Source organism: Flexivirga sp. YIM B11880, from assembly GCF_058148645.1.
Window position 1 is genome coordinate 227982 of record NZ_JBMAMH010000003.1, and the last position, 93861, is coordinate 321842.

Genomic DNA, 93861 nt, shown 5'->3' on the forward strand with positions numbered 1-93861 from the left:
ACGAGCAAGCGTGGCTATCGGCTGACCACCACCTACCTGACCGACCCCTCCAGGGATTCGGTGGTCATGCACACGCGGCTCTCGGCCACTCCCGGCTCGACGCTGGACATCGGCAAGCTGTCCGTCTACGCCCGGCTCGACGCGCACGTGAACGGCAACGGCGGTGGCGGCACCGACAACGGCGGCGCCGACGACGGGGTGCTGTCGGGCACAGTGCCGGTCGTCTACGACCCCGGCACCGTCAGCCAGGCGACCAACCGGACGTATGCCGTGCCGACCTACCTCGCGCTGACGACGGCGCACCCCGGGACCGCGACCGTCGGGTATGCCGGCACCGGGTCCGACGGCCTGGCCCAGCTGGACGCCGGGCACCGGCTGAACACCACCTACACCAGCGCGCCGAACGGTCACATCGTGGCGACCGAGGACGTCACCCCGCACCGCGGACAGGACATCACGCTCGCGCTCGGCTTCGGCCGGTCCGAGCAGGACGCGGTGGACACGGCGCAGCGGTCGGTGTCCCGCGCGTTCCCGAGTGTCGCCGCGGCATACACCGACACCTGGCGGTCGTATGACGCCCGCCTCAAGCAGCCACCGCGATCCGCGACTGCCGAGCAGCAGGCGGCCTACTGGCTGAGCGCCAACGTGCTCAAGGCGAGCGAGGACAAGACGTTCCCCGGTGCGACCGTCGCCTCGCTGGCCAGTCCCTGGGGGCAGGCGGTCAGCGCCGGCGCTCTGGTCGGTGGCAAGCCGGTCTACTTCGGCTCCTACCGGGAGGTGTTCGCGCGGGACCTCTACGAGACGGCCACCGGATTCCTGGCCGACGGCGACATCGCCTCGGCACGAGCGGCGACCCGGTTCCTCTTCGAGAAGCAGCAGCTGGCCGCCGGCAACATGCCGCGCAACTCGCTGCTCAACGGCCGGCCCGCGCCGGACACCGGCGGCGACCAGCTCGACGAGACGGCCTACCCGATCCTGATGGCGTACCTGTCCGGGCTCGGACCGGACACGGCGCTCTTCACCCACCACATCAAGCCGGCCGCCGACTACCTGGTGGCGCACGGGCCGTGGACCTCCGGCGAGCGCTGGGAGGAGCAGTCGGGCTATTCGCCGTCGACCATCGCCGCCGAGATCGCCGGCCTCACCGCGGCGGCCACGATCGCCACGACCCAGGGCGACACCGCCGACGCGAAGCTCTGGCAGGCGACGGCGGACCACTTCCAGCGCACGGTGAAAGACCTCACCGTCACGTCGGACGGGCCCTACAGCAGCAAGCCCTACTTCATCCGGTTGTCGAAGAACGGCAACCCCGACTCGGCATACACCTACAACCTGGGCAACGGCGGGCCTAGCCTGGACCAGCGGGCGGTGGTCGACGGCGGGTTCCAGGACCTCGTGCGGCTCGGGGAGCTGAGCCCGACCGACGCCGACGTGCAGAACTCGCTGCAGGTGCTCGACCGGCAGATCGCGCAGTCCACGGCGACCGGCACCGGCTACTACCGCTACGGCAACGACGCGTCGCTCGGCACCGCGGACGGGTACGGCGACTGCGCCAAGCCGTCGCAGACCTCATGCACCACACCGGGTGAGCCGTGGCCGACCACGGACACCGGCAGCGGTGGTGTGTGGCCCGTGCTGTCCGGGGAACGCGCCGAGACCGCGCTGGCGACCGGCGACCGCTCGCTGGCTGCGTCCCAGCTCGACTTCATGCTGGATTCGGCCAGTGGTGTCCGGCTGGTGCCGGAGCAGGTGTGGGCCGCGGCGAACCTGCCCGCGGCGCCATACGGCTCGGACCCCGCGACCGCGTCGACCGGCTTCCGCAACGGCCACCCGAACGGCTCCGCCGCGCCACTCACCTGGGCCCAGGCGCAACTGGTGCGGCTGCTGACCGACACCTGGAGCGGCTCGATCGGAGACCGCCCGTCGATCACCACCGATCGGTATGTCGCGCACGGTGCCCCCGGCACGGTGCCGGTGACGATCAGCTCCCCGACGGCCGGCGCGACCGTGAGCGGCACGGTGACCGTCACGGGCACGACCACCCCGGGCGCGGCGGTGGTGGCGAACGCCGCCGGCACCGACACCGGCAGCTATTCGTCGCCGGTGTCCACGACGGCAGCGGGCGACGGCCGCTACAGCCTGTCGGTGCCCGTCGGCTTCGGAACCGACGTCATCACCGTCACGTCGACGACGTCGACCGGTACCGGCTACGCGCAGGTCACGGTGACCGGCGACCTGGTCGGCGGCACCTCGGTGCTCGACGTCACGGACCCGGCCGGCGACGACAACGGGCCGGGCACCTATCAGTACCCGACCGCATCCGACTTCGTCGCCGGCTCGTATGACGTCACCCGGTTCCAGGTGCTCACGCAGGGCGACACGGTCTATCTGCGCACGACGCTGCGCGACCTGGTGCCCACGTTCGGGAACCTGATGGGCGCGCAGCTGCTGGACGTCTACGTGAACCGTCCCGGCACCACGCCGACCTCGACAGCAGCGGCCTACCCCAGCCGCAACTACTCGGTCGCACCCTGGAACGAGCGGCTGGAGGTGCAGGGCTTCGCGTCACCGGTGTGGGACGACGCGAACGGCGCGCCGGTGGAGAACGTGTCGGCGGTCGTGGCGTCCCAGGCGAACCGCACGATCACCATTGCGGTTCCGGCAGCGCAGTTCGGCACGCCCACTTCGGGCTGGACCTTCTCGGTCGTGCTGGCCGGTCAGGACGGCTACAGCTCGGACCAGGCGCGGGCGTTCACCTCCACACCCGGCGGCTACACCTTCGGGGTGTGTGCGGCCGGCGACACCGCTCCGATCTGCGCGGTCGACCCGGCTACCGTCCCGAAGGCGATGGACGTCATCACCCCGGCGGGCGTCGACCAGGCCACCGAGCTGAACCCGCTCGACGGTCCGGTGTCGGTCGCGGCGGTCACCGTGCCGTGAGGTTGTGCGGTCCGGGCGCTTCGGGCGCTTCGGGGTGCGCGTAACTCGCGACCGTCGCGACTTGTGCACGCTCCCGGGGCGGTCCGGCATACCTAACTCGCGAACGTCGCGACTTGTGCACGTCCCGGGCCGGTCCGGCATACCTAACTCGCGACCGTCGCGACTTGTGTACGCTCCCGGGGCGGTCCGGCGTACCTAACTCGCGACCGTCACGACTTGTGCACGCTCCCGGGGCGGTCCGGTTTACCTAACTCGCGACCGTCGCGACTTCCCGCCCGTTGACGCTCGAAACGGTCGGTGACGTCCCAGCCGCGCCGTCACCGACCGCTTCAGCCGTCAATCGCGAGGCGGGCATTCACAAGCAACAGCCCACGACAACGCAAGCGCCCGACAAGCCGACGGCCGCGGAGGCGACGACCAAAACGGCGGCCGAGCTCACCGAACTTGTTCGGGTGAGCTCGGCCGCCGTTTTGCGAGGAGCCGGAGCAGAAAACTCAGCTGAAGCTGTCGCCGCAGGCGCAGGAGCTGCCGGCGTTGGGGTTGTCGATGGTGAAGCCCTGCTTCTCGATGGTGTCGGCGAAGTCGATGGTGGCGCCGTCCAGGTAGGGGGCGCTCATCCGGTCGACGACGACCTCGACGCCACCGAAGTCGCGCACCAGGTCACCGTCGAGCGAGCGCTCGTCGAAGTAGAGCTGGTAGATGAGGCCGGAGCATCCGCCGGGCTGCACGCCCACACGCAGCCGCAGGTCGTCGCGGCCCTCCTGCTCCAGCAAGCTCTTGACCTTCGACGCGGCGACGTCGGTCAGGGTGACGCCGTGGGTGTCGGTGGTCGAAGCAGCATTGGTGTCGACGCTCATTGCATCAAGTCCTTCTCGTGGCGGTCGAACGGGAGGCGGTCAGCAGCTGCAACACGATGCTGCCCGTTCTTGTTCCCCGTGGTGTGCATTTCCAGAGTACGTCCTTCTCGTCACGCTGCCGACCAGGTCCCGGCCACCCGGCGCGCCAGTGCGAACAGCGCGGCCAGCGTGTCCTGCTGTTCTCGGGGACGCAGGCTGCGCGGGTCGACGATGCTGTATGCCGCGGACGCGCCGAGCGACATCGTCTCGCGGCGGCCGACCTCGGCCTCCTCGGCCAGCACGATCGACGGTCGCGCCGCGTCGGCGGCCGCGTGGATGACGGTTGCCACGGTGTCGGCCGCCAGACTGCGCCAGCCGAAGACCCGGGTTCCGACGACGACCAGGTCCGACTGGGCGACCTGTGCCGGCAGGCCGACGGCGTCGGCGAACACATCGGCCCCGGGGACCAGCCGGGCGCCCAGGGTGGCCAGCGCGAAGCCGGCTCCTCCCCCGGCGCCGCTGCCTTCGGCACGGTCGACGCGGCGCACCTGACCGGACAACAGATCGCGTGGGGGCGGCAGCACTCGCCGTACCGATTCCGCGAAGTCGCCGACACGTCGCTCGTTGTCCTGTGCCGCTTGGCGCGACCAGCCGAGGTGCTCGACGGCTGACGCGGAGGCGCCTTTCAGCCCGAGCAGCGGGATGTCTTCCCGGTATGCCGCAACCAGTTCGACACTTCGGGTCCGCTCCACCGCCTGCGGCAGCGCTGTCCCGAGGTCGTCGCTCTCGCCGAGCGCGTGGATCAGGCCCGCTCCCCCGTCGACACCCGCAGCGTCCCCGACTCCGGTCACGATGCGTCGTGCACCGTCGGCGATCGAGCCCGCGAGCGCCGTGCCCAGTTCCGCGGAGTCGCCGTTCGCAGTGAGCAGCGCACCGTCGAGGTAGTCCGTCGTCCCGTCGCGCAGCCGCCATACCTCGTCCGTCGCGCCCGGGACCGACGCAGCCAGCGCGCGGACGAAACCGCGGCCTCCCGACGAGAAGGGCAACCCGACGACGTCAGCCGTCGGCTGTCGGGCGTGCCAGCTGTCGGTGATGGTGGCGGTCACCTCGGTCGCGGTCAGGTCGTTCCACCGGTCACTGCAGATCAGCACGCGCATCCGCCCATTCTCGGGTCAGCGCAGCAGCAGCCGCGCGCCGGCCACCAGGCCGGCCAGCGAGAGCACGAGCAGCAGCGCCCACCACAACGTGCCGGGCAGCCGGGTGAGCCGCCCGATCTGGTCGGGGTCGGAGCGCCGGGCCATGCCGGCCCGCCGGCTGCGTTGCAGGTCGAGCAGCGACCACGGGCCGGCGAGCAGCAGGAAGCTGCAAATCGTTTGGGCCACGGCGGTCTGCGCAGTCGGGTCGAGCCACCGGGTCGCCGCGAAGAGGACGACGCCACTCGCGATGACCACCCACAGGCCGTACAGATTGCGAATCTGCAGCAGCAACAACCCGAGCGCGATCACGAGGAACCAAAGCGTCGCGATCGCGTGACCGCTCTGTATGCCGACCGCCACGAGAACCCCGAGCGCGGACGGGCCGAGGTAGCCGGCCAGCAGGGTCAGCACCATGCCGGGGCCACTGGGACGGCCGCGCGAGACGGTGAGGCCGGAGCTGTCCGTGTGCAGTCGTATGCCGGACAGCTGTCGCCCGACGAGCAGCGCGACCACGCCGTGCGCGCCCTCGTGCACCACTGTGACGAGGTGTCGCGTGACACGCCATACCGGAGTCCAGGCGATGCAGACGAGCGGCCACCAACCCCAGCAGAAGCGTCACCCGCAGGTCGGGCGCGGGCGTCGTCGCGGTCGCGCGCTCCCACCAGTGGCTCACAGCGTGTGACGACTGACCGTCTCCAGCCACAGCTGCGCGTAGCGGGGCCCGTCGACCTCCAGCGCGACGTCGACGACGGCATCGGCGCGCCCGTGCGGGTCGTGCTCGTGGTCCCCCGTCCAGTCCCGGGCATCGACGATCGTCCGGCCGCGCGACCAACTCCCGGCGAGCTCGACACGCACCGGCAGCGCAGCGGTGGAGATTCCCTCCGGGTCGATGACTGCGCAGACGGCGCCCGCATCGCCGATGGTCGCCTGGTCCGATCGGAAGCGCTGGCACTGGAATTCGATCAGTTCGCCGGCCAGCCGCTCGGGATTCCGGCCACCCCGTGCGGTCAGGCTGCGCGCGGCAGCGCGGGTCACCACCGGCTCGTAGAAGACGTCGAGCCCGTACATCGTGACCGGTACGTCGTGCTCGGTCGCGGCGTCCAGCACGATGGCGGTCGCCTCGGGGTCGTGGAAGACGTTGAACTCCGCCGAGGCCGTCGCGTTGCCCTGCCGCGCGGCACCGCCCATGAACACGATCCGGCCGATCCGCGCGAACGCCGCGGGCCAGGTCCGGGCGAGCAAAGCGATGTTGGTCATCGGCGCGGTCGGCACCAGGGTGATCGGCTCCGACGCAGCGGCGAACACATCGCGCAGCAGCTCGACCGCGTGCCGCGGATCCGGCTCGCGCGCCGAACGCGCCCAGCCGAGGTCACCCATGCCGTCGTCCCCGTGTACGTGCCGCGCGTGCACCGCGCGTTCGATGAGCGGGCGCTCGGCGCCACGTGCGACCGGCACGTCCTCGCGACCGGCGATCTCCAGCACTGCGAGCGTGTTTCGGGTGACCTGATCGACGTCGGTGTTGCCGCCGACGCAGCTCACGGCGCGCAGGTCGACGCGCGGGTGCAGCGCCGCGAGCAGCAACGCACACGCGTCGTCAACACCGGTGTCGACGTCCATGACCACCGGGATGTTCGGCATGGAGTTCCTCGTGCTCTGTCAGCGGCGCAGCTGACCGTCCGGTCCGACGGCCGGGTTGCTCGACTCCGGCACCCGCTCGGCGGGCGCGATCTCGCCCGGTGCGGTGCCCGCACCGAACGGTGAGCCACCGAGCTCCGCCCGGTCGTGCGGGTGCAGCCAATTGGTCAGGTCGGGACCGAGCGGGACGATGCCGGTCGGGTTCACGTCGTGGTGGACCCGGTAGTAGTGCTGCTTGATTTGCACGAAGTCGACGGTGTCGCCGAAACCGGGCGTCTGGAACAGATCTCGCGCATAGGCCCAGAGCACGGGGAACTCGTCCAGCTTCTGCCGGTTGCACTTGAAGTGCCCGTGGTAGACGGGGTCGAAGCGCACCAGCGTGGTGAAGAGCCGGATGTCGGCGACGGTGAGGTGCTCGCCCATCAGGTAGCGCTGTCTGGTGAGCCGCTCCTCCAGCCAGTCGAGTGCGGTGAAGAGCCGCTCATAGGCCGCGTCGTACGCCTCCTGACTACCGGCGAAACCGCACCGGTAGACGCCGTTGTTGACCTCGGTGTAGATGCGTTGCATCACCGGCGCCATTTCCTCGCGCAGCGCCTCCGGCCACAGGTCGGGGGCACCGTCCCTGTGGTACGCCGTCCACTGCGTGATGAAGTCCTGCGTCATCGGGACGAAGTCGTTGGTCACCACTTCCCCGCTGGGGACGTCGACCATCGCGGGCACCGTGATGCCTCGCGGATATCCCGGGAATCGCTTTTCGTAGGCGTCCTTCAGCCGCGGGATGTGCAGCACCGGGTCGAGCCCGCCGGGGTCGAGGTCGAACGTCCAGCTGTCGGCGTCGTGCGTCGGCGCGCACAGGCCGAGCGAAATGACGTCCTCCAACCCGAGCAGCCGGCGGACCGTGATCGCCCGGCTGGCCCACGGGCAGGCCCGCGCCGCCACGAGCCGGTAACGCCCGGGCTCGACCGGCCAGCCGTCCTCACCGTCCCGGGTGATGCGGTCGCTGATGTACCGCGTGTCGCGTTCGAAGCTCGGTTCCACATAGCTGCCCTGTGCCATCCTCCGACGCTACAGCCCGCGTGCGGACCAGCGGGCCAGTCCTGCGTCGACCGCGTCCTGCGGCCACACCCCACCGGCGCCTTCGACCAGCGCCCGGCCCTCGGTGCGCAGCACCTCTTCGACCAACCGCATCGCGTCGATCACCGAGTCGTCGTCGGCTGCTGGAGTGGGCAGCTCGGACAGCCGATTCCGTTGCGCGGGAGTCAGCTTCGCGGACCACTGCTTGACACCCATCGGGGGCAGCGGCTGGTTGGACTCGACATACAGCTGGTAGAGGAACGTGCGGTAGTTGTGCACCGCTTCCTGCCCGAGCAGCCAGTCCCGGCGCCCGACGACCGCATCCGGGAAGATCGCCAGCTGCCGGGCGAACTCGGCGGCCACCGCCTCCATGCGCGCGACGTCCGGGCCGCGCGGCTCCTCGTCCGCAGCGGGAACCGGCACCACCGTCGCCCGCCGGTCGAACACCGGCACCCGATGCCGGTATGGCGTCACCGCGACCGCCGACTCGCGCTCGAGCACGGTGTCCACCCGCAGCCCGTCGGGAGTCGTCAGCGCGAAACACCCTGCCATGCCAGGGATCTCGAGGCTGATGACCGGCTCGAGGAATGCCCACGCCGACCCGCCGTCAGACACGAAGCCGGCCGAAGCGTCGTCCGTGACGGTCACGATCAGATCCAGGTCGCTGCCGGCGTCGGCCACCCCACGCCCCAGTGAGCCGCCGAGCCACAGCGCCACGACCCGCGGATCGGCCTCGAGCGCGCGCACCACCCGCTCGAGGACATCGGCATACCCGGCCGGCAGCGGTGCGACGGCGCGGACCACCTCCACGGGAAGGCTCATCTCGCCTCGGGCAGTCGCGCGAGCAGCAGCGCCTCGGCCAGACATACCCGCTCGAACTCGCCGAGGTGCAGGCTCTCGTTGGCGCCGTGCGCGCGGGTGTCCGGGTCCTCGACACCGGTCACCAGGATCGCGGCGTCGGGGAACTTCTCGGCGAACGCCGCGACGAACGGGATCGAGCCGCCGACGCCCATGTCGACCGGCTCGGTGCCGTCCCACGCATCCGCGAACGAGGTCCGCGCAGCGCTGTAGATCGGGCCGTCGGCGTCGGCGTCGAAACCGGCGCCCTCGTCGTCCAGCGTCACCTCGACCTGCGCGCCCCAGGGAGCGTGGTCGAGCAGGTGCTGGCGCAGGAGGTCGTATGCCGCGCGCGGGTCCTCGGACGGAGCGAGCCGCATCGACACCTTCGCCCGAGCGCTCGGCACCAGAGTGTTGGACGCGACGTCCACGGCCGGGGCGTCGATGCCGATCGTGGTGATCGCCGGCCGGGTCCACAGTTGTGAGAGGAACGGACCGGTGCCGATGACCTGCACACCATCGAGCAGACCGCTCTCCTCGCGCAGCCGCGCCTCGTCGAAGTCGAGGTCCGCGGCGTCCCCGGCGGCCAAGCCGGCGACCGCGACATCACCCTTGTCGTCGTGCAGGGAGGCGAGCAGGCGCACCAGCGCGGTCAGTGCGTCGGGCACCGGCCCGCCATACATGCCGGAGTGGACGCTGTGATCCAGCGTGCGCACCGACACCACGACCCGGATCATGCCGCGCAGGGACGTGGTGAGGGCGGGCACTCCGATCTTCCAGTTGGACGAGTCGGCCAGCACGATCGCGTCGGCGGCCAGCTTGTCGCCGTGTCGCTCGAGAATCGTTGCCAGTGAGTCGGATCCGACTTCCTCCTCGCCTTCGACGAAGACGTTGACACCGACCGGCGGCCGACCGCCGTGTGCCCGCAGCGCGGCAATGTGCGCCATCACACCGGCCTTGTCGTCGGCGGCACCACGTCCGTAGAGCCGACCGTCCCGCTCGGTCGGCTCGAACGGCGGGGTGTCCCAGTCCTTGTCCTCACCCGGGGGCTGCACGTCGTGGTGCGCGTAGAGCGTGATGGTGGGGGCACCTTCGGGTGGCGCCAGCCGGCCGATCACGGCGGGGCGGCCGCCCTCGCGCACGATCTCGACCTCGAGTCCCTCGGCGCGCAGCAGGCCGGCGACCGCTTCCGCGCTCTCGTCGACGTGCGACTGGTCGAAGGAGTCCAGCGAGACGCTCGGGATCCGGGTCAACGCTTCCAGGTCGGCCCGGATCGCGGGCATCAACTGGTGCACGGTGGCGGCGAGATCGGACAGGTTCGGTGCAACGGTGTTGTCGGTCACGTCGCCACGCTAGCGGGTCGGCGAATGGCGAACAGCGGTCGTGAGCAGCGGCGCGATCACACGTACACTGTCCGTCGTGTTCGGCCGCCACAAGACCCCCGCTGATTCCGAAGCCACTCCCGACGCTGCAGCGCAGCCCGCGGAGGAGGTCGTGTCGGCCTCCTCCGGGCAGACCGCCAAGAAGGGCCGGCCGACTCCGACCCGCAAGGAGCGGGAGGCAGCCCGCCGCAAGCCGCTGGTGCCCACCGACCGGAAGGCGGCCAAGCGCCAGTCCCGCGACGACGTCCGCCGGCAGCGAATCGAGCAGCGGGAGGCGTTCGCCCGAGGCGACGAGAAGGCCCTGCCGCCGCGTGACAAGGGACCGGTCAAGGGTTTCATCCGCGACTACATCGACTCCCGCCGCAACTTCGGCGAGATCCTGTTGCCGCTGATGCTGATCGTGCTGGTGCTCACCGTGCTGCCCAACCGGACGCTGCAGATGTCGGCGTTCTTCCTGGTCTGGCTGGTGGTCGTGCTGGGCGTGATCGACGCGTTCCTGATGGTGCGCCGCATCAAGGCCCAGATCCGCGAGCGCTTCCACACCGAGCCGCCGCGCGGCACCGCTTCGTATGCCGTCATGCGCGCCTTCCAGCTGCGCGCCGGCCGCCGGCCGATGCCGCGTGTCAAGCGCGGCGACAAGATCTGAGCTATCCCCCGCTGGTCAACAGCATCGGCCCGTAGACCGTCCGGTCTCCATGGTGCAGCGTCACGGCGGCGACGCCACCGGCGAACAACGACCGCCAGTGCTCGCCGAGCCAGCTCTCGGCGTCGCCCTGCGTCGGAAACCCGGTCGTCACCATCTGCGCCGAGGTGACGGGTGCGCCCTCGGCGTCTTCGTAGCTCCAGCTCCAGCCTTCGGTCATGGCCATGACGATAGGCGCCCGGACTGACAGACTTGGTCACCGACGGGAGATCCTCGGCTGCTGCTCCGGGACTCAGTCGACCTCGGTGTGCACGAACGGCGGCTTGACCACGACCGCCGGCAGCTCTCGCCCCCGCACGTCGATGACGAGTTCGTCGCCTTCCTGCACACCGCGGTCGAGCAACGCGATCGCGATGCCGACCTTCAGCGTCGGTGACATGGTGCCCGACGTGACCGTGCCGATCACGGCACCGTCTGCGTTCTTCACGTCGCAGCCCGGCCGGGGAATGCCCCGACCGGTCGCCTTCAGCCCCCAGGTGAGCCGGTAGCCACCGGCCTCCTTCTGCGCGGCGAGCGCCTCCTTGCCCCAGAAGGTCTCCTTGTTCCGACCGACGGCCCAGCCGGCGCGCGCCATGTTCGGGGTGATGTCCATCGAGAGTTCGTGGCCGTGCAGCGGGTAGCCCATCTCGGTGCGCAGGGTGTCGCGGGCGCCCAGGCCGCACGGCAGGCCGTCATACGGCGTCATCGCCTCGACGAGCGCGTCCCACAGGGCCGGGGTGTCCTCCCACCTCGGCACCAGCTCGAAACCCTTCTCGCCGGTGTAACCGGACCGCAGCACGATCACCTCGCGGCCCTCCCACTGGGCGACGCCGAACGACATGTAGTCCAGGTCGGTCGGCAGGCCGAGCGCTGCGACCACCTCCGGGGCCTTCGGCCCCTGCACGGCGATAATGCCGAATTCGGCGTGCTGGTCGGTGATTTCGATGCCGTCCGGCGCCTTCTCCTGCATCCGCCGGACCACCTCGGCGGTGTTCGCGGCGTTCGGGACGAGGAACACCTCGTCCTCGGAGCGGAAGTACTGGATCAGGTCGTCGACGACGCCGGCCGTCGCGTCGTCGAGGCACATGGTGTACTGCGCCTTCGGCGGCGCCACCTTGCGCAGGTCGTTGGTGAAGCAACTGTTGACGAAGTCGGCTGCTCCGGCGCCCTGCACCAGAGCCTTGCCGAGGTGCGACACGTCGAAGATGCCGACGCGCTCGCGCACGGCGGTGTGCTCGCGCAGCACGCCGACGCCGGGGTATTCGATCGGCATCTCCCACCCGCCGAAATCGGCGAGCTTTGCGCCGAGTGCGACATGACGATCGTGCAGGGGGGACGTCTTCAGCTGCTCGCTCATGGCTGGCACCGTAGCGTCCCCGGGACGGCGTATCGTCGCCAGGAGTCCTGTCCCCCGAGTGAAGGAGAACCATGTCCGTGCCGAGGCTGACCGCCGCCGACCAACCGGCCGACAAGATCAAGGGCGACGCGCTGGTGGTGCTGGCCGTCCAGGACGGTGACGCCGCGCAGGTCGCCGAGACTCCCGCGCTGGCGGCGGAGACCCGGGAACACCTCGACGCGGGCCTGCTCGCACTCACCGCAACCGGTGCCGCGGACGAGATCGTCCGGCTCGCTGGGGTGCCCGGCGTCGACGGCACCGTCGTGGTCGCCGGTTCCGGCATCAGCGGTATGCCGTCCGCCGACGACGACGAGGCGCTGCGCCGTGCCGCGGGTGCCGCCGTCCGGGCGCTGCGCGGCAAGGCCGACAGCATCACCATCGCGTTCCCGTCCACCGATCCGTCCGGCGTGGTCGCGGCGTGCGAGGGTGCACTGTTCGGCGCCTACGCGTTCTCGTCATACAAGTCGGACCGCCGGGACCGGAAGCCGATCGCGAAGCTCACCGTGCTCACACCGCTGGCCAAGGACAAGACGGTCAAGGCCGGCGTCAAGCAGGCGCAGGTGGTCGCGGCGCAGCGGGCCTGGGCCCAGGACCTGGTCAACACTCCTCCGCTCGACCTCTACCCGGAGTCGTTCGCGGCGGCGGTGAAGGAGCACTTCGGCGGCGGCAAGGTGAAGGTCAAGGTGCTCGACGAGAAGGCCCTGGCCAAGGAGTCGTGCGGCGGCCTCATCGGGGTCGGTCGCGGGTCGGCGCGGCCACCCCGCCTGGTCGTGCTGACCTATCGCCCGGCGCGTGCCAAGACGCACATCGCGCTCGTCGGCAAGGGCATCACGTTCGACTCGGGCGGCCTGTGCATCAAGCCCGCGGAGGGCATGGTCACCATGAAGTGCGACATGGCCGGCGCTGCCGCGGTGGCCGCCGCCACGGCGGCGATCGCCGAGCTCGGCCTGCCGGTCGCGGTCACGACCTACCTGTGCCTCGCCGAGAACCTCACCGGCGCCGACGCGCAGCGTCCCGGCGACGTGGTCACCATGCCCAACGGGCGCACCGTCGAGATCATCAACACCGACGCCGAGGGCCGCCTGGTCATGGCGGACGGTCTCGCGCTGGCGTCCCGGGAGGGCCCGGACCTGGTCGTCGACGTCGCGACGCTGACCGGTGCCGCCGTGCTGTCGCTCGGCACCCGGACCGCCGCCGTGCTCGGCAACGACGACACCGCCCGGGAGGAGGTGCTGACCGCAGCACGTGACGCGGGTGAGGACGTGTGGCCGATCCCGCTGCTGCAGCACCTGCGGTCGGGGATGAAGTCGCTGGTGGCCGACACGAAGCACACCGGTGCCCGGCAGGGCGGCATGATCGTCGCCGCGCTCTTCCTGCAGGACTTCGTCGGCGACCACGCGGACGGCACGCAGCTGCCGTGGGTGCACCTGGACATCGCCGGGCCGGCATACTCCTCCGACGACAGCTACGGGTATGTCGACAAGGGCGCCTCGGGCTTCGGCGTGCGCACGCTCGTCCAGCTGGCGAGGTCTCGAAGCTGAGACGCCGCCGGACGAACGGAAACCCCGTGCCGTCGGCACGGGGTTTCCTTTGTTCTCAAGGACTTTCGGTCAACCGGACTTGCGGCGGAACATCTGCTGAGCGCCGCTGGTCTCGGCGTCATGTGCGCCGGAGACCTTGCTGTGCGGCGACTTGTCCGACACGTCAGTGCCGCCGTGTGCGTGCTTCTTGTCGAGCGCCTCACGGAACTTGCGCTTGACCTCGTCACTGGGTCCGTGCTTGTCGGTCATGGAATGGGCCTCCTTGCACTCGGGCTGATCCGATCACTCTCGCACGGAGCCGCTCGGCGTGCCACCGCATATTCGGACCGGCGCCGATCTGTCGTCATACCGCTCGCACCCGGCCGGGCGGCTAGTGCCAAGATTGGCCCCGGACAGCAGTCGAGACGCAAGGGAGCGTTCCGGGCATGACGGCAACCGCCGACGAATTCGACCTGGTGATCCTCGGTGGCGGCAGTGGGGGTTACGCCTGCGCCTTCCGCGCCGCGGAGCTGGGCATGCGGGTCGCACTGGTGGAGAAGGACAAGGTCGGGGGTACCTGCCTGCACCGTGGCTGTATCCCGACGAAGGCGCTGCTGCACGCGGCGGAGATCGCCGACAGCGCGCGCGAGGGTGCGAAGTTCGGCGTGAAGACGACCTTCGAGTCGGTCGACATGACCGGCGTGCACGCCTACAAGGACGGCGTCATCGGTCGTCTCTACAAGGGGCTGCAGGGCCTGGTGAAGTCGCACGACATCACCTTCGTGGAGGGCGCCGGCCGGCTCACCTCACCGACGTCCGTGACGGTCGGTGATCGGGTGCTGACCGGCAAGAACATCGTGCTCGCAACTGGCTCCTACGCCAAGACGCTGCCCGGCGTCGAGGTCGGCGGCCGCATCGTCACCAGCGACCAGGCGCTCACGCTCGACGAGGTCCCGTCGCGAGTCATCGTGCTGGGCGGCGGAGTCATCGGTGTCGAGTTCGCTTCTGTCTTCGCGTCTTTCGGCTCCGACGTGACGATCGTCGAAGCCCTCCCCCGGCTGGTGGCCGCCGAGGACGAGGTCATCTCCAAGCAGCTCGAGCGGGCGTTCAAGAAGCGCAAGATCAAGGCCCTCACCGGTGCGAAGCTGGCCTCGGCGACGCAGAACGGCGACGAGGTGGTCGTCACGCTCGAGTCGGGTGACTCGCTCACCGCGGACCTGCTGCTCGTCGCGGTCGGCCGCGGGCCCGTCACCGACGATCTGGGGTATGCCGAGGCCGGCATCGACCTCGACCGAGGGTATGTCGTCACCGACGAGCGGTGCCGCACGAACATCCCGGGCGTCTATGCCGTCGGCGACATCGTGCCGGGTCTGCAGCTCGCCCACCGCGGCTTCGCGCAGGGCATCTTCGTCGCCGAGGAGATCGCAGGAAAGGAGCCGACGCCGATCGAGGAGTCCGGCATCCCCCGGGTCACCTACTGCGACCCGGAGATCGCCTCCGTCGGTCTCACCGAGGCCGCAGCCCGCGAGAAGCACGGTGACGGCGTGACGTCATACGAATACAACCTCGGCGGCAACGGCAAGAGCCAGATTCTGCAGACGCAGGGTTTCGTCAAGGTGGTGCGTGCGGGTGACACGGGCACGGTCGTCGGCGTGCACATGATCGGTGCCCGCATGGGCGAGCAGGTCGGCGAGGCGCAACTCATCGTCGGCTGGGAGGCCGTGCCCGACGACGTGGCCACGATGATCCACGCGCACCCCACCCAGAACGAAGCGCTGGGCGAGGCGCATCTCGCGCTGGCCGGGAAGCCGCTGCACGCCCATGGCTGAGACACACAGACTTGTCCGTGAGACAAAACCGCACACCCGCCACACAATCTAGGAGACTTGAGCCCATGTCTGAACGCGTGACAATGCCCGCACTCGGCGAGTCGGTGACAGAGGGCACCGTGACTCGATGGCTCAAGCAGGTCGGCGAGGAGGTCGCGGTCGACGAACCGCTGCTCGAGGTCTCCACCGACAAGGTCGACACCGAGATCCCCTCCCCGGTCGCCGGCACCCTGCAGGAGGTGCTGGTCGAGGAGGACGAAACCGTGCCGGTGGGCGCCGACCTGGCGGTCATCGGTGACGGCGCGGCCGCCCCGGCGAGCGACTCCGGATCGGGTGGCCAGGAGGCCGCGAAGTCCGGGGACTCCCAGGGCGATGCCGGCCAGTCGGAGGCTGCCCAGGCCGACGCACCCGCTGCTGCAGCGGAGCCAGCTGCAGCACCGGCCGAGTCGACGGCCCCCGCCTCCTCCGGTGGTGGCGAGGTCACCGGTGGCGAGACGATCACGATGCCGGCGCTCGGCGAGTCGGTCACCGAGGGCACCATCACCCGCTGGCTGAAGGCCGAGGGTGAGGACGTCGAGGTCGACGAGCCGCTGCTCGAGGTGTCCACCGACAAGGTCGACACCGAGGTGCCGTCACCTGTTGCCGGCAAGCTCACCAAGATCCTGGTGCAGGAGGACGAGACGGTGCCGGTCGGCGCCGAGCTCGCGATCGTGGGTGGCGAGGCGTCCGGCGGCTCCGCACCGGCGAAGCAGGAAGCACCGAAGCAGGAAGCGCCGAAGCAGGAAGCGCCCAAGCAGGAAGCACCGAAGCAGGAAGCGCCCAAGCAGGAGGCGCCGGCCGCCGTCCAGCAGCCGGCTGCTCAAGAGCAGGAGACGGCCCGGCAGGAGCCGCCCGCACAGACGTCTGCTCCGGCCGCGGCCTCGGGAGACCGCGAGCCGGCGTCATACGTGACTCCGCTGGTGCGCAAGCTCGCGGCCGAGCACGGCGTCGACCTCTCGACGGTCCAGGGCACCGGTGTCGGTGGCCGGATCCGCAAGCAGGACGTGCTCGAGGCCGCCAAGCCGGCCGAGCCGGAGCCTGCAGCAGCACCGGCCCCCGCGGCGGCTGCTCCGGCGGTGCGTCCGACCACGGCGAGCGCGGTGCCCGAGGTCTCGGCGAAGCGTGGCACCACCGAGAAGATGACCCGCATGCGCAAGCTGATCGCCACGCGCATGGTCGAGTCGCTGCAGATCTCGGCGCAGTTGACGACGGTCGTCGAGGTGGACGTCACCAAGATCGCGCGGCTGCGCGCCCGCTCGAAGGCCGGATTCGAGCAGCGGGAGGGCGTGAAGCTGAGCTTCATGCCGTTCTTCGCGCTGGCGGCGGTGGAGGCCCTCAAGGCCTACCCGCAGCTCAATGCCAGTGTCGAGGACGACTCGATCGTCTACCACCCGCAGGAGAACCTCGGCATCGCCGTCGACACCGACCGGGGCCTGATGGTGCCGGTGATCCGCGACGCGGGCGACCTCAACATTGCCGGTCTGTCGCGCAAGATCGCCGACCTCGCCGAGCGCACCCGGTTGGGCAAGGTGACGCCGGACGAGCTGGGCGGCGGCACGTTCACGCTGACCAACACCGGCAGCCGTGGAGCGCTCTTCGACACGCCGATCATCAACCAGCCGCAGGTCGGCATCCTCGGCACCGGCGCGGTCGTGAAGCGCCCGGTCGTCGTCACCGACGCGGACGGCGGCGAGACCATCGCCATCCGGTCGATGGTCTACCTGGCCCTCTCCTACGATCACCGGATCGTCGACGGTGCCGACGCCGCGCGGTTCCTGGTGGCGATGAAGAAGAGGCTCGAAGAGGGTGCCTTCGAGGTTTAGTGGGTTCGGCTATGCCAAACGGGCGGTATAGCGCACGCTTGGCATAGCCGAAAAACCACGTCCTGGAGGCAACCATGCGCATCGCGATCACCGGTTCGTCCGGTCTCATCGGCACGGCGTTGTCGGCCGCGCTGACCGCGCGCGGCGACGAGGTGGTCCGCCTGGTACGCCGTCGGCCGACCGGGCCGGGCGAGGTGCGGTGGGACCCGTCCGTACGAGAGCTGGATCCCGCGCAACTGCATGGAGTTTCGGCGATCGTGAACCTCGCGGGAGCCGGCATCGGCGACAAGCGGTGGACCGCGGCATACAAGCGGCAGTTGCTCGACTCGCGTCTGGACAGCACCACCACGGTGGTGCACGCGATGGAGCGGCTCGACGAGCCGGTCCGGCTGGTCAACGCCTCGGCCATGGGCTATTACGGCGATCGTGGCGAGGAGGTCGTCGACGAGGACTCGGTGCCCGGTCGTGGTTTCCTGGTCGATCTGGTGATCGCGTGGGAGTCGGCGACATCGCCGGCCGCGGCAGCCGGCGCGCCGGTTGCCCTGGCCCGCACCGGACTGGTGGTCTCACCCCGGGGCGGTCTGATGGCCCGGGTGCTGCCGCTCGCCCGGCTCGGTCTCGCCGGGCCGCTCGGCAGCGGTCGCCAGTGGTGGTCCTGGATCTCGCTCGTCGACGAGGTCCGCGCGCTGGTGCATCTGCTCGACCACCCGGAGATCACCGGCCCGGTGAACCTGTCGGTGCCTGAGGAGTCGGCGGTCCGGCAACGCGACGCGATGCGCGCCCTCGGCCGAGAGTTGCACCGACCGGCGTTCCTGCCCGCTCCTGCTCCTGCGCTCCGGATCGTGCTCGGTGAGTTGGCCGGCGATGTTCTCGCCGGCACTCGTATGGCGCCGAACGTCCTGCGGGACAGCGGTTTCAGCTGGACGCACACCGACATCGACGACGTCATGCGGTGTGCCGCACGCGGCGCCTGACACCGGCGGCAGCGGTCAGCCGTGTGCCGCGGCGGCGAGCGCCCGCAGCCGGGCGTGCACGCCGTCATACGCGGTGAACCCGGGCAGGTGCGATTTCTCGATCTTGCCGACGACCGTGTAGTTCTCGTCGCACACGTTGGCGACCGGGGTGAGCGCGGTCTGCGAGACGAGTTGGTAGGCGTCCATCGGCGAGAGCCCGAGGCCACCGGAGACCCAGTGGACCAGGTCGGCATGGCTGATCCGGAAGGCGTCCTCCAAGGGACGGGTGGATCCGGTCGACATGATGTGCGTGTCGTTCTCCAGCCGGGGCCAGGGAGTGGCGACGCCCTTGATCAGTTCGACCGCGAAGACCGTGTCCATGGCGGTCTCGACGGCGACCCCACACGTCTCGCCCTCGCCCTGCCGGGCGTGCCCGTCGCCCAGGCTGAGCAGCGCGCCCGGCACATTGACCCCGAGGTAACACGTTGTGCCGGCGCGCATTTCGGGTGTGTCCATGTTGCCGCCCCAGGAGCCCGGGGTGAGCGACGACCGCACCTCGCCCAGTGGCGGCGCGACGCCCACCGTGCCGTGCATCGGCTCCATCGGCAGGTCGATCGTGAGGTCCGAGTCGAGCGCCCGGTAGCGGACGATCCGGCTCGGCACGTCCAGGTCGTAGATCCAGGTCCGCTCGGGCAACGGGCCGTGCAGCATCGCGGTGTAGGGCGTCGCGGTCAGCGCGCCGAACAGCGGGATCGTGGTCGACACGCCCCAGTCCACGCTCGGGGTGATCGAGCAGAAGTGCACCGCGATCGTGTCCCCCGGCTCGGCGCCGTCGATGTGGAACGGCCCGGTCTGCGGATTGATGAACCGCGTGTCCGTCACCTCGGTGGCCAGGTCGCCCGGGCTGCGCACTCGGCCGCCATAGCAATCGGCCGTCCAGGTGGACACCACCGTGCCGGGCCGGATCGACGCGACAGCCTCCGCACCGCCGAAGGTGTAGACGAAGGTGGCGGGGTCCGCGTCCTGGTCGACGTCGTGACGGACGATCTGCATCAAGTGCCTCCCAGCGAGCCGACGGATCGTCTCCGAGTATGCCGGACGCATCGCCGCTCATTGAGGAGCGGCCCAGTCCACTACTCGCCAGCCGTGATTCGTCCATCGGACCGACAGGTCGGTGTGCTGGCCGAAGCGTGCCGGCGTCGTGTGTGTCGTGCCCTCGGCGATGACCTGGTATGCCGAGCTGTCGATCACCGCGGACACGTGCACCACGTCCCCGGTGCTCTGCTCGACCGCCGCCGACCGGACGGTGAACCGCAGGCCGCGATAGCGGACGTTCTTGCGGGCCGCCGTGCGCAGGTCAGCGACATCTCGCTGGTATGCCGGGGAATCCTTCACCTCCGCCGCATCGAGCCGATCGACGTCGCCGCTGGTCCAGGCGTCGGCACGGGCGGCGACGAGACGCCGCACGACGGGTAGCGGTGGCGCGGTGGGGGTGGACGCGGTGGCGGTGGACGACGTGGTCGATGGCGTCGACGCGCTCGGTGGGGTCACCCGTTCTGAAACGGTCGGTGCCGAGGGTGCCGCGCGTGCCTCGTCCGAGGAAGCACCGGAGCCGAGTCCGGTGGCCGCCAGGGCGATCACTCCCCCGGTGACGACCGCGGCCCCGAGCACCCACCGGACCCGCGGCGGCACTCTCCGCCGCCGTCGTGCCTGGTCCGGCACCGCCGCCAGGCCCGTGGCACCCGCGTCTGCAGCTGCCTGCTCCCGGATCCGCCGGGTCAGCGCGTCCGACTCCGCGCCGGGCGGGCTGGCAACGGCTGTGCGGCGTGCCGGCGAACCCTGCACGGGCGCCGGCTCGGGCCGTGCGCACTGCCACAGCGCGATCGCGAACTCCCCCGGCAGCGGCCGGGCTGAATCGGTATGGGCCAATGCGGCATTGACCAGGTCCCGCAGGCCGGCCGAAAGGTGCGGCGCCAGGTCGGCGAGTTCGGGTCGCAACGCCGCAGGCTCCGGCGGCGCACCGGTGAGGGCACGCCAGGCGATGGCACCGAGCGAGTAGACGTCCGATGCCGGGACCGGCCTGCCGCCGGCCAGCACCTCCGGCGCCGCCCACGCCTCGGTCGCCCACACCTCGTCCCCGGCGTGGCCGGCCAGGCGGGACATCCCCAGGTCGGCGATCAGCGGCTTGCCCTCGCCCGTCAGCAGGATGTTGCCCGGGCTCAGGTCGCCGTGCACGAGTCCGAGCCCGTGCAGGTCGTGCAGCGCCCGCGCCACCGGACAGAGGACGGTGACCAGCTCGCCCGGCGTCAGCACCTCGCGTCGCGCCAGGGTGTCCGCGACCGATCCGCCCTCCGCCAGCTCCATGACGATGGCGGTGCCCGGCGGCTCAGAAGTCTCGACGACATCGTGCAACCGCACCACATGCTCGTGCCGCAGCGACTCCAGGACGCTCAGCTCGTAGTCGAGCTGGTCCGCGTCGGCCGCGAGAACCTTTGCCGCACGCCGGATCTCGTCCGGACCGCGCACCGCCCACACGGAGCCGGTCGCCCCGCAGCCGAGGAAACCGAGGACGTCATAGCCCGGCAGCACGGGTGGCTGCGGCGAATCGTCTCCAGAACTGCGCACACCGGCACGGTGGCACGCCCACGGTGTCCGCCGCAGAACTTGTCCACAGGCTCGGTCAGCGCACGTCCTCCACGTTCAGCGTGATCGACTGACCCTGGTACGCCTTGCGGTGATGCAACGCCGCCACCTTCGCGAAGATCCGGTGCTTCGGGTTGCGCTCCCCGGCATACCGCAGCGGGTCGACGACCCGGCCGGCGTCGGCGAGCCGCCGCACCCGATCAGCCGATGCTCCGCTCAGGGACTGCTCGACGAACTTCGCCGGCAGCGTCGTGTAGAGCAGTTCCTCGTCGAGATCCGGTGCAGTGACTGGGTTTTCGTCGATGAGGTCGGCGACCAGTTGCTCCGCGATGTTGGCACCCGACGCGGTCGCGTAGTAGCAGTTGCGGCCGTAGCGCGGGTTGATCTCGAAGAAGACGACGCGACCGTCGCGAGGGTCGCGGATCGCGTCGAGGTTGGCGAAGCCGTGGTAGTCGGCCTCGGTCAGGATCTTGGAGCCGAGCGTGATCGCGTCCTCGAGTTCGGTGACGATCTGCACATCCGGAATCCCGAGGTATGCCGGGCGCGGATCCTGCATCAGGACCTCCGAGGCGCGCGCCAGGGTGATGCGCCCGTCGCGGGCGCGGTAGAGCGTCACCGAGAGCAGGTCGGTGCCGGGGATGAACTCCTGGGCGAGCAGCTGCCCGTCATACCCGGCGGCCTGGAACCGGTCGAGCAACTCGTCCAGCTGACCCTGGTCACCGACCTGATAGAGCTTCTTCTTGCCCGCCATCCGCAAGGATCCGTAACGCCCGGAATCGGCCGGCTTGACGATGAGCGGCCACGGCAGGTCCAGGCCGGCCGCGCTCGGCCGGCCGTCGGCGAAGTCGAGCACGACGGTGCGGGGGGTGGGCACGCCGGCGGCCGCGCACAGCTGGTTGAAGACGTTCTTGTCGGACACCCGGTGCAGCATCTCCGGCGACTCGTGCGGGACGAGGACGTTCTTGCCGAGGGTGGCCCGCTTGGCCGAGAGCGCCTGGACCAGACCGTCGTGGTTGGTCAGCGGAATGACTGTCAGCTCAGGGTTTTCGGCTGCCAGCCGACGAATCTCACGGAGCACGAGATCGAGGTCGGTCACGCCCTCCGGGCCCACTTCGTGCACCTCGCGGATGATCGACGAGTCCGCGATGGCGCCGGTGGCGAACGGCACGACCGCGATGCTGCTCAGCCCGTAACGCTCGTGGAACGCGCGTGCCAGCGCATAGCCGGACAGGGTGAAGTCCAGGATCACCGGCAGCACTTTCGGGGCGTCGGCCGGTGCCTGCGGCTGACGGGTCACGGCACCCGCGAGCTTCCCGGCCAGGCCGTCGGCGAGCTCGACCGCGTCGGACTTCGACCGGGGCAGGCCGGCGACGAACGCGCGCGCCGCCTGTTTCGCCCGGCCGACGCCGGCGAGCGCCGCACGCTGCGCGTGGTAGGCGCGCAGCACGTTGGGGCGGAGCACGACGTCCCACGGGCCGGGCGCGTCGATCATGCCCTTCTTGGCGAACGCGAGCTTGAACTCGTTGAGCGTGTCGAGGTAGGGCGAACGATCCGAGCCGCAGCCGAGGAAGTCGAAGAAGGTCGCCCCCTCGGCCTTCGTCGTGCGCATCGTCTCCCACGCCATGAGGTATGCCGCGAGCAGCTTGCGCGCCTCTCCCGAGGAGGCGGCGAAGTAGTAGTCGACCTCGCCGTCATACACGGTCACGAGCGCCCAGGACACGACGGTGCCCCGGTGCCGCACCGTGTAGAGCCGGCAGATCTCCGGGCCGAGCCGGCGCAGCATCTCGTAGTAGAACGCCGGCGGCCGGAGCACGAAATCGCCACGGCGGCCGGTCTCTTCGAAGATCGGGTAGATGACGTCGGTGAACTCCTGCTCGCTGATCGCCGTGTCGTCTGTAAAGACCAGGTCCGGGTTCTTCATCGCCTTGCGGATGTTGCGGCGGCCGCTCTGCGACATCTCGGACAGCAACTGCTCCTCGGACTTGGTGAGGTCGAGCACGATGGTGCGGTCGTAGAAGATCGCGATCAGCGGGTCGACCAGGTCGTCACCCGGGTGCACTGTGTGCAGCCGCAGCACGGCGGCGGACGGCCGTTCACTGCGGATGTATGACGACAGGGCGTCGCGCAGGGCACGCTCCCGCGCGGCGCTGCGGTCGTCGTCCAGCCAGACCGGCCCGTGCTTGGCCCACAGCTGCTCCAGGAACCGCCCCGCGAACGAGGTCAGGCTGATCGCGGCCATCGGGGTGTCGCCGTCGTCCACGAGCAGGTACCGCCAGTGCTCCCGCCCGGGAAGGACATCGTCATACCGCGCCCACTCCGGCGACTGCTCGACGGGCACGGTCCGGCCGGCCCGGTGGACGGTGTCGAGGAACTCGGATGCGGTGCAGGCGCGCACGGACAGCGTCACAGATCTGGCTTTCGTGGGGTACTTTCGGGCGATCCACAGCATACGTGGCGGGGGCGGCGCGGACGGTGCGCGCCACAGTCGAACGGAGCATCCTCATGTCAGTGGTTGTCATCGGCGGCGGCGTCGTCGGGGCCGCTGCGACCTATCACCTCGCGCGCCACGGTGTCGACGTCACGCTGGTCGACGCCGAGTACGACGGACGGGCCACCTCAGCCGGCGCCGGCATCATCTCCCCCTGGTCCTCGAGCGAGGAGGACCCGGACTGGTGCCGGATCGCCGCTGCCGGCGCGGAGTACTACACCGGGCTGCGTGATCGGCTGACCGAGGACGGGGAGCCGGAGTTCGGCTACCGGCAGGTCGGTTCGCTCCGGCTGACCACCGAAGCGGAGGTCGACCGGATGCTCGCGTCGACCCGCGAGCGCGCGGCGGGCTCGGCGCTGGCCGGACCGATCGAGGTGATCGACGGAACCGCCGCTCAGGAGCTCTTTCCGCCGCTGCGTCACGACGGGCCGGTGATCCGGGTTCCCGGCGCTGCCCGGCTCGACGGACGACAGCTGCGGACGGCATTGTGGTCCGCGGCCCGGAAGCGGGGCGCGAAGATCGTCGTCGGCCGAGCGCGGCTGGTCGCGGGGACCAGCGTCCAGGGCGTCGAGGTCGACGGCGAGAGGATCGGCGCTGACGTCGTCGTCGACGCGTCGGGGGTCTGGGCGCCGCAACTGCTGGCTCCGCTCGGGCTGCATTCACCCGTGACAGCGCTGCGCGGGCAGATCGTGCATCTCGCCCTCCCGGGTGCCGACACCGGCAACTGGCCGATGGTGCTGCCGCTGTCCAGCCACTACCTGCTCGGCTTCGACGACCGCGTCGTCGTCGGCGCGACGCGCGAGCCGGTCACCGACTTCGACCACCGCCTCACCGCCGGGGGCCTGCACGAAGTCCTCGCCGAGGCGCTGACGGTCGCGCCCGGGCTGGCCGGCGCCGGGTTCCTCGAGGCCCGGGTCGGATTCCGCCCGGTGGGACCGGATGCCAAACCGCTGCTCGGGACGACACCGGACCTGCCCGGGCTGGTCATCGCGAACGGACTGGGGGCACACGGCCTCACCATGGGGCCGTATGTCGGCTCCGTCGCGGCGACTCTCGCGGAAGGCGGCGATCCGGGGTTCGACCTGTCGCCATACGACCTCCGTCGTTAGCTCTCGACCACCGCCGGGAGGCGCTTCTCGATGTAGGGCAGCACCTCCGCGACGGTCACGTCGCGACCGAGCTCCTCGGACAACGACGTGACTCCCGCGTCCGAAATGCCGCACGGCACAATGACGTTGGCCCAGGACAGGTCGCAATCGCAGTTGAGCGCGAAGCCGTGCATCGTCACGTCGCGGCTGACGCGGACGCCGATGGCGCCGATCTTGCGTTCGGGTCTGCCGTCCGCCGCCGGCAGCCAGACACCGCTGCGGCCCTCCACCCGGACGGTCTGCACGCCGAGGTCGGCGCAGACGTCGATCATCAGCTGCTCCAGCCGCCGCACATGTCCGACGACATCCAGGGGAACGGGCAGTCGGACGATCGGATAGCCGGTCAGCTGACCCGGTCCGTGCCAGGTGATCCGGCCACCGCGATCGACGTCGACCACGGGTGAGCCGTCCGTCGGGCGGTCGTACCAGGCGGTGCGCTTGCCGGCGGTGTAGACCCGCTGATGCTCCAGCAGCAGCGTGGTGTCCTCCTGCTCGCCGGCCACGACGCGCGCGTGCACCGCGCGCTGCAGGTCCCACGCAGCCTCGTAGTCGACGAAGTCCGGGTCGAACCCGACGTGTTCGATGCGCATGGCTGCAACGCTACGCCGGTCGTGGACGACAGGCCCGGCCGGACCGATACCGCGGCGTAGGGCGGCCGTCCCTTATGGTGGGTCCGGGCGATGGATCCCGCCCGGGTCGTCATACCGGACCCGAACCGCACCAGTGCTGATGGTTCCTACCACGCCGATGCCGGCGGGTAGGTCGTGCTGCCCGCCGGTCGACCCGGAGAGACAGACGTATGCCGCCGCAGCCTCCCCAACCCAGTCCGGACCGAATGGTGGACTTCCACGCCCACCCGATCGTCGTCGGCGTCATGCCGCATCAGCCGCCCCTGGTCGCGCTCACTGCGGCCACCCTGGCCCGAGCAGTCGGTGCACCGTCCGTCCACTTCGGGTTCGCCGACCAGTCCCGCTACGTCGTCGAGGAACTGCCCGACGGCAATGTCCGGCACGCGCCGATCGATCCGGACGACGCGGACGAGCAATGGCGGGTGACCGCCGAGAAGCTCGCCGAACAGATCGAGGATGTGCTCGGTGCGGACTCCGTGCCGTGGCACTTCCACTACCTCGCCGGCCGGCCGGACCGGGCGCTGACTCATCTGGCGCGTGCGGTCGATGCTGCGTGCTTCGTCGTCGGCACGCGCCTCGGCAGGCACCCGATGCGCGAATTCCTCAGCGGCTCGGTGTCCGTCCGGCTCTCGCACCACCAACACCGCCCGGTGATCGTGGTGCCGCTCCAGGTCGTCGACTGGTCGGACGGGCTGCCGTGGCAGTGACGTCGACCCGCCGTCGCACCGCCACCGTTCATGCACATCGCGATCCGCTGTTGTTGGGCGCTGTCTTCGTGGGCGGCGCGTCTGGCACCGCCATCCGTGCCCTGCTCGGTGACGCCTTTCCGCACGCCGACGGTTCGTGGCCCTGGACGACCTTCTGTATCAACATGATCGGCGCATTGCTGCTCGGTTTCCTGCTGGAAGCGCTCGTGCGATCCGGGGAGGACCACGGTGGCCGCCGGCTCGCCAGACTCGGGCTGGGCACGGGCGTGCTGGGCGGGTTCACGACCTACAGCACCTTCATGGTGGAGACGACCGGCCTGCCGTGGCTGCTGGCCGGCGGCTATGTGGTGGCGACGGTCGTCCTGGGTGCACTCGCCGCGTGGGCCGGCATCCGGCTGGCGAAGGCGTTGGTTCGAATGGGTGAGACCGCTTGACCACGCTGCTGATTGCGCTGTGCGGCGGCGTCGGGGCCGTGAGCCGGTTCGTCGTCGATGCGGAGGTGCGGCGGCGGGTCCGCGGCCCGTTCCCGATCGCCACGTTCCTGATCAACGTGGTGGGCTCGTTCCTGCTCGGCGTCCTCACCGGGGCGCTCACGCATCACGCCGGCTGGCTCTCCCCCACCGCGAAGGCCGCACTCGGCACCGGATTCTGCGGCGGCTTCACGACGTTCAGCACGGCATCGGTAGAGACCGTCCGGTTGTGGCTGACGACGGGCCGGACCGAGGGCAGCCGGTATGCCGTCGCCACTGCGCTCGTCGCGCTGCTTGCCGCCTTCGCCGGCCTGGCGCTAGGCACCGCCCTCGCCTGACCACCCCTGACCCCACCGCCGCCACCTCGTTGCCGACAGGCTCACAAAACGCCGAAAGGCTCAGTAAAACGGGCGGTTTGGCGCCCGATTTACTGAGCCTGTCGGTCGTTGCTGAGCCTCTCGGGGAAGGGGTCAGCTGTCAGCTCTCAATATTGGCCATCACGTGCTTCACCCGCGTGTAGTCCTCGAAGCCGTAGAGCGACAGGTCCTTGCCGTAGCCGCTGTGCTTGAAACCGCCGTGCGGCATCTCGGCGACCAGCGGGATGTGCGTGTTGATCCAGACGCAGCCGAAGTTGAGCGCCTTCGACACCCGCATCGCGCGGCCGAAGTCCTTGGTCCAGACCGACGACGCCAAGCCGTACTGCACGTCGTTGGCCCAGTTGATCGCCTCGGTCTCGTCGGTGAACCGCTGCACGGTGATCACCGGGCCGAAGATCTCGTTCTGCACCGCCTCGTCGGTCTGCAGCAGCCCCGACACGACCGTCGGCTCGATGAAGAAGCCGTCGCCGAGGGATGTCGCGCGATGGCCACCGGCCGCGACGTTGGCATTGTCCGGGAGCCGGTCGAGGAAACCGGTCACGTGCGACAACTGGTTGGCGTTGTTGACCGGGCCGAGCAACGCGTCGTCGCTGTCCGGCATACCGACCTTGGCGTTGCTCGTGGCGAATTCCGCCAAGGCAGAGACGAAGTCGTCGTGTATGCCGGGCGACGCCAGCACACGCGTGGCAGCCGTGCAGTCCTGACCGGCGTTGAAGTAGCCGGCCGTCGCGATGCCCTCGACCGCGGCCTCGATGTCCGCGTCGTCGAAGACGATCACGGGGGCCTTGCCACCCAGCTCGAGGTGCACCCGCTTGACGTCCTTGGCAGCCGACTCGGCGACCTGGATGCCGGCACGCACCGACCCGGTGATCGCCACCATCTGCGGAGTCGGGTGCTCGACCAGCGCCCGGCCCGTCTCGCGGTCGCCGGTGATCACGTTGAACGCGCCCGCCGGCAGGAACTCAGCGGCGACCTCGGCGAGCAGCAGAGTGGTCTCCGGCGTGGTGTCGCTCGGCTTCAGGACCACCGTGTTGCCCGCGGCCAGCGCCGGCGCGATCTTCCACATCGCCATCATCATCGGGTAGTTCCAGGGCGTCACCTGACCGATGACGCCGATCGGCTCGCGCCGGATGAACGACGTGTGACCGGGCAGGTATTCGGCGGCTGCCTTGCCCTCCAGCATGCGCGCGGCGCCGGCGAAGAAGCGCAGCTGGTCGACCATCACCGGCACCTCCTCGCTCGCGGTCAGCGCGAACGGCTTGCCGGTGTTCTGCGCCTCCAGCTTCACGAAGTCGTCGGCCCGCTTGTCGATCGCGTCGGCGAACTTCAGCAGCGCGTGCTGGCGTTCGCCCGGGGTCGTCTGACCCCACTCCTCGAACGCCTTCGACGCAGCACGGTATGCCGCGTCCACGTCTGCTTCGGTCGAAACAGGAGCGTTGGCAACGACTTTCGCGGTCGAGGGATCGATCACGTCCGTCGTCCGGTCGGTTTCGGCAGCGACATACTCGCCACCGACGAAGTTGCGCAGCTCGCGTGGGCTGTCAGTCATCCAAAACACTCCTTTGTGTTGTCGTTCGTCAGCACTCAGCACTCAGCACTCAGCACTCAGCACTCAGCACTCAGCACTCGATCACGTTGACGGCGAGGCCACCCCGCGCCGTCTCCTTGTATTTGACGGACATGTCCCGACCGGTGTCGCGCATCGTCTTGATGGCCTTGTCCAGGCTGACGGTGTGCACCCCGCTGCCGTTGACGGCGAGCCGGGCCGCGTTGATCGCCTTCACGCTGGCGATCGCGTTGCGCTCGATGCAGGGGATCTGCACGAGTCCGCCGACCGGGTCGCACGTCAGGCCCAGATTGTGCTCGATGCCGATCTCCGCGGCGTTTTCCACCTGCTTGGGGGTGCCGCCCATGACTTCCGCGAGGCCGCCGGCGGCCATCGCACACGCCGAGCCCACCTCTCCCTGGCAGCCGACCTCGGCGCCCGAGATCGAGGCGTTCTCCTTGAACAGGATGCCGATCGCGGCCGCTGTCAGCAGGAATCGCACCACCCCGTCGTCGTCGGCGCCGGGCACGAAGTTGACGTAGTAGTGCAGCACGGCGGGGATGATGCCCGCTGCGCCGTTGGTCGGCGCGGTGACGATGCGGCCGCCGGAGGCGTTCTCCTCGTTGACGGCGAGCGCGTAGAGGTTGACCCAGTCCATGACGCGCAGCGGATCGTCGCGCAGCGCGCCCTTGGTCAGCTCGCGGTGCAGCTGCGGAGCGCGGCGTGGCACCCGCAGCCCGCCCGGGAGCGTGCCTTCGTGCGCGATGCCGGCCTGCACACAGTCGCGCATCACCGACCAGAGATGCAGCATCCCGTCCCGGACCTGGTCCTCGGACCGCCAGGACACCTCGTTGCGCATCATCAGCTCGGACACCGAGCACTGCTCGCGCTCGCAGATCTCCAACATCTCCGCGCCGGTGGAGAACGGCAACTCGACCCGCGTGTCGTCGAGCACGACCCGGTCGGCACCGGTTGCCGCCTCGTCCACGACGAACCCGCCGCCCACCGAGTAGTAGACGTGCGACGCGATGACGGCTCCGTGCGCGTCGTAGGCATCGAACTGCATGCCGTTGGGATGCGCCGGCAGCGATTTGCGGCGGTGCATGACCAGGTCCTCGTCGGGATCCCAGTCGATCGGGTGGGTTCCGGCCAGGGACAAGGTATGCCGGGCGCGGGCGTCCTCGACGCGCGCCTGCGTGGTGCCGGTGTCGACGGTCTCGGGCGCCTCACCTTGCAGACCGAGGACGACCGCCTTGTCGGAGCCGTGTCCATGGCCGGTCGCACCGAGTGAGCCGAACAGCTGCGCCCGCACCCGGCATACGGTGTCCAGCTTCCCGGAGGTCATCAGCCCCTCGACGAACGTCTTCGCCGCGCGCATCGGACCGACCGTGTGCGACGAGGACGGACCGATGCCGACGGAATACAGGTCGAACGCGCTCAACGCCATGGCCAAATCATACCCATATGGCGCAAGCTACGACGGAATTCGAAGGAAAGAGGTTGATTCACTTCGAATAACGTGCCAGAATTGCGCCATGGTCGAGACGAACCGCAGTGTGACGAGGACCACGCTCGACGACGTCTCCAAGGCAATCATCGCGCGCCTGCAGACCGACGGCCGCGCCGCCTACTCGGCGATCGCGCGGGACATCGGCCTGTCGGAGGCGGCCGTCCGGCAGCGGGTCCAGCGGCTGCTGGACTCCGACGTGCTGCAGATCGTCGCGGTCACCGATCCGGCCCAGGTCGGATTCGACCGCCAGGCGATGATCGGTGTGCGGGTCAAGGGCGACCTGACCCCCGTGCAGGAGGCGCTCAGCACGCTGCCCGAAGTCGCTTACGTCGTCCTGACCGCCGGCCGGTTCGACGTGCTGGTCGAGGTGGTCTGCGTCGACGACGACCACCTGCTCGACCTGCTGACGGCTCGGATCCGCACCATCGACGGCGTGATCGAGACCGAGACCTTCGTATACCTGAAACTCGCCAAACAACGCTACGACTGGGGAACGAGATGACAACAACTCCAACGCCAACGCCGACCACGCAATCCGACGCCGACGTCACACCCGCCGGCACGCCGCGCGCCGAGGCCGCGCGCGACCACCTGTGGGGTCACTTCACCCGGCAGTCGGTCTACGAGCCGGTCGATCAGGGTGGGCTCGGAGCCGCCATACCGACCATCGTGAAGGGTGAAGGCGCCTACATCTGGGACGACCACGGCCGCAAATACCTGGACGGGCTGTCCGGGCTGTTCACCGTGCAGGTCGGCCACGGCCGCACGGAGCTGGCCGAGGCGGCTGCCGCCCAGGCCAAGGAGCTGGCGTTCTTCCCGATCTGGTCCTACGCGCACAAGCCCGCGATCGACCTGGCCGAGCGGCTGGCGTCATACGCACCCGGCAACCTCAACCGCGTCTTCTTCACCACCGGTGGTGGCGAGGCCGTCGAGTCGGCCTGGAAGCTGGCCAAGCACTACTTCAAGCTGACCGGCAAGCCCGGCAAGCACAAGGTGATCAGCCGCGCGGTGGCCTACCACGGCACCCCGCAGGGTGCTCTGTCGATCACCGGTCTGCCGCCGCTCAAGGAGATGTTCGAACCGCTGGTCCCGGGCGCGTTCAAGGTGCCCAACACCAACATCTACCGCGCCCAGCCCGAGTTGCGTGACGACCCGAAGGCTTTTGGCCGCTGGGCGGCGGACCGCATCGCCGAGGCGATCGAGTTCGAGGGCCCGGACACCGTCGCCGCCGTCTTCCTCGAGCCGGTGCAGAACGCCGGCGGGTGCTTCCCGCCGCCGCCCGGGTACTTCGAGCGGGTGCGCGAGATCTGCGACGAGTACGACGTGCTGCTCGTCTCCGACGAGACGATCTGTGCGTTCGGCCGGATCGGCGAGATCTTCGCGTGCAAGGACTACGGCTACGAGCCGGACATCATCACCTGCGCGAAGGGTATGACGTCGGGCTACTCCCCGATCGGCGCGATGATCGCCAGCGACCGGCTGTTCGAGCCGTTCAAGCACGGCACGACGATGTTCCCGCACGGTTACACCTTCGGCGGTCACCCGGTGTCGGCGGCGGTGGCGCTCGCCAACCTCGACATCTTCGAGAAGGAGGGCCTCGTGCAGCACGTGCACGAGAACGCCCCGGCCTTCCGCGCCACGCTGGAGAAGCTGCACGACCTGCCGATCGTCGGAGATGTCCGCGGTGACGGCTACTTCTACGGCATCGAACTGGTCAAGGACAAGGAGACCCGGGAGACGTTCAACGACGACGAGGCCGAGCGGATGCTGCGCGGTTTCCTGTCCAAGGCGCTCTACGACTCGGGTCTCTACTGCCGCGCCGACGACCGTGGTGACCCCGTCGTCCAGCTCGCACCGCCGGTGATCATCGGTCAGCCGGAGTTCGACGAGATCGAGCAGAAGCTGCGCCGTGTGCTCACCGAGGCGTGGTCGATGCTCTGACCCGGCACGCACCATTGAGTGGCTCCATGGCGGTTAAGCTGCACCGCCATGGAGCCACTGCCGCAGTTCTGGCGCGCTGCACGTGCCGGCATGGTCACCGCCTGGGGTTGGTCGACACGGTCGGCCGACGAGGCGCTGGCCGTGGCCAACGAACGACTTGCCAACAGTCTCAAGGCGATTCAGGCCGGACTCCCCCGCGACAAGCGCGGGTCCTACGGTTGGGCACCGCCGCGGGAGGAGACGCTGCACGAGGTGCGGGACAGCGACGGAGAGCTGACCGCTGTCGTGTCCCGCAACCGCTATGGCGCGGACGTGCTCGGCACGGACCGGCTGCTCATCGCGGACGTCGACGTGCCGCGACCCCGTCCGGTCGCCCGATCGCTGCGGCGACTCTTCGGCGGCAAGAAGGCCGGCGACGACGACAACCCCACGGCCCGCGCCCGGGCGATCATCCAGGACTTCGCGGCCGGTCACCCGCAGCTCGGCGTCCGTGCCTACGAGACGTACGGCGGATTCCGTGTCATCGTCACCGGCTCCGGCCTGGCGCCGAACTCACCGGACGCGGCCGCGCTCTTCGGTCAACTCGTCACCGATCAGATTTACGTCCACCTGTGCCGCAAGTACAACACCTGCCGCGCCCGGCTGACGCCCAAGCCGTGGCGCTGCGGGATGCGTGCACCGACCGTCGTCTGGCCGCCGTCATCGGACGACGAGCGTCGTCGGATGAGCGACTGGCTCTCCGAATACCAGGCCAGGACAACCGGTTACGCGACCTGCCGACTCGACGGCACGTTCGGTCCACCTCCCCGCTCGGACGAAGCGCAGATCATCCAGCTGCACGACCTGGCAACCCGGGTCACGGATTCGCAGCTCCCGCTGGCCTAGCCGGGCCCCGGAAAGCGGTCACTCCGCGGGTCGTCCCCACCAGGACCAGGCCGGCTCCGGTGCTCGGCGAGGCGAACACCGGAACGTCAGCCCCGACCGGCACGCTCTGCACCTGCTTCAGGCTCTTGACATCGTAGGTCGTGAGCCGGCCGGGCCCGCTGTCCAGCGCCCACACCTGCGAACCGATCACGACCGGCGAGCTGTCGGCACCCGTCAGGCGCGGTCCGAGCCGATGCGCGACGGCGTCGATGACCTGGAGGCCGCCACCGCGACACGGGACGAAAAGTCGCCCGGTCGCGGCGTCATACGCGGGGCCACCGTCGGGATCGCTCCCGCAGATTCCGGGAACTGCGGCCACCAGGCGCAGATCGCGCTGCCGCAGGAAGAACCCGGCGTCGGTCTTGCCGACGGCAAAGACCTCCTCGTCCGGCAACAGGACCGGATTGCCCGTCGCGAGGTCGCCGTCCGCGCTGGCTTTCCGGTCCTTGAAGTCCGCCTGCAGCCGCAAGGAGGGGCTGAGCTTGAGCACGCTCTCGGCATACCGCGCCGGATCGGGAGAGACCGACGGGAAGGGGTTGGCATTGCCGGTCGTGACGAACACGTTGCCGCCCCGGTCGATCGCCGGTGCGCCACCGGACGACCAGATGGCGCCGCCTTCGCTGCCCGGTGCCACCTCGAATGCCGAATTCGCCTTCTTTCGAGTCGTGTCCACACCGACCAGCCAGCCTTGGTAGGTGCCGCAGTCGCCCGCGTTGCCGCCATAGGCCACGTAGACGATGCCGCTCCGCATCGCCAGACCAGCACGCTGCAGCAGGTGCACAGCCCGTTCAGCGGCGGGCAGCGGCGGGTCCGCGGACACGCTGAGCCTGGTGCGGCCCGTCGCCAGGTCGAGCCCGACCAGTTGATGGTGGACGCTGCCGTTGCCGTCGTCGATCTCGCCGACGACATAGACGGTGCCGGTCGCCGCGTCGGCAACCGGCGTGCTCGTGATACCCAGCGGATCGATGTTGCCGCACCCGGCGACACTCGCGACGTTGCGCAACGGCTTGCCGATCGTGTGCGACCACAAGACTTTTCCGCTTTGCGGGTCCAGCGCGACGACCCGGTTGGTCTCGGTTGCGGCAATGACCCGGCTGCCCACCACCAACGGCTGACCGCGGACGGCCCCACCCAGATCCACCGACCAGGCGCGCCGACTCGGCGTAAGCGCGGCTGAGCCCGCTGCCACGGCGCCGGTCCGAGCGTCGTCCGCGTGGTATGACGTCCAAGACGTCCGCGTGTCCGGTGCGCGCCACGGCGACCTCGCTGCCGAGGTGGTGCCCGGAGAGGTCGGACCGGGACCGTTCCTCGCGGCTTGGGAGCACGCCGCGAACAGGCCGACGCCGGCCGCGAGCGTGACCGCGACGGACGCTCGACGGATCGGGGCACGGGCTCGGCGCATCTGCACATCGTCGCATCGAGCTCTCGCATCCGACACCGCATAGAGTCGGCTCATGACATCGACGGTCGGCAACGTGCTCCAGCGACAGCACGACATCGTCCTGTATGGCGCAACCGGTTTCGTGGGCAGGTTGACCGCCGAGCACCTCGCCCGGCACACCCTGGACGGGGTGCGCGTGGCACTTGCGGGCCGCAACCGCGAGAAGCTCGAAGCAATTCGGAGTGCCCTGCCCGCAGCCGCACACGACTGGCCGATCGTGGTCGCCGACTCTGCCGACGAGCACTCGCTGCGCCTCATGGCCGAGAGCGCGCGAGTCGTGATCAGCACGGTCGGGCCCTACGCGAAATACGGTCTGCCGCTGGTCGGCGCGTGCGCGACCGCCGGCACCGACTATGTCGACCTGACCGGCGAGGTCCTCTTCGTCCGCGACTCGATCGACCGCTTTCACGACGAGGCTGCCAGAACGGGAGCGCGCATCGTGCACTCGTGCGGATTCGACTCTGTTCCGTCGGATCTCGGCACCTTCGTGCTGGCCGAGAAGGTGCACGCGGACGACGCGGACGAGCTCGGCGACACGAACCTGTACATGGCGATGAAAGGTGGCGTCAGTGGCGGCACGGTCGCGTCGGCGATGATCCAGCTCGACGAGGTGCGCGCCGATGAGCGAAAGCGAAAGATTGCGCTCGACAAGTTCGCGCTGAGCCCGGACCGTGCCAACGAGCCGAGTGGCGAATGGCGCGACAGCGCGGCGGTCCGTTATGCGCCCGAAGTGAGGTCGTGGACCGGCCCCTTCGTGATGGCGACGTTCAATACGCGAATCGTGCGGCGTAGCAACGCGTTACTGCAGCACGGGTATGGCGGGACGTTCCGCTATCGCGAGTCCCAGCGGACCGGCGGCGGTCTGCGCGGCCGGCTGACCGCGTATGCGCTCGCCGGTGCACTCGGACTCGGTTTCGGGGCGATGTCCATCCGTCCACTGCGACCGGTGGTCGAGCGGCTGATGCCCTCACCCGGTGAAGGCCCGAGCGAGGCGGCGCGGGATGCCGGGCACTTCGAGGCGACGCTGTGCACGACGACGACAACCGGCGCGCCATACCGGAGTGTCGTTGCTGCCCAAGGAGATCCAGGTTACAAGGCGACCGCGGTGATGCTCGGTGAGAGCGCGCTCAGCCTCGCCGTCTCCCGCGACGAGTGTCCGCTCCCGCCGGGCCTGAGCGGCGGGGTGCTCACTCCCGCAACGGCGCTCGGCACCGTGCTGGTCGACCGGCTGCGCGCACAAGGCTTCACGATCGCGGCATCGAGAGCCTGAGCCGGCGGACAGGTTCTGTCCAGTGTGCGGCATAGCGTGTGCTCATGGCCGGCCGTGACGTGCTTCGCGAACCCAGCGGAGGTCGTGTCGTCTCGCGCCTGCGGCTTCTCGCCCAGGGACTGGTGGCCGGGACAACCTCGAGCCCGGCGCAGGTCGTCGAGTGGTTGACCTGCATGCAGGCACAGGACTTCCGCTCCGCACGATCAGCGGTGGCGCTACGCGCCGGCCGCCAAGTGGCCGACGTGGAGGCGGTAGTCAATGCGGGTGAGGTCGTGCGCTCCTGGCCGATGCGCGGCACGCTCCATCTCGTCGCCGCGAAGGATCTGCGGTGGATGCTGGCGCTCAATGCCGAGCCGACCCTGCGAGCCGCACGGCGCCGGCACGTGGAGTTGGGCATCGGCGAACGCGACGTCGAGCGGGCGCAGGCGGTCACCCTCGATCGGTTGCGGGGTGGAGATGCGCTGGACCGTGCCGGCATGTTCGCGCTGTGGGAGGAGCACGGGATCGACACACGTGGCCAGCGTGGTGTGCACCTTTTGCAGACGCTGTGCTTGCGCGCACATCTCGTGCTCGGGCCGATCGACGGAAAGCAGCAGCAGTTCGTGCTCTTCGACGAATGGATCAGCCGCTCTGCACCCGTGGATCGCCTTGGCAACGTTGCCGACTGGGCGCTCCGGTACTTCCGGTCGCACGGGCCGGCGACGATCGTGGACTTCCGCTGGTGGAGCGGGGTGCTGCAGCGCGACCTCGCCGAGGTCTGGGACGACGTGCGGGCCCAGTTGGTCGAGCTGATGGTGGACGGCACGTCATACTTCCTCGCACCGGAGACGCTCGCCGCGTGGGAGGACGCTCGGGCGGCCACGCTCCGACCGGTGCTCGCCCCCGCTTTTGACGAGATCCTGCTCGGGTATGCCGACCGCACCCCGACCCTTGATCGCGAGCACTTCGATCAGGTGGTGCCCGGAGGCAATGGCATGTTCAAGGCGGTGCTCATCGACGGCGGCCGGGCCGTTGCCTCCTGGCGCCGCGCCACCTCGAAAAACACTGTTGGCGTTGATCTTTCGCCGTTCGACGGACGCCTGTCGAAGCGCGCGGAGCGCGCGGTTCCGGGTCTGGTCGCGCGCTACCCCTTCGCCTGAGCCACGCGACTGCCGACCTCTGCACAGGCTCGCGTCGTGATCTCCACCCAGGTGTCCGGGTCGGTGGCCCAGAAGTTGTGCGCGACGCGGGGCACTGTCTCGAAGGAACCCCCGGGCACCAGCTCCGCCAACTGTTGCAGCGGCCAGCTCGGCCGAATGTCGTTCTCAGCGGCGATGAACTGCATCGGCACGACGGAGTCGGCAAGCGCGCGAAAGAGTTGCGGGTGGTGTATCCACCGGCGGAACGACTGCTTGAGCGCCTCGTGGACTTCGGGCACGAAGTCGATGTCGATGTCGTTCTCGGTGTGTTGCAGACGCTCGTATTCGGCGGACCAGAGGCGGTCGTACTGCAATCCGCGGCCGGCTATCCCGATGACTCCCCTGATCCGCTCCGGATGATCGAGCGCATAGCGCACGGTAAGGTCCGAGCCCCAGGAGTGGCCGAGCACCACCCAGGTGTCGAGACCGAGCTGCTCCCGGATCGCTTCGAGATCCGCGATCGCGGTTGCCATGTCGTGTGGGCCGCCACCGGATCTGCCGACCCCGCGCGGGTCGGGGAACCACACGCGGACACCCTCGGGCGCGATGCGTTCGTCGGCCAGGTAGTGGACGCAGCCCGGACCGCCGGACAACACCACGACATCGGGACCTTCGCCGGTGTGCGCGACGTGCAGCGCGACGTCGTCGTCGCCGACGGAGATCATCCTGCTGTCCACGAGACGTCACTCTACGAGTAGGCGCAGAGGATCGCTCAGGTTGAGCGGTCGTCCGAAAACTCGCTCACGCTGCTCGAGTGTTGTGTCCGGGCATGCGGCCGGGGATCAGGTGCCAGGTGACGCCGGTGCTGGAAACCGTTGCCAGGTAACCACGCCGGTGCACGGTGTGGTGATGGCGGGTGCACAACAACGCCGAATTCGTCAGGGACGTATCACCGCCGGCCCACCACGGGGTGACGTGATGCACTTCGCAAAACCCCGGCGGCCGATCGCAACCGGGGAACGTGCACCCGCCATCGCGAAGCAGCACCGCGGCCCGCAACCCGCCGGTGACCAGGCGCACTTCCCGTCCGACGTCCAACGGCTCACTTGGGCCGCCCAGCACGACCGGGATCAGGGTGGCGTTGCACGCCAACCGGCGCGCCGCGCCCGCGTCCAGCACGTCCCCGGTCGGCGTGGACGCCCCACCCACACCCGCGGTCAACGCCTCCAACCCCATCGTCACCAGCACGGTCGCCGCCCCGGCCGGGCAGCCTTTCCCGGTCAGTGCTTTCGCGCCCGCATTGATCAGCTCCAGCAACGCATCCGCCCGCCGCTTCCCCGGGGTGCGCGCATCCCGTGCGCAGTCCTCTCCCCGCCCGGCGTGGGCGTGCTGGTCGTGCCCGGCACATCCACCCGGGGCGGGTTTGGGTGCCGACCCGGCGCTGATCGCCGCCTTCACAATCGCCGCGTTGGCCGGGGATAGTTCGGCCACCAGCCGCAGCATCCCGGCCGGGGTGCGTGACCAGGTCAGCGACTCCGCCTCCTCCAACTCCGCGTCATCCACCGACAACTCCTCCGGGCCGTAAGTGGCCAGAATCTTGCGGGTCAACGCATCCACCCCCGCGGACCCGAGCGAGGGATCCAGCTGCAGGTACCAGCCCAAGATCTCGCCACGGTCCGCGTCCGGCAGCACCGGCGCCACCTTCTTCGCCGCGTTCAGTGCCGTCTTGGCGACCGCCAGCGTGCACGCACCACCCCGCACCGCGGCGGCAAGAACCTCGTTACGCCGCTCCCGGCACGCTTCGGCCACCACCGCGATCGTGTGCGCCTCCCGCGGCTCCAACACACACCCCGCCGCGGCCGCCGCCCCCGACACCCACTGCTGCGTGCTGGCCGCATCCGACTGCGCCACCGTGCCCCGCTGGACCGCGTCACTGGTCACCAACGCCGCGACCTGCGCGGACCGGGCATGCACCCGCAGCAACACCTGTGCCAACTCGGTCAACTCGGACCCGCCGAGCTGATGCACGGTGCCCGGGACCTCGTCCAGCAACCCGGCCAACGACCGTAACTGCTCCAATACCTCCGGTCCGCGACCCGGCACTGGACGCGGTAAACCGTCCTCTGCCTCATGCACCTGACCCGGCTCTGGTTTGTCCGGTAAGACCACCCGGAAATCAATACCCATATCCGCTCACCTCCTTGTGATTACTGGTGTTTCGACTGATATCAGTCTAGACGCGAGCACCGACAACCCCTTGGCTCGATATCCGAAACCTGTATGAAGGAGAGCGGCTGAGCTGGTCCGGCGCCGGGTTTCAATACGGTCTCGGCTAGCGCCTCGACCTACTCAACCCGCCCTGTGGGCGTCGGCTACCTCCTTCGACTTATTCGGGCGGCGATCTCGGACTATCCCAGCTCGGCGGCGGTCGATGCGTCGATCATCGTTCGCTTGGCCGATGACTCCGATGCCGAGACGATCAGCGACCCGGACCCGAGAACCAGGAGCCGCGCGATCCGGCGTCCCAACGACCGACGGTCGGCCCGTCCGGACCAGATCCACGCGATCCCGCATCCCCAAGCACCGACGGTCTGTTGGGACGAAGTCGGCACGCGCAAGAGGACAGGTCAGCGCAAGACCCGTTACTTGGCCAGGTCTCCTGGCGGCGAGTGCTCGGGCGAGATGGCCACCGTACGACTCCCCAATAGCAGGGAGGGTGCCGTTCCGAGTCGCTCGTCGACATACGCCTCGACGCATCCGAGCACTTCATCGCTGCTGTCGACGCCGTCGGCTGATGACCGTCCCATACCGGCAAGCGCAGATAGAGCCGCCTGTCTGCCGCGGCACGCTCGGCAAAGACGGGCTCGAGGCATCCGGTCATGAAGCGGTGGTGGCCGGCGTCGCCAAGACCACCCGGTGACTATGCCGAATGCTCACGAATCGGTAGGAGTGCCAGGTGATCCGCCGTATCGCAGGTCGACGGCACACCGCCGACTGCGGTCCATCGTCACTCGAACGCCCAGTGCACTTCCAGGGTCACGGTGGTGGATTGCTCACCTTGCGCGATCGGCATCGAGGCCATCGCCGCAGCCACCTCCATTCGTGGGAGAGGCCGCGGTGAGTGTCCGCCCGCCACCTCGCTCACCGAAACCACTCGACCGAGTGTCCGGCCGGCGAATGTCGCATAGTCGGAAGCCTTTTGCCGTGCGTCATCGATCGCCTCACGGCGGGCACGGGACAGTGCGTCGGCCGTGGCGTCGGCGCTGAGCGAGACATCCTCGATCTGCAGCCCGGTGCCGCACCGGTCCACGAGCGCGCCGAGCAGCCGGTCCAGCAGCCCGAGGTCGGTCAGCCGGACCCGGAGCGTCTGACCGGCGTCATACCCCTGGACCTGCTCGGCGTCGTTCACCCACACGCGATGGGGCGCCACGCTGACCGCCTCGGTGCGCACGTCGGCGTCCGGCACGCCGGTGTCCCGCAGCACTTCCAGCGCCGCGGCGACGACGGCTGCGGCCTCGCGCAGCGCCGCACCGGGCTGTGCCTCCCGGCGCTCGATCCGCAGGCCCACCTGTGCCTCGGTCGTCGGGACTCGCACGGTACCGACACCGATCACCGTGATTCCGCTCTGTTCCGCCGCCATGTCGCCAGTCTGCCCCCGCGTAGGTCTCAGCGCGATCCCCATTCCCACGGCGGCGTGCTCAACAGACCCTGCCCCTCGACCACCGTCTCCCCGAGATCCTTGGTCAGCACCACGTGGCTGACGGTGTCTCCCTCGGCCCGCAGGGCGTCGATGAGGGGCTGCGAATGGCTCACCACGATGAGCTGTGAGCGGCCCGATGCGGCGCCGATCAGCCGCGCGAGCGGGGCGATGAGGGACGGATGCAGCGATGTCTCCGGCTCGTTGAGCACCATCAACGGCGGCGGATCGACAGTGAGCAACGCCGTGGCGAGCAGCAGGTAACGCAGCGTGCCGTCGGACAGTTCCGCCGCGCGCAGCGGCCGCAACACGCCCGGCTGGGCGATCGCGACGTCGAAGAGTCCGTCGGAGACCAGCACCTGAGGCCGCGCTCCTTCGAACGCGTCGGCGATCGTGCGCTCGAGGTCGCCGAATCCGCTCTCCAGGATCGTCTGCACCGCACCCGCCAGATCGGAGCCGTCACCGGCGAGCACCGGTGTGCGGGTGCCGACCTGTGGCCGCCGGGCCGGCGCGTCCAGATCGACACGGAAACTGTCGTAGAACCGCCACGATCCGATCTGTTCGCGCACCGCGAAGACCTCGGGCGCGACGTGCGGGTCGGCATACTCTCGCAACACACTGCGGTATGACGCGAGGTCCTTGCGGACCTCGATCCAGCCGCGACCGTCGCGAACCTCCACCAGGCCACGGCGGCGACGCACCGACGTCGTCGACGGACGCATCACCGGACCCGCGAAGATCAGCTCCCTCTTGAGTTGTGGGTCGCGCTGGAAGGCCGTCGGGAGCCCGGTCGGCTGCGGCAGACCGAGGTCGACGAGATAGCCGAAATCCTCGCTGGCGTAACCCATTCGCAGACTTATCGGTCCCTTCCGCACCGTGCCTTCGACCGGCGCGCCACGACGGGCACCGGCGAGGGATTCCGGCCCGGCCCACAGCACGGACTGCAGGCCGCCCTCCCGGGCGAGCGAGCCGATCACCCGGCCTTCCGCGCACTGGGCGAGCAATCCGAGCGCGCGGTAGAGGGAGGACTTTCCGCTGCCGTTGCCGCCGGTGACGACGGTGAGTGGGCTGAGCGGCACGACGACGTCGCGCAGCGACCGGTAGCCGCTGACAGCGAGCGTGGTGATCACGCAGCGAAGCTACTCGTCCCTGGTGACAGCGGGTGCGCAGCCAGGAACTCAGCAGGGGCCGTGCAGGCCCAACTGCGCGCGCACGGCGGGCGGCGCGATGCCGCAGCCGACACTCGCGGTGCCCAGATCGCGGACCTGCCAGGTGGAGCCGGTCTTCTGCAGCAGCACCTGTGCCGGGTCGGTCTGGCCGTTCTTCGGCGTCGCGACGGCACCGGCCCACGCATCACCGGCGAAGCGGATCTGGCTGACCGCGACATTGCTCGGTGCGACAGCCCCGAGCAGCGGACTGTGCAGGATAGCCGACGTAATCTGCTGCTGATCGCTCGTGGCGGCGGCCCGGTGCGGCGCCGCCTGCACATGCACAGCCACCGGCACCTGCACCGATGGCGCGTGCCGTCCGAGGGCCGACGCCTGAGCCGGAGCGACGATCGCTGTTGCTGCGACGAGAAGTGCTCCGATGGTGACCGGGACCGAGGTGCGCTTCATATGGCAATCCTTCCTTTCCGCGGCTTCTGCCGCGTTCCCCGAGTGTGTCAGGCGCGTTCCCGCCCGACATGTAGGAAGACTCCCAAGTGTTGCACGTGGTTGTCCCGGATCGGCAGCCGTGATCGGATCGTGACCTCGACGCGCGGGATGATCGGATTGAATCGACGGATGTCCACCGCTGAAGTCGAATCCCTTGCAAAACTGCGGCGTTTGCTTGCCGAGGGCTCCTCGGTGCGTGACCTGCGGTTGCAGGATCTGGACCTCACGCAGGTCGAGCCGGAACTGCTGCGCATCGACGATTTCACCGGAGTGGTGGTGCTCGGCGGCACGATGAGCGACACCCTGCACCGGCACCTGCGGCTGCACGGCGCCCTGGTGTTCCCCGCGGACCCGGACGTCCCGTTCGACCCCTGGCGGGCGCATCTCTACCGGCCCCGAGAGTTGTATGCCGGGCTGCGCGACGGCGGGTACGCCGCGACCCCCGATAGGCGCACGTACGAATGGTCCCTCGACCCAGCGTCCGACCAGGACGTCTACTCCTCGATGCTGCGTGCGATCCACGACGGGAGCATCGGTGACGGCCTGACCGAATTCGTCCGCGGCAGAACCGTTGTCGGGGTGATGGGAGGCCATGCGGTCCCCCGCGGGTCCGCCGACTATGCGCGGGCGGCACGGCTCGGCCACGATCTCGCGTCGGGCGGCGCGGTGGTCGTCACCGGCGGCGGCCCGGGCGCCATGGAGGCGGCGAATCTCGGCGCACTGTGCGTGGATCCGCACCTGCTCCCGCCGGCACTCGCCGAGCTTGCCACGGTGCCGTCGTTCCGCCCGGACGTCACCGCATGGGCGACGGTCGCGTTTGCCGTCCGTGAACACATCACGACGGACACCGGCGCACCGCGCAGCCTCGGCATACCGACCTGGTTCTACGGCCATGAGCCACCCAACGCGTTCGGCAACAGGATGGCGAAATTCTTCTCCAACGCGCTGCGGGAGGACGTGCTGTTGCGGATCTGCAACGGCGGCATCGTGGTGCTGCCCGGAGCGGCCGGCACCGTGCAGGAAATCTTCCAGGTGGCGACGGCGCTCTACTACGCGGCAGCCACCGGTCCCCTGCCGCCGCTCGTGCTCGTGGACAAGGAGCACTGGAGCCGCCGGGTGCCGGTGTGGGACACGCTGCGGGCTCTCGCGGCCGAGCGGCCGATGGCGGACGCCATACACCTGGTTGATGACGCGGACGACGCCTGCCGCACAATTGAGCGCATAGGAAGCACACAGCGTGCGTTCGAGCGGCGGGCAGGAGGTGGCGCGACACCGTGACCGACGGCGCGGACAAACCAGCGGACAGCTTCACGCCGTTCGCGGTCTCCGTGCTGCGCGCCGCGGACCGGCGGCTGCGCTCCTCCGACCGTGGCGACATGATGACGCGCTATGCGGCATGCCGCGCCGCCATGTGCGCGCTCACCCGGGTCGATACGTTCTACGTCGGCCACTACATCGGTCCGACGACCCTGTCCATCCCGTATTGCGTTGACAACACGGGGTTCCTGAGCGCCGACGTACAGCAGTTCGGCCCCAACGGGTTGTCCGAGTACATCCGGGCGACCGGACGGCTCTATCGCTACGCACAGGACGACGGACGGCGCGCCCGGATGGGCTGGAAGACCACCGACAGCCCGATTCTCGACGTCCTCGTCGTCCCGTTGCGGGACCCCGACACCGGAGAGATCCTCGGCATGATGTGCGTCGAGAGCACCGTCGCCAACACCTATGACGACGAGATCGAACGCGCGCTGCAGTGGCTCGGCCGGGCGCTGGTCTGGGAGATCACTCAGGACCGCAGCTTCGCCGACGATCTCGGGCTCTACGAGCTCTACCCCGAACTCGACAGCACCCAGCCCCGCGACGAAACCGACCTGCTGCGCACCCTCACCAACGAACTGGAACGTCTGCGCCTGGCGCTGCACGCGATTGCGCTGCCGAACGATCCGCAGCTCGCCGAGGCGACCCGGCTGCTGGAGGATGCCAAGGAGTCCGGTGAGCGGCTGCATCTGCGGCTCGCGGACGCCCTGGCGACCGCGCGCAGCGACGACCCGGAACCCAAGGACAACACCGCGGGACTGACCACCCGGGAGTTGGAGATCGCGACCCTGATCGCGGTCGACGGCCTGACCAATCGTCAGCTGGCCAGCCGCTTGTTCATCTCCGAGAAGACCGTCAAGGTGCACGTCGGCAACGTGTTGCGCAAGCTCGGCATCTCGCAGCGATCGGCGATCCCCTACGTCATCGGTGCGAACCATCCATCAGTGACGCTGGACCAGTCGTAGCCGGCTGCGCTGCGAGCGCCGGCGCGGTCGGCTGCGCGTCCCGCCACCGGTGCCACAGCACCAGCGCGCCGTGCCGCAGCCACGCCGCCGCGACGAGTATGGCGATGGCGACCACGCCGTCGAGCCACCAGTGGTTGGCGGTCGCGACGACGACGAACACGGTGACCACGAAGTGCACCGGCCCGATCCACCGCCACCGGGACGTGCTGACCCGCCACGTGTACCACCCGACGACCGCCGCGAAGAGCACGTGCACCGACGGCATCGCGCCGAAGTTGTCGACCGAGAAGCCGGCGTTGTAGACCGACTGGCCGTAGAGCTCGGCGGTGTCGACATATCCCGGGAGCAGCCGTGGCGGCGCGACGGCCAGGAACTGCACGAAGAAGCAACCGAGCGTGCTGAGCGCGATGATGGTGCGCACCGCCGGATAACGGTCGCGATGGCGAAAATACATCCACAACAGGAAGATTCCCATCACCGTGAAGTGCATGCTGGCGTAGTAGAGGTTGGCCAGCTGCACCACGAGCTCGTGGCCCAGAATGAGGTCCTGCACGCTGCGCTCGTTCGGGAAGAACATCGCCGACTGCACCCGCTCGATCCAGTGCGCGCGGCCGATCGCATCCCCGCCGTCGTTGGACGTCACCAGCTGGATGATCTGCCAGCAGGCGAAGAGCAGCGCGATGATCGAGGCCTCCCGGCAAAACGTCGCCATGGCGGGCAGCCGCCGCCGGAGCGCCGGCCACATCGCGCCGAGAACCAGGCCCAGCACCAGGGCCTGGCGCCAGGTCAGCATGAGATTCGGCAACGATCCCATGACGGCGGATCAGGCTGTGGATGCGGCGAGTTGGCCGCACGCCCCGTCGATGTCGGAACCCCGAGTGTCGCGAATCGTGGTCGGTATGCCGTGCGCACGCAGCCGCTCGACGAACTGCTGCTCGACACCCTTGCGGGAGGCGGTCCACTTCGAGCCCGGTGTCGGGTTGAGCGGGATCGGGTTGACGTGCACCCAGCCCGCGCCGCGGGCGCGCAGCTTCTCCCCCAGCAGGTCGGCGCGCCAGGCATGGTCGTTGATGTCCCGGATCAGGGCGTATTCGATCGACACGCGCCGGCCGGTCGTCTGGTAGTAGCGGTGTGCCGCGTCCAGTGCTTCGTCGACGGTCCAGCGCGTGTTGATCGGCACCAGTTCGTTGCGCAGCTCGTCGTCCGGTGCGTGCAGCGACAGCGCCAGCGTGACCGGAATCCCTTCGGCGGCAAGCTTGTCGATGGCCGGCACCAGCCCGACGGTCGACATGGTGAGGTGCCGGGCCGACATACCGAGACCGGCGGGCGCCGGGTCGATGAGCCGATGTATGGCGTTCACCGCCTGCCGGTAGTTCGCGAGCGCCTCCCCCATGCCCATGAAGACGACGTTGGACACCCGCAACGGGGTCTCGCGGGACTCGTCGTCACCACCGGCGAGCGCGCCGGCCCGCAACATGCGCGCGCCCGCGACGACCTGCTCCACGATCTCGGCAGTGGTCAGGTTGCGGGTCAGGCCCTCCTGGCCGGTGGCGCAGAACGGGCAGTTCATGCCGCAGCCGGCCTGGCTGGAGATGCACATGGTGACCCGGCCGGGATAGCGCATCAGCACCGACTCGACGAGAGCGCCGTCGAACAGGCGCCATACCTGCTTGATCGTGCGGCCGTCGTCCGCCTCCAGCGACCGCACCGGGGTGAGCAGTCGCGGCAACATGGCGTCGACCAGCTCGGCGCGCCCGGCAGCGGGCAGGTCGGTCATCTCGGCCGGGTCGGACACGAACCGCTCGAAGTAGTGCGTCGACAGCTGTTTCGCGCGGAACCCCTTGTGGCCCAACGCTTCGACAGCCACTTTGCGTCCGGCCTCGTCGAGGTCGGCGAGGTGCTGCGGCGGCTTGCCGCGGCGCGGCGCGGCGAAGGTGAGCTGGCCCGGCACGGGCCGCCGGGTGCTGGGGGTGGGCAGATCGGTCATATCAGGTCACCGCCACGAGGGGGGTCAGCACGGCCCAGGCGACCGGGACGACGACCAGCAGGGAGTCCAGCCGGTCCATCAGGCCACCGTGGCCGGGGATGAGATTGCTCATGTCCTTGATGCCCAGGTCACGCTTGATCATCGACTCGCAGAGGTCGCCGACGGTTGCGGCGACGACCGCGAGCGCGCCCAGCAGCGCGCCGACCCACCAGCGGCCGTCCAGCACGAGCCAGACACTGAGCGCGCCGCCGACGACACAGGCCGTCACCGACCCGGCGAAGCCCTCCCACGATTTCTTCGGGGAGACGCTGGGCGCCATCGGGTGCTTGCCGGCAATGACACCGACGATGTAGCCGCCGATGTCGCTGCAGATCGTGACCAGGATGAAGACCACGATGCGCTGCGGCCCGTCGTCCTGGGCCAGCAGCAGCATCGCGAAACCCACGAGTGCCGGGACGTAGAGCGTCACCAGCGCACCACCGGCCATGTCCCGCAGCATGCCGTCCGGGTGGTCGACCGAGCGCCATACGACGATCAACAGGGCGGCCAGGAGCACGGCGAAGGCGAGGGCGGTGGCGCCCCAGAGGTAGGCGACCAACGGAATAAGGCCCGCGGACACGAGGGTCGGGATCGCCGGCGGATGGAGGTCGCCGTGCGCCATGGCGCGCAGCATCTCGACGCCGCCGATGACGGCGGCCGCCATCGCGACGCCGACGAAGACCTCCTTCTGGACGAAAAGGCTGAGCACGACGACCAGCCCGAGCAGCACCCCCACACCGATCGCGGCATAGAGATTGCGCCCGGCGCGGGGAGTCGGGTTGTGCGCGGGCGGGCCACCGGCGGCCGGCGTGGCCCGCCGTGCTTCCCGGGCGGCCCGGCGGGAGCTGGGCTCAGACATCGCGATTGCGAGCGACCTCACACCTCGAGGAGCTCGGCCTCCTTGCCCTTGAGCAGGTCGTCGACGGTGTCGACGTGCTTCTTGGTGGTGGCCTCCAGCTCCTTCTCGTGCCGGCTGCCCTCGTCCTCGCCGATGTCGCCGTCCTTCACGGCGCGGTCGATGTCTTCCTTCGCCTTGCGACGGATGTTGCGGATGGACACCTTCGCCTCCTCGCCCTTGGTGCGGGCGAGCTTGATGTAGTCGCGGCGGCGTTCCTCGGTGAGTGCGGGCAGCACGACGCGGATGACGTTGCCGTCGTTGCTGGGGTTGACGCCGAGATCGCTGTCCCGCAGCGCCTTTTCGACGGCCGCCATGGAGCTCTTGTCGAACGGCGCGATGAGCACCGTGCGGGCCTCGGGGGTCTGGAACGACGCCAGTTGCTGCAGCGGAGTGGGCGCACCGTAGTAGTCGACCATCAGCTTGTTGAACATCGCGGCGTTGGCGCGGCCGGTGCGGATCGAGGCGAAGTCCTCCTTGGCGACCTCGATCGCCTTCTCCATCTTCTCCTCGGCCTCGAGCAGACTGTCGTCGATACTGCCGTCCATGGTGTGGTGACCTTCTTCTTCTGCGATCAGTTGGTATGTCGTGCCGGTGAGCGCCGTCAGGCACTCACCAGTGTGCCGATCTTCTCACCCTGCAACGCGTGGGTGATGTTGCCGGCACCCTCCATGCCGAACACCCGCATCGGCAGCTCGTTGTCCATGCAGAGACTGAACGCGGCGGCGTCGACGATCCGCAGGTTCTGGGACAGCGCCTCCTGGAAGGTCACCGTGTCCAGCTTGGTGGCCGTCGGGTCCTTCTTCGGGTCGGCGGTGTAGACCCCGTCGACGCCGTTCTTGGCGTAGAGCACCATGTCGCACTTGATCTCCAGGGCGCGCTGTGCGCTGACCGTGTCGGTCGAGAAGAACGGCATACCGGCGCCGGCACCGAAAATGACGACCCGGCCCTTCTCCAGGTGCCGCATCGCGCGCCGCGGGATGTAGGGCTCGGCGACCTGACCCATGGTGATGGCGGTCTGGACCCGCGTGTCGATGCCTTCCTTCTCCAGGAAATCTTGCAGCGCAAGGCAGTTCATGACCGTGCCGAGCATGCCCATGTAGTCCGCCCGCGTGCGGTCCATGCCGCGTTCCTGCAACTCGGCGCCCCGGAAGAAGTTGCCACCGCCGACCACGACGGCGATCTCCACGCCGGCCCGGTTGGCGGATGCGATCTGCTCAGCGATGCCGCGAACCACCTCCGGGTCCAGTCCGATCTTGCCGCCGCCGAAGACTTCTCCGGAAAGTTTGAGCAGGACCCGCTGCGGGGCCTCGGGGCGGACAGAAGAATCGGTCATCAGCACTGCCTCCGGGGACGTTGAAGCGGTCGATAGATCCTGCCACAGAATCGTGACCACCAAATCCACAGGGGGTGGCCAGGAGAGGGCGAGGCGAGGCCGTCATACCAGCACGAATCCGGCTTCCCGATCGATCGGAAAGCCGGATCCGCGGTTGGTGGCGCGCCGTCAGCTCTCGCTGGAGGCGTTCATCCCCTGCTCGATCGCACCCATTACCGAGTCGTCCGCGAGCGTCGTCACGTCGCCGACCTGACGGTGCTCGGCGACGTCCCGCAGCAGCCGTCGCATGATCTTCCCGGAGCGCGTCTTGGGCAACTCCGAGACGACGAGGATGCTGCGCGGCCGGGCGATCGCACCGATCTCCGAGGAGACGTGCTGGCGCAGTTCGTTGACCACGTCGGGGCCGCCACCTTCGGCGCTGGCGCGCAGGATGACGAACGCGACGACGGCCTGGCCCGTGGTGACGTCGGAGGCGCCGACGACGGCGGCCTCGGCGACCTTCGGGTGGGACACCAGCGCCGACTCGATCTCGGTGGTCGACAGCCGGTGACCGGAGACGTTCATGACGTCGTCCACGCGGCCGAGCACCCAGATGTCGCCGTCCTCGTCGCGTTTGGCGCCGTCACCGGCGAAGTAGGTGTCCTTGAAGCGTGACCAGTAGGTGTCGATGTACCGCTGGTCGTCACCCCAGACCGTGCGCAGCATCGCCGGCCACGGCTTCTTCAGCACCAGATAGCCACCGGATCCGTTGGGCACCGAATCGCCCGCATCATCAACGACATCGGCATCGACACCGGGCAACGGCTGCATCGCCGAGCCCGGCTTGCCGCTGGTGACGCCCGGCAACGGGCTGATCATGATCATGCCGGTCTCGGTCTGCCACCACGTGTCGACGACGGGCGTCTTGCCGCCGCCGATCGTGTCGCGGTACCAGATGTAGGCCTCGGGGTTGATCGGCTCACCGACCGACCCGATCAGCCGCAGCGACGTCAGGTCGTGCTTGGCCGGGACCTCGGCGCCGACCTTCATGAAGGTGCGGATGGCCGTCGGGGCGCAGTAGAGGATCGTCGCCTTGTACTTCTCGATGATCTCCCACCACCGGCCCGGGTGCGGGGTGTCCGGGGTGCCTTCGTACATGATCGACGTCGTGCCGTTGACCAGCGGCGCGTAGACGATGTAGGAGTGCCCGGTCACCCAGCCGATGTCGGCGGCGGTCCAGTAGATGTCGGTCTCCGGCTTGATGTCGAAGACGGCCCAGTGCGTGTATGCCGTGCCGACGAGGTAACCACCGGTGGTGTGCAGGATGCCCTTCGGCTTGCCGGTCGTGCCCGAGGTGTACATGACGTAGAGCGGGTGCTCGGCGTCGAACGCCTCCGGGGTGTGCTCGGTCGACTGCTTGCCGACGACGTCGTCCCACCACAGGTCGCGGCCCTCGGTCCAGTCGACCTCCTGCCCGGTGCGCTTGACCACGATCACGTTCCGCACGTCGGGGCACTCGGTCAGGGCCTCGTCGACCGCCGGCTTGAGCGCCGACGGCTTGCCCTTGCGGTTGCCGCCGTCGGCGGTGATGACGATCTCCGCCTGGCAGTCGATGATCCGGTCGCGCAGGGCGGACGCGGAGAAACCGCCGAAGACGACCGTGTGCGGTGCGCCGATGCGCGCACAGGCCAGCATCGCGACGACCGTCTCCGGGATCATCGGCATGTAGATCGCGACCCGGTCGCCGGTCTTGACGCCCAGCTCGATGAGGGCGTTCGCGGCCTGACAGACCTCGTCCTTGAGCTGCGCGTAGGTGATGGTGCGGGTGTCGCCGGGCTCGCCCTCGAAGTAGTAGGCGACCCGGTCTCCGTTGCCTGCCTCGACGTGCCGGTCCAGGCAGTTGTATGCCGCGTTGATCTTCCCGCCGACGAACCATTTCGCGAAGGGCGCGTTGGACCAGTCGAGCACCTGCTCGAACGGGATCTCCCAGGTGACGCGCTTCGCCTGCTCAGCCCAGAACGCGTCCGGGTCCGCCTCGGCCGCGGCATATGCATCGGCCTTCAGGTTCGCGGATGCCGCCAGGTCGGCCGGCGGGTCGAACCGCCGGGTCTCGTGCAGCAGGTTGGACAGAGTGGGTTCGGTGGGTGTTTCACTCATCTGTTACTCCTCAGCGCGGGAAGGTCGGCAGCACGGTGCGCTTGAACGTGAAGTTCGTCACGGTGGCGAACGACGCGTACCAAGCGGCAATCGCCGTCAGCAAACCAACATAGCCGCCGGCTTTGGTCAGTCCGCTGCTTGTGGTGAACTCACCGATTGCGAGAAGGAAATAGGTGATCGTCAGCAAAACGAATACGAGCAGGACCGCTCCGCTCACCCGCAGGGCGCCGATCGTCATGTAAAGCGTGAAGATGCCCCAGGCGAGCAGGTAGAGACCGATTCCCTTGTTGACGTCGGAGCCCGCGCCGGACAGGTCGGTGTGCCCGGTCAGCCACCAGAAGGACAGCCAGAAGGCGCCATACGAACAGAAGGCGGTCGCGCCGAAGGTGTTGCCCTTGGCGAACTCCCAGATCCCGGCGGCGAACTGCGCGATGCCGCCATAGGCGAAGGCGAGACCGAACACGACCGGCTCGACCTTGTCAGGGACGATGCCGGCGTTCACGACACTCAGCACGAACGTGGTGAGTGCGAAACCGCCGAGACCGAGTGCGGCCGGGTCGGCGATGTGCGCGCCGGGTGTGGCACGCATGGTGGGCGTCTCAGACATGGGATCGAACTCCTGACGTCGTGGGATCGGACGGCGGGCGCCGTCGAACGCACGCTAATCCCGCTGTGGTCGCGGTCGTCAGGCCTTTGAACGACGATGATGTGAGCGGAGTCACATGGTCGCCGGGCGTCGTTCCGGGCGTCGCCGAGCGGTCCGTTTCCCGGGCTGAGCGGTCGGCCGCTCCGGATCGAAACTGCCGCGATCGACGTCGAGATGTTCGGGGGTGTGCAGCCGGACCATCGTGCGCATGACCCCGGCCGGCCGGCGGTCCGCGGTGGCCAGCGACACACCGATCATCACCAGGAGGCTGAGCGGCGTGGTCCACGCCGCCGGCTGCGCGAGCAGCGGACCGGCGAGGCCGGGCGCGTGGTAGCCGGCGAGGGCCGCGACCACTGCGACGGTGCACGCGGTGCCGCCGACGACGAGCCCGGTGATCGCGCCGGGCGCGGTGAGACCGCGCCACCAGATCCCGAGCAGCAGCAGCGGGCAGAAGGTGGAGGCGGCGACGGCGAAGGCGAGTTCGACGGCGCGGGCCACCGGCACCCCGCTGGAGACGACGAGCAGGGCGAGGGTCAGCGACACCACCAGCGCCGTGGCAAGCCGGAAATCGCGCACCGAGTCGGCCCGGCCGCGCAGCACGTCCTGGCTGAGCACACCGGCCACCGAGACCGCGAGCCCGGACGACGTGGAGAGGAAGGCCGCGAAGGCGCCGGCGCCGAGCAGGCCGGTCAGCAGATCGGCGCCGAAGCCGTGGAGTACGTCGGTCGGCAGCTCGAGCACCACCGCGTCGCTGCGGCCGGCGCGGACCAGATGGAAGCTGTAGATGCGGCCGAGCACGCCATACATCGTCGGGAGCAAGTAGAACACGCTGAGCAGGCCGAGCACGCCCAGCGTGGTGCGCCGGGCCGCGCGTCCGTCGAAATTGGTGTAGAACCGGGCGACGACGTGCGGCAGGCCCATCGTGCCGAGGAAGGTCGCCACCATCAGTGAGTAGACCAGGTAGGTCGCGTAACGGCCCTGCATCGGCTCGACCCAGTCGGTGACGTGCAGTGGGGCCGGCGTCCTGCTGCCGGTCCGGTGCCAGTGGGCGAGCAGCACGGCGAGCGGAATGATGAGCGCGGTGAGCTTGAGCCAATACTGGAACGCCTGGGTGACGGTGATCGAGCGCATCCCGCCGGACAGCACGATGACCAGCACGACGGCGGCGACGAGCACCGAGCCGGTCCAGGTCGGTGCGCCGACCAGGGTGCGCAGGGTCAGTCCGGCTCCCTGGAACTGCGGCAGCAGGTAGAGCACTCCGATGAGAGCGACGACGACACTCGAGACCTTGCGGGCCGCCTGCGACTCCAGGCGCAACTCCGCGAAGTCGGACAACGTGTAGGCGCCGGAGCGCCGCAGCGGCGCGGCCACCAGGACCAGCAGTACGAGGTAGCCGGCGGTCCACCCGACCGAGTACCACAGTGCGTCCGCGCCCTGCGCCAGGATCAGCCCGGCGGCACCGAGAAACGAGGCGGCAGAAAGGTATTCGCCGCTGATCGCGGACGCGTTGACGACCGGTCCGACGCTGCGGGAGGCGACGTAGAAGTCGCTCGTCGTGCGCGACACCCGCACCCCGAAGACGCCGATCGCGAGGGTGAGCACCGACACGGCGAGCACGGCGACCAGGCCGACACCGGCGTTCATGGGCGGCTCACGTGCGGTCCACCAGCCGGACGAAGCCGGCCTCGTTGCGCTCGGCATAGCGCACGTAGAACCATCCCAGTCCGAGCAGCACCGGGTAGACAAGCACTCCCAGCAGCAGCCACGGCAGGGGTATGCCGAGGACGTGCATCCGCCGCACGCCGGGAGCCAGCTCGAAGATCAGCGGCAGACCGCCCAGCGTGACCGCGAGCAGCAGCAGGACGACGCCGGCCAGCCGCAGCTGAGCTCGCATCAGCGAGCGCAGCAGCGCCTCCCCGAGCTGGGACTGCGCGTCGATCTCCTGACTCATCGCGGTGCCGTCGGGCGCAACGCTGCGGCGACGCTCGACCCGGACCCGCCGCTCCTCGGGTCCGGTCATCGCACGCCGTCGCTCGCGCCGCGCAACAACACGTCCTTGAGCTCACGGGCACGGCGCCGGCTCACTTCGAGCTCGTGCCCGTCGATCACCACGAGACAGCGTTGGTCGTGCTGCCGCAGCTCGGTAATGTGCCGGGTGCACACCAGGTAGCTGCGGTGGATGCGCAAGAACCCGGCGTCGGCCCAGTCGCGTTCGAGCGTGCCGAGAGAGAGCCGGACCAGGTGCGCGCCGGTGCCGGTGTGCAGCCGGACGTAGTCCCCGTGCGCCTCGACGAAGTGCACATCGGAGCGCCGCAGGAAACGGGTCACTCCCCCGAGCTCGACCGGAATCGTGGGGTCGGTAGTCGTGGTCGGCACCGGCACGTCGTGGGCGAGCACCCGGCGGACGGCCTCGCGCACCCGTGCTTCGCGGACCGGCTTGAGCAGGTAGTCGACCGCGTCGAGTTCGAACGCCTCGACGGCATGGGCGTCGTGGGCGGTCACGAACACCACGGCGGGCGGCTGCTCGAACCGCGCGAGCACGCGGGCAAGGTCCAGCCCGCTCAGGCCGGGCATCGCGATGTCGAGGAAGACGGCGTCGAACGTCTCGGACTCCAGAGCACGCAACGCCTCGACGCCGGAGCCGACGGCGTGCACCGACGCGACCGGCTCGAGCTGATCGATCATGTAGGCCAGCTCGCCGCGCGCCGGAGGTTCGTCGTCGACGACGAGCACCCGCAGGTGGTCTGGCATGTCACCCACCATAGTGAGCCGCCGGGTCGGCCGCGTGCGCTCGAGCGGCGAACCGGGGCACGTGCATGAGCACGCGCGTGCCGGCGCCGGGCGCGGTCTCCACGACCAGTCCGTATTGCTCCCCGAAGGTGGCCCGCAGGCGCATGTCGACGTTGGACAGACCGACCGAGTCGGCCTGGGCGACGCCGTCGAGGGCGGCCTGGATGCGGTCGGGGTCCTCGCCGACTCCGTTGTCCTCCACGGTGATCCGCACATCAGCGCCGTCGGACAGCGCCTCGATGACGATCTCACCGGGACCGGACTTGGGCTCCAGGCCGTGGCGCACCGCGTTCTCGACGACCGGTTGCAGGGACAGGTAGGGCACCATCACGGTCAGGCAGTCCGGCGCGATCCGTAGGGTGACACGTAACCGGTCGCCGAAGCGGGCCCGCTCGAGGGTCAGGTACTGCTCGATCGCCTGCAACTCGTCGGAGAGTGCCGTGTATTCGCCGCGTCTGCGGAACGAGTAGCGGGTGAAGTCCGCGAACTCCAGCAGCAGCTCACGCGCCCGGTCGGGGTCGGTGCGCACGAATGCGGCGATCGTCGTCAGCGCGTTGTAGATGAAGTGCGGGGAGATCTGAGCCCGCAACGCTCGCAGCTCGGCCTCGGCGAGGCCGGAGCGGCGCCGGTCCACCTCCGCGAGCTCCAGCTGACCGCTCACCCAGTCGGCGACCTCGTGCGTCGCCTTGATCACCGGTGCACCGGCCACCGTGACGAGCGCGTGCAGCACGCCGACTACGGAACCGTCCACCACCAGCGGGACGGTGATGACGTCACGCAGCCGGCATACCGGATCCGCACAACTCACCCGGTCGACCCGGGCCCGGCCGTCCTCCAGCGCCGAGCGGGCCGCCGCGAGCACGTCCGCCCGATGACCCTCGCCGGGACCGTCCCAGCCCAGCAGGCTCCGGCCGTCGCTCAGCGCCACCGCCGGTGCGGTCAGCAGCGGACGCAGCGATCGCACCGCCCGCTCGGCGGACGCCTCGGTGAGACCCTCGCGCAACGGGCGGGCGGCCCGGTTGGCCTCGTGCAAGGTGCGCAGCGTCGCCCGGTCCGCCTCGCTCCCCATGCCACGGTGCCGGCGCGCCCACCACCACAGCGCGGCCACGGGCAGCACCAGGATGGCGGCGACCACCGCCGCGACACCCACATTGCTCACCGGCGACAGGCTAGAGCACGGCGACCGCCGCCGCCCGTCATACCGACGGCCCACCGGAGATTTGACCGGCATACCGAACGATCGAGCGGCATACGAATCCGAAACGAATCCATATGCCGCTCAATGCGCGGGTATGCCGCTCAATCCCGAGACGACGCTCCGTGTTTCGTCAGATGCCGACCTCAGATGCCGACCTTGAAGCGCAGGAAGCCGGTCACTTCCGCGCCCGCCTCGTCGGCGACCTTGGCGACGGTCTTCTTGGCGTCCTTGGCGAACGGCTGCTCGAGCAGGACATTCTCCTTGAAGTAGCCGTTGACCCGGCCCTCGATGATCTTCGGCAGGGCGGCCTCGGGCTTGCCCTCTTCCTTGGCGGTGGCCTCGGCGACACGGCGCTCGTTCTCGACGGTCTCGGCGTCGATCTCGTCGCGGTTCAGAACCGTCGGGCTGAACGCCGCGACGTGCATCGCGATGTCACGGGCAACGGCCTCGTCGCCGCCCTTGGTCGCGACCAGGACACCGATCTGCGCCGGCAGGTCCGGGCTGGTCTTGTGCAGGTACGACACGACGGTCTCGCCCTCGAGCCGGCCCACGCGGCGGATCTCGATCTTCTCGCCGATGGTCGCGCCGGCGCCCGCGATCAGGTCCTGCACGGTCTGGTCGCCGATGCTCGACGCCAGCAGCGTCTCGACGTCCGCAGCCTTGGTGGCGACCGCCTGGTTCAGGACCTGGTCGGCCAGCTCGACGAACTTCTCACCCTTGGCGACGAAGTCGGTCTCGCAGTTGATCTCCAGCAGCGTGCCGACGCCGTCCTCGACGTGCGCGGCCACCAGGCCGTTGGCGGTCGTGCGGCCCTCGCGCTTGGTCACGCCCTTCAGGCCCTTGACCCGCAGGATCTCGGTGGCCTTGGCCTTGTCGCCGTCGGCCTCGTCGAGCGCCTTCTTGACGTCGAGCATGCCGGCACCGGTCTGCTCGCGCAGCGCCTTGATGTCAGCAGCGGTGTAGTTGGCCATGTGTGTGCTTCGCTCCTTCGCGAAAGTGACGAAAAGTGTTGAGGTGTATGACGCCTGGCGTCATACACACCGCGACGTCCGTCGGGTCGTGCAGGCACGACCCGACGGGAACATCACCGGATCAGGACTCGGCGACCTCGCCGGTGGCCTTCTCGGTGGCCTCGGCGACGGCGACCTGCTCGGCCGGGTCGACGACGTCGGCGGCAGCGGTCGCGTCAGCGGCCTCGTTGACCGATGTCGGGCCGGTCTCGACGTCCGTCTTCGCGGCGGCGTCCTCGGACGCGAGGAGCTCGCGCTCCCACTCGGCCATCGGCTCCGACGCCTCGGCGGAGTCCGAACCGCCACCGGAGCGGGCGATGAGGCCCTCGGCGACCGCATCGGCGACGACGCGGGTCAGCAGGGTGACCGAGCGGATGGCGTCGTCGTTGCCCGGGATCTTGTAGTCGACCTCGTCGGGGTCGCAGTTGGTGTCCAGGATCGCGATGACCGGGATGTTCAGCTTGCGCGCCTCGGTGACAGCGAGGTGTTCCTTCTTGGTGTCGACGACCCACACCGCGGACGGCACCTTGGCCATGTCCCGGATGCCGCCGAGGGTGCGCTCCAGCTTGTCCTTCTCCCGCTTGAGGACGAGGAGCTCCTTCTTGGTGCGCCCGGAGCCGGCGACGTCGTTGTAGTCGATCTCCTCGAGCTCCTTGAGGCGCGCCAGGCGCTTGTGGACGGTGTTGAAGTTGGTGAGCATGCCGCCGAGCCAGCGGTGGTTGACGTAGGGCATGCCGACGCGAGTGGCCTGCTCCTGGATCGACTCCTGCGCCTGCTTCTTGGTGCCGACGAACAGGATGGTGCCGCCGTGGGCCACGGTCTGCTTGATGAACTCGAACGCGTCGTTGATGTAGGTCAGCGACTGCTGCAGGTCGATGATGTAGATGCCGTTGCGCTCGGTCAGGATGAAGCGCTTCATCTTGGGGTTCCAGCGACGGGTCTGGTGCCCGAAGTGGACGCCGCTCTCGAGGAGCTGGCGGGTCGTGACGACGGCCATGCCGAAGTCCTTTCGGTTGAGGTTTCCAGTTGTCTTCACGTATGTCGTCGGTATGACGCACCGCGAACCTGGCGCCCCGATGGGCCCGGACCTGCCTGCTCCCTCGACGAGAACCGGCCGGACTGGCAGACCCACCCCGGCATGGACCGGTGTGAGGCGCGCGAATTCGACCCAGTGCTGACACTGGGTCGTGGCAGAAGTCTAACGGCCGGTGGTGGCCCGGGCGAAATCGGCGTGCTGACCAAGCCGTTGAGCTGTTGCGTCCAGTAGTTGGTGCGCTCCACTGCACGATCTACTGGACATGACCCGCGACTAGTCTGACGGAGCTATGGACACGCAGCTGATCGATCGCATGCAGGGCTTCGGCCTGACCATCTTCGGAGAGATGTCGGCGCTCGCCGCGCGGACCGGCGCCATCAATCTGGGCCAGGGCTTCCCGGACACCGACGGCCCCGCGGAGGTGCTGGAGGCGGCACGCCGCGCCATCGCCGAGGGCCGCAACCAGTATCCGCCGGCGCGCGGCATACCCGAGCTGCGGGCGGCGATCGCCGCCCACCAGCGCCGCTTCTACGACCTCGACCTCGACGCCGACAGCCAAGTGCTCGTCACCGTGGGGGCCACCGAGGCGATCGCGTCGGCGGTGCTCGGGCTGTGCGAGCCGGGTGACGAGGTGGTCACGTTCGAGCCCTATTACGACTCGTATGCCGCGACGATCGCGCTCGCCGGCGCGGTGCGCCGGACCAGCCCGTTGCGCTTCCCGGACTTCGCGATCGACGAGGAGTCGCTGCGGGCGGTGTTCTCCGACAAGACGCGGCTGGTGCTGCTCAACACACCGCACAACCCGACCGGCAAGGTGTTCAGCCGGGACGAGCTGGAGCTGGTCGCCGCGCTGGCACGTGAGCACGACGCGATCGTCGTGACCGACGAGGTCTACGAGCACCTCACCTTCGACGGCGTCGAGCACGTGCCGATGGCGACGCTGCCCGGTATGTTCGACCGAACGCTCACGATCAGCTCCGGCGGCAAGACGTTTGCCGCGACCGGCTGGAAGGTCGGCTGGCTGACCGGGCCGGCCGAGCTGGTGACGGCGTGCGCGACCGTCAAGCAGTTCCTGACGTATGTCGGCAGTGGTCCCTTCCAGCCCGCGATCGCCACCGGGCTCGGGCTGCCGGACCCGGTGTTCCACGGGCTCGCGCAGACGCTGCAGGACGGCCGGGACGTCCTCACCCGCGGGCTGCACGACGCCGGCCTGGCCGTCAGCCGGCCGCAGGGCACCTACTTCGTGATCGCCGACGTCTCGTCGACCGGTGCTCACGACGCGCTCGAATTCTGTTGGCAACTACCGGAAGCAGCCGGTGTGGTCGGCATTCCGGTCTCTGTGTTCTGCGATGACAAGGACATCGCACGCACCTTGGTTCGCTTCGCCTTCTGCAAGCGTCCGGAGGTGCTGACCGAGGCCGCGCGCCGGCTCGCCGGCCTTGCCAGACGCCCTGCCTGACCCGGCGGCGTTGCTGCTGCACCATTGACGGTCGAGACAGTCGCTGACGACGCTGCACGAGCGTCAACCACCGTTCGAGCCGTCACCCACGGGTTGGACCGTCACCCACCGGTCCAGCCGTCAGTGAGCGACTGCTGCGCGGGGTCAGGGCGCGGACGTCCACATCTGCACGGCAGGCGGGAGGCGGTCCACAGGTGAGGTGGCAACCGGTGGCGTCACCGCAACGTGGCGTAGCAGCCTGCGGCCATGGTCAATGTATGGCGGACCGCGGCCGCCTTCTTCGCCGGAGCAGGGGCTTCGCTGAGCGCGGTGACTGCGCCGTCGCCGCCCGCTCCGACGCCGGCCCCGGCATCGGGCTTCGTCTGGCCGTTGCGTCCCCAGCCGGACGTGCTGCGCGGATTCGAGGCGCCGCCCCAGCCGTGGGCTGCTGGCCACCGTGGGGTCGACCTGCGCGGCTCGCCCGGCCAGGCCGTGCTCGCGGCCGGCGCAGGCACGGTGTCGTTCTCCGGTGTCATCGCGGGCCGCGGCGTCGTCGCCATCCGGCACGCCGACGGGCGGCGGACGACCTATGAACCGGTGACAGGCCGCGATCCGGCAGGCACGGTCGAGCAGCCGGGAGCCCGCATCGGCACCCTCGAGCAGGGCACCCATTGCGGGGGCACCCCCTGCCTGCACTGGGGTTTGCTCGTCGGGCCGGATGACTACCGCGACCCTCTGTCGCTCGTGCAGCACCGAAGGGTCCGGCTGCTGCCGCTCGGGTGAGGTCGGCTCGGCTCAGGCCCTGCCGTGCGCGTCCGGGCGCTTCGGCCAGGGCCACGGCTTACAGCCCTGCAGACCGAGGGTCTGCTGCTGCATGACGGGCGCGTAGGCGCCCATGCGCGAGCACTGCTGGTGGCCGTGCCCGAGCGCGTGCCCGACCTCGTGGTTGACCATGTATTCGCGATATTCGTCGAGGTGCCCCTGGAAATAGGGCACGCCGCGCATCCACAGCTTGTAGTTGAGGACGACGTGCGCACTGGTATCGCACGAGGTGTCGCCGTGTGTCGGCAGCGGCGCACAGAGCTTGGTGACCTGCGCCGGGCTGGCCATGAGCACGGTCAGCTGGGGTTTGCTGCCCTTGACGACCTGGCTCGGGGTGACCTGGACGAACCGCACCTTGTCGACGCCCTGCCAACCGCGACGATCGAGCAACGCGCTGCCGAAAGCCCTGGCGATCGCCGCGGAGTCGGCGCCCATGCCGCCTTCGACGCGCAGCGAGTAGGTGACCACCCGACCGGTCCGGGCCGTCGTCTGCTGCGGCACGGTCACCGGCACGAACTTGCCGTTGCCCTTCACCGGCACCGACACCGGCTGCGTGCCGGCGGACGTCCGAGTCGCTGGCGTGGACGCTGCGGATCGGGTGGCTGCCGGGGTGGTGGAGGAGGCTTCGGACGCCGACGCCGCATCGTTCGGTGTGGTGGTCGGGCTTGGGGCGGAGGGCACGGCGCCGCTGGCCGGCGCTCCGGCGGCGGACTGATCGCGGCCGTGCAGCAGGTAGCCGGTCACGGCGCTCAGCACCGCGAGCACGACAACGGCCGCGGCGACCGTGCGCGCCAGCCGTGCCTGCCGCTGTTCTCGCGCACGGGACCGGGCTCTCACCGAGGCCGCGTGGCGCGGCGCGGCCGGCGGCCGCTGGCGATGGGCGCCGCCGGATCGGCGCTCGCTCCGGATTTGGGGGCGCCGCTCGTCCGACCGAAGGTCAGGCACGAGGGTGGGCCTGGGCGAAGGAGCGCCGCAGGCGCTCGACGGAGACGTGGGTGTAGACCTGGGTCGTGGCCAGGCTCGCGTGGCCCAGCAGTTCCTGCACGAGTCGGATGTCGGCGCCGCCCTCGACGAGGTGGGTGGCAGCGCTGTGCCGCAGCCCGTGCGGGCCGAGGTCCGGAGCGCCGGGTGTCTCGCGCAGCAGCCGGTGCACGACCTCGCGGACCACCCGCGGATCGACCCGGCGACCGCGAGCTCCGAGGAACAGCGCCGGGCCGGAGCCGTCCACGACCAGCCTGGGCCGGCCGGACCGCAACCACGTGTCGAGCGCCTCCGCTGCCGGCCGGCCGAACGGCACCATGCGCTCCTTGTCGCCCTTGCCCACGACACGCATCACCCGGTCGGCCCGATCCACGTCGTCGATGTCGAGACCGACCAGCTCCGCAACGCGAATGCCGCTCGCGTAGAGCAATTCCAGCATCGCCCGGTCCCGCAGATGCACCGGATCGGCGTCGTCCGCGGCGACGGCGGCGACGTCCAGCAGCGCTGCCGCCTGGTCCTGGCGCAGCACCTCCGGCAGCGCCTTGATTCGTTTCGGCGCGACCAGCCGCACGGCCGGGTTGCCCGGGATGTGTCCGGCGCGCTGCGCCCAGGCGAAGAAGCCGCGCGCGGCCGCCGACCGGCGCGCCAGCGTCGCGCGGCTCGCACCTGCCGCATCCAGTTGCGCGAGCCATGACCGCAGGTCGGCGAGCGTCACGTCCGACCATGAAGTCACGCCCGTGTCGGTGAGCCGGTCGGCCAGGTCGTGCAGATCCGCCAGGTAGCCCCGCACCGTGTGCGGTGATCGGCCGCGCTCGGACCGGAGGTGTCGCTCGTATCCGGCGACCACCGGCTGATCGAGAAGTGTGCAGTGTGTTGTCACGACGGCTTCAGGCTAGCCGTGCACGACCGCACCAGCCGGTCACCAACACGCCGGGGAGCCGCCCCTCAGGCCAGCAGGTCGCGGGTGCGGCGCCAGCCGGACTCGACCCGCTCGGCCAGTCCGGCCGAGTGCAGCGCGGCCAGCCCCCGCGTCACCTCCCTGCTGGAGAGCCCGGCACTCACGGCCAGCCGATCGGCACTGGTCCCGCGCATGACCGGCATCGCGTCGAGCAGTCGACGGTCGGACTCGTCGAGGGTGTCGAACAGCGTCGGCGCCGCACGCTTCGGCTCGGCCAGGTCGGCGCCGATGGCCCCGAAGAGCTCGGCGCAGTCGTCGACATCCGTGACCAGCGTCGCTCCGCAGTCGCGGATCAACTGGTGCGGGCCGGCGCTGGCCGGGCTGGTGACCGGACCCGGCACGGCCGCGAGCAGTCGGCCCAGCCGCGCGGCCGCGGTGGCCGTGGACCGCGACCCGCTGCGCAGCCCCGCCTCGACCACCAGGGTGCCGGGTGTGAGAGCGGCGATCAGCCGGTTGCGGGAGAGGAAGCGCTGTTTCTGGGGCGCCGAACCCGGTGGCAGCTCAGTGACGATCGCCCCGGTCTGCTCGATCTGCTGCAGCAGCCCGGTGTTGGCGACCGGGTAGGCGATGTCGATGCCGCACGCCATCGCCGCGATCGTGCACCCACCGGCGGCGAGCGCACCGCGGTGACTGGCGGTGTCGATGCCGTGCGCCCCGCCGGACACCACCGTGAAGCCGCGGTTGCTCAGGCCGTAGGCGAACTCGCCCGCGACCTGCGTGCCGTATGGCGTCGCCGCCCGCGCCCCCACCATCGAGATGCTGCGCTCGCACGCGTCACGCAGCGATGCGTTGCCGGCGACCCAGAGGCAGAACGGCGGATGCTCCAGATCGTTCAGTCCCCCGGGCCATTCGGCATCACCCGGTATGACGAGCCGCGCTCCGAGAGCCTCCGTCCGCTCGACGAGGGCGTCGATCCGCAACTGTTTCGCCCGGGCGATGGCTCGGTCGAACTTCCCGCCGTCGTTGTTGCGGACCAGCTCCCAGGCGGTGAACGGGTCCAGCCGGCGAAGCCGCGGCAGCATCGTCTTGTCCTCCGGCTCCACGGTCGCCGCCAGCGCGAGCCGCACCGCCAGCTGGGCGTCACGGCTCGCCCGCAGGTCCGCTCGCTCGCTCATGCCGCCGCTCCTCCCGCCCGCAGCCCGCGGGCTTCCTCGACCTGCCGGAACCCGGGCCGGTGTGCGCCGTCCAGGTCGCTGATCGTCCAGGCCACTCGAAGGCAGCGGTCGTAGCCGCGCAGCGTCAGCTGCCCGAGCTCCATCGCACGGTCCAGCCCGCGGGTCACTTCACCGGGAAGACGCCACCCACTCGAGCGCAGCACCGACCCCGGCACCTCGCCGTTGCGGGAGTAGCCGAGGGGTGACCACCGGCTCTCCTGGCGCGCTCGGGCAGCCACCACGCGAGCGGCGACCTCGGCGGTGGACTCGCCTCGGGGACCGGCGAGGGATGCCCGGGTCACCGGCAGCATCGTCAGGTGCACGTCGACCCGGTCCAGCAGCGGACCGGACATCCGGCTGAGGTAGTCGCGCCGTCGCTGCGGCGCACAGGTGCACTTCGCACCCTTGCCGTAACTCTGCCCGCACGGACACGGGTTGGCGGCCAGGACAAGCTGGAACCGCGCCGGGAAGGTCATGACCTGGTCGGCCCGGGCGACCCGGACCACCCCGGACTCCAGTGGCTGGCGCAGCGCGTCGAGCACGTCGCGTCGGAATTCGGGACACTCGTCGAGGAACATCACGCCGCAGTGCGCCCGCGACACGGCGCCGGGGCGCACCCGCCCGGAGCCGCCACCCACGATGGCCGGCATCGACGCGCCGTGGTGCGGCGCCACGAAGGGCGGCTGCTCGATCAACACCTGCTCGGGCAACGCCCCGAGCACCGAGTGGATGGCGGTCACTTCCAGCGCCTGCTCGCGGGTGAGCGGTGGAAGCAGGCCGGGCAACCGCTCGGCGATCATCGTCTTGCCCGCTCCGGGCGGGCCGATCATCGACAGGTGATGACCGCCGGCCGCCGCGACCTCGAGGGCGTAGCGCGCTTCGGACTGCCCCACGACGTCCGCCAGGTCCGGCACCCGGGTGCTGATCGCGGCCGGATCCGGCACCGTCGGCAACTCCGGCAGCGGGCGACGCCGAGCCAACGCCCGGTAGCGGGCGACCATCGTCGCCAGCGAGTCCACCGGCACCACGTCGATGTCCGGAACCAGTGCCGCCTCAGCAGCATTCGCGACCGGCACCACCACCTGCCGCACGCCCGCCTCGACGGCGGCGAGCACAGCGGGCAGCACGCCGGCGATCGGCCGGACGGTGCCGTCCAGACCCAGCTCCCCCAGGTGCACCACGTCGCTCACGAGGTCCGGCTTGACCGTGCCGCCGGAGACCAGCACCGCGATCGCGATGGCGAGATCGAAGCCCGATCCGTGCTTGGGCAACGACGCCGGGGACAGGTTGACCGTGATCCGTTGCTTGGGCAGCTCGAGCTCGGTGTTGTTCGCCGCGGCCCGGATCCGGTCCGGCGCCTGCTTGCACGACGCGTCCGGCATACCGCTGACGTAGAAGTGCGGCAGCCCCGGAGACACATCTGCCTCCACCTCGACCAGCCGCCCGTGAATGCCGGTCACGGCCACGCTCCGTGTCCTCCCCAGCGTCATGCGACGTCCCGCAGGTGCTCGATGGCGAGCGGCTCCCCCGGCGCAGCCAGCACACCGATCACGTCGATGCGCACCCGCGAGGTGCCGATCGGGTGGTCGGCCAGCCAGCGTGCGGCGAGCACCCGCAACCGGCGCGCCTTGACCGGTGTCACGGCCTCCACCGCCCGGCCGAAGAACTCGGAGGTGCGGGTCTTGACCTCGACCACCACCAGGCAGTCACCGGTGTCGTCCAGCGCGACGATGTCGATCTCACCGTCACGACAACGCCAGTTGCGCTCGATGACGGTCAGCCCCTGCAACTGCAGGTAGCGCGCCGCCTCTTCCTCACCCAGCTGGCCGAGCTCGCGCCGGCCCGGCCGCCGACCCGAGCCGACCCGCCCGGCGGGCTGCTGCGTCGATGCCATCGGTCATCACCTCCGGCACCAGCCTCAGCTGAGCGTCATCCGACAGGCCATCCGGAAGTGACCGGCTGTGGACGGCCGGAAGGGATGTGCACGAGCGCCGCGCGCGCCGCCCGGTCAGTCAGGGAGTTCGATCTCCCGCGGCGGCAGCTCCTCGACGTTGACGTCCTTGAACGTGATGACGCGGACGTTCTTGACGAACCGGGCGGTGCGGTAGACGTCCCACACCCACGCGTCGTTCATCCGCACGTCGAAGTAGACCCCGGCGCCCTCACCGCGGACCTGCAGGTCGACGTCGTTGCACAGGTAGAAGCGGCGCTCGGTCTCCACGACATGGCTGAACAGCCCCACCACGTCACGGTATTCGCGGTAGAGGGCCAGCTCCTGCTCGGTCTCGAACTTCTCCAAGTCCTCGGCACTCATCAGACCCGCTCCTTCACAGCCGCATCCTCGTCCACGCTACCTGCTGCGACCGGGTCGGGCGCGTCGGGATCACCGCTGAACGGATGCCACGAGCGCCGGTGCAGCTCACACGGCCCGTGCAGGGCGATCGCCGCGAGGTGCTCCGGCGCCGAATAGCCCTTGTTGCCGGCCCAGTTGTAGTGCGGGAAGTCGTCGTGGAACGCGACGAGCATCGCGTCCCGCTCCACCTTGGCGAGCACCGAGGCGGCGGCGACCGAGGAACACTTCATGTCCGCCTTGATCATCGTGGTCACCGGCGGCGTGAGCGTCCCCTCGCCGATCAGCCCGAGCAGGCCGGCATGCGCCGGGTCGGTCAACCAGTCGTGGTTGCCGTCCAGCACCACCAGGTCGGGTATGGCGCGCAACGTCGCCAGCGCACGGGTGCCCGCCAGTCGCAGCGCTGCCATGATGCCGATGGCGTCGATCTCCGCCGCTGACGCATGGCCGACGGCGTAATCGGTCGCCCACCGCCGCACCGCCGGCACCATGCGCTCACGCGCAGCGGGCGTCAGCAGCTTGGAGTCCTTCACTCCTTGCGGCACCGTGCGGGTGCGCTCGTCGATGACGACGACCCCGACGCTGACCGGCCCGGCGAGTGCGCCGCGGCCGACCTCGTCCATCCCGGCGATGAGCCGGTAGCCGTCACGCTGCAACGACCGCTCGACCCGCAGGTTCGGCGTGCTGCGAGAGGGAGTGCTGCGTCGGGTGGCGCGAACGGTCATGACGGATTGGGCACCTTAGCGAAGACGTAGCTGTAGTCCTTCATCGCCTGGATCCGGCTGATCGGCCAGGCGATCGCCACGACCTGTCCGGTGATGTCCGACATGGGCACGGATCCCAGCCTGCCACCGCTGTTGCCGTCGTGCAGCCGGGAGTCGGCCGAGTCGTTGCGGTTGTCGCCCATCACCCACACCTTGTCCTTCGGCACGGTGATGTCGAACGGCATGGTGCTCGGCACGCTGCCCCTGTCGACATACGGCTCGGTGATCGCGACCCCGTTGACGGTGAGCTTGCCGTCCTTGGTGCAACAGACGACGTGGTCGCCCGGCATACCGATGATCCGCTTGACGACGTGGTCGCCGCCGCCGGGCAGCACCCCGAGGAACACGAGGCTGTCGCTCACCACCCGCTTCAGCAGCGACGACTGCTGCGGTGTGGACCCCCAGGTCTTCGGGTCCTCGAAGACGATGATGTCGCCGCGGTGCAGCGGCGAGTGCTGCGGCGTGAACTTGCTGACGATGATCCGGTCGCCGACGTCGAGCGTGCTCTCCATCGACTGCGACGGGATGTAGAACGGCTGGGCGAGGAACGTCTTGACCAGGAAGCTGAGCACCAGGGCGATGGCGACGATCACCACCAGCTCGCGGGTGAACGCCCACCGCGATTTGCCGCGCGGCAGCTCGGTGTCCTCCGGGATGGCGCCCGGGGGCAACGCGCCGTCGTCGGATGCCGATGCGGACCGCGGGTGCGCCGCCGCTTCGTCCCGGTCTTGACTCATGGCCGCCCCCTCCTTCGTCGGGTTCGGCCATTCGTCCTGGGTCTGACTAGGCGCTCGCTGCGCTCGCTCATCGTGAGGGGACCTTGTCGAATGTCGAGGGATAGTTGCTCAGCCAGGTCATCCGGTCGACGGGCCAGACAATCATGTCGGCCCGGCCGATGATGTCCGACTCGGGCACCGAGCCGGTGCGACCGGTGCCGTCGTCGTGGAAGCGCGAGTCTGCGGAGTCACCTCGGTTGTCCCCCATCACCCACACCCGGCCGGACGGGACGGTCACCGAGAAGGTCTTCTGGTCGGTGCCGCCGCCGGGGTAAATATAGGGCTCCGAGAGGCCCACACCGTTGACCGTGATCTGCCCCCGCGTGTTACAGCACGCCACGTGGTCGCCGGGCAGCCCGATGACGCGTTTGATCAGGTCGTTGTCACCGGACGGGTAGAGACCGATGAACTGCAGCACCGAGGTGATCGCTCCCGGCACGCCGTGCCGCTGGGCGTTCGGCTCCTGCAGCCAGTGATCCGGGTCGTGGAAGACGACGACGTCGCCGCGTTTCAGCGCGAACGGGCCGGGTGTGAACTTGGAGACCACCACCCGGTCGCCCGGCACGAGGGTGTTCTCCATGGACTCCGAGGGGATCCAGAACGACTGGGCGACAAAGGTTTTGATGCCGAGTGACAACACCAGCGCGACCACCACGATCATGGCGGTCTCGCGCAGCACCCGCAGCATGCGTGGCCCGGGCCGGCCGCGCTGTTCCTTGCGCTGTGCGGCGCGGGCGGCGGACCGCTCGCCGACCTGGGAAGAGGTATGCCGGGAGCGTTCGCCGCAGGGCACGTCCGGCGGCCGGATCTCCTCGGGTGGCTCCGATGACGCTTCGCCCCCGGTGGGAAGCCGATATCGGTGCTCGGTCACGGAGCGAGTCTCCCCCACGAACCTAAGGGCCAGTAGCGCAGCACCACTTTGCCGACGATGTCGTCGATCGGGACCATGCCGCCGCCGGGGTCGCCGAGGTGCGAGCGGGAGTCGTCGGACGCCACCCGGTTGTCACCCATCACGAAGACGTGGCCCGCCGGCACCCGCACCGAGAACGGGTCGTTGCTGGCCGCCATACCTGGCGCGAGGAAGGGCTCGGCGCGCAGCACGCCGTTGATCCGTAACCGTCCGTCGTGCCCGACGGTCACGGTGTCTCCCGGCAGGCCGATGATCCGCTTGACGTAGAGCGTCTCTCCCAGGTGTATGCCGAGAGCGTCGCCCACCGAGCGCAGGAACCCGGAGAAGCCGGACGGTGGCACCGCGCCGGGATGCGCGAAGACGTCGGTGCCGTCGAAGACGACCACCTCGTCCCGGCGCACGTGGCCCGCGTGCAGCTTGTCCACCAGGATCCGGTCACCGTGCCACAGCGTCGGCTCCATCGAGCCGGACGGCACCGTGAAGGTCTCCAGCACCAGGCCGTGCAGCACCACGACGGCCGCGAGGACCGCCAGCACGCCGATCAGCCGGCGGCGGCGCCACACCTCGGCCGGGCGCTGCGCAGACGCCGAAGGCGTGGGGTCCTCGGCAGAGGACTCCACGCCTTCGGTCATCCGGGAGAGCGTGCTCAGGACTGCTTGGCAGGCGTCTCGCGCTTCTCCTTGATCTTGGCGGCCTTGCCGCGAAGCTCACGCAGGTAGTAGAGCTTGGCGCGACGGACGTCACCGCGGGTGGCGACCTCGATCTTGTCGATCGCCGGCGTGTGCAGCGGGAAGGTGCGCTCCACACCCACCCCGAAGCTCACCTTGCGCACGGTGAAGGTCTCACCGATGCCGCCGCCGTGGCGCCGGATGACCACGCCCTGGAAGACCTGGACACGGGAGCGGTTGCCCTCGACGACCTTGACGTGCACCTTGACGGTGTCGCCGGCGCGGAAGTGGGGGATGTCGCTGCGCAGCTGCGCGGCGTCGAGCTCGTCGAACTTGTGCATGGTGATGCTTCTTCCTCGAAGGCGCCGCAGGTCGCCCGCGTTTTCCGTGGATCGGGTGCGCCGTGCGGTGCGAAGCCACATGCAAGGCGGGTGACCCTCACCCTCGCACTCCCCCTGCGGCGGGGGCGGGACCGTTGCGGCGCTCGGGCAATTCTGCCAGAGGTGCACCGATCCGGTGAAATCGGCCGCCTACTTCATCGTTCCCTGCGACAGCGAGCCCTGCAGCTGGCGCTGGAAGAGGACGTAGGCGATCAGGACGGGGACGACGGTGATCACCACTCCGGCGAACATCGCGCCGTAGTTGACCTCGTAACCCGCCGACGAGACGAAGTTGTACATGCCTTGGGACAGCACGTAGTTCTTCTCGTTGGTGTTCAACGCCACCGGCAGCAGGAACTGGTTCCACAGCCCGAGGAAGTTGAAGATCGCCACGGCCGCGATGCCCGGCTTGGCCATCGGCAACATCACCTGCACGAAGGTCCGCCAGTCCCCGGCACCATCCAGCTCGGCCGCCTCCATGATCTCCGCGGGCAGCGCCCGGAAGAACGGGAAGAGGAAGAACACGGTGAAGGGAAAGGCGAAGGCAACGTACGAAAGGATCAGTCCCGGGAGGGTGTTGAGCAACCCGATGTGTTTCAGCACGAAGAACAGCGGCACGATCGCCAGGAAGATGGGGAACGTGTTGCCGGCGAGAATCAGGTAGTAGACGAACCGACTGCCCCGGAAGGGAAAGCGAGCCAGCGAGTACGCGCACATCGAGCCGAGCGCCATGACCAGCACGAGCGCGATGACCACCACGACCAGTGTGTTCCACAGGTCTCGCCCGAGGCCGGAGTCGTTCCAGGCCGAGGAGAAGTTGGCGCTGAGGTTGTGCCAGAAGTGGTGCGGCAGCTGCCACGGGCCGGCGAAGATCTCGCTCGTCGAACGGGACGACGAGAAGAACGTCCAGAGGAGCGGCAGCACGACGACGAGGGTCCAGAAGATCAGTACCACGTGGGAGCCGATGATGATCCCGATCTCACCCGGCTCGCGTTTGCGCTCCTTCACCGTGCGGCCGCCGGCCTGTGGTGGTCCGCCGGACGCCGCCGGCTGCGCGGGTCCGGCAGGCTTGCTCAGGCCGATGTTCGAGGTCACTGCTCTCTCCGTGCGATCAGCCGGTTCACACCGAAGACGATGGCCGCGAAGAGCAGCGTCAGGGCCGCCAGCACGACGCCCATCGCGCAGGCGCGACCGAAGTGCCCTTCGGTGAACGCGGTCTTGTAGAGGTCTTGGGACATGGTCAGTGTCGAGTTGTTGGGGCCGCCGGTGGGATTGAGCGCTGCCATGTAGACGAAGGCATCCAGCGCCACCACGCCCAGATAGACGTATGCCGTCTGGACCGTCTCCCGCACCATCGGCAGGGTGACCGACCACATCGTGCGCAGCCGCCCGGCACCGTCGATGCGGGCCGCGTCGTACAGCTCGGCAGGAATTCCCTTGATCGCCGCGACGAACAACACCATGTAGAACCCGACGAAGCCCCAGATGATCACGAAGACCGAGGCGGGCATGGCCGACTTGACCACACCCAGCCAGGCGAACGAGTTGAAGTGACCACCGATGCCGAACGGCAGGTGGGTGAGCACGCCATTGAGCATGCCCTTGGACGGGTCGTAGACCTGCGACCAGATCACACCGATCACGATCGCCGGGATCGTGTAGGGGAAGAACGAGACGATCCGGTAGACCGACGATCCCTTCAGACCCCGGACAGCGCCGGTGCTGGTGCCGCCGACCGTGACCATCGTCGCCAGCAGAAAACTGAGAATCACCGTCAGCAGCGGCACGACAATGGCCAGGATGATGTTGTTGCGCACCGCCAGCGGGAAGATGCCGTCGGTGAAGATGTACGAATAGTTGTCCAGCCCGATGAAGTTCATCGAGGCGGAGAAACCGCCCCAGTCCGTCAGCGAGTAGTAGACCGCCTGCAAGAACGGCCAGATGACCAGGGCCAGGTAGACGACCATCGGCACGCCGATGGTCACCAGGAGAAAGACGAGGCGCGACGGGCGCATGCGCCTGCCGCCGGCCCGTGCGGAGCCGGCGGCAGGTGCTGCAACCGGAACTCCTGTCACGAGATCTTGACCTTCTTCACGGAGGGGTCGTTGCGAACCTTGTCGGTGATGCCCTGCAGCGCCTTGGTCAGACCGGCGGCGTCCAGCTGACCGGACAGGAAGCTGTTCCACGGAACCAGCTGGTCCTGCACAGTGCCGTAGAGGCTGACGAACCGCACGTTGAAGAGATGGCTGCCCGCGGCATTCAGCATCTTGATCTGCGACTGCAGCGCGGTCGAACCGAACCCGTCGGCCGGGACCGTGCCCTTGACGATGGTCGGCGCCAGTTTCGTCTTGGCGAAGTTGGTCGCGGCCTCCTTGGAGAGCATGGCGCGCAGCAGTTCCTTGCCGCCGGCCATGTTCTTGCCCTGGCTCGGCACCACGAACTGCTCGCCCGGCGCAGCGTTGAGCGCGGTGTAGGGCATCTTGCTGGACGACGTCAACGTCGGCTCCGGGATACCGGTCATCTTGAAGCCCTTCTTGGTCTGGGACTTCATTTCGTTCTCGATCCACGAGCCGGAGGCGTACATGATGCCCGACTCGTCGTTGCTCCACTGCGCCTGCGCCTGGGTGAACTGCGTGCCCGCGCCGCCAGGCTTGAAGTAGCCCTTCTTGACGATCTCCTCCAGCTTGGCCAGCACCGCCTGGATGGTGGGGTTGGACCAGCACTTCGGCTCGAGGTTGTCCAGGGCGAGGCGAACCTCGTCGCCGCCCTCCTTGATCGCCGAGTCCATCAGCAATTGCTGGTAGTAGCTCGCCGCCTCCTTGCCCCACACGAAGAGGTACTTGCCCTTGGCCTTGGCCTTGGCACCCAGGGAGAGCAGGTCGTCCCAGGTCTTCGGTGCCGTCCAGCCGTTGGCCGCGAAGAGGCTCTCGGAGTACCACAGGCCGTAGACGGTCATCACGTAGTTGAGGACGGCCATCTTGTCGCCGACGAGACCGGCCTCCTTGACGCCCGGGTAGAGGTTGTCGGAGATCTTGGTGCCCTCGTAGTTGTTCGCGTCGAGCAGCGAGGACAGGTCCTCCAGCTTGTCGGCGATCGTGTTGACGCCGATAGCGTTCGCACCCGAGTCGTCGATCAGGTCCGGCGGGTTGCCGCTGACGAAGCGCGGCTGCAGTTGCTGGGCGATCTGGGTCGAGGGCGAGACCTTGACCTTGCTGCCCGGCCACTTCTTCTCCACGACCTTCCCCGCGAAGGTGACGTAGTCGGTGCCGTAGCCACCGTTGAAGATCACCGCGTCGACGGTGGATTTTGCCGAGAAGCCGAACGGGTTGTCCGTCGACGCCTTGCCGGTGGCAGCCGTGCTGCTGCTGCCACCGCTGCCACTGCTACCACCGCCGGCGCAGGACGCGAGCGCCCCTCCGACCGGCAGCGCCAGGCCGGCCGCCAGCGCGGTGCGCATGACCGTGCGTCGGTTGACCGTGGAGTCGTTGAGAGTCATGGCCGCGTTACCTCCAGTTGGTTCATTGCCTAGGCACAGTCCTTCCTGGTCCGGTCGCGACGACCGGCGACTGCACGCCCCACACAATATGATTAGTTTTGTCAGTATGTGCGTGTTTCAACGCACAAACAATCACAGATCGGCAACGGAACCAGCCGGGCCGACCGGTGACTACCACGCGTCGGCACCCTGACCACCTGCGAGGCCTGAATGCACTTGACCGACTCTGCCCCACCAACCGCGGTCCGGACCACCCGCCTCGCCGTGACGGGATCGAATTTGGGTGGTACGAGCCCGCTCCCGGCATACCGGCCGGTCCGCGCGATGACGACGACCTCGCTGTCGGCGGATGCCCCAGCGCCGATGCGGGAGCGGGTCGCGCGGGGTCGACTCGGCAGTCCCCTGCCGTATGGCGTGCAGCGCGACTACGACCGCGCCGAGCACCGGCTCGAGTTGCCCGCGATCGTCCTCGACAACGGCGTCCTCCGCGCGACGGTGCTGCCCACGCTCGGCGGGCGGGTCTGGTCGCTGCGGGACCTGCGCGCCGACCGCGAGTTGCTGCTGGTGCCGGAGCGGCTGCGCTTCGCCGGGTTCGCCCTGACCGACGCGTGGTTCGCCGGCGGGATCGAGTGGAACCTCGGCTCGACCGGGCACGCGACCACGACCTGCCGGCCGATGCACGCAGCGGTGGTGGACTCACCCACCGGCCAGGGACTGCGGTTGTGGGAGTGGGAGCGGACGCGGGACCTGGTGCTCGCGATCGACCTGTCCCTCGCCGGTGACCGCCTGCTCGCCTCGACCCGGGTGATCAACCCCGATCGGGAGGCCAAACCGCTCTACTACTGGACCAATATCGCCGTCCCGGAGACGGCGGGCACCCGGGTGCTGACGCCGGCCACCCATGCCTGGCGCACGAGCTACTCCGGCTCGCTCGATCTGGTGCCGGTTCCGCAGCCGGAAGGATCGGTCGACATCAGCTACCCGGCGGCCTCGTCCGCGTCCGCCGACTACTTCTTCGACGTGGCGGACCGGGCGGGGCGTTCGGTCACCGCGGTCGAACCGGACGGCACGGGCCTCGCGCAGACGTCGACCGACGAGTTGCACGGTCGCAAACTGTTCCTCTGGGGCCACGCGGCCGGCGGCCGGCGGTGGCAGCGATGGCTGGTCGGCGATCAGGCGTATGCCGAGATCCAGGCCGGGGTGTGCGCCACCCAGCTCGAGCACGACCTGATCGACGGATCCTCGGAACGCTCGTGGACCGAGGCGTTCGGTCCGGTCCGGCTCGACCCGGCGGCCGTGGCGGGCGATTTCAGGGCGGCGGCCGCCGCGGCGGCGTCCGCGGTGGCGGCCGCTGTCCCGGCGACCGACCTCGAGCAGTGGCATCAGCGCTGGCTGAGCGACTTCGCGACGCGGGCGCCGGCGCAACTGGTCAGTGAGGGATCCGGCTGGGGCCAGGTCGAATTGGCGCTCCGGGGCAGCGCGGCCCCGGACGGTGTCGCCTTCCCGACGATCGCGGACGACAGCCGACTGGGTGCGGCGCTCCTCGCCGGCGAGCAGATCGACGAGCCACTGCTGCCGCCGATCTCGCCGCGGTGGCGCGCGGTGATCAGCGCGGCCCCGGCGGGCTGGTGGCGCTCCTATGCTCTGGGGGTGGCGGCACACCTCGACGGGTCCACCGCGGACGCGATCGCGCACTACCGGGACAGTCTCGCCCGCCGGCCGACGGCGGTGGCGCTGCGCGGCCTGGCCGTGCTGAGCAATGATCCGGCCGAGGCGGCGCAGCTGTATGCCGAAGCACGACAACTGGATCCGGCGACGCGCGGCTTGCTCACCGAACACGTGCAGGTGCTGCTGGACGCTGGGCGGCCCGGGGCAGCGCTCGAGGTGATCGACGCCGCGGAGACAGGATTGCGGGAGCACGGCCGGACCCGGTTGCTGCGGGCGCAGGCGCTGCACGCGCTCGGTCGCGACGCCGAAGCGGCCGAGGTGCTGCGCGACCTCGAGGTGCCGGACCTGGCCGAAGGCGACCGCGTGGTCGGTGACCTGTGGCGTCAGGTGTGTCCGGACCGACCGCTGCCCGCGGCCCTCGACTTCAGCATGACCGGCGACGCTTTGCCAGGCTGACCGTGCCGGGCGGGTCGTCGCGGTCGATGATCCGGAAACCGGCCCGGCGGTACATCCGCAGGTTCCGTTCGCTCGCGGCGCCGGTCAGCAGGCTGTATGACGTGACGCTCTCCGGTGCTGCCTGCTCGATGAAGTCCAGTAGCGCGCGGCCGAATCCGCGTCCGTGCAGGTCCGGGGCGACCATCAGCCGGCCGATGTGCCAGTCCGTGCGGGAGCCGCCCGGACCGTCCTGCAGGCGGCCGCGCACCGCGCCGACGAGTCGCCCGTCGAGGCGCGCGACATACGTCGTCCACTCGCGCAGCGACTCGGTGAGGGACTGCGTGGTCTCGTGCTGCGCCGGGATGTCGAGGGTGCGGTTGGCGATCCCTTCCTGCAGCCAGCAGGCGTGGGTGATGGTGAGCAACTCGCCGATGTCCGCCGGGGTGGCGACGCGGATGTCGAGCTCGCCGGTCGTGGCCGCCGCGCGCCGTGGCAGGAGGTCGGGCCGGCGTTCGGCGGTGCGGCGTAACCGCTGCTCGTGGCGCCAGGCCGCGATCCTGCCGTGGTCGCCGGAGAGCAGCACCTGCGGCACCGACAGACCGTGCCAGTGCTCGGGCTTGGTGTAGACCGGATATTCGAGCAGGCCGTCCTCGTGCGACTCCTCGACCAGCGACTCGGCGTTGCCGATGACCCCGGGGATCAGCCGTGCGACGGCCTCGATGACGGCGAGCGCCGCCACTTCGCCGCCGTTGAGCACGTAGTCGCCGAGCGAGACGATGCGCACGTCGAAGCCGCGGGCCGCGTGCTCGTAGACGCGCTCGTCGATGCCTTCGTAGCGACCGCAGGCGAAGACGAGGTGGTCGCGCTGCGCGAACGCGCGCGCCATGGACTGGTCGAAACGCTGGCCGCCGGGGCCGGGCACGATCAACGTCGGTCGCGAATCTGAGCCAGCCGCAACGCTGTCCAGCGCCTCAGCCCAGGGCTCGGGTTTCATCACCATGCCGGGACCGCCGCCGTACGGTGTGTCGTCGACCGTGCGGTGCCGGTCGTGCGTGAAGCCGCGCAGGTCGTGCACCCGCAGGTCGATCAGCCCGTCGCGACGGGCCTTGCCGATGAGCGACAGGTCGAGCGGCGCCAGATATTCGGGGAAGATCGAGACGATGTCGATGCGCACGGTCAGTGCTCCGTCAGGTCGAACAGGCCCGGCGGCGGGTCGACGACGATGTGGCCGGCGGCGATGTCGACGACCGGGACGAGTTGCTCGACGAACGGCACGTAGCCGGTACTGCCGTTCGTGAGCCGCACCTCGAGCAGATCCTGCGCCGGCCGGTCGTGCAGTTCCACCACAGTGCCGAGCGGCTCCCCGGCCGGATTGACGACCTCCAGTCCGACGAGGTCCTCGGCATACCAGGCGTCCTCCTCCTCGGTGTCGTCCGCGGGCATCAGCAGCCGAGTGCCCCGGAGGCCCTCGGCGGCGGTCCGGTCCGCTGCCTCCTCGAACGACAGGAGGTGAACGCCGTTGTGGATGCGGTGCGTTCGCAAGGTCAGCGGGCCGTTCCCGGCCGGGTCGGCGCGGAAGACGGCACCGACGACGAAGCGGTCCTCGGGTGCGTCCGTGTGCAGCCGCACCGTGACCTCGCCCTTCAGGCCGTGCGGCTTCCCGATCCGGGCGACCACGACGTCGTCGCTGTCATCGCTCATCACTTCACCCACTCACCGCTGCGCATCACCCGGCATACCTGCAGGTCCGCGTCCAGCACCAGCAGATCCGCCCACGCGCCCGGGGTCACGGTGCCGCGATCGGCCAGCCCGAGCACGCGCGCCGGATTGGCCGACGCCGCGGACGAGGCGACCTCCAGCGGCACGCCGTCACCCACCGCTCGCGCGAAGGCGCTGTCCATGGTGAGCGAACTGCCGGCCAGCGAGCCGTTCGCCAGCCGGGCGGCGCCGTCGCGGACCCACACCTGCTGACCGCCGAGCACGTATTCACCGTCGCCGACACCGGCCGCGTCCATCGCGTCGGTGATGAGCACCAGCCGGTCGTTCCCCCGCGCGAGCACCTCACGCAGCACCGCCGGATGCAGGTGGATGCCGTCGTTGATCACCTCACAGGGAACGCCGGCGTCCAGGCTGGCCAGTACCGGCCCCGGTTCGCGGTGGTGGATCGGCCGCATGCCGTTGAACAGGTGCGTGGCCAGGGTCGCACCGCGCTCGAACGCCGCGGCCGCCTGCTCGTATGACGCGTCGGTGTGGCCGACCGCCGCGATGACCCCGGCCTGCAGTGCGGCGTCCACCAGTTCCAGCGCCCCGGGCAACTCCGGCGCGATCGTGATGACCTTCAGGTGGCCGCGTGCCGCCTCCACCAACCGGCCGAACACCGCAAGGTCGGGCTCGAGCAGGTGCTCGGGGTTCTGGGCGCCGCACCGGATGCGGGAGAGGAAGGGGCCTTCCAGGTGCGCGCCGGCCACCTCACCCGCGTCCGCGAGGTCGGCCGCCCAGCCGAGCTGCTCGCACAGTGCGTCGACCGGCGCCGTCACCAACGAGACCAGCGTGGTGGTCGTCCCGCGTGCCCGGTGGAAGCGCACGGCAGCCGCCACGTCCTCGGCGGACGACGTCATGTCGTGGCCGCCGCCGCCGTGCACATGGAGGTCCACGAAGCCGGGCACCACGAGCCGTCCGCGGAGCGACTCACCCTCGGCGGCGGCGGGGCCGACGTCGACGACGCGCCCGTCCGCGATCGCCACGGCGCCGTCCACCACGCCGTCCGGCGTGAGCACCCGCGCATCGGTCAGCAGCACGTCTGTCATGGGGTCAATCGAACACCACATCGGCGACGCGCCGGATCCGGCCCGGTCCCGCGACGGAAGATGCACCAATGCGACCAAGCGGTGACCGAAACTGCGTTAAACTCCGCGTAAACACGCACGAACCGTCATCTGCCGCCGCAGCATCACCCTGAAGGAGCCCCCGTGTCGCACGTCGAGGCCGAGATCACCAGCCAGCCCGAAGTATGGGCGCGCGCCGTCGAGGTGGCGGCCACGCCGGAGTCCGCGGCAGCGATGCCGGCCCGGGGCGAGCGCGTGGCCGTCGTCGGCTGCGGCACGTCGTGGTTCATGGCGCAGTCCGCGGCCGTGCTGCGCGAGCAGGCCGGGCAGGGCGAGACGGACGCGTTCGCCGCGTCGCAGTTCCCGACCGGCCGCCACTACGACCGGGTCGTCGCGATCACCCGCTCCGGCACGACGACCGAGGTCATCGACCTGCTCCGGGAGCTGGGCCCCCAGCAGCGCTCCACCGTCGTCACCACCGAGGCCGGCCACCCGGTGGTGCCGCTCGCCACCGACCACGTGCTGCTCGGTTTCGCCGACGAGCAATCGGTCGTGCAGACCCGGTTCGCGACGAGCCTGCTGGCCTGGTGGCGCGCCGCCGTCGGCGAAGACCTCTCCCGGGCGATCGCCGACGCGCGCACCGAACTCGCCACCCCGCTGGCGCCCGAGTGGGTCGCAGCGACGCAGTTCAGCTTCCTCGGCGACGGCTGGACGGTCGGGCTGGCCAACGAGGCGGCGCTCAAGCTGCGGGAGGCGTCGCAGTCCTGGACCGAGTCCTACCCGGCGATGGAGTTCCGCCACGGACCGATCAGCATCGTCGACCAGCGTTCTGTCGTGTGGGTTTTCGGCGACGTGCCGCAGGGCCTGGCCGGCCAGGTGGCAGCCACCGGAGCGCTGCTGGTCCACGCTGACACCGACCCGATGGCGAACCTCACGACCGCACAGCGGGTCGCCGTCGCAATCGCCCAGGCGGCGGGCAAGAACCCGGATGAGCCCCGTGCGCTGACCCGTTCGGTCGTTCTGTCCGAGCAGTGACGACAGGGGGGCCGGTGCTTGCCGTCGACGTCGGCGGCACCTCGATCAAGGCGGCGGTGCTCGACGATCACGGGTCGGAGACGCTTCGGCGCGCGGTGCCCACTCCTTTCACTGAGGGACCGGATGCCGTGATCGCCGCCCTCGCCGGCCTGGCGACCGAGCGTGCCGCCGCGGCGGCCGACGCCGGCACGCCCGTGCAGGCGGCCGGCGTGGTCGTTCCCGGAGTGGTGGACCCCGAAGCCGGCATCGCCCGTTACGCGAGCAACATCGGCTGGCGCGACGCCCCGCTGCGCGACGTCCTGACCTCGGCCCTCGGCGTCCCGACGGCCGTCGGTCACGACGTGCACGCCGCCGGGCTGGCCGAGCTCACCCTCGGCGCCGCCGCCGGCGTCCCGGACGCGCTGATCGTCGTGCTCGGCACCGGCATCGCCTCGGTCGTCGTCTCCGCGGGCCATGTCGTCCGGGGCGCGACCGGCACGCCCGGCGAGATCGGTCACATCCCTGTCGGGGACCCCGAAGTGCGTTGCCGGTGCGGCGCGTTCGGCTGCACCGAGATGTTCTCCTCCGCCCGGGGTGCGTCCCGGCTGTATGCCGAGCGGACCGGCCGCACCGTCGACACCGCACACATCGTCGCCCAGCTCGGCAGCGATCCCGACGCGGCAGCCGTGTGGCAGGTCGTCACCGACACCCTCGCGCGTGCTCTGGTGTGCGGCGCGCTGCTCACCGACCCGGCCCGCATCGTCCTCGCCGGCGGGCTCTCCGAGTCCGGTGACGCCCTCGTCATACCGACGGCGAAGGCGGTGGCCGCCGGTATGCCGTGGCGCTCCGTGCCGCAACTCGTCGCCTCACCGCTCGGGGGTCGGGCCGGTCTGCTGGGCGCCGGCATCCTCGCGCGTTCCGCGGCAGAGGCCGCGCACCGATGATCGTCGCTGTCTGCCTCAATCCGGCAGTCGACGTCACCTACACCGTGGCGCAGCTGCGGCCCGGCACGTCGCACCGCGTGCTGCAGGTCCGGCGGCGAGCCGGCGGGAAGGGCGTCAACGTCGCCGCCGTACTCCACCAGCAGGGCGTCGACGCAGTGGTCACCGGACCCTGCGGCGGCAGCACCGGCGCCGACCTGACCGGCGGACTGGACGAGGCCGGCATCGCGCACCGGCTGACACCGATCGCGGCGTCCACCCGGCAGACCGTCACGGTGGTCACCGATGACGGCGACGCGACCGTCCTCAACGAACCGGGGCCGGTGCTCACAAATGCCGAATGGGAAGCATACAGAGCTGATTTCGCGTCCCTCGTGCGCGACGCCGACGTCGTCACGATCTCCGGCAGTATGCCGCGCGGAGTGCCGGGCGACGCCTACGGGCAGCTCGCCGAGATCGCGCGCAGCGCGGGCACACCGGCGATCCTGGACTGCGACGGGCCGGCATTGCGCGACGCACTACCCGCGCGCCCGGCCGTGGTGAAGATCAACGAACACGAGGCCGGCGCGTGCACGGGCATCGAAACCGATTCGCTGGACGGCGTTTTCGCTGCCGCGGAGAAGCTGCAAAGACTCGGCGCGTGCGACGTCGTCATCACTCGTGGCGCCGCCGGCGTCGCGGCGCGGACCGACGGCGGCCGCTTCGCCGGCCGCAGCGCCCGCACGGTGAGCGGCAATCCGACCGGTGCGGGTGACGCGTTCACCGCCGGTCTCGCGGCGTCGATGACGGTCGGTCTCGGCTGGCCGGATCGCCTCCGGCGCGCCTCCGCCTGGGCAGCGGCGGCCGTCGCACGGCCAACTGCCGGCGAACTCGACCCGACGATCGCGGCCGACCACGAGGCTCGCACCACCATCCAGGAGATGTCATGACTCTTGTCAGCACGGCCGAACTCGTTGGGGGCGCACACGATTCGGGAGCGCCGGTGTTCGCCTTCAACGTCGTCACACTGGAGCACGCGGAAGCCATCGCAGCCGGGGCGATCGCTGCCGGCAAGTCGTGCGTCTTGCAGGTCAGCCACAACACGATCGCGTTCCACAAGGGTCCCGAGGCGATCCTGGCCGCGACGGTCGCAGTCGCACGGGTCGCCGAGACACCGCTCGCGGTGCACCTGGACCACATCACCGATCCGGGCCTTGCGCTGCGCGGTGCCGAACTCGGCGCGAGTTCGGTCATGTTCGACGCCGGCGCCCTGCCGTACGCCGACAACGTCGCCGCGACCGCGGAGGTCGCGGGGCGCGCACACGACCTGGGCCTGTATGTCGAAGCCGAACTCGGTTATGTCGGTGGCAAACCCGACGCTCCGGCGAGCGCGCACGCCGCAGGCGTCCGCACCGACCCGGGCGAGGCAGCGGCATACATCGCGGCGACCGGTGTCGACGCGTTGGCCGTCGCGGTCGGCAGCAGCCACGCGATGACCGACAAGACGGCGACCCTCGACCACGAATTGATCGGCTCGCTGCGGGACGCGGCAGGGGTGCCATTGGTGCTGCACGGCTCCTCGGGCGTGCCGGACGACGAACTGCGCGCGGCGGTGGCCGCCGGCATGACCAAGATCAACGTCGGCACCGCCCTCAATGTCGCCTTCACCGGCGCCGTCCGCGAGGCGCTGGTCGCCACGGGCAAGGTCGACCCGCGGCCCTACCTGTCGGCCGGACGCGACGCCATCGCGGGCGAGGTCGAGCGCCTGCTGCGGCTCGTCTGAAGGATCTAGGCGAGCACGACCTCGATCCCGGCGGCCTCGAACTCGCGCAGCACCGCCGGGTCCGCGCCGTCGTCGGTGAGCAACATGTCGATGCGGTCGGGCGGGCAGATGGTGCAGAAGGCCCGCTTGCCGAGCTTCATCCCGTCGGCCACCACCACGACGCGTTGCGAGCGGTTGGCCATCTCGCGGTTGATCTCGCCCTCGTCGTCGTGCCGGGTGGCGGCGCCGAACTGCGCCGACACTGCGTCGACCCCGATGAAGAGCAGATCGATGGTCAACGATTCGATCACCGGCCGGGCGAAATGCCCTACCAGCTCGAACGATTGGGGCCGTATGACGCCGCCGATCACGACAACCTTCAACTGCGGCCGGACGGCCAGATCGCTGGCGATGTTGAGCGCGTTGGTGACGACGGTGAGCGAGGTGAGCGCGCCGGTCTCACCCTCGGCGAGATCGGCCCGCGAGGACAGACTGCGCGCCACTTCGGTGGTGGTCGTACCGCCGTTGAAGCCGACCACCGACTGCGGCTCGATCAGCTGCGCCGCCCGGTCGGCGATGCGGCGCTTCTGATCGGACTGCCGGGCGTTCTTGTAGCGCAGCGGCAGGTCGTAGCTGACCGAACCGGCGACCGCGCCGCCGCGGGTCCGCGAGATGAGTTGCTGGTCGGCGAGGTCGTCCAGGTCGCGCCGGGCGGTCGCGGGCGACACCCCGAACTCCGACACGAGTTGGTCGACATCGATGCTGCCGTCCGCGGCGATGCGCTCCAGGATCGCGTTGAACCGCTCATGTTTGCGCACAGCCGCACCCCTTGACGATTGTTGATCCTTGAGCGGAAGTTTGCGTCAAAATGCTGCAGTTGTCGAGTCAGGTCCGCTCAATGCCGGCAGACGCCGCACATGCCGAAGGGGTATGCCGCGAGCAGGCTCACGACATACCCCTTGACGACGGTGGATCAGCGGTCCGTGTCCACGATGTCCACGCGCACGTTCTTCCCGCCGGCCAGCGCCTTGATCACCTCACGCAACGCGGACGCGGTGCGCCCGGAACGCCCGATGACCCGGCCCAGGTCGTCCGGGTGCACCCGGACCTCCAACAGGTCGCCGCGTCGGCCGTTCGCACGTCGCACGGTCACGTCCTCGTCGTGGTCGACGATGCCCTTGACCAGGTGCTCGAGTGCTTCCTCCAGCACGGGGCTCAGCCCTCGGAGGCGGTGTCCGCAGCGGCGGGCGCCTCGTCGGCCTTCGCCGGCTCGGTCTCCTCGGCCTTCGGCTCAGCCTTCTTGCGAGAGGTCGTCGCCGACCCCTTGCCGGCGCCGTCGGAGGCGTTCTGCGCGGCAGCGAGCGCCGCCTCGTAGAGAGCCTTCTTGTCGGCCTTCGGCTCGGCGAGCTTGAGGGTGCCCTCGGCGCCCGGCTCGCCCTTGAACTTCTGCCAGTCACCGGTCACCTTGAGGATCGCGGCGACCTGCTCGGTCGGCTGGGCACCGACGCCCAGCCAGTACTGTGCCCGCTCGGAGTCGACCTTGATCAGGCTCGGCTCTTCCTTCGGGTGGTAGAGCCCGATCTCCTCGATCGCCCGGCCGTCGCGCTTGGTGCGCGAGTCCATGACGACGATGCGGTACTGAGCGTTGCGGATGGCGCCCAGGCGCTTCAAACGAATCTTGACGGCCACGTGTGTGGTCTCCTTCAACATGTTGATGAGCAGCGGCAAGACCGGGGTGGGGACACGCCCGGGGGGCCGTTGCTCGGGGGTAGGCGTGCGCGGCACGAGGTGAGAGGGCCTCACGGGCGCACGGGTACGCCCGTCATTCTGCCAGAGTGCGCGCCCAGGACCGAATCGGCTAGCTCGGGTCGCTGATCTGGCCGAGGAAGAGAGGGGCGCCGGTCGCGGTGTCGTGTATGACGAAGAAGAACGCCCGGTCCACGACGATCTGCTTCGGCATCTGCTGCACCGCGCCGGCCTGGATGCCGACGGCGGTGGCGGCAGCGGCCTCGGTCCCGTGCTGGTCGACCTTCACCACCGACTGATGGGTGACGGAGTTGACCCTGAGCTGACCCGGCCGGCCGGCGATCCCGGAGAGGTCGCACGTCGGGCTGAACAGCTGTCGCACGCCGAGCGACTGCAGGGCGGGCGCCAGCTTGCTGCGGGTGTCGATGTGGAACGGCGGCATCGACAGCGCGACGGAGCCGCTCGTCGTGCTCTTCGTCGCGGCCGGGAGGACCGAGGCGAGCGAGGAGCGCACCGCACCGAAGCGGCCTCTCTCCGGGAGGACGATGGTCATCGCCATCCCCCGGCCGACATACGGGATCGTGACGCTCTGCCAGCCCGCGCCCTGCGCCATGGACATCGCCGAGTGGACATCCATGTAGCCGACCTTGACCTGGCTGCCGTCGGCACTGGTGAAGGCCTGCGGCTGGCCGGGCTTCGAGAAGTCCTTGGCCCAGCCGGCCTTGAGATAGAGCGCGTTGACCAGCTCGAGCCGAGTCGCGGTGGTGACCGAGCCCGCGCCGAGCAGCTGTGGAATCAGTTTGTTGGTGCGCTCGCTCACCCATCCGTTGATCTGCTTCATCGCGCCCGTGGGGTCGTGCTGGTAGTCGACGACGTGCAACTCCGCGCCATACCCGCTGGCCAGCCGCTTCAGATAGTCGCGGTGAACCGGCAGTTGCTTGTCCGGCCACAACGAATTGGCTGCGCGCACGACCGCGGCGTCGCCCGTGCCCTGCTGCTTGCTGGCCGCGACGGCCCGCGCGACCACGGCGTCGATCGCGGTGACGTTGCCGGCCTGCCGCGCCTGGTCCCCACCGAGCAGGTCGGCCAGCTCGGACTCGGTGATGCCGATCGCGCCCGCGTCGGTCATTGCGAGCGCCGCGTAGATCGAATAGGGGCTGATCGATCCGTTCGCGGTGGGCGCGATCTGCGCATCCTTCAGCAGCAGCTTCACGCCGAAGCTGGTCAGGTCGGCGCCTGCCCGAGCCTCCGGGCCGGGCGTCATCCGCGCCGCCTGGACGGCAACCACCCCATCGGAGTTCGGCGCGACCGTGTCCATCGAATTCGACGATGGCGCACCGGTTCTGGTGCTCGATCCCCGACCGGCACCCGAGCCGGAGTCGCAGCCGGCCAATGCCGCGCCCAGCGAGACCAGCGCCAGCGATTGCAAAGCCTGTCGACGATTCATTGGTTACCCCTTCGTGGACGTCTCGGCCTTCCACTCTGCAGGACGCATCGCGCACCCCCGAGGTTGCGTCGGCACGGCCGCCCGAAAATGAAATGACCCCGTCGGTGCCGACGCGTAGCGTGAGAACCAATGACCACCACCGTTACTCGCGCCTCCGGCGGCGCCGTCGGCACGCCTCCGGGCACTTCCCCACACGATCACCGTCGTCAGCTGAACTGGCGGCGACTCGCCGGCATACCCACCGCATTCACCCTCCTCGTGCTCGTCGTCGGCGTGCTCGGTGTGGTCCTCGGCACGGTGGTCGCCGGTCGTCTCGCCGCACATCCGACCAACGCGCTCGTCTGGCTACTGACGCTGTGCGTCGTGGGCGGAGCGCTGCTCGACACCGTCGGGCGTTTCTTCTGGGCGTCGATCATCGATCGCGCCGAGGGCACGCTTCGCGGCGACCTGCTGAACGCCGCACTGCACCAGCCACTCTCGGCCTTGTCGGAGCAAGCGGTCGGTGAGGTCCTGGACCGCGTCGACGACGACACGCACGAGGTCGGCACGCTGCTGCGCCAGCAGGTGTGGCGCCTGCTGCAGACCCTCGTCGCCTTGGTGCCGATGTGGATCATCGCCGGGCTCACCTGGTGGCCTGCCTGGCTGCTCTTCCCCGTCATCGCGTCCGTGACGTTCGCCGTGATCAAGCCCAAACTCGGTGAGCTGGCCCGGCGCAAGGTCGCCGAGGAGATCTCCTGGACCGACCATGCCGCAGCGCTCGAAGAAGGCATCGCCGGTGCCGACGACCTGCGCACCAGCCTCGGCCAGCCCTTCGCGGTCGCCCGGCTCGCCCGGTTGTCCTCGGTGATCCACGAGCGATTCCGCAGCGTGCTGCACCTGGAGTGGCTGCTCACGTTGCGCGCCAGCGTGCTGCTGCACGCCATGCTGGCCGGCGTCGGTGTCATCGGCATCGGCCTCGTCTCCAGCGGCGGCATGTCGGTGGCCGCGGTCGTGACCCTCTTCCTGGTGACGACGACGTTCGTGGGTCAGATCGACATGACCGCCCGTCACCTGCCCGATCTGCAGACCGGCATCGGCGCGGTCATCCGGTTGCGCCAGATGCTGGCCGTGGAGCCGGAGCCCACGGGGGGCGCCGCGCTTCCGCGGACGCCGCTCGACATACGGCTCGACGGACTCCGATTCTCGTATGGCGAGGGCACGTTCGCGCTGCAGGACATCGACCTGCAGGTGTCCGCCGGACACACGGTCGCGCTCGTCGGGCGCACCGGATCGGGCAAGTCGACCCTCGCGTCGCTGTTGTCGCGCGCGGTGGAGCCGCCGCCCGGGATGGTCTTCCTCGGCGGCACCGACGTCACCACGCTCGACCTGGAGCAGCTGCGCTCCGCGGTCGGTGTCGTGACCCAGCGGACCGAGTTGCTGGTCGGCACGCTCGCCGAGAACATCGCGCTGTTCGCCGACATCCCGCGCGCGACGATCGTCGACGCCGTCGCGCGACTCGGCCTCACCGACTGGGTGGACAGCCTGCCCGACGGGCTCGACACCGTGCTCGGACCGAGCGGCACCTCGCTGTCCGCCGGCGAGGAGCAGCTGGTCGCCTTCGCCCGGCTGCTCGTCCGCGATGTGCGCGTCGTCGTGCTCGACGAGGCGACGGCCCGGATGGACCCGCTCACCGAGCGGCGCGTCGTGTCGGCGGCCGAGCATCTGCTCGCCGGCCGCACCGGTGTGCTGGTGGCCCACCGACTGAGCACGATCGCGCGGGCGGAGCAGGTCGCGGTGCTCGACCGAGGCCGGCTCGTGCAGAGCGGTCCCCGGGAGCGCCTCGCCGGCACGGCCGGCCCGTTCCGGTCACTGCTCGAGGCCTCGGCGGCCACCGAACAGGAGTCGACGCCGGAGTCCGCAGGCGCACAGGTCGGCGGCCGACGCCGCACCGGCACTCCCCCGGAGCTGCCCGACCCGGGACACGGTCCGTCCCTCAGCCGCGGCGTCGCGCACGCACTGGCCATCACGCCGCGTTGGGGCCTGATGGCGATCGGCCTGTTCTTCGGCTCGGCCCTGCTCGGTTCACTCGGTGCCGTCACCGGGCTGGTGTGGGGCAACGCCGTGGAAGATCTCAAGGACGGGCGGACCCCGTCGACGCTGGCGATCGTCCTGGTGATCTGTCTGATCGCCGGCCCGTTGATGCTGTCCGAGGCGATCCGCCGCTACCCGCGCTGGTGGGTCGAGGTGCTGCTGCGCACGAGGATGCAGGTGCTGCTCGGTCAGACCCGCGGGCACCGGCTGGTCAAGACGCCCCCCGGTGAGGTGATGGGTCGCGCGCTGGACGCCGACCGTTACGCCCAATACGCCGACCGGTGGGTCGATTTCATCAACGGTCTGCTCATCGCAGTGGTCACCGCCGTCATCGGCGGCACCGTCCTCGCCGGCCTGGTCCTGATCGCGGTCATGCTCGGTGCGGCCATCGCCTCAGCGGGCGGACGCCCGATCGCCGGCCGCTCCGCCGCGAAGGCGTCGGCCACCCGTGCCAACTTCGGCCGGGCGCTGGTCTCGGCACTGGAGTCGGCCCGCACCGTCAAACTGGCCGCCCGCACTCCCGAGGTCCACCGTCACCTGCAGCAGGTCGACAGCGGCCGGGTCGAAGCTGCGGTCTCCGAGCACCGGGTCCGCGCGGTGCTCGACGGCGTGCCGATCGTGCTGGTGCAGGCGGGTGTCGTCGTCGCCTGGGCGGCATACCTGCGCGGTGTGTGGGGTCTCGCGACCGCGATTCTGGTTGCCAATGCGGTGAGCGGCTTCGACTGGTTCGGCCGCGTCGCCGGGTCCGTCGTGACCGAAGCTCCCGGTGCGCGCGCGTGGCAGAAGGCCACCAGCCGGTTCGCCGGCGGCGTCGACCTGGTCAGCATCCCGGAAGGCATCGACCTGGTGGCCGGCACCGCACCGGCACCGCCGGACGTGCCGCGAAATCCATTGCAGGAGCTGGCGGTCCGCGACTTCTCCGCGATCCACGACGACGGCACGATCGGCGTCAGCAATGTCGACCTCACGGTCCGGCGGGGCGAGTTCGTCCTCTTGCTCGGCCAGATCGGCTCGGGGAAGTCCAGTCTGCTCGGCTCGCTGGCCGGCCTGCTGTCGCACAGCGGTTCGCTCACCTGGAACGGCGAACAGGTCACCGACGGGCAGGCATTCCTGCGCCCGGCGTGCGTCGCGCACGTCGCCCAGGTGCCCCGTGTGTTGTCGGGAACGTTCGCCGACAACGTGCAACTCGGCTATCGGTTCCGACCGTTCGACGAGCCGGTCGCGACCGCCCGGCTGACCGAGGATGTCGAGGCGGCCGGCGGTCCCGACGCGGTCATCGGTCACCGGGGTGTGCGGCTGTCCGGCGGACAGGTGCAGCGCCTGGCGCTCGCCCGTGCGCTGGCGACGGACAGTGAGCTGCTGCTCGCGGACGACGTCTCCAGCGCACTGGACGCGACGACCGAGGTCGAGCTGTGGGCGGCGCTCCGGGAGCGGCACAGCACCGTGGTGGGTGCGACCTCGAAGCGGGCGGCGCTGGCGCAGGCCGACCGGGTCGTCGTGCTCATCGACGGCGTCGTCGCCGCGGTGGGGCCCTGGTCGGACCTCGCCGGCGAGTGGGATCACCTGGCCGGCTGACCGGCCTCAGCCGGCGGCCGCCGCGTGCCGCTCCAGGAAGCGGTAGACCTCGGTGTCGTCGACACCGGGGAAGACCCCGGGCGGCATGGCCGCCAGCAGGTGTGAGTGCACCCGCGCCGACGGCCAGGCCTGGCCCGCCCAGCGCTCGGCGAGGCCTGCCGGCGGCTGGTTGCAGCAGCTCGGGTCGGGGCAGCGCGACACCGCGCGCTCGGTGGTCTCCCTGCCCCGCATCCACTTCACGTGGTGGTAAGGCACCCCGACGTTGACCGCGAAGAGGCCATCGCGGGTGCGGTCGACGACGGCGGTGCACCAGTAGGTGCCGGAGCGGGTGTCGGTGTANTCGGGGCAGCGCGACACCGCGCGCTCGGTGGTCTCCCTGCCCCGCATCCACTTCACGTGGTGGTAAGGCACCCCGACGTTGACCGCGAAGAGGCCATCGCGGGTGCGGTCGACGACGGCGGTGCACCAGTAGGTGCCGGAGCGGGTGTCGGTGTAGGCCTGGTAGGCCTGGGACAGATCAGGCTGCTCGAACACCCGGCGCGCCGTCCACGAGCGACATACCCGCTGGCCCTCGATCGCGCCGGTCGGGTCGGTCGGGAACTGCACGCCGTCGTTCTCGTAGGCCTTGTAGACCACCCCGTCCTGGCTGATCCGCATGAAGTGCACCGGGATGTCGAGGTGATGGGTGGCCAGGTTGGTGAAGCGGTGCGCTGCCGTCTCGTAGGACACGGCGTAGGCGTCGCGCAGGTCCTCGATCGCGATGTCCTTCTGGGCCTTGGCGCGTCGCAGGAAGTCGACGGTCTCGCTCTCCGGCATCAGCAGCGCCGCGGCGAAGTAGTTGATCTCGACACGCTGCGACAGGAACTCGGCGTAGTCGGCGGGTGGCTGGTGACCGAGCACCAGGTGGCCGACGGCATGCAGCGCCAGCGAGCGTGAATCGTGTTGTCCTGCTTCGGGTTGCGGGAGGTAGATGCGCTTGTTCTGCAGATCGGTGACGGTGCGCGTCGACCCCGGCAGGTCGGAGGTGTGCACCAGCTTGTAACCCAGTTGTGCGGCGATCCGGTCCACGGCCGCCCGACTGATCGGTCCGCCGGGGTGATGGATGGCCCCGAGCAGTTTGCCCGCTTCTGCCTCGATCTCGCCGAAGTAGTTGTCGGCGGCGCGCATCCGCTCGCGCAGCTCGGCATTGGCCCGACGAGCGTGCTCGGGCGTTGCCGCGCTGTCCGCGCGCGCGGCAGCCATGGCCTCGTGCATCCCGACGAGCGCCTCGAGCGCCTCGGTCGGCAGGCGAGGACTCACCTTCACCCGCGGCAGGCCGAGGCTCTCGTATGACGGGAGGCGTTGCGCGCGTTCCAGGCGGATCTCCAGCGCGGCACGGCGACTCGGCGGCGCCGTCGACAGCAACTCGGCGAGCGAGGTGGACAGCTCCTGCGCGAGTGCGGAGATCACCGACAAGCGCGGCTCTCGCTTGCCGTTCTCGATGAGGGACAGCGCCGAGGTCGACATACCGACCGCCGCCGCAACGTCCCCCAGGGTGCGTCCGGCCTCCTGCCGCACGTGGCGGACCCGGCGGCCCACCGTCAGCGCGTCCGGTGCGTTGACCGGCTCCTTCACCGTCTCCTTCGAGCCGGGGCTGGTGAGCCGGCCGCGATCCGTCTCCCGTGTGTCGTGCATCATAGGCGCTCGGTTTTTGACACGGGCGGTCGAGGTGGAAGGCGAGGAAACTCGGGGCATGTGGGCACACTATCGTAAAAAGCGCGATTCTTTATCCGAAACCTGGTGTCGATTCCGCCGTCGGCTGCCCCAGAGTTGTGTCAGTCGAACGCACCGCACGTCCGGAAAGGACCAGGGAGTCATCATGAGCAGCCAGCAGCAGCCGAGCACCACCGAGCAGGAGACCGCTCTGCAGAACGAGTGGCACAGCAACCCCCGGTGGGCCGGTGTCACGCGTGACTACACCGCCGGGGACGTCATCCGGCTGCGCGGCACGGTGCAGGAGGAACACACGCTCGCCCGCCGCGGCGCCGAGCAGCTGTGGGACAAGCTGCACTCGGAGGACTTCATCAACGCGCTCGGCGCGCTGACCGGCAACCAGGCCGTCCAGCAGGTGAAGGCCGGCCTCAAGGCGGTCTACCTCTCCGGGTGGCAGGTGGCCGGAGACGCCAACCTCGCCGGGCAGACCTACCCCGACCAGTCGCTCTACCCGGCCAACTCGGTGCCGGCCGTCGTCCGACGCATCAACAACGCGCTGCTGCGGGCCGACCAGATCGAGTTCGCCGAGGGCATCAAGACCGTCGACGAGTGGCTGGTCCCGATCGTCGCGGACGCCGAGGCCGGCTTCGGTGGTCCGCTCAACGCCTTCGAGCTGATGAAGTCGATGATCGCCTCTGGTGCCGCCGGTGTGCACTGGGAGGACCAGCTGGCCTCCGAGAAGAAGTGTGGCCACCTCGGTGGCAAGGTGCTGATCCCGACCCAGCAGCACGTCCGCACCCTCAACGCGGCGCGGCTCGCAGCCGACGTCTGTGGGGTCCCGTCGGTCGTCATCGCGCGCACCGACGCCGAGGCGGCGACCCTGCTGACGGCCGACGTCGACGAGCGGGACCGTGAGTTCCTGACCGGTGAGCGCACCGGCGAGGGCTTCTACAAGGTGCGCAACGGCATCGAGCCGTGCATCGCCCGCGCCAAGGCGTATGCCGAGTACGCCGACCTGATCTGGATGGAGACCGGCACCCCGGACCTGGAGCTGGCCAAGAAGTTCGCGGACGCGGTGCACGAGGACTACCCAGACCAGATGCTGGCCTACAACTGCAGCCCGTCGTTCAACTGGAAGAAGCACCTGGACGACGACACCATCGCGAAGTTCCAGCGCGAGCTGGGCGCGATGGGCTACAAGTTCCAGTTCATCACGCTGGCCGGATTCCACACGCTCAACCACTCCATGTTCGACCTCGCCCACGGCTACGCCAAGGAGCAGATGAAGGCGTATGTCGAGGTCCAGGAGCGCGAATTCGCAAGTGAGGCACAGGGCTACACCGCCACCAAGCACCAGCGCGAGGTCGGCACCGGCTACTTCGACCTGGTCTCGACGGCTCTGAACCCGGACAGCGCCACCACCGCGCTCAAGGGCTCGACCGAGGCCGCGCAGTTCTGACCTTTCACCCCCGACTACCCGGGTCTGCGTGGTCACCTGGCTCCGGCCACGCAGACCCGGGTCACTAAACCCCAGGCAATTCGCAACCCGGAAAGGAACACCTGTCATGTGTGAAACGCACGGCACACCAGTGGTGCACGGCACCATGCACCCGCGCTTCGAGCAGATTGTGACCCCGGAAGCACTTGCCTTCGTAGCCACTCTGGACGGCGCCTTCGCCGGCCGACGGGCCGAGCTGCTCGCCGAACGGCGGCGGCGCGCCAAGGAGATCGACGCCGGCGCGGACCTCGACTTCCTGCCCGAAACGGCCTCCATCCGCGCCGACCCCACGTGGAAGGTCGCCGCACCGGCACCCGGCCTGCGTGACCGCCGTTGCGAGCTGGTCGCCCCGGCCACTCCGAACACCGCTGCGCACGCGATGAATTCGGGCGCCTCGACCTGGCTCGCGGACCTCGAGGACGGTGTCGCGCCGTCCTGGCAGAACATCATCGACGGCCAGATCACGTTGTATGACGCGATCCGCGGCGAGCTGCGCTACCAGTCGTCCGACGGGTCGACGCTGACCACCGAAGGCGACGGCCCGACGATCATCATGCGACCGCGCGGCTGGCACCTGTGCGAGAAGCACATCACGATCGACGGTCGGCCGATCTCGGCGTCGCTCTTCGACTTCGGGCTCTACTTCTTCCACAACGCCACCCAGCTGATCGACAACGGCGTCGGGCCCTACTTCTACCTGCCCAAGATCGAGTCGCACCTCGAAGCACGCCTGTGGAACGACGTCTTCGTGCTGGCACAGCGGACGCTCGGCATACCGCAGGGGACGATCCGTGCAACCGTGCTCATCGAGACGCTGCCGGCGGCGTTCGAGATGGACGAGATCCTCTACGAACTGCGTTCGCACTGCAGCGGTTTGGCCGAAGGACGCTGGGATTACGTCTTCAGTTATGTGCGGACCTTCGCGCATCGCGGCGATGAGTTCGTGCTGCCGGACCGCGACAAGATCACCATGACCACGCCGTTCCTGCGCGCGTTCACCCAGTTGCTGATCGCCACCTCCCACAAGCGGTGGGCGTACGCCATCAGCGGGCCCGCGGCGGTCAACCCGACCGGTCATGACGAGGAGTCACGCCACCGCGCACTTGCCAAGGTCACCGCAGAAAAGCAGCGGGAGGCGACGGCGGGCTTCGACGGCTCGTGGGTCGCGCACCCCGCGGTCGTGGAGACCTGCCTCGCGGCATACCGGAACGTGCTCGGCGACCGGACAGACCAGCGTGCACTGCGGCAGGCGGTCGCGGTGAACGCACGCGACCTGACCTCGCTCGAGGGCATTCAGCAGACCATCAGTCTGAACGGTGTCCGGCGCAGCGTGTCGGTGTCGCTGCGCTACCTGGCCTCCTGGGTCGGCGGCAAGGGTGCGATCACCATCGACAACCTGATGGAAGACGCTGCGACCGTTGAGATCTCACGCGCTCAGTTGTGGCAGTGGCTGCATCACGAGTCGCAGCTCGCGGAGGGCCCGCAGGTCACCCGTGACCTGCTCGAGCGGGTCATCGACGAGGAGATGACGAAGCTGACGCGCGGTCAGGACGACGTGACGGCGGCCCGTTTCGAAGCGGCGCGCGAGGTGCTGAACTTCGTCGCCCTGAGCGACTACCTGCCCGGCTTCTTCACCAACTATGCCTACGTGCGTTATCTCACCGAGCACGCGCTGCGGATGAAGCCGACCAGCCCGGAGGACCTGCGCCAGTCGGAGAAGGTCGACAGCGGCCAGGCGGACGCCGAGCCTGCCGCCTGACACTGGGCCACGGCCGCCCGCCGGCATGTGGGAATCTTGGGCACATGAGCCGCCGCATGCCGAGTGAGACCGCGCCCCAGGACCGCATCTGGATGGCGTTCCCGTCGCAGGGCTACACGCTGGGTGACACCCCGGCCGACGCCGACGAGGCGCGGTCGACGTGGGCGGCCGTGGCGCATGCGGTGCTGGAGTTCGAGCCGGTGACGATGGTCGTCGACCCGGCGGACGTCGAGGTCGCCCGTCGCTACCTGTCCGCCGAGGTCGAGATCGTGCAGACCCCGCTCGACGACGCCTGGATGCGCGACATCGGCCCGACCTTCGTGTATGACGACGGCGCTCTCGCCGGGGTGGACTGGACCTTCAACGGCTGGGGTGGGCAGGACTGGGCGACCTGGGACCACGACGCGAAGGTTGCGTCATACGTCTTGGAGCAGGCCGGTGTCCCACGAATCGAGTCGTCGATCGTCAACGAGGGCGGCGGTTTTCACGTCGACGGCGAAGGCACCGTGCTCGTCACGGAGACTGTCCAGCTCGATCCGGGACGCAATCCGGAGGCGACCAAGGCGGACATCGAGGCGGAGGTGGCACGCACCATCGGCGCGACCCATGTGGTCTGGTTGCCGCGCGGTCTCACCCGCGACTCACAGCGCTTCGGCACCCGCGGTCATGTCGACATCGTCGCGGCGATCCCCTCCCCCGGCGTGCTGCTGCTGCACGACCAGCGCAACCCGGCACACCCGGATCAGGCGGTCATGCAGGAGATCGAGCAGGCGCTGAAGGAGACGACGGACGCGGCCGGTCGCAGCTGGGACATCCGTAAGGTGCCGGCACCGGCGGTCCTCGAGGACGAGGAAGGGCCGGTCGACTACAGCTACCTCAACCACCTGGTCGTCAATGGCGGGGTTGTCGCGTGCTCCTTCGACGATGCGCACGACGCGGAGGCGGTGGCGGTGCTGGCCGAGGCGTATCCGGGGCGGAAGGTCGTCACCGTCGACGCGCGACCGCTCTTCGCACGCGGCGGCGGGGTTCACTGCATCACCCAGCAGCAGCCGTCGGTGCCGCAGGTCTGATCGGCCTCAGTCTTCGTCGTGCCGTCGTTTCTCGTCGTCGCGGCGACGGAGGTGGTGGGCGAAGACCACGTCCATCATGGTGCGTTCGGGATATGAGGTTGTCGGTGGTGGGTGGCCTGGTGGGGCGGGTGGTCGGCTGATCAGGGTGAATCCGCCGGTGCGGGTGATGGTTTGTCCGGCGTGCCCGGTGAGGTCGTAGTCGGGGTGTTCCTTGACGTGGTTGCACGGTTCGCACAACCCTTGCCCGTTGCGTTCACTGGTTTCGCCGCCGCCCGCGTGGGGTTCGATGTGGTCGGTGTGCCGGATCGGGGCGGAGCACCAGGGGGTGCGGCAGGTCTGGTCGCGGAACAGGATCAGCCGGGCGAGCAGGCCGGGGTAGCGGCGGGCGCGGGAGTCCATGCCGACGATGTCGCCGGTCCCGGGATGAGCGAACAGCCGCCGCAGCACCGGGCCGGTCGGGTCGCCGGCGGTGATCCAGTCGCGGACCAGGTCGGCCGGCACCGGCCCGTAGCCGGGTGCGTGGGCCGGGGTGTCACCGAAGAGAGTGTCAAAGCCCATCAGCAGGTTCACGCACACCCCGAGCGGGTCCTGGGTACGGGCGCGGCCGGTCACGCGCTCG

At 69.6% G+C, this 93861-nt stretch carries 87 protein-coding genes and 1 riboswitch (1 of these 88 cut by a window edge); of the genes, 29 read left to right on the forward strand and 58 right to left on the reverse strand.

The genetic code is table 11. The features are described 5' to 3' along the window. Positions 1-2940 carry the 3' portion of a glucodextranase DOMON-like domain-containing protein gene (locus tag ACN8HC_RS07145; protein WP_490074127.1) on the forward strand. Its footprint begins 369 nt before the window's first position, so only the last 2940 of its 3309 coding nucleotides appear in the window; its start codon lies off the left edge, out of view; the stop codon is at positions 2938-2940. A 494-nt stretch (positions 2941-3434) separates the two neighbouring features. Here the strand turns inward: ACN8HC_RS07145 and ACN8HC_RS07150 are convergent, their stop codons facing one another. The 7 genes from ACN8HC_RS07150 to ACN8HC_RS07180 form a co-directional block, all read right to left on the reverse strand. After that, the gene (locus ACN8HC_RS07150; RefSeq protein WP_490074128.1) at positions 3435-3797 is read right to left on the reverse strand and encodes a HesB/IscA family protein; all 363 of its coding nucleotides are present in this window, start codon (positions 3795-3797) and stop codon (positions 3435-3437) included. Positions 3798-3907: 110 nt separating this feature from the next. Then, complete coding sequence (locus tag ACN8HC_RS07155; RefSeq protein ID WP_490074129.1) at positions 3908-4933, reverse strand: glycerate kinase; 1026 nt, start codon at positions 4931-4933, stop codon at positions 3908-3910. A 15-nt stretch (positions 4934-4948) separates the two neighbouring features. Then, the gene (locus ACN8HC_RS07160; RefSeq protein ID WP_490074130.1) at positions 4949-5509 is read right to left on the reverse strand and encodes a M50 family metallopeptidase; all 561 of its coding nucleotides are present in this window, start codon (positions 5507-5509) and stop codon (positions 4949-4951) included. Between the two features lie 132 nt (positions 5510-5641). Next, entirely contained in the window at positions 5642-6610 is a 969-nt protein-coding gene (locus ACN8HC_RS07165) for a nucleoside hydrolase (protein WP_490074131.1), read from the reverse strand. An 18-nt stretch (positions 6611-6628) separates the two neighbouring features. Continuing rightward, entirely contained in the window at positions 6629-7663 is a 1035-nt protein-coding gene (locus tag ACN8HC_RS07170) for a glutathione S-transferase family protein (protein ID WP_490074132.1), read from the reverse strand. 9 nt (positions 7664-7672) lie between these two features. Next, entirely contained in the window at positions 7673-8503 is an 831-nt protein-coding gene (locus tag ACN8HC_RS07175) for a nucleotidyltransferase domain-containing protein (protein WP_490074133.1), read from the reverse strand. Next, a complete protein-coding gene (locus ACN8HC_RS07180) occupies positions 8500-9861 on the reverse strand; it encodes a dipeptidase (protein WP_490074134.1) in 1362 nt (453 codons plus the stop codon). The genes ACN8HC_RS07175 and ACN8HC_RS07180 overlap by 4 nt, the downstream gene beginning before the upstream one ends. A gap of 76 nt (positions 9862-9937) precedes the next feature. Here ACN8HC_RS07180 and ACN8HC_RS07185 point away from each other — a divergent pair, with 76 nt between their 5' ends. Beyond that, complete coding sequence (locus tag ACN8HC_RS07185; protein WP_490074135.1) at positions 9938-10546, forward strand: DUF3043 domain-containing protein; 609 nt, start codon at positions 9938-9940, stop codon at positions 10544-10546. A gap of 1 nt (position 10547) precedes the next feature. Here ACN8HC_RS07185 and ACN8HC_RS07190 read toward each other — a convergent pair whose 3' ends face one another. Then, positions 10548-10763, reverse strand: a complete 216-nt coding sequence (locus ACN8HC_RS07190; protein WP_490074136.1) for a hypothetical protein — start codon at positions 10761-10763, stop codon at positions 10548-10550. Between the two features lie 72 nt (positions 10764-10835). After that, on the reverse strand, positions 10836-11939 hold the full coding sequence (gcvT, locus tag ACN8HC_RS07195; RefSeq protein WP_490074137.1) for a glycine cleavage system aminomethyltransferase GcvT: 1104 nt from the start codon (positions 11937-11939) through the stop codon (positions 10836-10838). A gap of 71 nt (positions 11940-12010) precedes the next feature. Between gcvT and ACN8HC_RS07200 the strand changes: the two genes are divergently transcribed. Continuing rightward, positions 12011-13519: a leucyl aminopeptidase gene (locus ACN8HC_RS07200; protein WP_490074138.1), complete on the forward strand. Its 1509-nt coding sequence runs from the start codon at positions 12011-12013 to the stop codon at positions 13517-13519. 69 nt (positions 13520-13588) lie between these two features. Here the strand turns inward: ACN8HC_RS07200 and ACN8HC_RS07205 are convergent, their stop codons facing one another. Then, positions 13589-13768, reverse strand: coding sequence for a DUF5302 domain-containing protein (locus ACN8HC_RS07205; RefSeq protein ID WP_490074139.1), 180 nt, complete (start codon positions 13766-13768; stop codon positions 13589-13591). A 176-nt stretch (positions 13769-13944) separates the two neighbouring features. Here ACN8HC_RS07205 and lpdA point away from each other — a divergent pair, with 176 nt between their 5' ends. The 3 genes from lpdA (at position 13945) to ACN8HC_RS07220 (ending at position 18163) form a co-directional block, all read left to right on the forward strand. Beyond that, a complete protein-coding gene (gene lpdA, locus ACN8HC_RS07210; RefSeq protein WP_490074140.1) occupies positions 13945-15327 on the forward strand; it encodes a dihydrolipoyl dehydrogenase in 1383 nt (460 codons plus the stop codon). Between the two features lie 65 nt (positions 15328-15392). Further along, on the forward strand, positions 15393-17189 hold the full coding sequence (gene sucB / locus ACN8HC_RS07215) for a 2-oxoglutarate dehydrogenase, E2 component, dihydrolipoamide succinyltransferase (RefSeq protein WP_490074141.1): 1797 nt from the start codon (positions 15393-15395) through the stop codon (positions 17187-17189). 74 nt (positions 17190-17263) lie between these two features. Beyond that, positions 17264-18163, forward strand: coding sequence for a TIGR01777 family oxidoreductase (locus tag ACN8HC_RS07220; RefSeq protein WP_490074142.1), 900 nt, complete (start codon positions 17264-17266; stop codon positions 18161-18163). A 15-nt stretch (positions 18164-18178) separates the two neighbouring features. Here ACN8HC_RS07220 and ACN8HC_RS07225 read toward each other — a convergent pair whose 3' ends face one another. Genes ACN8HC_RS07225 through ACN8HC_RS07235 form a run of 3 tightly spaced genes read right to left on the reverse strand, consistent with a single transcriptional unit; the run spans position 18179 to position 23192 of the window. Beyond that, positions 18179-19195, reverse strand: coding sequence for an acetamidase/formamidase family protein (locus tag ACN8HC_RS07225; RefSeq protein WP_490074143.1), 1017 nt, complete (start codon positions 19193-19195; stop codon positions 18179-18181). 57 nt (positions 19196-19252) lie between these two features. Beyond that, positions 19253-20767, reverse strand: coding sequence for a serine/threonine-protein kinase (locus ACN8HC_RS07230; protein ID WP_490074144.1), 1515 nt, complete (start codon positions 20765-20767; stop codon positions 19253-19255). Positions 20768-20822: 55 nt separating this feature from the next. Next, positions 20823-23192 carry a GNAT family N-acetyltransferase gene (locus ACN8HC_RS07235; protein WP_490074145.1) on the reverse strand — a complete coding sequence of 790 codons (2370 nt, stop codon included), beginning with the start codon at positions 23190-23192 and terminating at the stop codon, positions 20823-20825. A gap of 95 nt (positions 23193-23287) precedes the next feature. Here ACN8HC_RS07235 and ACN8HC_RS07240 point away from each other — a divergent pair, with 95 nt between their 5' ends. Further along, the gene (locus ACN8HC_RS07240) at positions 23288-24382 is read left to right on the forward strand and encodes an NAD(P)/FAD-dependent oxidoreductase (protein WP_490074146.1); all 1095 of its coding nucleotides are present in this window, start codon (positions 23288-23290) and stop codon (positions 24380-24382) included. Here the strand turns inward: ACN8HC_RS07240 and lipB are convergent. Further along, a complete protein-coding gene (lipB, locus tag ACN8HC_RS07245; RefSeq protein WP_490074215.1) occupies positions 24379-25059 on the reverse strand; it encodes a lipoyl(octanoyl) transferase LipB in 681 nt (226 codons plus the stop codon). The two genes, ACN8HC_RS07240 and lipB, sit on opposite strands and share 4 nt — an antisense overlap. Positions 25060-25088: 29 nt before the next feature. After that, positions 25089-25167, forward strand: a riboswitch (Fluoride riboswitch). Between the two features lie 53 nt (positions 25168-25220). Here lipB and ACN8HC_RS07250 point away from each other — a divergent pair. The 3 genes from ACN8HC_RS07250 to ACN8HC_RS07260 are packed head-to-tail and all read left to right on the forward strand — an operon-like array spanning position 25221 to position 26565. Beyond that, a complete protein-coding gene (locus ACN8HC_RS07250) occupies positions 25221-25757 on the forward strand; it encodes a universal stress protein (protein ID WP_490074147.1) in 537 nt (178 codons plus the stop codon). Further along, positions 25748-26191: a fluoride efflux transporter FluC gene (locus tag ACN8HC_RS07255; RefSeq protein WP_490074148.1), complete on the forward strand. Its 444-nt coding sequence runs from the start codon at positions 25748-25750 to the stop codon at positions 26189-26191. The genes ACN8HC_RS07250 and ACN8HC_RS07255 overlap by 10 nt, the downstream gene beginning before the upstream one ends. Further along, positions 26188-26565, forward strand: a complete 378-nt coding sequence (locus ACN8HC_RS07260) for a fluoride efflux transporter FluC (protein WP_490074149.1) — start codon at positions 26188-26190, stop codon at positions 26563-26565. The genes ACN8HC_RS07255 and ACN8HC_RS07260 overlap by 4 nt, the downstream gene beginning before the upstream one ends. A gap of 139 nt (positions 26566-26704) precedes the next feature. Here ACN8HC_RS07260 and ACN8HC_RS07265 read toward each other — a convergent pair whose 3' ends face one another. After that, a complete protein-coding gene (locus ACN8HC_RS07265; RefSeq protein WP_490074150.1) occupies positions 26705-28153 on the reverse strand; it encodes a gamma-aminobutyraldehyde dehydrogenase in 1449 nt (482 codons plus the stop codon). Between the two features lie 70 nt (positions 28154-28223). Next, complete coding sequence (locus ACN8HC_RS07270; protein ID WP_490074151.1) at positions 28224-29597, reverse strand: L-serine ammonia-lyase; 1374 nt, start codon at positions 29595-29597, stop codon at positions 28224-28226. 88 nt (positions 29598-29685) lie between these two features. Here ACN8HC_RS07270 and ACN8HC_RS07275 point away from each other — a divergent pair, with 88 nt between their 5' ends. The 3 genes from ACN8HC_RS07275 to ACN8HC_RS07285 are packed head-to-tail and all read left to right on the forward strand — an operon-like array spanning position 29686 to position 32486. After that, on the forward strand, positions 29686-30162 hold the full coding sequence (locus ACN8HC_RS07275) for an Lrp/AsnC family transcriptional regulator (RefSeq protein WP_490074152.1): 477 nt from the start codon (positions 29686-29688) through the stop codon (positions 30160-30162). Further along, positions 30159-31601 carry an aspartate aminotransferase family protein gene (locus ACN8HC_RS07280; RefSeq protein WP_490074153.1) on the forward strand — a complete coding sequence of 481 codons (1443 nt, stop codon included), beginning with the start codon at positions 30159-30161 and terminating at the stop codon, positions 31599-31601. The genes ACN8HC_RS07275 and ACN8HC_RS07280 overlap by 4 nt, the downstream gene beginning before the upstream one ends. Positions 31602-31649: 48 nt before the next feature. Beyond that, a complete protein-coding gene (locus ACN8HC_RS07285) occupies positions 31650-32486 on the forward strand; it encodes a hypothetical protein (protein WP_490074154.1) in 837 nt (278 codons plus the stop codon). Here ACN8HC_RS07285 and ACN8HC_RS07290 read toward each other — a convergent pair. Next, complete coding sequence (locus ACN8HC_RS07290; RefSeq protein ID WP_490074155.1) at positions 32458-33714, reverse strand: outer membrane protein assembly factor BamB family protein; 1257 nt, start codon at positions 33712-33714, stop codon at positions 32458-32460. The two genes, ACN8HC_RS07285 and ACN8HC_RS07290, sit on opposite strands and share 29 nt — an antisense overlap. Before the next feature lie 265 nt (positions 33715-33979). Between ACN8HC_RS07290 and ACN8HC_RS07295 the strand changes: the two genes are divergently transcribed. Both ACN8HC_RS07295 and ACN8HC_RS07300 read left to right on the forward strand, forming a co-directional pair. Beyond that, entirely contained in the window at positions 33980-35236 is a 1257-nt protein-coding gene (locus ACN8HC_RS07295) for a saccharopine dehydrogenase family protein (protein WP_490074156.1), read from the forward strand. Positions 35237-35280: 44 nt separating this feature from the next. Continuing rightward, the gene (locus tag ACN8HC_RS07300) at positions 35281-36375 is read left to right on the forward strand and encodes a winged helix DNA-binding domain-containing protein (RefSeq protein ID WP_490074157.1); all 1095 of its coding nucleotides are present in this window, start codon (positions 35281-35283) and stop codon (positions 36373-36375) included. On the opposite strand, the gene ACN8HC_RS07305 is transcribed toward ACN8HC_RS07300, so the two are convergent. Then, complete coding sequence (locus ACN8HC_RS07305) at positions 36360-37091, reverse strand: alpha/beta fold hydrolase (protein WP_490074158.1); 732 nt, start codon at positions 37089-37091, stop codon at positions 36360-36362. The two genes, ACN8HC_RS07300 and ACN8HC_RS07305, sit on opposite strands and share 16 nt — an antisense overlap. 64 nt (positions 37092-37155) lie before the next feature. Then, positions 37156-38415: an HNH endonuclease signature motif containing protein gene (locus ACN8HC_RS07310; RefSeq protein ID WP_490074159.1), complete on the reverse strand. Its 1260-nt coding sequence runs from the start codon at positions 38413-38415 to the stop codon at positions 37156-37158. A gap of 733 nt (positions 38416-39148) precedes the next feature. Here ACN8HC_RS07310 and ACN8HC_RS07315 point away from each other — a divergent pair. Next, positions 39149-39274, forward strand: a complete 126-nt coding sequence (locus ACN8HC_RS07315; protein ID WP_490074160.1) for a hypothetical protein — start codon at positions 39149-39151, stop codon at positions 39272-39274. Between the two features lie 87 nt (positions 39275-39361). Here the strand turns inward: ACN8HC_RS07315 and ACN8HC_RS07320 are convergent, their stop codons facing one another. Genes ACN8HC_RS07320 through ACN8HC_RS07330 form a run of 3 tightly spaced genes read right to left on the reverse strand, consistent with a single transcriptional unit; the run spans position 39362 to position 41667 of the window. Then, positions 39362-39994 carry an SIMPL domain-containing protein gene (locus ACN8HC_RS07320; protein WP_490074161.1) on the reverse strand — a complete coding sequence of 211 codons (633 nt, stop codon included), beginning with the start codon at positions 39992-39994 and terminating at the stop codon, positions 39362-39364. 26 nt (positions 39995-40020) lie between these two features. Beyond that, positions 40021-41181 (reverse strand): AAA family ATPase, encoded by a 1161-nt coding sequence (locus ACN8HC_RS07325; protein WP_490074162.1) that lies wholly within the window; start codon positions 41179-41181, stop codon positions 40021-40023. Between the two features lie 48 nt (positions 41182-41229). Further along, positions 41230-41667, reverse strand: a complete 438-nt coding sequence (locus ACN8HC_RS07330; protein ID WP_490074163.1) for a hypothetical protein — start codon at positions 41665-41667, stop codon at positions 41230-41232. A gap of 168 nt (positions 41668-41835) precedes the next feature. Here ACN8HC_RS07330 and ACN8HC_RS07335 point away from each other — a divergent pair, with 168 nt between their 5' ends. Both ACN8HC_RS07335 and ACN8HC_RS07340 read left to right on the forward strand, forming a co-directional pair. After that, positions 41836-42984 (forward strand): SLOG cluster 4 domain-containing protein, encoded by a 1149-nt coding sequence (locus ACN8HC_RS07335; protein ID WP_490074164.1) that lies wholly within the window; start codon positions 41836-41838, stop codon positions 42982-42984. After that, complete coding sequence (locus tag ACN8HC_RS07340; RefSeq protein ID WP_490074165.1) at positions 42981-43991, forward strand: helix-turn-helix transcriptional regulator; 1011 nt, start codon at positions 42981-42983, stop codon at positions 43989-43991. The genes ACN8HC_RS07335 and ACN8HC_RS07340 overlap by 4 nt, the downstream gene beginning before the upstream one ends. Here the strand turns inward: ACN8HC_RS07340 and ACN8HC_RS07345 are convergent. The 13 genes from ACN8HC_RS07345 to rpsB all read right to left on the reverse strand — a co-directional run bounded on the left by ACN8HC_RS07345 (position 43948) and on the right by rpsB (position 57025). Next, entirely contained in the window at positions 43948-44805 is an 858-nt protein-coding gene (locus ACN8HC_RS07345; RefSeq protein ID WP_490074166.1) for a phosphatase PAP2 family protein, read from the reverse strand. The two genes, ACN8HC_RS07340 and ACN8HC_RS07345, sit on opposite strands and share 44 nt — an antisense overlap. Before the next feature lie 9 nt (positions 44806-44814). Further along, positions 44815-45978, reverse strand: a complete 1164-nt coding sequence (gene rlmN, locus ACN8HC_RS07350) for a dual-specificity RNA methyltransferase RlmN (RefSeq protein ID WP_490074167.1) — start codon at positions 45976-45978, stop codon at positions 44815-44817. 1 nt (position 45979) lies between these two features. Continuing rightward, the gene (locus ACN8HC_RS07355; RefSeq protein ID WP_490074168.1) at positions 45980-46876 is read right to left on the reverse strand and encodes a phosphatidate cytidylyltransferase; all 897 of its coding nucleotides are present in this window, start codon (positions 46874-46876) and stop codon (positions 45980-45982) included. Positions 46877-46893: 17 nt separating this feature from the next. Next, entirely contained in the window at positions 46894-47460 is a 567-nt protein-coding gene (gene frr, locus ACN8HC_RS07360) for a ribosome recycling factor (protein WP_490074169.1), read from the reverse strand. A 56-nt stretch (positions 47461-47516) separates the two neighbouring features. Further along, positions 47517-48248, reverse strand: a complete 732-nt coding sequence (pyrH, locus tag ACN8HC_RS07365) for a UMP kinase (protein ID WP_490074170.1) — start codon at positions 48246-48248, stop codon at positions 47517-47519. A 168-nt stretch (positions 48249-48416) separates the two neighbouring features. Then, positions 48417-50384 (reverse strand): acetate--CoA ligase, encoded by a 1968-nt coding sequence (acs, locus tag ACN8HC_RS07370; RefSeq protein ID WP_490074171.1) that lies wholly within the window; start codon positions 50382-50384, stop codon positions 48417-48419. Positions 50385-50394: 10 nt separating this feature from the next. Then, complete coding sequence (locus ACN8HC_RS07375; protein WP_490074172.1) at positions 50395-50991, reverse strand: acetate uptake transporter; 597 nt, start codon at positions 50989-50991, stop codon at positions 50395-50397. A gap of 111 nt (positions 50992-51102) precedes the next feature. Further along, positions 51103-52674: a sodium/solute symporter gene (locus tag ACN8HC_RS07380; RefSeq protein ID WP_490074173.1), complete on the reverse strand. Its 1572-nt coding sequence runs from the start codon at positions 52672-52674 to the stop codon at positions 51103-51105. A gap of 7 nt (positions 52675-52681) precedes the next feature. Next, entirely contained in the window at positions 52682-53050 is a 369-nt protein-coding gene (locus ACN8HC_RS07385) for a hypothetical protein (RefSeq protein ID WP_490074174.1), read from the reverse strand. Then, the gene (locus ACN8HC_RS07390; RefSeq protein WP_490074175.1) at positions 53047-53781 is read right to left on the reverse strand and encodes a LytR/AlgR family response regulator transcription factor; all 735 of its coding nucleotides are present in this window, start codon (positions 53779-53781) and stop codon (positions 53047-53049) included. The genes ACN8HC_RS07385 and ACN8HC_RS07390 overlap by 4 nt, the downstream gene beginning before the upstream one ends. A gap of 1 nt (position 53782) precedes the next feature. Then, positions 53783-54979, reverse strand: coding sequence for a sensor histidine kinase (locus ACN8HC_RS07395; protein ID WP_490074176.1), 1197 nt, complete (start codon positions 54977-54979; stop codon positions 53783-53785). A gap of 182 nt (positions 54980-55161) precedes the next feature. Continuing rightward, complete coding sequence (gene tsf, locus ACN8HC_RS07400; protein WP_490074177.1) at positions 55162-55989, reverse strand: translation elongation factor Ts; 828 nt, start codon at positions 55987-55989, stop codon at positions 55162-55164. Positions 55990-56110: 121 nt separating this feature from the next. Next, complete coding sequence (gene rpsB, locus ACN8HC_RS07405; protein WP_490074178.1) at positions 56111-57025, reverse strand: 30S ribosomal protein S2; 915 nt, start codon at positions 57023-57025, stop codon at positions 56111-56113. Positions 57026-57353: 328 nt separating this feature from the next. Here rpsB and ACN8HC_RS07410 point away from each other — a divergent pair, with 328 nt between their 5' ends. Together ACN8HC_RS07410 and ACN8HC_RS07415 are read left to right on the forward strand one after the other, a co-directional pair. Continuing rightward, the gene (locus ACN8HC_RS07410) at positions 57354-58523 is read left to right on the forward strand and encodes a pyridoxal phosphate-dependent aminotransferase (protein ID WP_490074179.1); all 1170 of its coding nucleotides are present in this window, start codon (positions 57354-57356) and stop codon (positions 58521-58523) included. A 246-nt stretch (positions 58524-58769) separates the two neighbouring features. After that, on the forward strand, positions 58770-59285 hold the full coding sequence (locus ACN8HC_RS07415; RefSeq protein WP_490074180.1) for a M23 family metallopeptidase: 516 nt from the start codon (positions 58770-58772) through the stop codon (positions 59283-59285). 12 nt (positions 59286-59297) lie between these two features. Here ACN8HC_RS07415 and ACN8HC_RS07420 read toward each other — a convergent pair whose 3' ends face one another. The 14 genes from ACN8HC_RS07420 to ngcE all read right to left on the reverse strand — a co-directional run bounded on the left by ACN8HC_RS07420 (position 59298) and on the right by ngcE (position 71761). Next, complete coding sequence (locus tag ACN8HC_RS07420; RefSeq protein WP_490074181.1) at positions 59298-60161, reverse strand: DUF3152 domain-containing protein; 864 nt, start codon at positions 60159-60161, stop codon at positions 59298-59300. A 100-nt stretch (positions 60162-60261) separates the two neighbouring features. Then, on the reverse strand, positions 60262-61185 hold the full coding sequence (locus tag ACN8HC_RS07425) for a tyrosine recombinase XerC (RefSeq protein ID WP_490074182.1): 924 nt from the start codon (positions 61183-61185) through the stop codon (positions 60262-60264). Positions 61186-61250: 65 nt separating this feature from the next. Further along, entirely contained in the window at positions 61251-62378 is a 1128-nt protein-coding gene (gene dprA, locus ACN8HC_RS07430) for a DNA-processing protein DprA (RefSeq protein WP_490074183.1), read from the reverse strand. Further along, the gene (locus ACN8HC_RS07435) at positions 62375-63877 is read right to left on the reverse strand and encodes a YifB family Mg chelatase-like AAA ATPase (RefSeq protein WP_490074184.1); all 1503 of its coding nucleotides are present in this window, start codon (positions 63875-63877) and stop codon (positions 62375-62377) included. Before ACN8HC_RS07435 ends, dprA begins: the two co-directional genes overlap by 4 nt. Before the next feature lie 26 nt (positions 63878-63903). Then, the gene (locus ACN8HC_RS07440) at positions 63904-64311 is read right to left on the reverse strand and encodes a YraN family protein (RefSeq protein ID WP_490074185.1); all 408 of its coding nucleotides are present in this window, start codon (positions 64309-64311) and stop codon (positions 63904-63906) included. A gap of 114 nt (positions 64312-64425) precedes the next feature. Further along, positions 64426-64731 (reverse strand): DUF2469 domain-containing protein, encoded by a 306-nt coding sequence (locus ACN8HC_RS07445; RefSeq protein WP_183320573.1) that lies wholly within the window; start codon positions 64729-64731, stop codon positions 64426-64428. Then, the gene (gene rnhB, locus ACN8HC_RS07450; RefSeq protein WP_490074186.1) at positions 64731-65492 is read right to left on the reverse strand and encodes a ribonuclease HII; all 762 of its coding nucleotides are present in this window, start codon (positions 65490-65492) and stop codon (positions 64731-64733) included. Before rnhB ends, ACN8HC_RS07445 begins: the two co-directional genes overlap by 1 nt. Next, the gene (gene lepB, locus ACN8HC_RS07455; protein WP_490074187.1) at positions 65489-66268 is read right to left on the reverse strand and encodes a signal peptidase I; all 780 of its coding nucleotides are present in this window, start codon (positions 66266-66268) and stop codon (positions 65489-65491) included. Before lepB (ACN8HC_RS07455) ends, rnhB begins: the two co-directional genes overlap by 4 nt. 67 nt (positions 66269-66335) lie before the next feature. After that, on the reverse strand, positions 66336-67178 hold the full coding sequence (lepB, locus tag ACN8HC_RS07460; RefSeq protein WP_490074188.1) for a signal peptidase I: 843 nt from the start codon (positions 67176-67178) through the stop codon (positions 66336-66338). Next, complete coding sequence (gene lepB / locus ACN8HC_RS07465) at positions 67175-67849, reverse strand: signal peptidase I (RefSeq protein WP_490074189.1); 675 nt, start codon at positions 67847-67849, stop codon at positions 67175-67177. Before lepB (ACN8HC_RS07465) ends, lepB (ACN8HC_RS07460) begins: the two co-directional genes overlap by 4 nt. 14 nt (positions 67850-67863) lie before the next feature. Then, complete coding sequence (gene rplS, locus ACN8HC_RS07470) at positions 67864-68226, reverse strand: 50S ribosomal protein L19 (RefSeq protein WP_490074190.1); 363 nt, start codon at positions 68224-68226, stop codon at positions 67864-67866. A 189-nt stretch (positions 68227-68415) separates the two neighbouring features. Then, complete coding sequence (locus ACN8HC_RS07475) at positions 68416-69273, reverse strand: carbohydrate ABC transporter permease (protein ID WP_490074216.1); 858 nt, start codon at positions 69271-69273, stop codon at positions 68416-68418. An 83-nt stretch (positions 69274-69356) separates the two neighbouring features. Continuing rightward, positions 69357-70280 (reverse strand): carbohydrate ABC transporter permease, encoded by a 924-nt coding sequence (locus tag ACN8HC_RS07480; RefSeq protein WP_490074217.1) that lies wholly within the window; start codon positions 70278-70280, stop codon positions 69357-69359. 56 nt (positions 70281-70336) lie between these two features. Then, positions 70337-71761 (reverse strand): N-acetylglucosamine/diacetylchitobiose ABC transporter substrate-binding protein, encoded by a 1425-nt coding sequence (gene ngcE / locus ACN8HC_RS07485; RefSeq protein WP_490074191.1) that lies wholly within the window; start codon positions 71759-71761, stop codon positions 70337-70339. Positions 71762-72085: 324 nt separating this feature from the next. On the opposite strand from ngcE, the gene ACN8HC_RS07490 reads away from it, so the two are divergent. Continuing rightward, positions 72086-73885, forward strand: coding sequence for a DUF5107 domain-containing protein (locus ACN8HC_RS07490; RefSeq protein WP_490074192.1), 1800 nt, complete (start codon positions 72086-72088; stop codon positions 73883-73885). On the opposite strand, the gene trmD is transcribed toward ACN8HC_RS07490, so the two are convergent. The 3 genes from trmD to nagA are packed head-to-tail and all read right to left on the reverse strand — an operon-like array spanning position 73854 to position 76671. After that, entirely contained in the window at positions 73854-75038 is a 1185-nt protein-coding gene (trmD, locus tag ACN8HC_RS07495; RefSeq protein WP_490074193.1) for a tRNA (guanosine(37)-N1)-methyltransferase TrmD, read from the reverse strand. The genes ACN8HC_RS07490 and trmD overlap by 32 nt on opposite strands. 2 nt (positions 75039-75040) lie before the next feature. Beyond that, positions 75041-75565, reverse strand: a complete 525-nt coding sequence (gene rimM, locus ACN8HC_RS07500; RefSeq protein WP_490074194.1) for a ribosome maturation factor RimM — start codon at positions 75563-75565, stop codon at positions 75041-75043. After that, positions 75565-76671 (reverse strand): N-acetylglucosamine-6-phosphate deacetylase, encoded by a 1107-nt coding sequence (gene nagA, locus ACN8HC_RS07505; protein WP_490074195.1) that lies wholly within the window; start codon positions 76669-76671, stop codon positions 75565-75567. The genes rimM and nagA overlap by 1 nt, the downstream gene beginning before the upstream one ends. A 162-nt stretch (positions 76672-76833) precedes the next feature. Here nagA and ACN8HC_RS07510 point away from each other — a divergent pair, with 162 nt between their 5' ends. The 4 genes from ACN8HC_RS07510 to ACN8HC_RS07525 are packed head-to-tail and all read left to right on the forward strand — an operon-like array spanning position 76834 to position 80406. Further along, positions 76834-77724: an SIS domain-containing protein gene (locus tag ACN8HC_RS07510; RefSeq protein WP_490074196.1), complete on the forward strand. Its 891-nt coding sequence runs from the start codon at positions 76834-76836 to the stop codon at positions 77722-77724. After that, positions 77721-78647, forward strand: a complete 927-nt coding sequence (locus ACN8HC_RS07515; RefSeq protein ID WP_490074197.1) for an ROK family protein — start codon at positions 77721-77723, stop codon at positions 78645-78647. Before ACN8HC_RS07510 ends, ACN8HC_RS07515 begins: the two co-directional genes overlap by 4 nt. Next, positions 78644-79573: a 1-phosphofructokinase family hexose kinase gene (locus ACN8HC_RS07520; protein WP_490074198.1), complete on the forward strand. Its 930-nt coding sequence runs from the start codon at positions 78644-78646 to the stop codon at positions 79571-79573. The genes ACN8HC_RS07515 and ACN8HC_RS07520 overlap by 4 nt, the downstream gene beginning before the upstream one ends. Continuing rightward, the gene (locus ACN8HC_RS07525; RefSeq protein WP_490074199.1) at positions 79570-80406 is read left to right on the forward strand and encodes a class II fructose-bisphosphate aldolase; all 837 of its coding nucleotides are present in this window, start codon (positions 79570-79572) and stop codon (positions 80404-80406) included. Before ACN8HC_RS07520 ends, ACN8HC_RS07525 begins: the two co-directional genes overlap by 4 nt. A gap of 5 nt (positions 80407-80411) precedes the next feature. Here the strand turns inward: ACN8HC_RS07525 and ACN8HC_RS07530 are convergent, their stop codons facing one another. From ACN8HC_RS07530 to ACN8HC_RS07545, 4 genes are all read right to left on the reverse strand, one after another. Continuing rightward, positions 80412-81203 carry a DeoR/GlpR family DNA-binding transcription regulator gene (locus ACN8HC_RS07530; RefSeq protein WP_490074200.1) on the reverse strand — a complete coding sequence of 264 codons (792 nt, stop codon included), beginning with the start codon at positions 81201-81203 and terminating at the stop codon, positions 80412-80414. A gap of 155 nt (positions 81204-81358) precedes the next feature. Beyond that, on the reverse strand, positions 81359-81595 hold the full coding sequence (locus ACN8HC_RS07535) for an RNA-binding protein (RefSeq protein ID WP_490074201.1): 237 nt from the start codon (positions 81593-81595) through the stop codon (positions 81359-81361). A 5-nt stretch (positions 81596-81600) separates the two neighbouring features. Next, a complete protein-coding gene (gene rpsP / locus ACN8HC_RS07540) occupies positions 81601-82074 on the reverse strand; it encodes a 30S ribosomal protein S16 (RefSeq protein ID WP_490074202.1) in 474 nt (157 codons plus the stop codon). 169 nt (positions 82075-82243) lie between these two features. Then, positions 82244-83578: a serpin family protein gene (locus tag ACN8HC_RS07545; protein ID WP_490074203.1), complete on the reverse strand. Its 1335-nt coding sequence runs from the start codon at positions 83576-83578 to the stop codon at positions 82244-82246. A 129-nt stretch (positions 83579-83707) separates the two neighbouring features. Here ACN8HC_RS07545 and ACN8HC_RS07550 point away from each other — a divergent pair, with 129 nt between their 5' ends. Continuing rightward, positions 83708-87223, forward strand: a complete 3516-nt coding sequence (locus tag ACN8HC_RS07550; RefSeq protein ID WP_490074204.1) for an ATP-binding cassette domain-containing protein — start codon at positions 83708-83710, stop codon at positions 87221-87223. Between the two features lie 6 nt (positions 87224-87229). Here the strand turns inward: ACN8HC_RS07550 and ACN8HC_RS07555 are convergent, their stop codons facing one another. Continuing rightward, positions 87230-88900: a helix-turn-helix domain-containing protein gene (locus ACN8HC_RS07555; RefSeq protein ID WP_490074205.1), complete on the reverse strand. Its 1671-nt coding sequence runs from the start codon at positions 88898-88900 to the stop codon at positions 87230-87232. Between the two features lie 181 nt (positions 88901-89081). Between ACN8HC_RS07555 and aceA the strand changes: the two genes are divergently transcribed. From aceA to ACN8HC_RS07570, 3 genes are all read left to right on the forward strand, one after another. Beyond that, positions 89082-90374 (forward strand): isocitrate lyase, encoded by a 1293-nt coding sequence (aceA, locus tag ACN8HC_RS07560; protein ID WP_490074206.1) that lies wholly within the window; start codon positions 89082-89084, stop codon positions 90372-90374. Between the two features lie 106 nt (positions 90375-90480). Continuing rightward, positions 90481-92172 carry a malate synthase A gene (gene aceB / locus ACN8HC_RS07565; protein WP_490074207.1) on the forward strand — a complete coding sequence of 564 codons (1692 nt, stop codon included), beginning with the start codon at positions 90481-90483 and terminating at the stop codon, positions 92170-92172. Between the two features lie 56 nt (positions 92173-92228). Then, positions 92229-93242 carry an agmatine deiminase family protein gene (locus tag ACN8HC_RS07570; RefSeq protein ID WP_490074208.1) on the forward strand — a complete coding sequence of 338 codons (1014 nt, stop codon included), beginning with the start codon at positions 92229-92231 and terminating at the stop codon, positions 93240-93242. Between the two features lie 6 nt (positions 93243-93248). Here ACN8HC_RS07570 and ACN8HC_RS07575 read toward each other — a convergent pair. Further along, a partial coding sequence (locus tag ACN8HC_RS07575) for an HNH endonuclease (RefSeq protein WP_490074209.1) occupies positions 93249-93861 on the reverse strand: 613 nt, incomplete at its 5' end.

Bases quoted from the DNA above. Each gene is read 5' to 3' on its own strand.
- ACN8HC_RS07320 (WP_490074161.1), bottom strand. From the start codon at position 39,994: ATGGCGGCGGAACAGAGCGGAATCACGGTGATCGGTGTCGGTACCGTG.
- ACN8HC_RS07265 (WP_490074150.1), bottom strand. From the start codon at position 28,153: ATGACTGACAGCCCACGCGAGCTGCGCAACTTCGTCGGTGGCGAGTAT.
- ACN8HC_RS07385 (WP_490074174.1), bottom strand. From the start codon at position 53,050: ATGACCGGACCCGAGGAGCGGCGGGTCCGGGTCGAGCGTCGCCGCAGC.
- ACN8HC_RS07525 (WP_490074199.1), top strand. From the start codon at position 79,570: ATGACTCTTGTCAGCACGGCCGAACTCGTTGGGGGCGCACACGATTCG.
- ACN8HC_RS07170 (WP_490074132.1), bottom strand. From the start codon at position 7,663: ATGGCACAGGGCAGCTATGTGGAACCGAGCTTCGAACGCGACACGCGG.
- rlmN (WP_490074167.1), bottom strand. From the start codon at position 45,978: ATGACCGATCTGCCCACCCCCAGCACCCGGCGGCCCGTGCCGGGCCAG.
- ACN8HC_RS07285 (WP_490074154.1), top strand. From the start codon at position 31,650: ATGGAGCCACTGCCGCAGTTCTGGCGCGCTGCACGTGCCGGCATGGTC.
- sucB (WP_490074141.1), top strand. From the start codon at position 15,393: ATGTCTGAACGCGTGACAATGCCCGCACTCGGCGAGTCGGTGACAGAG.
- acs (WP_490074171.1), bottom strand. From the start codon at position 50,384: ATGAGTGAAACACCCACCGAACCCACTCTGTCCAACCTGCTGCACGAG.
- pyrH (WP_490074170.1), bottom strand. From the start codon at position 48,248: ATGACCGATTCTTCTGTCCGCCCCGAGGCCCCGCAGCGGGTCCTGCTC.
- ACN8HC_RS07295 (WP_490074156.1), top strand. From the start codon at position 33,980: ATGACATCGACGGTCGGCAACGTGCTCCAGCGACAGCACGACATCGTC.
- ACN8HC_RS07200 (WP_490074138.1), top strand. From the start codon at position 12,011: ATGTCCGTGCCGAGGCTGACCGCCGCCGACCAACCGGCCGACAAGATC.
- ACN8HC_RS07440 (WP_490074185.1), bottom strand. From the start codon at position 64,311: ATGGCATCGACGCAGCAGCCCGCCGGGCGGGTCGGCTCGGGTCGGCGG.
- ACN8HC_RS07330 (WP_490074163.1), bottom strand. From the start codon at position 41,667: ATGAAGCGCACCTCGGTCCCGGTCACCATCGGAGCACTTCTCGTCGCA.
- ACN8HC_RS07335 (WP_490074164.1), top strand. From the start codon at position 41,836: ATGTCCACCGCTGAAGTCGAATCCCTTGCAAAACTGCGGCGTTTGCTT.
- ACN8HC_RS07415 (WP_490074180.1), top strand. From the start codon at position 58,770: ATGGTCAATGTATGGCGGACCGCGGCCGCCTTCTTCGCCGGAGCAGGG.
- aceB (WP_490074207.1), top strand. From the start codon at position 90,481: ATGTGTGAAACGCACGGCACACCAGTGGTGCACGGCACCATGCACCCG.
- ACN8HC_RS07150 (WP_490074128.1), bottom strand. From the start codon at position 3,797: ATGAGCGTCGACACCAATGCTGCTTCGACCACCGACACCCACGGCGTC.
- ACN8HC_RS07190 (WP_490074136.1), bottom strand. From the start codon at position 10,763: ATGACCGAAGGCTGGAGCTGGAGCTACGAAGACGCCGAGGGCGCACCC.
- ACN8HC_RS07155 (WP_490074129.1), bottom strand. From the start codon at position 4,933: ATGCGCGTGCTGATCTGCAGTGACCGGTGGAACGACCTGACCGCGACC.
- ACN8HC_RS07355 (WP_490074168.1), bottom strand. From the start codon at position 46,876: ATGTCTGAGCCCAGCTCCCGCCGGGCCGCCCGGGAAGCACGGCGGGCC.
- ACN8HC_RS07240 (WP_490074146.1), top strand. From the start codon at position 23,288: ATGTCAGTGGTTGTCATCGGCGGCGGCGTCGTCGGGGCCGCTGCGACC.
- ACN8HC_RS07345 (WP_490074166.1), bottom strand. From the start codon at position 44,805: ATGGGATCGTTGCCGAATCTCATGCTGACCTGGCGCCAGGCCCTGGTG.
- ACN8HC_RS07480 (WP_490074217.1), bottom strand. From the start codon at position 70,280: ATGCGCCCGTCGCGCCTCGTCTTTCTCCTGGTGACCATCGGCGTGCCG.
- ACN8HC_RS07275 (WP_490074152.1), top strand. From the start codon at position 29,686: ATGGTCGAGACGAACCGCAGTGTGACGAGGACCACGCTCGACGACGTC.
- nagA (WP_490074195.1), bottom strand. From the start codon at position 76,671: ATGACAGACGTGCTGCTGACCGATGCGCGGGTGCTCACGCCGGACGGC.
- frr (WP_490074169.1), bottom strand. From the start codon at position 47,460: ATGGACGGCAGTATCGACGACAGTCTGCTCGAGGCCGAGGAGAAGATG.
- ACN8HC_RS07550 (WP_490074204.1), top strand. From the start codon at position 83,708: ATGACCACCACCGTTACTCGCGCCTCCGGCGGCGCCGTCGGCACGCCT.
- ACN8HC_RS07570 (WP_490074208.1), top strand. From the start codon at position 92,229: ATGCCGAGTGAGACCGCGCCCCAGGACCGCATCTGGATGGCGTTCCCG.
- rnhB (WP_490074186.1), bottom strand. From the start codon at position 65,492: ATGACCGTTCGCGCCACCCGACGCAGCACTCCCTCTCGCAGCACGCCG.
- ACN8HC_RS07490 (WP_490074192.1), top strand. From the start codon at position 72,086: ATGACGACGACCTCGCTGTCGGCGGATGCCCCAGCGCCGATGCGGGAG.
- ACN8HC_RS07375 (WP_490074172.1), bottom strand. From the start codon at position 50,991: ATGTCTGAGACGCCCACCATGCGTGCCACACCCGGCGCGCACATCGCC.
- ACN8HC_RS07300 (WP_490074157.1), top strand. From the start codon at position 35,281: ATGGCCGGCCGTGACGTGCTTCGCGAACCCAGCGGAGGTCGTGTCGTC.
- rpsB (WP_490074178.1), bottom strand. From the start codon at position 57,025: ATGGCCGTCGTCACGACCCGCCAGCTCCTCGAGAGCGGCGTCCACTTC.
- ACN8HC_RS07205 (WP_490074139.1), bottom strand. From the start codon at position 13,768: ATGACCGACAAGCACGGACCCAGTGACGAGGTCAAGCGCAAGTTCCGT.
- ACN8HC_RS07545 (WP_490074203.1), bottom strand. From the start codon at position 83,578: ATGAATCGTCGACAGGCTTTGCAATCGCTGGCGCTGGTCTCGCTGGGC.
- aceA (WP_490074206.1), top strand. From the start codon at position 89,082: ATGAGCAGCCAGCAGCAGCCGAGCACCACCGAGCAGGAGACCGCTCTG.
- gcvT (WP_490074137.1), bottom strand. From the start codon at position 11,939: ATGAGCGAGCAGCTGAAGACGTCCCCCCTGCACGATCGTCATGTCGCA.
- ACN8HC_RS07175 (WP_490074133.1), bottom strand. From the start codon at position 8,503: ATGAGCCTTCCCGTGGAGGTGGTCCGCGCCGTCGCACCGCTGCCGGCC.
- tsf (WP_490074177.1), bottom strand. From the start codon at position 55,989: ATGGCCAACTACACCGCTGCTGACATCAAGGCGCTGCGCGAGCAGACC.
- rimM (WP_490074194.1), bottom strand. From the start codon at position 75,565: ATGAGCGATGACAGCGACGACGTCGTGGTCGCCCGGATCGGGAAGCCG.
- ACN8HC_RS07220 (WP_490074142.1), top strand. From the start codon at position 17,264: ATGCGCATCGCGATCACCGGTTCGTCCGGTCTCATCGGCACGGCGTTG.
- ACN8HC_RS07520 (WP_490074198.1), top strand. From the start codon at position 78,644: ATGATCGTCGCTGTCTGCCTCAATCCGGCAGTCGACGTCACCTACACC.
- ACN8HC_RS07165 (WP_490074131.1), bottom strand. From the start codon at position 6,610: ATGCCGAACATCCCGGTGGTCATGGACGTCGACACCGGTGTTGACGAC.
- ACN8HC_RS07390 (WP_490074175.1), bottom strand. From the start codon at position 53,781: ATGCCAGACCACCTGCGGGTGCTCGTCGTCGACGACGAACCTCCGGCG.
- ACN8HC_RS07270 (WP_490074151.1), bottom strand. From the start codon at position 29,597: ATGGCGTTGAGCGCGTTCGACCTGTATTCCGTCGGCATCGGTCCGTCC.
- ACN8HC_RS07380 (WP_490074173.1), bottom strand. From the start codon at position 52,674: ATGAACGCCGGTGTCGGCCTGGTCGCCGTGCTCGCCGTGTCGGTGCTC.
- lepB (WP_490074189.1), bottom strand. From the start codon at position 67,849: ATGACCGAAGGCGTGGAGTCCTCTGCCGAGGACCCCACGCCTTCGGCG.
- lepB (WP_490074187.1), bottom strand. From the start codon at position 66,268: ATGAGTCAAGACCGGGACGAAGCGGCGGCGCACCCGCGGTCCGCATCG.
- ngcE (WP_490074191.1), bottom strand. From the start codon at position 71,761: ATGACTCTCAACGACTCCACGGTCAACCGACGCACGGTCATGCGCACC.
- ACN8HC_RS07225 (WP_490074143.1), bottom strand. From the start codon at position 19,195: ATGCAGATCGTCCGTCACGACGTCGACCAGGACGCGGACCCCGCCACC.
- ACN8HC_RS07250 (WP_490074147.1), top strand. From the start codon at position 25,221: ATGCCGCCGCAGCCTCCCCAACCCAGTCCGGACCGAATGGTGGACTTC.
- ACN8HC_RS07445 (WP_183320573.1), bottom strand. From the start codon at position 64,731: ATGAGTGCCGAGGACTTGGAGAAGTTCGAGACCGAGCAGGAGCTGGCC.
- ACN8HC_RS07280 (WP_490074153.1), top strand. From the start codon at position 30,159: ATGACAACAACTCCAACGCCAACGCCGACCACGCAATCCGACGCCGAC.
- dprA (WP_490074183.1), bottom strand. From the start codon at position 62,378: ATGAGCGAGCGAGCGGACCTGCGGGCGAGCCGTGACGCCCAGCTGGCG.
- ACN8HC_RS07315 (WP_490074160.1), top strand. From the start codon at position 39,149: ATGACCGTCCCATACCGGCAAGCGCAGATAGAGCCGCCTGTCTGCCGC.
- rplS (WP_490074190.1), bottom strand. From the start codon at position 68,226: ATGCACAAGTTCGACGAGCTCGACGCCGCGCAGCTGCGCAGCGACATC.
- ACN8HC_RS07410 (WP_490074179.1), top strand. From the start codon at position 57,354: ATGGACACGCAGCTGATCGATCGCATGCAGGGCTTCGGCCTGACCATC.
- lpdA (WP_490074140.1), top strand. From the start codon at position 13,945: ATGACGGCAACCGCCGACGAATTCGACCTGGTGATCCTCGGTGGCGGC.